The sequence below is a fragment of the Oceanibaculum nanhaiense genome, assembly GCF_002148795.1.
Taxonomy (GTDB): Bacteria; Pseudomonadota; Alphaproteobacteria; order Oceanibaculales; family Oceanibaculaceae; genus Oceanibaculum; species Oceanibaculum nanhaiense.
Genome location: NZ_MPOB01000004.1, coordinates 224883 through 334550 on the forward strand (window position 1 = coordinate 224883; position 109668 = coordinate 334550).

Genomic DNA, 109668 nt, shown 5'->3' on the forward strand with positions numbered 1-109668 from the left:
CTGCGCGCGATCAACGAGATGGTCTTCGCCATGCTGTTCGTCGTCGCCGTCGGCCTCGGCCCGTTCGCTGGCGTGATGGCGCTGTTCATCCATACCACCGGTGTGCTGGCCAAGCTGTTCTCCGAGGCGGTGGAGGCCATCGATCCGCGCCCCGTTGAGGGCATCCGCGCCACCGGCGCCAATGTCATCCAGGAGATCGTGTTCGGCGTCATCCCGCAGGTGCTGCCGCTGTGGATTTCCTATGCGCTGTACCGCTTCGAATCGAATGTCCGCTCCGCCACCGTGGTGGGCATGGTAGGTGCCGGCGGTATCGGCGTCGTGCTGTGGGAGGTGATCCGCGGTTTCTACTTTGCCCAGACCTGCGCCGTCATGATCATCATCATCGTCTCGGTTAGCCTGCTGGACGTGGTTTCGCAGCGCCTGCGCAAACTGTTCATCTGATCCCTCCGGCCTTGTCTGGCTCGCCAGCGTGTATCGGCCCCTGCTGATGCCCGTTGGCGGCGGACCGCGCCCGATATAGGATCGTGCAAAATAACAATTGATCGCCACCGCCGTCCGACGAAACGACAGCCGATCAACCCGCACGATCCAGGGAGACGAGATGTTCATGCACCGATCCAAGATTTTCAGCCGGGCGCTGTTTTCGGGCGCCGTCGCCGGCGCCTTCCTTCTGGCCGCGGGTCAGCCGCAGCCGGCAAGGGCCGCCGAGGCGATGCTGTTCACCTGGGAGAATCTGGCCGAGCCGGCCTTCTTCGAGGACTATGCCAAGAAGTACGGCAAGCAGCCGCAATCCGCGCTGTTTGCCGATGAGGACGAGGCCTTCGCCAAGATGATGGCGGGCTTCAAGCCGGATGTGATGGCGCCTTGCACCTATGAGGTGCCGCGCTGGCGCGACGCCGGGCTGATTCAGCCGATCGACCCGAAGAAGCTGTCCACCTGGGAGAGCATCGCGCCGCCCTTGCGCAAGATCACCGGCATGGCCGCCGGGGACGGCAAGGTCTGGTTCGTGCCGCAATATTGGGGCAACACCTCGGTGACGATCCGCACCGACCTCGCCCCGGAATATGCCGAGAAGGAGAGCTGGGATATCCTCTGGGACCCGAAATACAAGGGCCGCGTGGCAGCACTTGAGGGTGTGGACGATACGGTGGCCATGGCCGCCCTTCATCTCGGCATCGACCCCTATGTGAAGCTGACCCCGGAGAATGAGAAGAAGCTGCGCGATCATCTTGCCAAGCTGGCCGACAATCTGCGGCTGGTGACCAGTGATTCGACGACACTGACCCAGGCCGTGGCCTCGGGCGAGGTGGTGGCCGCGATCACCTGGAACGATCACTATACCGAGATGAAGGCGGAGAATCTGCCGGTGAAGTTCCTGCGTCCGAAGACCGGCATGATGACCTTCGTGTGCGGTTTCGTGATGCACAAGGACACCAAGGATGCCGGGAAGGCGCATGCGCTGATCGATTCCAACAATTCCGAGGCCGCGACCGCCTTCCTGGTGACCGAGATGGGCTATGGGCCGGCCAACACCAAGGCGATGAAGTCGATCGATCCGGCGGTGCGCGAGAAAGCCGAACTGCCGGAGGATGTGGATGCCTTCCTGGCGACCGGCTTCTTCCAGCAGGCGATCCCGGAGAAGGACAAGCTGGTCGCCATGTGGCAGGAAATCCGCGCGCTTTCCGGCCGCTGAGCGGCGCGCACAGGCAATCGGGGGCGGCTTCCCGGAAACCGGGGCCGCCCTCTTTGTTTGGGCTGGATTTTCGCCCGGCTTTACGCGAATGATACCGCCAGAATCAAGGGCCAGACTCTAGGGACGGAGGTTCGACGGAAAATGGTGTCAGCGCCGCGTTCCACGGCCCGGCGGGGACGGCCGCCGAAATCCCTGACCTCGCCGCAGACTTCGGGGCGGACCCAGAAGCCGGGAACCCAGCGGGCCGTCGCGAAGGAGGCGACCCGGCTGAAGCTGATCGAGGCCACCATCGATTCCATCGCCCATTCGGGCTTCGCAGACACCACGCTGGCCAAGGTCTCCGAAGGGGCCGGCCTATCGCGCGGCATCGTGAATTTCCACTTCACCAGCAAGGATGCACTGCTGGTCGAGACCCTGACTCATCTGGCCGACGAATATACCGGCTTCTGGAAGGCGGCGGTGGCAAAGGCGGGCGACGATCCCGCTGCACGGCTGCGCGCCATCGTCGATGCGGAATTCCATCCGACCGTCTGCAACCGCAAGAAGATCGCTGTCTGGTACGCCTTCTGGGGCGAGGCGCGCTCCAGGCCGACCTATCTCGATGTCTGCGAGCGTCAGGACCGGGAATTGCTGGAAACGGTGCAGAGCCTGTCCGCCGCGCTGGTGGAGGCGGGCGGCTATGATGCTGTCGATGCCGGCGATGTCGCCACCGGCCTGATGGCACTGACCGACGGGCTGTGGCTCGATTTGCTGCTGACGCCGACGCGGTTCGACCGCAACGGTGCGCGACGGGTGTGCCTGGCCTTCCTCATGGGCATGTTCCCGCGCCATTTTACCGGCCGCGCCGATGATGGCGCGCTTGACGCCAAGGGCGATACCGTCTCGGCCGCCTGACGGACCGTCACGAGGCCGGCTTTGCCGCGCTTGCGAAGGCCGGCTTTTTCCGAATAGATAGAAAGCAGGGTTATCGGGGGCATCAGACACCCGGGACCCGTGCGATGCCTGGGGGGCGTCATTCGGCATGTGGGCACCGAAGCGAAGGAGAAGGCGCGGGTGAGCGACCGTGTGGCGGCGGCCGGAATATCGGGAAAAGCATTATCGGGCAAACCGCGTCACGCCTGGCTGCGCAGCGATGCCGCGCGTGGCCTTTCCTTGCTGTCGCCAACCCTGTTCGTGGTGGTGGCGGCGATGGCGGTGCCGCTGGCGCTGATGGTGGCCTACAGTTTCTGGTCGCAGAGCTATGTCACGCTGGACACCAGCTTCACGCTGAAGAATTACCAGGACGTCTTCAGCCGGGAAATCTACCGCATCCTGTTCCTGCGCTCGGTCGCCATTTCCGCGCTGGTGACACTGATCACCGTGCTGCTGGCCTATCCCATCGCCTATTTCGTTGCCTTCGACGTGAAGCGCCACAAGCTGCTCTGGCTGATCCTGCTGACGCTGCCGTTCTGGACCAGCTACCTGCTGCGCGTGTTCTCCTGGAAGGTGATCCTCGGCTATAACGGCGTGATCAATTCCGGGCTGATGTCGCTGGGCGTCATCGCCGAGCCGCTGCAATTCCTGCTCTACAACCCGTTCTCGGTGATCGTGACGCTGGCCCATGCCTGGGCGGCCTTCGCCATCCTGCCGATCTATGTCTCGCTGGAGAAGATCGACCGCACGCTGCTGGAGGCCGCGACCGATCTGGGCGACGGCCCGGTCCGGCGCTTCTTCCGGGTGACGTTGCCGCTGTCCATGCCCGGCGTGATCGCCGCCTCGGTGCTGATCTTCATCCCGACGGTCGGCGATTATGTGACACCGACGCTGGTCGGCGGCACCGGCGGGGTGATGATCGCCAACATCATCCAGGCGCAGTTCGGCAAGGCGAATAACTGGCCGCTGGGATCGGCGCTGGCGATCAGCACCATGCTGGCGGTGACGGCGATCGCCTGCCTGTCGATCTGGCTGTCGAAACGCAGCGTGGCGGCGATAAAATGAGCAGCGCAAGGCATGACGGCGGCACGCGCCTGCGCATGGTCTATGCCGGGCTGTACCTGGCTTTCCTCTATGTGCCGGTCTTCGTGCTGCCGGTGTTTTCTTTCAACGATTCGATCTTCGTCGCCTTTCCGCTGAAGGGTTTCACCACGCAATGGTACGCGCAGCTGGCCGAAAGCCCGCGCATGTTCGATGCGCTGGCTGCCAGCCTGAAGGTCGCGATCTTTACCGCTGTGGCCAGTACGCTGCTGGGTATTTTCGCGGCCAAGGCGATGACGCGCTACCGTTTCCCGCTGCAGCGGCCGCTGTTCGGGCTGGTCATGCTGCCGCTGGTGATTCCGGAGATCATCCTCGGCATCTCGCTCTTGATCCTGGTGAACCGGCTGGGCCTCAGCCTGTCGCTGCTGACCGTGGCCGTCGGTCATATCCTGCTGTGCGTGCCCTTCGCCACCGGCGTGCTGATCTCGCGCTTCGAGGGGTTTGACCGCAGCCTTGAGGAAGCCTCGCTGGATCTTGGCGAGAGCGCGTGGATGACGTTCTGGCGGGTGACATTCCCCATCGTCTTTCCGGGCATTGTCGCCAGCCTGCTGCTGTCCTTCACCATCAGCTTCGACGAGTTCATCATCGCCTTCTTCCTGTCGGGTACCGATCCGACGCTGCCGCTCTACATCTTCAGCCAGCTGCGCTTCCCGCAGCGCCTGCCCGGCGTGCTGGCGCTGGGCACGCTGATCCTGCTGTGCTCCGCCCTGCTGATCGTGTTGGCCGAGTGGCTGCGGCGGCGCGGCGTGCAGCCCGACAAGCAACCCGATTTGTGACGGGACCGCCATGAGCACAGACGACGCCTTCATCGACATCCAGGGCATCCACAAGCGCTTCGGCGGCTTCACGGCGGTGGATGGCGTCGATCTGCCGATCCGTCGCGGCGAGTTCTTCTCGCTGCTCGGCGCGTCAGGCTGCGGCAAGACCACGTTGCTGCGCATGATCGCCGGCTTCGAGACGCCTACGGAAGGCCGCATCCTGATCGACGGGCAGGACATGACGATAGTGCCGCCCAACCACCGTCCGACCAACATGGTGTTCCAGAACTACGCGATCTTTCCGCACCTCAGTGTGCGCGACAACATCGCCTATGGGCTGCGCAAGGACCGGCTGCCGAAGGCCGAGCTGGACCGCAAGGTGGATGCGGCGCTGGAGATGATCAAGCTGGCCGGCTATGGCAAGCGGCTTTCCAACGAGCTGTCGGGCGGCCAGCGGCAGCGCGTGGCGCTGGCGCGTGCCCTCATCAAGCGTCCGAAGGTACTGTTGCTGGACGAACCGCTGGGCGCGCTGGACAAGAAGCTGCGCGAGAAGATGCAGCTGGAGCTGCGGCAGATCCAGGACGAGGTCGGCATTACCTTCGTGTTCGTGACCCACGATCAGGAGGAGGCGCTGACCATGTCCTGCCGGGTCGCCGTCATGTCCGAGGGCAAGGTCATGCAGGTGGCGACCCCGCGTGAGCTGTACGAGGCGCCGAACAGCCGCATGGTTGCCGATTTCATCGGCAGCATGAATTTCTTCGCCGCCTCGCCGTGCGGACAGGAGACCGACCGGCTGGTGCTGGAGGCGGAGGGGCTGGGCATGATCCGCGCGCCGCTGCCGGGTTTTGCCGTGAACGGCAGAGCCATCGCCGCGATCCGGCCGGAGAAGCTGGCGCTGACCACGGACAAGCCGGCGGACAACCTGCCTGCCGTGCAGGGCAAGGTGGCCACTTCCGCCTATCTGGGCGACCGCAGCCAGTTCTATGTGCGGCTGCCGGGGATGGCCGCACCGGTCGCGGTTTCGGCGCAGAATGTCGAGCGCACGGTGCGTGAGGATCTGGATGATGGCACGCCGGTCTGGCTCTCCTGGCGGGATGACGCCATAGTGCTGTTGCTTGAATAAGAATAATTGAAATAAACCCCAGCGACCGGACACATCTCCCATGAGCGTCCTAGCCCGGCAGGCCCGCCGTATTGCGGGTAAGGTAAAGCGTACGCTGTTCCCGCCGCCGCCGCCGGCCCTGCATACCGGCGCGGTCGATGTGATTGTGACGCGGCATGGCTGGATGCTGGTTCCGCGCAGCGACACCACCATAGGCGAATCGCTTCGGCGCTATGGCGAATGGGCGGAATCGGAAATCGGCCTTATGAGCGGCTTCGTGGCGCCGGGCGGCACGGTGCTGGAGGTTGGCGCCAATCTGGGGGCGCACACGCTGGCCTTCGCGCAGATGGTCGGCCGGCAGGGGCGGGTGATCGCGGTGGAGCCGCAGCGCTATATCCATGCCTGCCTGTCCGGCAGTGTCGCCGCCAACGGCCATACGCAGGTGCTGATCCTGAATGCGCTCGCCGGCGACCGCACCGACCATGTGCTGCCGCCGCCCGTCGATTATGCGAAGGCTGGCAATTTCGGTGCGGTGCATTTTCGCGATGTGCACTCCACCAGCCGCAGCTTCGAGGCGATCCCGATGATCTGCGCCGACGATCTCAATCTGGACCGGCTCGACCTGGTGAAGATCGATGCGGAGGGCATGGAGGCAGAGGTGCTGCGCGGCATGGCCGGCACGCTAGAACGGCTGCATCCCGCCCTGTTCGTGGAGGCGACAACACAAGGCCGTGCCGAGGCGGTGGAAGCCGTGCTGCATCCGCTGGGGTATCGCGGCTGGACGGCCAGGGCGACGGCCTATAACCCGGATAATTTCCGGGGCGATACCTACAATATCTTCGGCGGGGCGACCGAAACCAACGTGCTGTACCTCACCGAGGAACAGGCTGCGCACCATGCCGGCGCGCTGGCGGAGCTGCCGCCCTTCGCGCCGGCCGACATGCCGTCCTAGCCGCCATACTCCCGTGCCGCGTCGGCCAGCCACAGGCCGGTATAATCGGCGAAGGAGCGCAGCACATAGAGCCGGAAACCCGCCGCGTCGCGTAGCAGCGTAATATCGGCCTTGGCGAGCAGGGTGCGGACCACCTTGCCTTGCGCGAAGGCTTCCGGGTGCAGATCGATGGCGCAGCCCTTGGCCAGCAGCTCGGCGGCCTTCTGGCCGGTGATCGCGAAGCCGACATAGGCATCCGACACATCCACGACCGAGGCATGCAGCCCGGCCAGCGCCGCCTCCAGCGCAGTCTGCAAGGTTTCGCGGTCGTCTTCCGCGCAGAGCAGCAGCCACTCGTCCGGACCGAGCCAGCAGACGGTCGCCTTGTCGCCGGCGTTGCTGGTCAGCGGGTCGGTGGGGAGAGCGATGCTCAGCGCCTTCTTCGCGGTAGCGGCGATCTTCCTGTCTGAGGCATCGCACCGCAGGATCAGCCTGCCTTCGGGCGGCAACGGGGCGATCCGCACCGCCGTGTCCGTCATCGTGTCAGCCATTGGCGCGTTCCCCCTTGGGATCGAAGAAGACCGGCTCGGTCACCGTCACCTTGATGACCCTGTCGGCCATCGGCACGGACAGGGTTTTTCCGACCAGCGCGCGACCGCCCTTCAGCACCGCCAGCGCGATGGAGCGTCCGGCATTCGGGCTGTAATAGCTGGAGGTGACATGCCCCAGCATCGGCATGGGCGGCTTGTCCAGCACCGTCTCCACGACATGCGCGCCTTCCTCCAGCACCTCTTTCGGGTCCTCGGTCAGCAACCCGACCAGCTGCTTGCGGCCCTCGCGCATCGTGTCGGACCGGGCGAGCGAGCGCTTGCCGACGAAATCCGGCTTCTTCGCCGAGACGATCCAGCCCATGCCGAGATCGTCCGGCGTCATCGAGCCGTCGGTTTCCTGGCCGACGATGATGAAGCCCTTTTCGGCGCGCAGCACATGCATCGCCTCGGTGCCATAGGGGGTGATGCCGAACTTTTCGCCGGCCTGCATCAGCGCTTCCCACAGTTCCTGGCCCCGGCTGGCGCGGACATTGATCTCGTAGGACAGCTCCCCGGTGAAGCTGATGCGGATGATCCGCGCCGGGATGCCGGCGACGGTACCCTCGCGCAGGCTCATATGCGGGAAGGCCTCATTGCCGGTGTCGATATCGCTGGTCAGGCTCGCCAGCAGATCGCGGCTCTTCGGCCCGTTGATGGTGATGGTGGCGTACTGCTCCGTCACCGAGGTGAGGTACACCTTCAGGTCGGGCCATTCGGTCTGCAGGTAATCCTCCAGATGCACCAGCACCTGCGCGGCGTTGCCGGTGGTGGTGGACATCAGGAACCGGTCTTCCGCCAGCCGCACGGTCACGCCATCGTCGAACACCATGCCGTCCTCGCGCAGCATCAGGCCGTAGCGTGCCTTGCCGATGCCGAGCTTCAGCCAGGCATTGGTATAGATGCGGTTCAGGAACTCCGCCGCGTCCGGCCCCTTCACCTCGATCTTGCCGAGGGTGGAGGCGTCGAGAATGCCCACAGTGGTGCGGGCCGCCTTCACCTCGCGGTTCACGGCGGCGTGCAGGGTTTCGCCGGCTTTAGGATAGTACCAGGCGCGCACCCACTGGCCGACATTCTCGAACTTCGCGCCGTTCGCTTCGTGCCAGTCATGGATTGGCGTGCGGCGCACCGGGTCGAACAGCCTGCCGATATTGCGCCCGGCGATGGCGCCGAAGGCGACCGGCGTATAGGGCGGGCGGAAGGTGGTGGTGCCGACCGCCGGGATATCCTGCCCCAGCGTCGCGGACAGGATTGCCAGCGCGTTCACATTGCTGGTGCGGCCCTGGTCGGTGCCCATGCCGGTGGTGGTGTAACGCTTCACATGCTCGACCGAGCGGAAACCCTCGCGCGCCGCCAGCTTCAGGTCGGCGGCGGTGACGTCGTTCTGGAAATCGACGAAGCATTTCGCGCGCGCCAGCGGCTTTTCCGGCGGCAGCAGCCAGATGGGGGCGGCTGCCGGGACCTCCGGCTCCTCGATCTTCAGGCTGGGCGCCTTGCGGCCGGTGAAGCCGGCATCGTTCGCAGCCGCCGCCCCGGCGGCGAAGCCTTCCGTCAGGCAGTCGGCTGTTGAGAGCACGCCGTTGCCCATGCCCGCGCTGCGTAACGGTTGGGTCGCCTGGCCAGGCACGAACACACCGTCCGCCTCGCGGAAGCTCAGCTTGCCGCGCGATTGCGAGAACAGGCTGACATTGGGATTCCAGCCGCCGGACATGGCGACGAGATCGCAGGGAATGCCGAAGCCCTTGCCCTCGATGCGGCCGCCATCGGCGGAGAGTTTCGCCAGCCGCACGCCATCGACGCGCAGCCGGCCCGTGGTGCCGATGACGCCATGCCCCTGATAAATTCGCAGGCCGGCCTCGCGTGCCGCCTGGGGCAGGGGGGCGGCGAGGGGACCGGTAGCGTCTGCGCGGGTATCGACGATGGCGGCGACACTGATGCCGGCCCGGTGCGCCTCCAGCGCCGTCAGGTAGCCGCTGTCATTGCTGGTGACGACGACCAGCGCATTGCCCGGCCGCGTGCCATAGCGCGCGATATAGCTGCGCACCGCGCCGGCCAGCATGATGCCGGGCCGGTCATTGCCGGCGAACACCAGCGGCCGCTCGATGGCACCGGCCGCCAGCACCACCTGCTTCGCGCGCAGCTTCCACAGCCGCTGGCGCGGCAGATGCGCCGGGGCGAAGGGGCCGAGATGGTCGGTCACGCGCTCCGCCAGCCCCAGCCAATTATGGTCGTAATAGCCGAAGGCGGTGGTCCGGCGCAGCAGGGTGATATTCTCCATCGCCGCCAGCTCGGCCACGGTCTTTTCCACCCAGTCGGCGGCCGGCTTGCCGCTGATACGGGTGCCGTCCTCGCCTTCCGAGAGCAGCCAGCCACCCAACTCCGCCTGTTCGTCGGCGAGGATGACCCGTGCCCCGGCGCGGCCTGCCGCCAGCGCAGCCGCAAGGCCGGTAACGCCGCCGCCGGCGACCAGCACGTCGCAATGGGCGTGGCGGTGCTCATAGGTATCCGGGTCTGGCCCGTCCGGTGCGCGGCCAAGCCCGGCCATGCGCCGGATCGCGCGCTCATAGGTCATCCAGCCGCGCTTCGGCCACATGAAGGTCTTGTAGTAGAAGCCGGACGGGATCAGCGGCGCGGCGATGTCGTTCACCTCCCCCAGGTCGAAGGAAAGCGAGGGGAAGCGGTTCTGGCTGGATGCCACCAGCCCGTCATACAGCTCGATCTGCGGCGCGCGCAGGTTCGGCTCGGTATGGTTGCCGAGGCCGAGCTGGATCAGCGCGTTCGGTTCCTCCGATCCGGCGGAGAAGATGCCGCGCGGCCGGTGATACTTGAAGCTGCGCCCGACCAGATGCACGCCATTGGCGATCAGCGCCGAGGCCAGTGTATCGCCGGGATGGCCCTCATAGCGATTGCCGTCGAACAGGAATGAGAGGCTGCGCGACCGGTCGATCCGGCCTCCATCGGGAAGGCGGTGCGACTGGCTCACTGGCTTGCCTCCGGCTTCTTCTCGCCCGGCTTATAGACCGCCAGCACCCTATCCGTGTGCGTGTTGCGCACCGCGTTGAACCAGCGCCGGCAGCCATGCGCGTGGTACCAGCGCTCGGCATGGTCGCCCTTCGGGTTGGCGCGCAGGAACAGGAAATCGGCCCATTCGGCGTCGGTCAGGGTGTCGGCGCGGCTTTCGCGCTTCAGATGCGCTTCGCCGCCATAGCGGAATTCGTGGACGTCGCGCTCGCCGCACCAGGGGCAGGGGATGGTCAGCATGTCTTGATCCTCAATGGGCGACGGCGGCGGCGCCATGCTCGTCCACCAGCTTGCCGGTAGTGAAGCGCTCCAGGCTGAAGGGTGCTGCCAGCGGATGCGGCTCGCCGCGCGCGATGGTGTGGGCGAAGACATGGCCGGAGCCGGGCGTGGCCTTGAAGCCGCCGGTGCCCCAGCCGCAATTAATGAACAGGCCCTCGACCGGCGTCTTCGACAGGATCGGGCTGGCATCCGGGCAGGTATCGACGATGCCGCCCCATTGCCGCAGCATCCGCATCCGGCTGAACATCGGGAACAGCTCGACGATGGCGTGCAGCGTGTCCTCGACGACATTGAAGCCGCCGCGCTGGGAATAGGAGGTGTAGGTGTCGATGCCGGCGCCGATCACCAGCTCGCCCTTGTCGGACTGGCTGACATAGGCATGCACGGTGTTCGACATGACCACCGTGTCGAGGATCGGCTTCACCGGCTCCGACACCAGCGCCTGCAGCGGGTGGCTTTCGACCGGCAGGCGGAAGCCCGCCATGCCGGTCAGCACGCCGGAATGGCCGGCGGTGACGATGCCCACCTTCTTCGCCCGGATGGTGCCCCGGCTGGTCTCGACGCCGGTGACCCTGCCGCCCTCGCGCAGGATGGCGGTGACCTCGCAATTCTGGATGATATCGACGCCGCGCGCATCGGCGGCGCGGGCATAACCCCAGGCCACCGCATCGTGCCGCGCCACGCCGCCGCGCCGCTGCAGGGTGGCGCCCAGCACCGGGTGGCGGATATCGGGCGACAAATTGATCAGCGGGCAGAACTCGCCGACCTGCTCGCGGCTCAGGAAATCGCAATCGATGCCATTCAGCCGGTTGGCATGCGCCCGGCGTTTCAGCTCGCGCAGATCGTGCAGGTTGTGGGCCAGGTTCATAACCCCGCGCTGGCTGAACATGACATTGTAGTTGATGTCCTGGCTCAGCCCTTCCCACAGCTTCAGGGAATGTTCGTAGAGGGCGGCACTCTCGTCCCACAGATAGTTGGAGCGCACGATGGTGGTGTTGCGCCCGGTATTCCCGCCGCCGATCCAGCCCTTTTCCAGCACCGCCACATTGGTGATGCCATGCTCCTTGGCGAGGTAATAGGCGGTCGCCAGCCCGTGCCCGCCGCCACCGATGATGAGGACGTCATAGTCCGGCTTCGGGTCGGGGCTGCGCCAGGCGCGCTCCCACCCCTCGTGATAGCCCAGCGCGTTGCGGGCCAGGGCCCAGATCGAATAGCGGCGCACGGTATTCTCCTAACAGGTCGCGGGCAGCATAACGGGTTGCTCGCACCGCGTGAACGGGTCAGCCTGCATGGCCGCCTGCGCTGTCAGCGGACCAGTAGGCGATGGCCTCTTCCAGCAAAGCCCGGTAATGGGCAATGGCTTCCTCGCCCTCCGGCGGGCCGTCATAGACTCCCATCTCGTTCAGCAGCCAGAAGAAGCCGCGGCCTGGCATCAGCCCGTCCTTGCGCGTCGCCAGCGCCGCCAGCAACGGCTGCCCGGCCGCATGGTCGGCGCGCAGCATCTCCTCCAGCGCCTCGGTGACGCGGTGGACCAGATGCGGCGGCTGCATGCCGGCGGCATGGGCGAGTTCCAGATAGGCAATGGTTTCGCCGCGACGGGCACAGCCAGTCAGCACTGCGCGCAGACGTTGTTGCAGATCGTCATCTTCCATGGTCCTGCAGAAACACCATCTATGGCTGCAAGGCAATGGTGCAAGGCTGGCTGCAAAATGGGGCAGGAGGGGGACGATCATGCATGACAGGATGGCGCTGCTGTTCGCCAACGAGGCGTTCTATGCCGCTTTCGCCGGCCATGATTACGCGGCGATGGAAGCTTTGTGGGCACGCCATGCGCCGGTCGCCTGCATTCATCCCGGCTGGGGGGTGCTGGAAGGGCGCGAGGCGGTGATGGAAAGCTGGCGCGGCATTCTGGGCAATGCCGGCAACACGCCCGCCGCCAGCCCGCGCAATGCCCGGGCTTTCGTGCTGGGCGATGCCGCCTATGTCACCTGCTTCGAGGCCTTTCCCGAAGGCTTCCTGATCGCCACCAACCTGTTCGTGCGGGAGGAGGGCGAGTGGCGTCTCGTCCACCATCAGGCCGGCCCGACCCGGGAACAGCCCGATGAGGAAGACGAGGACGACCCCAGCCGCCCCCGCGCGATGCAGTGAGGGCTAGCTGTTCGCCAGTTCGACCATGGCCTCGGCCAGCACGCGCGCCCCGGCGGCAAGGTCGCTGGCGCTGGCGCGTTCCAGCTCGTTATGGCTGATGCCCCTCTCGCAGGGCACGAACACCATGCCGACCGGGGCGACGGCGCTGATCAGCCCGGCATCGTGGCCCGCCCCCGAGGGCATGTCCATTGAGGGCAGTTCCAGCCGCTCGGCGCCGCGCCGGACAATATCCACGATCTCCTTCGGGAAATGCACCGGCGGGTTGGTGCCGAATCCCTTCACCGTGACCGGGCAGGGTGCGGCCTTCTCCTTGGCGATCCGCTCCACCGCATCACCGCGTTCTTTCAGGACGTCCATGTCCGGATGGCGGAAATCGATGGTGAAATGCACATGGCCGGGCACCACGTTCGGCGAACCGGGCGAGACTTCCATGCGGCCGACGGTGAAGCGCACCACATCGTCCGGATCGTGCATCAGCTCTTCCAGCGCCGCGATCACGCGCACGGCGGCGGACAGCGCATCCTTGCGGTTGGCACGCGGCGTTGTGCCGGCATGGGCTTCCTCGCCCTCGATATCGATCTCGAAGCGGCGCATGCCCTGGATGGAGGTGACGACGCCGATCTGCAGCCCCTCGGCCTCCAGCCGCGGGCCCTGCTCGATATGCGCCTCCAGATAGGCGTGGATCGGCGTGCCCAGCGGGCGGCTTTCCGCGTCCGGCGTGGCGGCGAGGCAGGGCTGCAGCGCGTCGTGCACACTGATGCCGGCACGGTCCGTCATGGCCAGAATCTCGTCCAGATTCTTGCGGCCGGTGAACACGCCGGAGCCGACGCAGCCCGGCTGGAAGCGGCTGCCTTCCTCGTTCATCCAGATGCCGACTTCCAGCGGGCGGCGGGTCTTTACGCCGTTGCGTTCCAGCGCTTCCAGCACCTCGAAAGCGGCCAGCACGCCGAACGCGCCGTCATATTTGCCGCCGGTCGGCTGGGTGTCGATGTGGGAGCCGGAGACCACGGGGGCGGCGTCGGGATCGGTACCTTCGCGCCGGATGAACATGTTGCCGATCGGGTCGCTGGCGATGCTGAAGCCCAGCTCCTTCGCCCAGCCGGCGATCAGCTTGCGCGCCTCCACCTCCTCGCCGGTCAGCGCCTGCCGGTTCACGCCGCCCTTGGCCGTGCCGCCGATGGCGCCCAGCGTCTCATGGCGGTCCCACAGCCGCGCCTCGTCGATCAGCGGGCCGACCAGGTTGGGCCGTGCTGTGGCCTTGGACGCTGCGGACTGGGAAGCGGTATCGGTCATGAGCTATGCTCCTTCTTCTTCGGAATTCGGCGCAACCTTAACATCCGCATCGCGAGGTTTGAATGCTCCCGACCCATGGCCGCTATGACTATGTGCCGATTGTTGGCCGGCCGGACTATCGCTGGCCGGGTGAAAAACGGCTGGCGGTCTATATCGCGCTGAACCTGGAGCATTTCGCCTTTGGCGAGGGGCTGGGGGCGGAGCTGGCGCCGGGCGGGCCGCAGCCCGACGTGCTGAATTATGCCTGGCGCGACTATGGCAACCGGGTCGGCGCCTGGCGCATGCTGGAATTGTTCGACGCGCTGAATCTTCCGGTCAGCGTGCTGGTGAACAGCGAGATCTATAGCTATTGCCCGCAGCTGATGGATGCCTTCCGGGCGCGCGGCGACGAGGTGGTCGGCCATGGCCGCACCAACGCCGAACGCCAGGGCGTGCTGGACGAGGCGGCGGAGCGCACGCTGATCACGGAGGCGACCGCGATCATTGAGCGGCATGAGGGCAGGCGGCCGGAAGGCTGGCTCGGCCCCTGGATATCGGAGAGCAGGGTGACGCCCGACCTGCTGCAGGAGGCCGGCTACCGCTATGTGCTGGACTGGTGCGCTGACGATCAGCCGATCTGGATGAAGACCCGGCAGGGACGCATCCTTGCCGTGCCTTATCCCCAGGAAATCAACGATATACCGGCAATTGTCGCGCGCAAGGTGGAGGGCGATGTCTTCGCCGACATGATCGTCGATGCCTTCGAGGAAATGCTCCGCCAATCCGAGAACCAGCCGCTGGTCTTCGGTATTGCCTTGCATGCCTATATCGTCGGCCAGCCGCACCGGTTGCGCCATCTCCGGCGCGCGCTGAGCCATATCGCGTCAAAGCGCAGTGATATCTGGCTCACCCACAGTGGCGCTATCGCCGCGCACGCCTTGGCGCAGCCGGCGGGCGTGGTGCCCTGAGACAGGGCGCCCTAGGCTAGAGGCCGATCAGAACAGACCCATGGTGCCCTTGACGGCGAGGATAAGGCCGGCAATCAGCACGACCAGATCGACGATCACCAACATCTCGAACCAGCCGGCATCGCCCACGGTTCCCTGACCGCCGACGCCGGCGAGCTTGCCGGTCGGTCGGGACGAAAGCTGTTTCAGATAGCGGGAGAAGTAAAAGAAGACAGTCAGCAGCAGCACGGCAAGGCCGAGCATCAGAAACGCGTTCATGACCGGAATGGCTCTTGGAACACGGAGTTGCCGCCGGACGGTTCGCATCGACGACAGGGCGTTCTCCCTCGAAACAAGGGCGCCTTTCGCCGTCCGGCACGGGCCGCACGATGCGGCCAGACGCAGCATCGCGCCGCCCGCTAGTCGGGAGTAACGCTAAGATGGCATGGGCCAGCCCGCAGCCATGCAACGGCATCATGCAGCAGCGGGCCTTATTCCCCTGTTATTTCACGCTTTCCAGCACCTCGAGGAAGCGATCCAGCTCCTCTTCCGTGTTGTAGTAATGCACGCCGGTGCGCAGCACCTTCTCAAGCCCGCGCTGGGTCATGTCGATCCGGGTCGAGCTGATGCGGGAGACCGAGCAGTTGATCCTGTTGGCGCTCATCGCCGCCATGATCGCCTCCGGCTCCACGCCGTCGCGGGTGAAGGTGACGATGCCGCAGCGCCTCTCCCCCAGATCGCGCACGGTGACGCCGGGGATGGCGGAGAGCTTGTCGCGGAAGCCGTCGGCCAGTGCCGTGACGCGCGTCTCGATGGCGTCGATGCCCCAGCCCAGCGCATAATCAATGGCGGTCTTCAGGCCGATCTGGCCGGCGACATATTTCTCCCAGTTCTCGAAGCGCTTTGCGTTCGGCTGCATTTCGTAGCTGTCGGGGCCGGTCCACAGCGCCGAATGCAGGTCGAGGAAGGGCGGCTCCAGCTTGTCCAGCATCGACTTGCGGACATAGAGCAGGCCGGTGCCGCGCGGGCCGCGCATATATTTCCGCCCGGTGACCGAGGCCATGTCGCAGCCGATCTCCTGCATGTCCAGTTTCATCTGGCCGAAGGACTGGCAGGCATCCAGCAGGTAGGGGATGCCGGCGGCGCGGGCGACCTTGCCGATGGCGGCGGCCGGGTTCACCAGCCCGCCATTGGTCGGCACATGGGTGACGCTGATGAGCTTCACCCGGCCGTCGATCATGTTCTCCAGCGCCTTGACGTCGAGCTGGCCGCTATTGTCGTTCGGCACCACCTCGACCACCGCGCCGGTGCGCCTGGCCACCTGCAGATAGGCGATATAGTTGCTGGCATATTCGGCCGTAGCGGTCAGGATGCGGTCGCCCGGCTTGAAGGACATCGAATAGAAGGCCATGTCCCAGGCGACGGTCGCGTTCTCCACCGAGGCGATCTCGTCGGTCGAGCAGTTGAAATAGCGCGCCGCGCTCTCATACAGCCCCTCGACCTGGTCGTCCCGCGCGCGCCGCGCCTCGTAGCCGCCGATCTGCGCTTCCAGATCCAGATGATCCTTTACCGCGTTCAGCACCGGCGTGGGCATCAGCCCGGCCCCGCCATTCGCCAGATGGATGACCGTCTCGCAGCTCGGCGTCTCCGCCCGGGCGCGTGCCACATCGAAACCCATGTCCAAGCCCCTGATTGATTGTCGTTCTGAATTGATCCCGCAGCCTGTCATCGCCGGTGCGCGGAGGCAACGCCTCAGTCTCCGCGCCCCTGGGGCCGCCCCAGCAGTCCGTGCGGGCGGAAAATCAGTATCACGGCCAGCAGGGCGAAAACCGATACATCTTTGTAAGCCCCGGTAAAATAGGCGGACCAGAAGGTTTCCAGCATGCCGACGACCAGCGCGCCCAGAATGGCGCCCGGCACCGAGCCGATACCGCCGATAATGGCCGCCGCCAGCGCCTTGAAGCCGATCAGGAAGCCCATGTGGAAATTTACCCCGCCGTAATAGAGCGCCAGCAGCAGGCCGGCTGCCGCGGCATAGGCGCTGCCGATGGCGAAGCACAGCGCCACGGTGCGGTTCACATTCACGCCGAGCAGCGCCGTCATGCGGGCATCCTCGCCGCAGGCCCGGATCGCCCGGCCGATCCGGTGCCGGGCAAGCAGCGTCAGCAGTACCGCCAGCAGCAGGCTTGCCGTGGCAATCAGGATCAGCTGGCCGAGGCTGGCATAGACCGCGAAATCGCCGCTGTCGGCGATGCGGTACCGTCCGGTAAAGACCGGCTGCAGCCAGCGGTCGCGCGTGCCCTGAACCAGACGCACGCCTTCCTGCAGGAAGATCGACAGGCCGATGGCGGCGATCAGCACGGCGTGGGACGGGCTGTGGCGCAGCGGGCGGAACACCAGCCGCTCGGTCTGCCAGCCATACAGGCCGGTGATTGCCATGACGGCAATCAGCAGGCCCAGCAGGAGCAGGGGATTGGACAAGGTACCGCCGGCCTCTCCCGCCAGCACGGCCAGCAGCACGGTGACATAGGCGCCTAGCATCGCTATCTCGCCGAAGGCGAAGTTGATCCTGCCGATAATGCCGTAGATCAGCGTGAAACCGACCGCCAGCAACGCATAGGGGCTGGCGACGGTCAGCGCGTTCAGCAGCTGCTGCAGGAAATAGGCGGCCGGCTGCCAGGGGGAGGCCGGGCGTTCCGGGGCAGGGCCGGCCAGCCTCAGCGCCAGGAACAGCATGTGGCGCTGGACCGGGCTAAACACGCCCTCGCGGTCGGTTTCCAGCCGGGTCAGGGCAAAGCTGCCATCCTCCTGGGCCTCGGCGGCGAAGTCGCAGCGTATCCAGCGGGTTACACCGCTTCCCGTCAACCGATACTCGCCGCGTACATTGTTCAGCGTGTCCTCGGGGTTCAGCGCGCCCTCGGGGTGGCGCCAGCGCAGCGACTCGATGCGGGCATAGCCCGGCTCCAGAACCGACAGGAACCGCTCGCAGGCGGCGCTGCGGGCAATATCGGTGCCGCAGCCGCCCAGCGGCACCAGCAGCAGTGCCAGAAACAGGCAGGCAAGACCGGCCCGGAGAAGGTGCCGCGGGCCGGTCATGCGGGTTTAGGCGGGCAGGGCAGCCGCGTCCGGCGCGATGATGGCGAAACGGTCGGACAGCGCCGCCAGCGAGGCGCGGTGCAGTTCCGTGGCGCCGATCACCCCGCCGCCCGGCGCCGGCAGGTCGCGGGTGGCACAGGCGCTCTCCACGATGGTGCAGCGATAGCCGAGGTCGAGCGCGGCACGCACCGTGGAGCTGACGCACATATGCGTCATGAAGCCGATCACGATTAGCTCCTTGCGGCCGGTTGCCTTCACCGCCGCATCCAGATCGGTCTGGGCGAAGGAATTGGGCAGCGGCTTCCAGATCACCTGTTCGCCTTCAGCTGGTTTCACGGGCTCGGCGATCTGCCCGCGCGGTGCATCGGCATCGAACGCGCCGCCGGGCTTGCCGCGATGGGCGATGTGGATGACCGGCGCGCCGGCCGCGCGTGCGGCGGTGATCACGCGGGCGCATTCGGCCAGCGCGCTCGCCACGCCGGGCAGCGCCAGCGGGCCGGTCACATATTCGTTCTGGCAGTCGATCGAGATGACGGCCGCTTGCGACAGCGCCGATGGGGTCAGCGGTGCGCCGGACATCTCAAGCAGGGTTTTCGGGCCGGTCATGGGAGTTCCTCTGGTCAGTTCGTTGATTTGCCGCACAAGCTAGAACCTTTCTTCCTTTCAGGGAAGCGGCCGCACGGCGGACGGACGGGCCGGTATTTCGTTGAACCGGTCTGCACAAGCGGGATATTGAGGTTTTATCTCTCGTGCTACTTTTACGGGAAGATGGCGCGCCAGATTTTTCCTTTCACCACATGGTATGCAATGCCCCTGGAAGGCCTGATGCAACGCCGGACGCCGCCGACAGCGATGCTGATCGCGGTGACCATGACCGGCCCGCTGGCGCTGAATATCTTTCAGCCCTCCATGCCAAACATGGCGCGTGTCTTCGCCACCGATTACGCGACGATACAGCTCAGCCTGACCCTGTTCCTGGTGGGTGTGGCAGTGGGGCAGTTGTTCTATGGCCCCTTGTCGGACAGGTTCGGGCGGCGTCCGGTGCTGCTGGGCGGGCTGACGCTCTATGTTCTGGCCAGTCTCGCGGCGATGGTCGCGCCGACGGTCGAATTCCTGATCCTGGGGCGCATCGCGCAGGCGCTGGGCGGCTGCGCCGGCATGGTGCTGACCCGCGCCATTGTCCGCGATATCTACACCCGCGACCGGGCGGCCAGCGTGCTGGCCTATATCGTCATGGCGATGGCGGTGGCGCCGGCCATCGCCCCCGCCATTGGCGGCTATCTCGAATCCTGGTTCGGCTGGCAGGCGAGTTTCCTGTTCGTCGCGGGATTCGGCGCGCTGGTCGTGGCCGCGGCCGCGCGCTGGCTGCATGAAACCAATTTCCAGCGGGTCGAAGGGGCGGGGCTCGGGGCCATGGTTAGGATCTATGGCAGGCTGGCGCGCCAGCCGGTCTATGCCGGCTATGCGCTGTCGGTCGCCTTCTCCACCGGCGCCTTCTTCGCCTTCATCGGCGGGGCACCCTATGTGGTGATCGAGCTGATCCGCGCTTCGCCGCAGGATTACGGGATTTATTTCATCCTGGTGGCGGTCGGCTATATGGGGGGCAGCTTCATCGCCGGGCGGCTCAGCATGCGCTATGGCGTCGATCGGATGATCCGGCTCGGCGTGGCGATCTCGACGGCGGGGGTGCTGGCGATGATCACGGCGGCGCTCTGGGTTCCGCTGTCGCTGGCTGGACTGTTCGCGCCGATGGGGCTGATCGCCATGGGCAATGGCGTCAGCCAGCCGAGCGGGGTGTCGGGGGCGATCAGCGTGGATCCCGGCGTTGCCGGATCGGCCTCCGGCATGCTCGGATTCTCGCAGATGGCGCTGGGCGGCCTGTTGACCTTCATCATCGGCCACGCCCTGTCCGATAGCGCCTGGCCGCTGGTCATCATGATGGCGGTCTGCACGGCGCTGGGCTATGGCGCCTTCGTGTTTGCCTGCCGCAGCCGGCTCAGGGCGGCCAGAGCCACCCTGAGCGAGGTCCGTTCCGGCGATTAGCCGCTTAGTAGCCCAGCGCGCAGCCATCCTTGCGCGGGTCGGACCCGGCGACCAGAACGCCGGTCTCCAGATCGCGGAAGATCGCCTGGCTGCCGCCGATCGGCTTCTTCGCCGGGGCGCGCTCGACCGTGTGGCCGCGCTTTTCCAGATCGGCGATGGTCGCCGCATCGACGCCGTTTTCCACCTGCAGCGGGCCGGCATAGGCAAAGGTCCGGGGGGCGTCCATCGCCTCCTGGATGTCCATGCCGCGATCCAGCATGTTGGAGATGAAGCCGGCATGGCCGGTGGACTGGTACTGGCCGCCCATCACGCCGAACGGGCCGACGCAGGTATCGCCCTTCATCGCCATCGCCGGGATGATGGTGTGCATCGGCCGCTTGCCCGGCGCGATGGAATTCACATGACCCGGCGCAAACTTGAACGACAACCCGCGATTCTGCAGCACCACGCCGGTCTTCGGCGTGACGATGGTGCTGCCGAAGCCGTGGAACACCGAGTTGATGAAGGAGATCGCGTTGCCGTCCTTGTCCACCACACAGAGATAGGTGGTGTCCTTGTGCTCGACGCTGTCCACATCGACGGAGACCGGCGCGCCGGCCTTGCCCATATCGATGCGGGCGCGCAGCGCGTCGGCATAGCCGGAACTCAGGATCTTCTCCACCGGGATCTTCACCTGGGCCGGATCGCCGATATAATCGTCGCGCTGGTGATAGGCCAGCTTGGTTGCCTCGGCCAGCAGATGGATGCGGTCGGCCTCGCTGAGGCCGGTATCCTTCAGGTCGAAGCCGGACAGGATGTTCAGGATGATCAGCGCGGTGATGCCCTGGCCGTTCGGCGGGCATTCATAGATGTCGAGACCCTTGTAGGTGGTCTTGATCGGCTCGACATATTCCGGCGCGGCGCTGGCGAAATCCTCCAGCGTATGCAGGCCGCCGCGGCTGTTCAGATGGCTGACGATATCCTCCGCCACCTCGCCGGTATAGAAACCGTCCCGGCCCTTTGCCGCGATCTTCTTCAGCGTGGCCGCCAGCAGCGGCGCCTTGAAGACGGAGCCGATGGCCGGGGCCTTGCCATCCACCAGTACGATCTTGCTGCTGACCGGATCGGCGGCCAGGCGCGGCGCATCGCCGGCCCAGTCGCTGCCGACCTTCGGGGCGACGACGAAGCCTTCCTCGGCGGCCTTGATGGCCGGCTGCAGGAGTTCGCCCAGAGACTTCGTGCCGTGATCGGCGACCAGCCGGTCCCAGGCGGCGACGGCGCCCGGAATGGTGACGCCATGCGGGCTGTTCAGCGCCTGCGTGGTCTCGCCGCGTTCGGCATACCATTCGGCGCGGGCGGCGGCCGGGGCCTTGCCGGACCCGTTCAGCGCGATCACCTTGCCTTTGCCCTTGGGCACGTAGAGCACGAAGCAATCGCCACCGATGCCGGTCATCGCCGGTTCGATGACGCCCAGCAGCGCCACGGCGGCGACGGCGGCATCGACGGCGTTGCCGCCCTGCTGCAGGATATTCAGCGCGGCCAGCGTCGCCTGCGGGTGCGAGGTGGCGACAGCGGCATTCTGGGCATAGACCGGCGAACGGCCGGGGCGGTGGAAGTCTCTCATGGGGCGTCCATCTTATTTATATGTTTGCAAAGTGCCGCGCCGGTGTGGAACTGGCGAGGGCGGCATGTCGAGTGCCATCTTTCAGAGCGCAGGGGCGCGGTCAAGCGTTACGGCATATGAACTGTCATGAATTATCGTGAGGCCAAGGGCAATGAGCATTCTGGACGGCGCTAGCAGATCGGTGACGCCGCGTTTGCGCTGGGGCACGTTTCTGGCCGTGGCGCTGATGGCGGCGGTCCTGCTGGCATTGCTGATCGGCCAGATGGCGCACCCTCTCAGGATCGCGCAGAGTCTGCTGCCCTTCGCGCTGATCGGCGGCTTCTTGATCCGGGGGCTGGGATATCACGCGCCGCACACCCGCTTCGGTGCGGCCAATCTGGTGACGCTGACGCGCGCCGCCGGCGTGTGCCTGCTGGCAGGCTTCGTCGGCTGGGCGGATGATGCTGCGGCTCTCGGCTGGCTGCTGCCACTGATGGCGGCGGCATTGCTGGCGCTGGACGGGCTGGACGGATGGCTGGCCCGGCGCTTCGGCCTCGCCAGCGCCTACGGCGCGCGCTTCGACATGGAGGTCGATGGCTTCCTGATCCTGGTGCTGGCGCTGCTGGTGGCCGAAGGCACGGCGGCCGGGCCCTGGGTCGTGCTGTGCGGGGCATTGCGTTACCTGTTCCTCGCCTGGCTCGCGCTGATGCCGCGCTACGACCGGCCGCTGCCGCCCAGCCTGCGCCGCAAGAGTGTGTTCGTGGTACAGGCCATTGCCCTTGTCGGCGCGCTGGTGCCCGGCCTGCCGGATATCGCGGCGATTGCCCTGGCGGCGCTGGCGGCCGGCCTTGTGAGTGCCTCATTCGCCATCGATAGTTTCGGGCTGTATCGAACGGAAAAGAAGGAGCAAACGCCATGACCCGAATGCGGCAACTTCCCGCGCTGATGATGGCAGCCGTGCTGATGCTGGGTGCCGCGCGCGCCGAAGCAGCGCCGGAGGCCTACAAGATTGACCCGGAGCATCTGTCGATCGGCTTCCTGGTCGATCACATTGGCTATGCCAAGGTGCTGGGCCTGTTCCGCGAGGCCGAGGGCAGCTTCCGCTTCGACCGCGAGACGCGCCAGCTTTCCGACCTCACGGTCACCATCGACAGTGCCAGCGTCTATACCGCGCACGACAAGCGCGACGAGCATCTGCGCGGGCCGGATTTCCTGAATGCCGGGGAGTTTCCCGAGATCATTTTCACCATGACCGGCAGCGAACCGACCGGGGAGCGTACCGGCAAGGTCACCGGAGACCTCACCATCCTCGGCGTCACCAAGCCGGTCACGCTGGAGGTGACCTGGAACAAGAGTGGCGAATACCCGTTCGGCGGCGGCCTGCTGTCCAAGCCGAACTTCGTCACTGGCATCTCCGCGCGCGGCAGCTTCAAGCGCAGCGACTTCGGCATGATGTACGCGGTCGAGAATGGCCTGGTCGGCGACAGGGTCGATCTCATCATCGAGGCCGAGGCGATCCGGCAATAGCATGGCGGATGACGATCCCTGCGCCGGGCTGGAGACGGGGCCCTGGGTGCTCGCCCATCTCGGCCAGAGCCTGGACGGGCGCATCGCGACGGCCAGCGGCAAGTCGCATTATGTGACGGGGCAGGAGAATATCGTCCATCTGCACCGGCTGCGCGCGCTGGCCGATTGCGTGCTGGTCGGCGCCGGCACAGTGGCGGCGGACGATCCGGCGCTGACCGTACGCCATGTGCCGGGGCGCAACCCGGTGCGCGCGGTGATCGACCCGATGGGCCGCCTGCCAGCGGACCGCAAGATATTCACTGACGGAGCGGCGCGGACGCTGGTGCTGACGGGAATTGCCGAGGGGCCTGGCGAAAGGCTGCTTGTGACATCAGGGCCGGATGGTATGGCGCCTGCTGATATTCTGGCAACGCTGCGCGGACTCGGCCTTAACCGCATTTTCATTGAGGGCGGCGGGCGCACCGTCTCGACATTCCTGCAGGCCGGGCTGCTGGACCGGTTACAGATCGCGGTGGCGCCGATGCTGATCGGCTCCGGCATTCCCGCCATCACCCTGCCGGTGATCGACAGTCTGGACAGCGCGCTGCGGCCGCCCGGCCGCATCCTTCCGATGGGCACAGACGTGCTGTTCGACTTCTATCTCGGGATGCGGGCTTAGGTGGGCGGCAGCGCCAGCAGGTCGGTATGCCCGACGCGGTGGCGGCTGGTGCCGGCGCCGATGGCGAAGCGGCGGCGCTGCCGCCAATGCTCGATCTCTCCGGCGCGATCCGGCGCGATCTCCAGCGTGGCCTGGACATAGCCGGCCAGCAGCGCTTCCTGCATGTCCCGGTCTTCGGCTTCCAGCTGCCAGTCGCTGCGGCCGGTCTCGACCGTGAATCCGGCGGCCCTGAAGGCTGCTGCCGCTGCTGGTGCGGCATCGGGACCGAGCGCCGGGCCGAAGCTCTTGGTGCCGCGCTGATGCCGGTCGAACAGTGTGTGCATCTCCGTATCCAGCCGGTCCACCGGGGTCCAGTCCAGGCGTCCGTCATAGCTGAGGGCGGCATAGCAGGCGAGGCTATGCAGCCGGCAGAAATCCACCAGCCGCGCCAGCCAGTCGGCGGACACCAGATCGATCAGCGCAGAGGCGGTGAGCAGCCTCACACCATCCAGCGGCAGGGCATCCATCCGAGCGGACAGATCGGCGTGCTGTGGCGCGAATTTGGCGGAAAAGCCCTTGCCGGTCACGGTATTGCCGGCCATCACATGGCCGGCCGCCGCCGCCCAGCGGGCGGTGTGGTCCGGGATCGCCTTCAGCAGCGCCGGATCATGGTCAGCCATTATCCAGCACTGCCGTCCGCCCAGCAGCGGCGCCAGCGCCCTTAAGGAGGCACCGGTGCCGCAGCCAAGATCGAGAATGCCGATCTCGCCCATCCGCACCCGCCAGTCGCGCAACCGCTCCAGCAGCGCCTTGTCGCGTGCGGCGGCGTCATAGGGCGCACGCAGGGTAAGCCAGTCGGGGGAGAATCCGCTCATAGCGTTTCCAGAATCCGGGCGAAGGCGCGGGCCTGATCTGGCCAGTGCGGCAAGGTTGTGCGGGCTTTCAGCGCGCCCTGGCGCAGGCTCTGGCGCAGGTTGGTATCGGCCATCAGCTTTTCCAGCGCTTGCGCGAAGGCGTCGGCATCGCCCGGCGGTACCAGCAGCCCGGCATCGCCCGGCACAGTCGTCGGGATCGCGCCGCCGGTTGTGCTGAGGACCGGCAGGCCACGCGCCAACGCCTCGGCGAACACCATGCCATAGCCCTCATAATGCGAGGCCAGCGCGAACAGATCGGCCCGGTCGTAGAGGGCGGCCAGAGCCTCAGCATCGACCTCTCCAAGAAGGGTGATTCGGTCGGACAAGCTCTTGTCCTGAATCAGTTTTTCGACGAGGTCCGCTGTCGCTTTGTCGCGCGCGCCGCCGGCCAGCGTCAGCGTCCAGTCATGATGGAGAAGTGTACCCAGCGCGGTCAGCAGCACATCATGCCCCTTGCGCGGCGTCAGCGTGCCGACGGCAAGGATATTCAGGCCAGGGCCGCCGCCGCCCTTCGCGACGGGAGCGGGGTCGGTACCGGGCAGGATCACCGTCACACGCTCTGCCGGCACGCCATAATCGGCAAGGGCGCTGGCGGTGAAGGGGCTGGTGACGATGCTATGGCGGACCATCGCCAGCGCCGCTTTCTCGCTCTCGAACAGCCAGTGCCGGGCGGCCTCGTCCAGTCCGGTTTCCTCCGCCAGCGGGTGATGCACCAACCCAACAAGGCGCAGCCGCGCGGCATGCGGCGCGATCACGGTGGGCAGCAAGCCAAGCGCCAGCCCGTCGATCAGCACCCGAGCGTCATCGGGAATACCAGCCAGAATTTCCGCCGTATGTGCCAGCTCGGCCGCACCGGGGAAGGGGAAATTGTCGGCCAGCCGGTGGTGATGGATTGTCCAGCCAAGCGCCTCCAGCCCGGCGGTGATGCGGGCATCGTAGAGATAGCCGCCGGTACGGCTGTCCGGATCGCCCGGCAGCAGGAAATGCAGAATGTTCACGCCGGAAGACTGCCCTCATAGGCGGCCCAGGCGGCGTGGCTTTCGTGCAGGACCACCTTCATGCCAGCGAGGCCGCCGGCCTGCGCGCCGAGATCGCCGGAAGCAATGCGTGCCGCCATGCGGTCGAACACCACCTTGGCCATGAACTCGGTGGTGGTGTTCTGGCCGCGAAACTGTGCCTCGTCGTCCAGATTCTTGAAGTTGAATTCGGCCAGCACGGCTTTCAGCGCCTCGGTCGCGCGGCCGATATCGACGACGATGCTGTCGCTGTCCAGCTTCGCGCGGCGGAATTCGACATCCACCACATAGGTAGCACCGTGCAGCGCCTGGGCGGGGCCGAAGACTTCGCCGACGAAGCTGTGGGCGATCATGAAATGGTCGCGGACGGTGACGCTGAACATCGGGATTTCCTCAGTAACGGATGCGGTGGCACAGAGTGCCAATGGGAGTACCGGAAGGGGTGGTGGAGAGTGTCACCATCAGCTCCGGCAGTTCCTCGAACGGGCTTTCGCCGGTAATCAGCGCGTCCAGCCGGTCATCGGCGAGCAGTGACAGGGCCAGCGCCATACGGTCGGCATAGGAACGCCGGGCGCGCCGGGCGGGGGATACGCCGCCAACCTGGGATGACTTCAGGATCAATCTCTTGGAGTGAAACTCTTCGCCTAATGGTAGAGGAACCAGTGTGCTGCCATACCAGCTCATTTCCAGGATCGTGCCCTCATAGGCGGCGAGGGTAAGAGCGCTTTGCAGCCCCATCGGGTTGCCGCTGGCATGGATGACGATATCGGCATCGCGGATGGCGTCGCGGGTCAGTGCGAAGGGCAGACCCAGCGCCTCGGCGATGGCGGCCTTGGCCGGGTCGATATCGATCAGCTCGACCTGTATGCCAGGTATGCGGCTGGCCAGAAAAGCGGCGAGGCAGCCGACCACGCCGGCGCCGATCACCGCGATGCGGTCGCCGACCAGCGGCGCGGCATCCCACAAACCATTGATCGCAGTTTCCATATTGGCGGCCAGCACGGCGCGCTGCGGCGGCAGGCTGGCGGGCAGGGTGGTAACGGCCTCGGCCGGCACGACATAGCGGTCCTGGTGCGGATACAGGCAGAAGACCGGCGTGCCGGCGGGCAGGGCGCCAGCCTCGACCACACCGACATTGATGTAGCCATATTTCAGCGGCGCCGGGAAGAACCCACCCTGGAAGGGCGCGCGCATCGCCTGCCACTGGCTCTGCGGCACCTTGCCCTGGAAGACCAGGCTCTCCGTACCCCGGCTGACAGCGCTGTAGAGGGTGCGCACACGAACCTCCCCCTCGGCCAGATCCGGCAGGCTTTCCTCGCGGATCGCGCCCTTGCCGGGCCGGTCGATCCAGAAGGCGCGGGCTGTGTTGGCTGTCATTCGATAATCCTGCCGGAAATGCTTTGACGTCAGGTAGATAGCGCGGCCATCTGCGCTTTCAAGAAATCGGCGAGAAGCTGGAATTCCGCGCGCCGGGCTGTGCCGCGCCGCCAGATCAGCCCAATCTCGCGCTTCGCCTCGGCATCGTCCATCGGCCGCGCGACCAGCCTTGTACCATCCAGCAGCTTGCCGTCGAGCGCCAGCTTCGGCAGCAGCGTGACGCCCAGCCCGTTATCGACCATCTGCACCAGCGTGTGCAGGCTGGTGGCCCGGAAGCCCTGCGCGTTACGGGCGCTTTCCATCTGGCAGGCGGCCAGCGCATGGTCGCGCAGGCAATGGCCTTCTTCCAGCAGCAGCAGGCTTTCGTCCTTCAGTGCCTCCGCCGGGATCAGGTTCTGCTGGGCCAGCGGATGATTGGCCGGGCAGGCGAAGTAGAAGCGGTCTTCCCCCAGCACGGCACTTTCCACGTCGCCGGCATCATAGGGCAGGGCCAGCAGCAGGATATCCAGCGTGCCATCCTTCAACTGTTCGACCAGCCGTTCGGTGCGGTCCTCCGTCAGGTACAGTTTCAAGGAGGGGTAGGTCTCACGCAGGGCGGGCAGGATGCGCGGCAGCAGGAACGGCCCCACCGTCGGGATGACGCCCATGCGCAATCTGCCGCTCATGGGCTGACGCCCGGCGGCGGCTTCCTCCACCAGTTCTTCCGCGTCGCTGAGGAGCTTCCTAGCGCGGTGCAGCACGGCCTCGCCCACGGGCGTGAAGATGATTGTGCGCTTGCCGCGGTCCACCAGAACCGTGCCCAGCAATGTCTCCAGCTCCTGAATGCCGGCGCTGAGCGTGGATTGGGTGACGAAACAGGCCTCGGCGGCCCGGCCGAAATGATGATGTTCGGCCAGTGCGACGAGATAGCGGAGCTGCTTCAGGGTAGGAAGTTGGGTCATTGATTTTATCGATTGTAATTATCGAATTAACTCATTGGAAAGAATGAGTGCGGTGCAGCATGTTTCCTGTGTCGGCTTAACCGAACCCAATTTATGGAGATACCGCATTATGCTTACCATTGGCGACAAGTTCCCCGCATTTTCCCTGAAGGCCGTCGAGTCGGCCGAGCTGCCGAAGGATTTCCCGGTTCTGAACCAGGACAGCTTCGAGGGCAAGTGGAAGGTCTATGTCTTCTGGCCGAAGGACTTCACCTTCGTGTGTCCGACCGAGATCGTGGCGTTCGGCGAGCTGAACGAGGATTTCGCGGATCGCGACGCCGTGCTGGTCGGCGCCTCCACCGACTCCGAATTCGTCCATGTGGCCTGGCGCCAGAGCCGCGATGACCTGAAGGCTGTCACCTATCCGTGGCTGGCCGACATCAAGAAGGAGCTGAGCGCAGCCCTCGGCATCCTCGACAAGGAAGAGGGTGTTGCCAACCGCGCCACCTTCATCGTCGATCCGGACGGCATCATCCGCTTCGTGTCGGTGAACGACCTGTCGGTCGGCCGCAACCCGAAGGAAGTCATCCGGGTGCTCGACGCGCTGCAGACCGACGAGCTGTGCCCGTGCAACTGGCAGAAGGGCGAAGAGACCCTCAAGGCCGCCTAAACAGCGCCTGAGGAACGGCGGATGGGACGCCCGTCATCTCATCCCTCTCATCCCCCGCGGGTGACCTGTCCGCCGACCTGCCCTTTTTGCAATCCCTCTCGAAGGAGCCTGCCATGAGCATCGACACATTGAAGAGCGCGCTGCCCGATTACGCGCGCGACCTGAAGCTGAACCTGTCCAGCCTCGCCGATGAGGAGACCCTGACCCAGCAGCAGCTGTGGGGCACTTTCCTCGCTTCTGCCATCGCCTCGCGCAATGCGGGTGTGATTGCCGCAATCGAGGCGCAGGCGGCCGAGAAGCTGTCGCCCGAGGCGCTGACCGCCGCGCGCGCCGCCGCCGCGATCATGGGCATGAACAACATCTATTACCGCTTCGTGCACCTGTCCTCGAACGAGGAATACAGCACCATGCCGGCGCGGCTGCGGATGAACGTCATCGGCAAGCCGGGTGTGGAGAAGGTTGATTTCGAGCTGTGGAGCCTTGCCGTCTCCGCCGTCAATGGCTGCGGCATGTGCATCGATTCGCACGAACATGAACTGCGCAAGGGCGGGCTGAAGAGCGAGGCCATCCAGGCCGCGATCCGCATCGCCTCTGTCGTGCATGCGGTCGCCGTCACCCTTGAAGCGGAGGCTGTGAGCGCGCAGGTTAACAAGGCGCAGGAGGCCGCGTAACCCAGGTTACTATCGGCCATCCCCCAGGGTCATCCTCGGCAACCGGAAGGAGAGTCGGATGGGCACGAGCACGGAAATCGATATCGGCATCGGCAAGAAGGACCGCAAGGCGATCGCGGACGGGCTGTCCCGACTGCTGGCTGATACCTACACGCTGTATCTGAAGACCCATTATTTCCACTGGAACGTGACGGGTCCGATGTTCAACACGCTGCATCTGATGTTCGAGACGCAGTACACCGCGCTGGCGCTGGCGGTGGACGAGATCGCTGAGCGTATCCGGGCTCTGGGTTTTCCGGCACCGGGCAGCTATTCGCAGTTCGCCAAGCTGTCCACGGTGAAGGAAGCAACCGAGGTGCCGTCGGCCGAGGAGATGATCGCCCAACTGGTCAAGGATCAGGAAGCGGTCACCCGCACGGCGCGGGAGGTATTCCCGCTGGCCGAGAAGGCGAGCGACGAGCCGACCGCTGATCTGCTGACTCAGCGCATGCAGATTCACGAGAAGACTGCCTGGATGCTGCGCAGCATGCTGCAATAGGCATTGCCGAATAGTCTCGCATCGGGCGACGGGCCAGCTTAAAAAGTCCGGCGCCTTTTTGCGTGTGCATAACGAGAGAACCCTTGATGGCAAGCGTCGAACTGTTCTTTGCCGGCCTGCCGATGATCTGGATTGGCGTGATCGCCAGCCTGGCCGCCGGTGCGGCGACCGGCGTCGGCGCGCTGCCTGTTTTCGCGGTAACCACGATCTCTCAGCGCACCCAGGACATGATGCTGGGCTACGCTGCCGGCGTCATGCTGGCGGCCGCCTGCTTCTCGCTGATCGTGCAGGGCATCGATATCGGCGCGGCACAATATGGCAGCGCGATGAGCGGTGTCGTCGTCGTCATCGTTGGCATGATGATCGGCGCCTATTCCCTCTATATCGTGCACCGCTATCTGCCGCATGAGCATCTCATCAAGGGGCCGGAGAATGCCGATGCCGTTGAAATCCGGCGGGTCTGGCTGTTCGTGCTGGCTATCACCTTCCATAATTTCCCGGAAGGGCTGGCGGTCGGCGTCGGTTTTGGCGGCGGCGATATCTCGAACGGTCTGTCGCTGACCAGCGGCATTTTCATTCAGAACCTGCCGGAAGGCTTTATCGTGGCGCTGGTCATGCTCGGGCTGGGCTACAGCCGCGCGGTGGCCATCGGCATCGCGCTGCTGACCGGCGTGGTCGAGGTGTTCGGCGGCTTCATCGGCGCGGCGCTGGTCAGCGTCGTGGAGCCGGCCCTGCCCTGGGCGCTGGCGGCGGCGGCGGGCGCCATGATCTTCGTCATCAGCCACGAGGTCATCCCCGAGACCCATCGCAACGGCTACGAGACGCCGGCCACCTTCTCGCTGATGGCCGGTTTCGTCACCATGATGTTCCTGGACGCCGCGATCTAGTTGCGCTTCGCCAGCCGCGTTTCGCGGTGCCAGATGAACAGGTTGGAACCGATAACCACAGCGGCGCCGGCCAGCATGGTTGCGTTCGGCACATCACCCCAGAACAGATAGCCGAAGATCGTCGCCCAGAGCAGGTTGATGAAGCGGAAGGGCGCGATCAGCGCCGCCTCGGCGAAGCGGTAGGCGGTGATCAGCAGGAAATGCGCCGAGGCCAGCAGCACGCTGGTGGCGGCCAGCAGCAGCACCAGCTTTGTGTCCAGCGGCACCCAGCCCAGCGGCCAGGTGAGGAGGCCGGACAGCGTCACGCAGAAGGTGGTCACCAGCAGCGTGCCGGAGGTGGTCTCGGTCGCCATCAGCTTGCGGGTGACGATATCGCGGACAGCGCCGGTGCAGGCGCCGCACAGCGGCAACAGCACGATCCAGCCGAGTTCGCCCGTCATCGCTGCCTGCGGGCGGACCATCAGCAGCACCCCGGCGAAGCCGATCAGCACGGCGGCCCAGCGCCGCCAGCCGACGCGCTCGCCCAGGAAGAACGGCGCCAGCGCGGTGGTAAAGAGCGGCCCGGCGAAGCCGATGGCGACGACATCGGCCAGCGGCAGATACTTCACCGAATAGAAGAAGAAATAGGAGCCGGCGACGACCAGCGCGCCGCGCAGCAGCTGCGCCTTCCAGCGGCCGACGCGCAGGGTACGCCAGCCGCCGGTCAGCACCGCCAGCAGGCAGATGAAGGGGATGGCGAAGCCGCCGCGCATGAACAGCGCCTCGCCGACTGGCAGGAAGGCCGACAGCCACTTCATGATGGCGTCGTTGAAGGTGATGATCGCCGTGCCGCCGACGGTCAGGCCAATGCCCTTGCCCGGCGCGGTCGAGACCGAGACCGGCCGCACCGGTGCCGCCGACTGCGCGGTCGGCGAGCTGGGCAGCGGGATCGCTGCCGGCCTATCGTCTCTGTCGGGCAAGCGTCGCCTCCCGTCGGAAGATGAACAGCCCGCTGCCGACCACCACGGCGGCACCGATCCATTGCCAGATATCCGGCACATAGCCCCAGATCACGAAGCCGATGACCGCACCCCAGATCAGCTGGGTGTATTTGAACGGCACCACGAGGCCAGCCTCGGCGAGGCGCAGGCTCTCGATCACCAGATAATGCGCCAGCACCATGCAGCAGGCGGCGGCCACCATGATCGCCAGATGATCGGCGCGCGGCACGATCCAGTCACCGGCGAAGGCGGTCGGCACGCTGGTCAGCGTGACCATGATCGTGGTGACCATCAGGATCGAGGCGGAGGTCTCGGTGGCACTCATCTTGCGTGTCAGGATGTCGCGCACCGCGCCGACGAAGGCGGCGATGATCGGCAGCATGGCAAAGGCCAGTACGATGTCGCCGCCCGGCCGCATCATGATCAGCATGCCGGCGAAGCCGACCAGAACCGCCGTCCAGCGCCGCCAGCCGACCCGCTCGCCCAGCAGCGGCACCGCCAGCGCGGTGACGAACAACGGGGCGACGAAGGACAGGCTGATGGCGGTCGCCAGCGGCAGGTGATGCAGGGCGTGGTTGTAGATGAAGGCGGCCAGCCAGAACAGGAAGCCGCGGGCAAGCTGCGCCTTCCAGCTGTTCACCCGCAGCGATTCGCGGCCGAACAGCCGGCGCATCGTCAGATAGACCAGCAGGATGGCGACGCAGCCGCGGATGAACATGACCTGTCCGACAGGCACGCCGTCGGTCGTCAGCCATTTCATCGCGGTGTCGTTCAGCGTGATGATCGCCGATCCGACGATCATGCACAGGATGCCTTTCACCGCGTTGGGCAGGCCGGGCTGTTCAGAGTGTGGGGCCGGGGAGGACATACCGCCCCCTAGCGCATCGCCTCCATCACGCGTCGGCAGAAACCGTCGATGCCCGGCTTGCCGATCCAGCGCACCACGGCGACCAGATCGTGCGCCGGGTCCATCCAGATGATAGAATTGCCGGCGCCGACCGCGAAGAAGCTGGTCTCCGGTGCGCTGGGATACTGTTTCCGGCCGGTGTTCAGCCACCACATATAGCCGTAGATCGGCTGCAGGTCGCAGGGCTGGAGCGAGGCCTCGATCCAGCTTTCCGGCAGGATTTCCGTGCCGTTCCACTTGCCCTTGTTGGCCATCAGCAGGCCAACGCGGGCATGGTCGCGCGAGCCGATCATCATGCCGCCGCCCCAATGGCCGCCGCCGGAGACGGACTGCACCTGCTTACCGCCGATCTCGACATAGGAATTGCGGTAGCCATGCCATTCCCAGTCCTGCGAGGCGTCGATCGGGTCCATCACCTCGCGCTTCAGCACGGCGGGCAGGCCTTCGCCCAGCACGCGGAGCAGGGCCAGCGACAGCCGGTTCACGCGGATGTCGTTATATTCCCAGAAAGTACCTGGCTTCTGCAGGTCGCGGTGGGTGCCCTTCTTGGAATTGGCGCCCTCGCTGGTCAGGTCGCGGTGGCGGTCCAGCAGATCCGGCTTGTCCCACAGCGTGCCTTCCCACTCGCTGGTCTGCTGCAGCAAATGATGCCAGGTGATGTCGCGGTTCTGCTCGGAGTCGAAGCCGCCATCCTTTACCAGTTCGTGGATCGCGGCGTGGATGTCCTTGATCAGCCCCTTCTTGATCGCAAGGCCGGCGCAGATCGAGAGATAGCTCTTGGACACCGAGAAAGTCATGTCGGCGCGGTTGGTGTCGCCCCATTCGGCGACGATGCGCCCGCCCTTCAGGATCAGTCCGTTCGGCCCGCCGCGCTCGCGCACCGGCCCCAGGATCTCGTTATAGGGCGGCGGCTCGAAATGGCCCTCGGTCAGCACTTTCATGATGTCGCGGTCCCAGCCGGTCTCGTTGGCGACGGCATGATCGACGGCGGCCTGAAGAGCGGCGGAATCGAAACCGGCGGCTTCCGGCTCCTGCCGTTCCCAATCGGAACCGGCAGCCGGGAAATAGGTCTTGGTCATGGTTTTGGGCGTTTCTTTTTTGAAGGTTGAGTGACGATTCGAAGTCAGTTTAGCCGGTCAACGGTGCGATAGGCCATAGGCGCAAGCTCGTCGGCGCTGCGGCCGTTCCAGTCCAGCTTCGAGACTTTCTTCAGCGAGCGCTGCTGCGCCTCCTGCAGCGCCTCGGAGGCGGCCTGCAGATCGATGGTCAGGCATTTGCCGTCCTTCACCACCTGGTTGCCATCGACGAACACATCGTTCACCGCGCGGTCGCCGGCGACATAGACTAGGCTGCGCACCGGTTCGCGCAGCGGCATCATCGCCGGGTGTCTGGCATCCAGCAGCACGATATCGGCCTTGAACCCCGGCGCGATGCCGCCGATGTCCGGCTGGCGCAGGGCCTTGGCCCCGCCCATGGTCGCGGCGTTGAACACGTCGGAGGTGTTCAGATCGTCCACGCTCTCGCCGATGACGCGGGCATACATGGCGACGCAGCGCATCTCCTCCAGGAAATTATGCGGATAGGTGTCGGTGCCGATGCCCATATTCACCCCGGCGCGGAGATAGCCACCGAAGGTGCGCAGGGTGATGCCGCGCCGCGCGAACACGGTCGGGCAATGCGCCACGGTCGAGCCGCTATCGGCCAGCAGGCCCAGATCCTTGCGCGTCGTCCAGTGCAGCCAGGGGTGATGGTCGAGGAAGATGCCATGGCCGATGATCGAGTGTTCGCCCAGCGCGCCGATGGAGTCCATCCACTGGATCGGCGTCAGCCCATGCCGGCGCTGCATCTCCAGGAATTCGGTCACCGACTGCGCGGCGTGAATCTGGAAGGGCAGGTTCTTCTCGACGGCGAGGTCATAGCTGTCGCGGATCAGCTCCGGCGAGCAGGTGTCGATCTGCGCCGGGCAGACCATGCCGGACAGCCGCCCGGACGGGTGCTGCTTGGCGAGGTCGAGCAGCCGCGCCGCCTTCTCGAAGCCCTTGCGGCCGTTTTCCTTGTTCCAGTCATATTTCAGCTCATGGCCATCGGTCGTGTACCAGCGCGCATCGCGGTACATCGGTGCGATGACGGCACGGATGCCGCTGTCCGCCAGCGTGTCGAGCCAGCCATCAAAGGCGATGGACAGATCGGCGACGGTGGTGCAGCCGCTCATCAGCAGCTCGGCCAGCGCGACCTGCATGCAGGCGGCATAGCCGTCCGGGTCGTTCTCGAAGGTGGAGAGATATTCGTAGAGCGAGGAATGCCAGAAGCCGGGGCTGCGGGTCTCGTCGGTGATGCCCTTGCGCAGCGGCTCGCTGGTCGGGTGTGAATGGACATTGATCATGCCCGGCATGACGACGCGGTTGCGGCCGTCGATCTCGACATCCGCCTTGCCCTCGTAGCCCTTGCCGACATGGGTGATACGGTTGCCCTCGAAGGCGACATCGGCATCGCGCAGATAGACATGCTCGCCTTTCGCCTTGTCAAAGGCCACGACCCAGTCGGCATTGCGGATTACGGTGGTTTCGGTCATCGCATGGACATCCCTAAATGTAAGTACCGCTATCAAGTTGGCCGCAGAATGCCCCGGCAGGCAAGGGGGAATTTCCACGCTGCCATTGACTTCGCGGGCGCGACGGGGCACCTAACGCCCACGTTTCGAAACGCCTGAAGAGCCCCATGACCGACTTCGCGGACATTGTCTCGCGGCGGCGGACCTTCGCGATCATCGCGCATCCGGACGCCGGCAAGACCACACTGACCGAAAAGCTGCTGCTGTTCGGCGGCGCCATCCAGCTTGCCGGCGCCGTGAAGGCGCGCGGCGACGCGCGGCGCGCGCGCTCCGACTGGATGAAGGTGGAGAAGGAGAGGGGCATCTCGGTCACCGTCTCGGTGATGACCTTCGACTATGATGATTGCACCTTCAACCTGCTCGACACGCCGGGACATGAGGATTTCAGCGAGGACACCTACCGCACGCTGACGGCGGTGGATTCGGCCGTCATGGTGATCGACGCCGCCAAGGGCATCGAGGAACAGACCCGCAAGCTGTTCGAGGTCTGCCGCCTGCGCAACGTGCCGATCATCACCTTCATCAACAAGATGGACCGTGAGGCGCGTGACCCGTTCGAGCTGATCTCGGAGATCGAGGAGACGCTGCAGTTGCATGTCACCCCGGCCTCCTGGCCGATCGGCATGGGGCCGGGCTTCCTGGGCTGCTACGACCTGATGAAGGATCAGCTGGTGCTGATGCCGAAGAGCCGCAGCGCGCTCTCCGGCGAGACCGTGACCTGTACCGGGCTGGACGATCCGCAGATCGACAAGCTGTTGCCTTCTTACGCCGCCACGGAGCTGCGCGAGCAGGTGGAGATGGCGCGCGGCCTGATGCCGGAATTCGACATGGAGATGTACCGCGAGGGGCATCTGACGCCGGTTTATTTCGGCAGCGCCGTGAACAGCTTCGGCGTGCGCGAGCTGCTGGACGGGCTGGCGAAGCTGGCCCCGCCGCCGCGCCCGCAGCCGGCGGTTGGCCGCAATATCGATCCGCTGGAGGACAAGGTCAGCGGCTTCGTGTTCAAGATCCAGGCGAACATGGACCCGAAGCACCGTGACCGTATCGCCTTCTTCCGTGTCGCTTCCGGCCATTTCAAGCGCGGCATGAAGCTGAAGCATGTGCGCACCGACAAGCAGGTGAACCTGCACAATCCGCTGCTGTTCCTGGCGCAGGATCGCGAGATCGCCGAGGAGGCGGTGGCCGGCGACATCATCGGCATCCCGAACCACGGCAATCTGCGCATCGGCGACGCGCTGACCGAGGGCGAGAACATCCAGTTCACCGGCATTCCCAGCTTCGCGCCGGAAATGCTGCAGCGGGTGCGCCCGGAAGACCCGATGAAGGCCAAGCATCTGGGCGCGGCGCTGTTGCAGCTGGCGGAGGAGGGGGCGGCCCGCGTGTTCAAGCCGACGATGGATTCGGGCTGGATCGTCGGTGTGGTCGGCGTGCTGCAGTTCGACGTGCTGGCCGACCGTATCCGCACCGAATACGGCATCCCGGTGAAGTTCGAGCAGACCCAGTACATCACCGCGCGCTGGATCGAGACCGACGATCCGCTGGTGCTGAAGAAATTCCGCGACGCCAACGGCTCGACCCTGGCGGAGGATCATGACGGCGATCCCGTCTTCCTCGCGCGCAACAACTGGCACCTCGACACCACCATCGAGCAGAACCCCAAGCTGCGCTTCCTGAAGACCAAGGAAAAGCTGGCTTAGGGCCACATTTAATCGTCATGGTCGGACTTGATCCGACCATCCAGCGAACGGCGAAGCCTCTCTGGACCCTCGGGTCAAGTCCGAGGGTGACGATAATGAATTACTCCGCTGCCACCTGCGCGCGGCGCTGCTGCGTGGCCGATTCGTCCACATCGTAATAGTCGTTCAGCACCACGCCATAGTCGCGTTCCGCCGCCTCGCGGGAGACGAATCCGGCCAGCACATCGGCCGCGACTTCCGCTGCCGGCCGGTCATGGGCGCGGCCGAAACCGCCACCGCCCGGCATCTCCAGCACCAGCGTCTCGCCGCCGGGGATCGGCTGGCGACCCTTCGGCTTCATGCCGAGGCCGCTGTCGCGCTGATACATCTTGCCGACCTGGCCCTCGCCGCCGCCCTTGCGGCCGCGCGGCGGGTGGATCATGCGGTCGAACATCGAGGAAATCGCGAAGGGCGCGCCCTCGGCATGGGTGATGACCATGACCTGCCCGGTGCCGCCGCGATAGCGCCCGGCGCCGCCGGAATCGGTGCGGTATTCCTTCTTCCAGACGATCAGCGGGGCGACCGTCTCGTTGATCTCCACCGGGGTGTTGCGCACGCCGGACGGGAAGGCGGTGGCCGACAAGCCGTCCTTGGTCGGACGCGCGCCGGTGCCGCCGGTATGGAACAGGTTCACGGCAAACGGCGTGGCCTTGCCGTAATCGGCATCGCCGACGAGGCCATGCCCGCCCAGCAGCATCGGGTTCCACAGGCAGGACGTGCCTTCCGCCGGCACCTCGCCGATCACCTGCTCCAGGCAGCCCAGGACCACGTCCGGCAGCATCTGGCCGACGGCATGGCGCGCGGCGACGGCGCAGGGATGCGGCGCGTTCAGGATCGAGCCTTCCGTCGCGGTCACCCGCACCGGCGCCAGCGAGCCGGCATTGTTCGGCACCTTGCCGCCGATGATGCAGCGCACGCCGAAGCTGGCATAGGCCTGGGTATAGGTCAGCGGCACGTTGATGCCATAGGTGGAGACGGCGGAGGTGCCGTCGAAATCCACGTCGATGCCGTCCTCGCCGACTGTCATGGTGGCGACGATGTCGATTGGCTTGTCATAACCGTCGATGCGCATGGCGTTCTTGTAGGTGCCCGGCTTCAGCGCGCGGATCTCATCCAGCATCGCCGCCCGGCTGTGTTCGATGATGTGCTCGCCCAGCGGATCGATGGAGTCCAGGTTGAACTCGCGCATCATATCGACCAGGCGACGGCTGCCGGTCTCGTTGCAGGCGGCCAGCGAATAGAGGTCGCCCTCGACCTGCACCGGCTCGCGCACATTCACCCGCACGATGTGCAGCAGCGATTCATTCATCACGCCGCGCTTGGCCAGCGCCATGATCGGGATGTTGATGCCTTCCTCATAGACCTGCCGCCCGTCGGCCCCGAAGCCGCGCCCGCCGACATCGACGACATGGCTGGTCGAGGCGAACAGGGCGACCATCTTGCCGTCCTTGAAGGTCGGCGTGACGACGGTGAAATCGTGCAGATGGCCGGTGCCGAGCCAGGGATCGTTGGTGACGTAAACGTCGCCTTCCTCCATCGTTTCCGCCGGGAACCGCTCTAGGAAGAAGCCGACCGAGGCCGCCATCGCGTTCACATGGCCGGGCGTGCCGGTGACCGCCTGGGCCAGCATGCGGCCGCGCGCGTCGAACACGCCGGCGGACAGATCGCCGGCCTCGCGCACGGAGGTGGAGAAGGCAGTGCGGATCAGCGCCTGTGCCTGTTCCTCGACGACCGAGAGCAGGCGGTTCCACATGATCTGCAGATGGATCTGGTCGAGCGCGGAATTCTTGGTCATGGGGGCGTCCTTCCTCAGGCTGCCGGCTTGCGGACGAGAACAATATAGTCCAGCTCGTTGATCAGCGCATCGAAGCTCGACGAGACGACGGTGGTGGTCTGCTCCTCGGCGATCAGCGCCGGACCGGGAATTTTCATGCCCGGCTTCAGATCGGGCCGCCAGTAGATGCCGGCCTCGACATGATCGGTCTTCACGGGATCGAAAATCTGCTTGCGGCTCTTCGGTTCCGGGGCGGGCAGGGTGGCCTTCGGCATCGGCACCGGCGCCGGCTTCTCCACCTTCGTGCTGGTGGTCAGCGTCCAGCTCAGGATTTCGATGTCGAGATTGGGGATGGTGCGGCCATACAGCGCCGAATAGGCCTCAGCAAAGACGCTGGCCATATGCTGGGCGTCGGCCTGCGTCAGGTCGCGCACCGGCACATCGACGGCGATCTCGTGGCCCTGGCCGACATAGCGCATATAGGCCTGGCGGATTTCCACCAGATCGGCGGTCGGCGCGCCCTCGCGCACGATGGCCAGCGCCTCTTCCTGCATCTCCTTCAATGTCGCATTGGCGACGGATGAGTCGAACTGCGACAGCTTCATGTGCCGGCTGCGCACCACCTCATAGGCGACCGGCGCCTTCAGGAAGCCCAGCGCCGAGCCGACGCCGGCCCCGGTCGGGATGATGATGGTGTCGATTTCCAGCTTCTCGGCCAGCCGCGCGGCATGCAGCGGGGCGGCGCCGCCGAAGGCGATCATCGCGCGCCGGGCGATATCCTTACCCCATTCGATGGCATGCACGCGCGCCGCGTTCGCCATGTTCTCGTCCACCACCTCGGCGATGCCGAAGGCAGCCAGCGCGTCGCTGAGGTTCAGCTTGCTGCCGATTTCTGCCTGCATCGCGGCCTTCGATTTTTCCGGCGCCAGATGCACGGTGCCGCCGGCAAAGACCGACGGGTCAATGCGGCCCATAACCACATCGGCGTCCGTGACGGTCGGCCGCGTGCCGCCCTGATCGTAGCAGGCCGGGCCGGGGACGGAGCCCGCCGATTCCGGGCCGACGGTGATGCGCTTCATCGTATCGACATGGGCGATGGAGCCGCCGCCGGCGCCGATCTCCACCATCTCGATGACCGGAATGCGGATCGGCAGGCCGCTGCCCTTCATGAAGCGATAGACGCGGTCCACCTCGAAGGTGCGCGAGGCCAGCGGCTGTGCCTTGTCGATCAGGCACAGCTTCGCCGTGGTGCCGCCCATATCGTAGGACACCACCTCGTCCAGCCCGCATTCGGCGGCGATGCGGCTGGCCAGGATGGCGCCGCCCGCCGGGCCGGATTCGACCAGCCGGATCGGGAATTTCATCGCCGTGTCCAGCGCCGTCAGCCCGCCGCCGGAGGTGATCATGAAGAACGGGCAGCCATAGCTCAGTTCGTGCAGCTGCGCCTTCAGCCGGGCGAGGTAGCTGGCCATCAGCGGCTGCACATAGGCATTGGCGCAGGTCGTCGATTGGCGTTCGTATTCGCGCACTTCCGGGCAGACCTCGGAGGACAGCGAGTAGGACAGGTCGGGCAGGGCCTCGCGCAGGATTTCCGCGGTGCGCTGCTCATGCGCCGGGTTGGCATAGGCATGGATGAAGCCGATGGCCACGCTCTCCACGCCGTACTGCTTCAGCACCGGGATCAGGTCGTGGACCGACTGCTCGTCCAGCGCGATCAGCGCCTCGCCCTTCACATTCAGCCGCTCGCGCACCGGCAGGCGCAGATGGCGCGGCACCAGCGGCTTCGGCCGGTCGATATTGATGTCGTACTGCTCGAATCGGTTCTCGTAGGCCATCTCGACGGAGTCGCGGAAGCCCTCGGTGGTCAGCAGCGCGGTCTTGGCGCCCTTGCGCTCGATCAGCGCATTGGTCGCCAGCGTCGTGCCGTGGATGATGATCGACACGTCGGACGGGCTGATGCCGGCCTGCCCGATCACCTTGGCGATGCCGGTCAGCACGCCTTCCTCGGGGGCGGCGGGGGTGGTCAGTACCTTGGTCGTCACCAGCCGGCCGCCGACCTCCAGCGCCACATCGGTGAAGGTGCCGCCGATATCGACGGCGAGACGGGCACCAGCGGAAGAGGAAGCAGTCATGAGGCACTCCGATCAGGCGGGCCGGGAAAGGAAGGAACGGCACGCTACAATCGCCCCCGGAGTTGTGCAACATTGATGACAACTTTAGCCAACCGCTATGTGAAAGGGAGACGAGATGGCGTTGCAGGGCACCGGCATGCTGATCGTGGGAACCGATATTCCCGCCGCCGAGGAGGAGGAGTTCAACCGCTGGTACGACCGCGAGCATGTCGCGGAGCGGGTCGGGATTCCAGGCTTTCTGTCGGCGCGGCGCTACATCGCCGTATCCGCCAGCCCGAAATATATCTCCTTCTATGAGACGGAGGATTTCGCCGTTCTCTCCAGCCCGGCCTACAAGCAGATGCTGGCGAACCAGACCGCCTGGTCGAAGGCGGTGATGGCGAACTTCAAGAATGTGAAGCGCCAGGTTGCCCGCACGACCGCGGGCCTTGGGGCGGGCCTTGGTGGGGCTGCCGCCGTCATTCGCCTGCGCCCCTCGGACAATGATGCGGCCACGGCGCGCGAGGCGCTGAAGGCGGTGCTGGCCGAGCTGGTGACACAGGACGGCACGCTGGCCGCCCATATCATGGAAAGCGACCCGGAGCTGTCCAAGCCGCTGGCCGAGCACAAGGACGCGCCGAAAGACGCCCCGGAAGCGAAAGACTGGATCGTGCTGGTCGATACCACCTCGGCGGAAGTCGCCGCCGCTGCCGCCAAGGCGGTGTCGTTGGCCACGCTGCCGGGGCTTAAGACGATCGACAGCGGTACCTATGCGCTGATGTGGGTGCTTGGCAAGGCGGAGCTGTAAGGTCTTCCCTCGCCCCTTCCGGGGCGAGGGGTACGGTTACATAAACCCCTTCAGGTTCGGTGCCGGCGGCGCGCCGAACAGCTCTTCCATTGCCAGCGCGATGGCGAGTGCCTGTTCTTCCGCGAAGCCGGGGCAGAGCAGCTGCAGGCCAATCGGCAGCCCGCCATCGGTCAGATGCTGGATTGGCGTCGAGGTGCCGGCCTGGCGGAACAGGTTGCCGGGCTGGGTGTTCTGCGTCACCAGCCGGGCGAAATGCCCGCCGACCTCCGGATCGTCCAGATCGGCGACGGGGGCGGCCTGGATCGGCAGGGTCGGCGTGATCCAGCCATCCAGCCCGCCCATGCGCTGCTCGGCGATCTTCTCCAGGTCGCGGGTGCGCCAGATCGCGTGCAGATATTCAGGCGCGGCAATCTCCAGCCCCTGCGCGGCCCGGGAGCCGACAACCGGGTCCATCTTGCGGCGGCCGGCCTTGAAGCGCTTGCGCCCCAGCGCCGCCACCAGCTCGACCGGCAGCACGACCGGGAAGATCTTGGTGCGCTCGGCGGCTTCCGGCACCTCGATATCGACGATGGCAGTGCCGGCCTTGACCAGCTTCTCCAGCGCCTTCTTGGTCGCCTGCGCGACCGGCTTTTCCAGATTATCGAAGAAATAACCCACCGGGCGGCCAAGCCGCAGCCCGTCCAGCGGTGCGGACTGCACCACCGGGCGGCCGGTCAGGCCGGCGAACACCTGTGCCGCATCCGCCGCCGATCTGGTCAGCGGGCCGATGGTGTCGAAGGTCGGCGACAGCGGGAACACCCCGTCGGTCGCCCACAGCCCGACCGTGGTCTTCAGCCCGAACAGCCCGCACAGCGCCGCCGGGATGCGCACCGAGCCGCCGGTGTCGGAACCGATGGCGAAACCGCACAATCCGGCAGCGGTCGCCACGGCGGAGCCGCTGGAGGACCCGCCCGGCAAGCGCGCCACCTTGGCATCCCACGGGTTCCACGGCGTGCCGCGCGGCTTGCTGATGCCGGTGGCGCCGAGGGCGAATTCGACGGTCTTGGTCTTGCCGAGGATGATGCAGCCGGCGCGGCGCAGCATCTTCACGAAGCTGCCTTCCCCGCCGATCAGGTCGGCCACATCCAGCTTCGTGCCGGCATGGGCCTTGGTGCCCTCGATGGCGAACAGATCCTTCACCGCCACCGGCACGCCCATCAGCGGACCCAGATCGGTGCCGGCGGTCAGCAGCTTGTCGATGGCCCTGGCGGTCGTCAGGGCCTGCTTGCCCATCACCAGCTGGAAGGCGCCCAGCTTCGGGTCCAGCGCCTTGATGCGGTCGAGATAGGCGCGGGTCGCGGCCTCGGCTGTGGTCTTGCCGGCGCGCAGGTCGCGGCCATAGGCGGCGATGCCGCGGGCGAGGGGATCGGGAGGAAGGGCGGTCATGGGATGTCTCTCGAAATTGAAACGGGAAGGCGAAAGCGAAACCGGCGGGAAATCGGAGGCGCCATCCTGCCGCGCTTTCACCGGGCGGGCCAAGTGCGATCTTCAAAAGAAGCGACGGAATTTAGCCGCAATGGCGTTGGAATATGAGGAACCGGGTAGCGGGAAACCCGTTTCACCCATGTAAGACTTCATCCCACAAGGGAGAGTAAAGATGCGTACCAGGATCATCGCTATCGCGCTCGCTGCCCCGCTGGCGCTCGCCGCCTGCGAAAACAGCGGCATTGGCACGAAACAGGGTATCGGCGGCGTTCTCGGCGGTGTCGGTGGCGCTGTCGCCGGCGCGCAGTTTGGCAGCGGCAGCGGCCGGCTCGCGGCGACGGCGGCAGGCGCATTGCTGGGCGCCTATCTCGGCTCCGAGGTTGGCAGCGGCCTTGACGATGCCGATAAGCTGAAGGCGCAGAGCGCGTTCAACCAGTCGAACAGCGCGCCGGTTGGCCAGACCATCAACTGGAACAACCCGAATACCGGCAATTACGGCAGCGTCACCCCGGTGCGTGACGGCACGTCCTCGACCGGCGAATATTGTCGCGAGTACCAGACCACCGTCTATGTCGATGGCAAGTCGCAGGCCGCCCATGGCGTGGCCTGTCGTCAGGCCGATGGCAGCTGGAAGATGGTGCAGTAGGAGAGGGTGATGCGCGTGAAAAATCTCGCATCCGCAAAGGCGGAGCCGGGGCGGATCGCCCTGCTGGCGCTGGCTGCGGTTCTCTTCTGGGCGCTGGCCAAGCCGGCGGTTGGCCTGACCCTGCCGCCGGTGCCCGAGCATGCGCCGGTGCCGACTCCGCTGGTGCTGGCGCAGGCGGTGGACAGCATGCCGGATCAGATGCGCAGCGCCACCATCCGGGCGATCCAGGAAACCCTGAACGAAAAGGGCTTCACCGCCGGTCCGGTGGACGGCGCGATGGGGCCGCGCACGCGCAGCGCCATCCGCGACTATCAGCGCAAGGCCGGCCTGCCGGTCGATGGCGTTGCCAGCAAGGATGTGCTGGACCATATGAAGTTCGCCCGGCCGGAAGTGACCGCAGGCACGGGCAGTACAGCCCCGAAGCAGGCGGCGGGCGATCCGCTAACCCGCGATGTGCAGCGCGAGCTGTTGCGGCTGGGCTATTATGACGGTGCCATTGACGGGCTGTACGGCCCGGCGACCCGGCAGGCCATTGAGCGTTACCAGTATGATCACAACAAGAGCGTTACCGGCAATGTCGGCCAGCCATTGCTGGAGGAACTGCGCGGCATGACGCCGGGACAGGCGGGCTCCGGTCTTCGCACCTAGCAAAGCGTCCCGGTCCGCCGCTATCATCCTCCCAACGATAAAAAACGGGAGGATGAGACGCCATGCTGCGAGCAGCGGCAAGCTACGAGGATGCCGTCGCCGGATTCCGCTGGCAGGTGCCCGCACGCTACAATATCGGCGTCGATATTTGCGACCGGCACGATCCGGCGGCGCTGGCGCTCATTCATGAAGATGAGGACGGCTCGGTCCGGCGCTACAGCTTCGGCGAGATAACGCGCCTGTCGAACCGGCTTGCCAATGTGCTGCTGGCGCAGGGGCTGAAGCCGGGTGACCGGGTCGGCATCCTGATGCCGCAGCGGCCGGAGACGGCGATTGCCCATGTCGCCTGCTACAAGGCCGGGCTGATCGCGGTGCCGCTGTTCACCCTGTTCGGACCGGAAGCGCTGGAATACCGGCTTGGCAATGCTGGCTGCCGCGCGCTGGTCACCGATGCCGAGCGGCTGCCGGTGATTGCGGAGATTCGGCCGAGCCTGCCGGAGCTGTCGCTGGTGCTGGCGGCCGATGCGGCGAAAGACGGTGATTTCTTCCTGTCGCTGGAGGCCGCGCTGGCGCAGGCCAGTGACCGCTTTATGCCCATCGACAGCGCCGCCGACGATCCGGCCCTCATCATCTACACCTCCGGCACCACCGGCCAGCCCAAGGGGGCGCTGCATGCCCACCGCACGCTGCTGGGCCATCTGCCGGGCGTGGAGTTCCCGCAGGAATTCTTTCCGCAGCCTGGCGATCTGTTCTGGACGCCGGCCGACTGGGCCTGGATTGGCGGGCTGATCGATGTGCTGCTGCCAAGCTGGCATCACGGCGTGCCGGTGCTGTCCCACCGCATGCGGAAATTCGACCCGGGGCATGCCTTCCACCTGATCGCCAAGCATGGCGTGCGCAACGCCTTCCTGCCGCCGACCGCTTTGAAGATGATGCGCCAGGTCGAGAACCCGAAAACCCGCTGGGACTATGCCATGCGCTCTATCGGCTCCGGCGGCGAGACGCTGGGGGCGGAGTTGCTGGACTGGGGACGCGACACCTTCGGCCTCACCATCAACGAGTTCTATGGCCAGACCGAATGCAACCTGGTTATCGGCAATTGCGCCTCGATCCTGCCGGTCCGGCCCGGTGCGATGGGGCGGGCCATTCCGGGCCATGATGTGCAGATCGTCGATGGGGAAGGGAATATTCTCCCCACCGGAAGCGTCGGTACTGTGGGCATCCGCCGGGGCGATCCCGTCATGTTCCTGGAATACTGGAAGAACCCCGAGGCGACGGCGGCGAAGTTCGCCGGCGATTTCCTGCTGACCGGCGACCAGGCACGGCAGGATGAGGAGGGGTATTTCTGGTTCGTCGGCCGCGATGACGATGTCATCACCTCGTCGGGCTACCGAATCGGCCCGGCGGAGATCGAAGATTGCCTGCTGAAGCATCCCGCTGTGGCGATGGCAGCCGTGATCGGCGTGCCGGACCCCTTGCGCACCGAGGCGGTAAAGGCTTTCCTTGTGGCGAAACCGGGCATCGTGCCCGACCCGCAACTGGTTGCTGACATTCAAGACTTCGTGAAGACGCGGCTGGCGGCGCATGAATATCCCCGCCATGTCGCGTTCGTGGATAGTCTGCCGATGACCGCGACCGGCAAGATCATGCGGCGCGAATTGCGTGCGCTCGAAATCGAAAGGCAGACCCCGTCATGAGCATCATCGTCGATTACTATTTCACGCCGCAAAGCCCGTGGGCCTATCTGGGCGGCAAGCGCTTCGCCGAGATCGCGAAGAAGTATGGCGCCACGGTCGCGGTGAAGCCCATCGACCTCGGCAAGGCCTTCTCCGTTTCCGGCGGTCTGCCGCTGGCCAAGCGCCCGCCGCAGCGCCAGGCCTACCGGCTGCTGGAGCTGGCGCGCTGGAAGAAGAAGCTGGGCGTGCCGCTGGTGACCCACCCCAGCAATTTTCCCGGCGATGGCAAGCCGGCCAGCCTGATGATCATCGCCGCGCGCATGAATGGCGACGATGCGCTGGCGCTGGCCAATGCCTGTGGCGCGGCGCTCTGGGCGGAGGACCGTAACGTCGCCGACTGGGACGTGCTGGTCGATGTGGCCAACAAGCTCGGCATGGATGGCAAGGGGCTGCGGCTTGCCGCCGAGACCAATTCCGAGGTCGAGCAGGATTTCCAGATCGCGACCGAGGAGGCGATGGCCCGCGATGTGTTTGGCGCGCCGAGCTACATCATCGACGGCGAACTGTTCTGGGGCCAGGACCGGCTGGAGTTCGTCGAGGACAAGCTGGCGGGACGGTGAGGAGTGGCTGCCCTATGCTTCGAGACGCCGACTACCCAAGGGGTTGGGCAGCCGGCTCCTCAGCATGAGGTCACCAGGAGGCGCTGCCGGTAATTCAATTCTCCAACCGTCATTCCCGCACTTGTTGCGGGAATCCAGGATTCAGCTTACGCGGGCGGGTATCCAGCTAGCGGAAGCTTGGACCCCCGGCACAAGGCCGGGGGTGACGGGCAGAGATGAACGGGGAAGAGAAGCGGGCGTACGCTAACGCCTACAGCCTGCCCGCCACCGCATCCTCGAACAGCTTTTGCAGGATGGCGGCGTCCAGCGGGATCGGGTTGCTGCCCGCCGTGGGGTCGATGGCGGCGTATTTGCCGATCTCCCCGGCGCGGGCGGCATCGACGCCGATCTTCGCCAGGGTGTGGGGAATACCGAGATCGCGGCGGAAGGCGAGCACCCAGTCCAGGAAGCCATCGAACCCGCCCGCGATGCCCAGGAAGGCGGCCAGCCGGCCGATCTTCGCCTCCACCGCCGGGCGGTTGAAGGCCAGCACATAGGGCATGACCACGGCGTTGGTCAGCCCGTGATGCGTGTCGTACAGCGCGCCGACCGGATGGCTGATCGAATGGATGCCGCCCAGCCCCTTCTGGAACGCCGTGGCGCCCATGCTGGCGGCGATCAGAATCTGGCCGCGCGCCTCGATATCGGTGCCGTCCTTGTAGGCACGCGGCAGATATTCCTTCACCAGCCGCATACCCTCCAGCGCCACGCCCTCGGCCAGCGGATGGAAGGAGGGGGCGCAATAGGCCTCGAGGCAATGGGTGAAGGCATCGATGCCGGTCGCCGCCGTCAGATGCGGCGGCAGGCCGATGGTCAGTTGCGGATCCTCGATCACCACCGCAGGCAGCATCTTCGGGTGGAAGATGATGATCTTCTGGTGGGTCTCCTCATTCACGATGACGCCGGCACGGCCGACCTCCGACCCGGTGCCCGCCGTGGTCGGCACGGCGATGATCGGCGCGATGCCGTCCAGCGCGGCATCCTTCCAGCCGGGGCCGTTATCGTCGAAATGCCAGACCGGCAGGCTCTGCCCGGCCATGAAGGCGATCACCTTGCCGGCATCCATGGCGCTGCCGCCGCCGATCACCACCACGCCATCATGCTTGCCGGCGCGGAACGCCTTGAGGCCGGCCTCGACATTGCCGCCGGTCGGGTTCGGCTTCACTTGCGCGAAGATCTCGGCGCCAAGGCCGGCCTTGCGGCAGTCTTCCAGCATGGCGGCAACCATCGGCGTGCCGGCGAGGCCCGGATCGGTGACCAGCAGCGGCCGGCTCATGCCCTGCTCGGTGCAGGCCTTCGGCAACAGCGAGATCGAACCCGATCCGAAGCGGATCACCGTCGGGAAGCTCCAGGTGGCGCGCAGGGTATTGAAGTCGTGTGTCATGTCAGATGATCTCGAAATAGCGTTGCAGTTCCCAGTCGGAGATGTGCTTGCGGTATTGCCGCTCCTCCCATTCGCGGGTGGCGGCGAAATGCTCGACAAAATCGTCGCCGAGCAGCGCGCGGGCGGGCTTGGAGCGGCGCAGCCGCTGTGCCGCCTCCCACAGCGTTGCGGGAAAGGCGAGGCGGGCCGGCGGCTTCACCTCATAGGCGTTGCCCTTCACCGGGGCTTCCGGCTCGATTTCGTTCTCGATGCCCCACAGGCCGGAGGCCAGCGCCGCCGCCTGCACCAGATAGGGGTTTCCGTCCGCCGCCGCCACCCGGTATTCGACCCGCTGCGATTTCGGCGAGCCGCCGATGACACGCAGCGCGCAGGTGCGGTTCTCCACGCCCCACAGCGATGCCGTCGGCGCCCAAAAGCCGGGGATGAGACGGGAAAAGCTGTTCACCGTGGGGGAGATCATCGCCAGCATCTCCGGCATCAGCTTCTGCTGGCCGCCGAGGAAATGCCGCATGGTCGTGCTCATGCCGTGTTCCGCCTTGGCATCGTGGAACACCGGCTTGCCCTCGGCGTCGGTCAGCGACAGATGCAGATGGCCGCTCTGCCCCGGATAGTCGGGCGACCATTTCGCCATGAAGGTGGCCATCATGCCGTTGCGCTGCGCCAGCACCTTGGTGAAGCTCTTGAACAGCGCGGCCTTGTCGGCCGCCGCCAGCCCGTCATCCACGGTGATGGCGGCTTCCAGCACGCCAGGGCCGGTCTCGGTGTGCAGCCCTTCGATGGGGAAGTCCATGGTCTCCGCCAGTTCCAGCAGGCCGCGGTAGAAGTCGGCGTGGACGGTGGAGCGCAGCACGGAATAGCCGAACATGCCGGGGGTGATCGGTTTCAGCCCGTAATAGCCCTTCTCGCGGATGCTGTCGGGCGTCTCGTCGAACAGGAAGAATTCGTACTCGAAGGCGGCCTTCACGCCGAACCCCATGGCGGCCGCCTTGTCCAGCGCCCGGCGTAGCGTGCCGCGCGGACAGATGGCTTCCGCCGCCTGCTCGAACTCGCCCAGGAAGAACAGCATATTGTCCTCGAAGGGCAGTTCGCGGCAGCTCTCCGGCAGGATGCGCACCATCGCGTCGGGATAGGCGGTGTGCCAGCCGGTGAAGGCGGTATTGTCGTACAGCTCGTCATGCATGTCCCAGCCGAGCACCACGTCGCAGAAGCCGAAACCGCCCTCCAGCGCCGAGAAGAACTTGTCGCGCGCCATGTACTTGCCGCGCAGCACGCCATCGATGTCGGACACGCCGATCTTCACATGGCTGAGGCCGCGCGCCTCGACGATCCGCCTGGCGTCGGCGGCTGACTTCACCTCTCTGGCCTGCATGTTTCGCCCTGCCTCCTGTTCGGTCGGTGCGGCATCCATTTTCATATACGTGCCTATGATCCCGGATCAGACCGGAAAACCGCGCTGCTGTCGAGCGGTGCGGGGCGCATCATGGCGCGATTTCACTAAGCGGTCCGTTCACAGCAATTGTCATTCCCGCAAAAGTGCTGGGGTGACGGCCTTGGGGCTCAAGCTGCATTTTGTCCGGTCTGCCTTGATAGGGCCTGTGCGTGACCTGCCGAATGGTCTGCGCTAAAGTTAATGAAACGGACGCCGGGATGCGGCGCGGATATTGGGAATAGGTCAATCATGAAATCTCGTCTGCTCGGCGCCTTCGTCGCCCTTGGCTTGCTGGCCTCCGGCGCTGCCTCGGCGCAGCAATTGCCGGAGCCTGCCGGGCCGGTCGTCCTGACCATCACCGGCAGCGTGGACAAGTCCAACCGCGGCCCGTTCGACCCGTTTCTGGACGGTCTGCTGAACAGCCATGGCGTCACCGGTTTCCAGAAGGCCGCCACCTTCGATGTCGCCATGCTGGAAGCGCTGGGCATGAAGAGCCTGAAAGTGCGCTATCCTGAATGGCCGAAGGGCTACACCTTCGAAGGGCCATTGCTGCGCGACGTGCTGACCGCCGCCGGCGCCAGGGGCAGCACCATCCGTTTTCTGGGACTGGACGGTTACGAGCCGGAAATCCCGGTGACCGACGCCTATAATCACGATGCCGTGCTGGCGGTGAAAATCGATGGCCGCTATCTCGGCATCGGCGACCGCGGGCCGGTCTGGCTGGTCTATCCGCGCGACACCGACCCGAAGCTGAAGGGCATGGACGATTCGAAATGGCTGTGGGCCGGCTTCTTCATGACCGTGGAATAGAGGAAAGCCGATGATTCCCTTTTCGGTTCTCGATCTGGCGCCGGTACCGCAGGGCTCGACGCCCGGTGATGCGCTGCGCAACACACTCGATCTCGCCCGCCATGCGGAAGGCTGGGGCTATAACCGCTACTGGCTGGCCGAGCATCACAACATGACCGGCATCGCCAGCGCCGCCACAGCCGTGGTGATCGGCCAGGTGGCCGCCGCGACGAAGACCATGCGGGTGGGGGCGGGCGGCATCATGCTGCCGAACCATTCGCCGCTGGTGATCGCGGAGCAGTTCGGCACGCTGGAATCGCTGTTTCCGGGCCGTATCGACCTTGGCCTTGGCCGCGCGCCGGGCACTGACCAGATGACCTGGCGGGCACTGCGCCGCGACCCGATGGCGTCCGACCAGTTCCCGCAGGATGTGCTGGAGCTGCAGGCACTGCTGGGGCCGCTGCAGCCGGACCAGCGTATCCAGGCGGTGCCGGGAACGGACACCAACGTGCCCTTATGGATCCTGGGATCCAGCCTGTTCGGCGCGCAGCTGGCGGCGATGCTGGGCCTGCCCTATGCCTTCGCCTCGCATTTCGCGCCGGGCGCGCTGATGCAGGCGCTCGCCGTCTATCGCGAGGGCTTCAAGCCGTCGGCGCAGCTCGACCGGCGGCACGCCATGGTCGGGGTGAATGTGTTCGCCGCCGATACCGACGATGAGGCGAAATATCTGTTCACCTCCGCGCAGCAGCGGGTCATCGGCATGTTCCGCGGGCGGCGTGGCCAGTTGCCGCCGCCGGTCGAGGATATCGAGAGCCTGTGGTCGCCGGACGAGAAGGCGCAGGTTGGGCGCATGCTGGCCTGTTCCTTCGTCGGCTCTGCGGCGACGGTACGCGCCGGGCTGGAACGCTTCATCGCCGACACCGGCGCTGACGAACTGATTGTCGCCTCGGCGATTTACGATCATAAGAAGCGCCTGCGCTCCTACGAAATTCTCGCCGGCATCGTCAGCGACATGCGCCGCGCGGCGGCATAACTCCTTGATGGAACAAGTATTGTGACAGTGAAAGACAGCAACGGCACGGCGCTGGTCGATGGCGATTCGGTTCAGGTCATCAAGGACCTGAAGGTGAAGGGCACCTCGGTGACGCTGAAGCGCGGCACGCTGATCAAGAATATCCGCCTCACCAGCGACGAGGAGGAGATCGAGTGCAACGCCGACAAGGTGAAGGGGCTGGTGCTGAAGACCTGCTTCCTGAAGAAAGCCTGATTCAGCGCCTCAGCGCCAGGGCATGATCGGCACGCTGGTTACCGCATTCTGCGGGCTGCCCTCGATCAGCCGGTCGGAATAGGTCAGATAGACCAGCGTATTGCGCTTCTTGTCGTAGAAGCGCACGACCTGCAGCTTCTTGAAGATGATCGAGCGGCTTTCGCGGAACACCGTCTTGCCCTCGCCGGGATCGGCGTCGGCGATCTTCTTTGGCAGGCTGATCGGTCCGGTCTGCCGGCAGGCGATGGAGGCGTCCGACGTATCCTCCGCCAGCCCGACCCAGCCCTTGATCCCGCCGGTCTTGGCGCGGCTGATATGACAGGACACGCCCGGCACCTCGGGATCGTCGAACGCCTCGATGCAGATCTTGTGGTTCGGGCCGATCCACTGGAAGGCGCTGTCCACGCAGCCGATCTCGTCGGCTTTCGCGGCAGGCGCGGCTATGGCGCCGAGCCCGATCAGCAGGGCGGCCAGCAGGAAGAGGCGATGCATGGTGGAGGTTCCTTCATTCGTTCATCGTGCCGCCGTTAGCCAACCCTCTCCCGCAAGGGGAGAGGGTAAGGAAAGCTGAATCATATAGCGGTGCCGTTTCTCCTTCCGTCATTCCCGGCCTTGTGCCGGGAATCCAGGGTTCAGCTTACTCTACCGGCGATTCAGCTGGTTGAAACCTGGACCCCCGCAACAAGTGCGGGGGTGACGGGCAGAGATGGAAGGGGAGAGGGAGGGCCTATTACCCACCCCGGCGCTTATGCCCCTTTGCCTTACCACCGGAACGCCCCTTCGGCGGCTGGATGTCGCCCTTCACCCGCGCGGTGCCGCTGGGCACCTGCACGCGGGTGACCGGGCCACCGCGTAAGGGTTTGCCGTCGGTGGCGAAGCCCAGTTCGGCCGCTTCCAGCCGCTTGATCTCGTCGCGCAGGCGGGCGGCTTCCTCGAATTCCAGATCGGCGGCGGCGGTGCGCATGCGCTTTTCCATATCGCCGATCACCTCGCGGATGTTCTTGCCGACCAGCGTGCCTTCCTCGGCGCCGGTCTCGACCGTCAGATGGTCGCCGCGCTCATACACGCTCTGCATGATGTCGTTGATCTTCGACTTGATGCTTTCCGGCGTGATGCCGTTGGCGGCGTTGTAGGCCTGCTGCTTCTCGCGGCGGCGGTTGGTTTCCGAGATCGCGTATTCCAGGCTGACCGTCATGCGGTCGGCATAGAGCAGCGCCCTTCCTTCCAGATTACGCGCCGCCCGGCCAATGGTCTGCACCAGCGAGGTCTTGGAGCGCAGATAGCCTTCCTTGTCGGCGTCCAGAATGGCGACCAGCGCACATTCCGGGATATCCAGCCCCTCGCGCAGCAGGTTGATGCCGATCAGCACATCGAAGGTGCCGAGGCGCAAATCGCGGATGATCTCGATGCGCTCCAGCGTCTCCACATCGGAATGGATGTAGCGCACCTTCACCCCGGCCTCATGCATGTATTCGGTGAGGTCCTCGGCCATCTTCTTGGTCAGCACGGTGATCAGCACGCGCTGGCCCTTGGCCGCGGCGTCCTTGCATTCGGCGATCACGTCATCGACCTGGTTGGCGGTCGGGCGGACGATGCAGACCGGGTCGATCAGGCCGGTCGGGCGGACCACCTGCTCGACGAACACGCCGCCGGTGCGCTCCATCTCCCACGGACCGGGGGTGGCCGAGACGAAGATGGTCTGCGGCCGCATCTGCTCCCACTCCTCGAACTTCAACGGGCGGTTGTCGATACAGACCGGCAGGCGGAAGCCGAATTCCGACAGGGTGGATTTGCGCGCATAGTCGCCTTTGTACATGCCGCCGATCTGCGGCACGGTGACATGGCTCTCATCGACGATCAGCAGCGCGTTCTCCGGGATGTATTCGAACAGGGTGGGCGGCGGCTCGCCCGGATTGCGGCCGGTCAGGTAGCGGGAATAATTCTCGATGCCGGCGCACGACCCGGTGGCGGCGATCATCTCCATATCGAAGGTGGTGCGCTGCTCCAGCCGCTGCGCTTCCAGCAGCTTGCCCTGGCTGTTAAACTCCTCCAGGCGGATTTTCAGATCCACCTTCATCTTCTCGATGGCCTGCTGCAGCGTCGGGCGCGGCGTCACGTAATGGCTGTTGGCGAAGATGCGGACGGCTTCCAGCTTCGCGCTCTTCTCGCCGGTCAGCGGGTCGAACTCGACGATCTCCTCGACCTCGTCACCAAACAGGCTGATGCGCCAGGCGCGGTCCTCATAATGGGCCGGGAAGATTTCCACCGTATCGCCGCGCACCCGGAAGGTGCCGCGCGCGAAGGCGGTGTCGTTGCGCTTGTACTGGATCTCGATGAGGTTGCGCAGCAGGGTGGTGCGGTCGATGTTCTGGCCCTGCTCGATCTTCACGATCATCCGGCTGTAATCTTCCGGCGAGCCGATACCGTAGATGCAGGAAACCGAGGCGACGATGATGACGTCCTCGCGCTCCAGCAGCGCGCGCGTCGCGGCGTGGCGCATCCGGTCGATCTGCTCGTTGATCGAGCTTTCCTTCTCGATATAGGTGTCGGTGCGCGGAACGTAGGCTTCCGGCTGGTAGTAGTCGTAGTAGGAGACGAAATACTCGACCGCATTATGCGGGAAGAAGCTCTTCATCTCGCCATAGAGCTGGGCCGCCAGCGTCTTGTTCGGCGCCAGGATGATGGTCGGGCGCTGCACCTGCTGGATGACATGGGCGACCGTGAAGGTCTTGCCGGAGCCGGTGACGCCCAGCAGCACCTGGTCGCGCTCGCCCTCGCTCAGCCCGGCGAGCAGCTGGCGGATCGCCTCCGGCTGGTCACCCGCCGGCTTGTAGTCGGAGACGATCTGCAGCGCCTGGCCGCGATCCTGCGGCGCGGCCTCGCCGGCCAGCATCGGCGGGCGCTTCTCGCCGGGGCCAGGGAGCGCGCCGCCGAGCGGGTGCATATGGAAGGGGGCTGTGCTGGACATGGCGCTAACATAGGACCGCGCGCAGACGGTTTCCAGCGCCGAACGCAGCCTACTCCTTGTAGCTGGGGTCCAGCTTGTCGAGGCGGCGCAGATGGCCCGGCCAGTCGCGGGTGCCCAGGATGCCGAACGCCTCGTACTGGCGCGCGGTGTGCTCGCAGACCTGGCCCGGCGGGATGGTCAGCTTCTGGCCGCCGGACAGCGCGTCGATCTGCGACTGGCAGCATTTCTCCAGATAATGGATCAGGCTGAACGCCTCGGCGACGGTGCGGCCGGCCGACAGCAGCCCGTGATTGCGCAGGATCATCGCGCGGTGCGTGCCCAGGTCGCGCACCAGCCGCTTCTTCTCGTCCTCATCCTGCGCCAGCCCTTCATAATCGTGATAGCCGAGCCGGTTGTAGAAGCGCATCGAGTGCTGGCTGATCGACAGCAGGCCGCATTCCATCGCGGAGACCGCCATGCCGGCGCGGGTATGGGTGTGCAGCACGCAGTCCACATCCGGGCGTGCGGCGTGGATTGCGGAATGGATGACGTAGCCGGCCTTGTTCACCGGGTAGGGCGAGGGCAGCAGAATATTGCCGTCATGATCGACCTTCACCAGGCTGGAGGCGGTGATCTCGTCGAAGAACATGCCGTGCGGGTTGATGAGGAACTGCCCCTCGACGCCAGGCACGCGGGCGGAGATATGGGTCGCGGTCAGGTCGGTCATGCCATACAGCGCGGTCAGCCGATAGCAGGCGGCGAGATTGACGCGGGTTTCCCATTCCTCGGCGCTCACGAGATCGCGGACAGGGCGGTCCAGGGCAGTCACGGCATTCATTCCAGTTTCCTCCTCGGTATATTTCTTCAAGCTTCTAACGCCTGACCCATCCGGGGCAAGCGTTTCATCGACCAGCCCCAGGCCACCAGCGACAGGATGCAGGCGGCGGCCAGCGGCCAGTGCAGGCCGAACAGCTCCGATGCCGCGCCGAGGGCGAGTGCACCCAGCGCCGGCCCGCCGCGGAAGATCATCCAGTAGATGCCCATGACGCGGCCGCGCATCTCGCCCGATACGGCGTTCTGCATCAGCGTCTGCATGCCGACGCCGTTCACCACCAGCGCCGCGCCGGCAAAGCACATGGTGATCATGCCGATGGTCAGATCCTCGGTCGCGGCGAAGCCCAGCAGCGCGATGCAGGAGGCGAAGACCGCCCACAGCGAGATGCGGGTCAGGCCGCGCACGCTGCCGCGCAAGCCCAGCCAGATGCCGGACAGGATAGCGCCGGCGCCGGTCGCGGCGACCAGCATGCCCAGCCCCTCGGCGCCGGCCTGGAACACGCCGTCGGCATAGGCCGGCATCAGCTCCAGCACGGCGCGCAGGCTGGTCGAGGTGACGATGACCAGCACCAGCAGCGGGCCGATGCCGGCATGGCGTGCGGCATAGAGATAGCCTTCGCCCATCTCGGTGAAGAGCGGCCGGTTGCCATCCTCGCGCGGCTTGTGTTCCGGCAGTTTCAGCAGCAGCAGCGCGACCAGAAAGGCAAAGTAGGTCACGGCGTTGGTGGCGAAGGTCCAGCCCGCGCCGCCCATCGCGATGACGCCGCCGGCAATCGCCGGGCCGATGAAGCGCGCGAGGTTGAAATTGATCGAGTTGATGGCGATGGCCGCCCCCAGATCCTCGCGCGGCACCAGCATGGGGATCATGGCGAGGCGGGCCGGCTGATAGAAGGCGGTGACAGCGCCGAGGAAGGCGGTCAGCCCGATCAGCATCCAGATATCGAGAAGGCCGGTAAAGGTCAGGACGGCCAGCGTCACTGCCTGCGCGATGGCAAGGTACTGGGCGAATTTGGCGACCTTCATCGGGCCGATGCGGTCCACCGCGACCCCGGCGAAGGCGGTGACCACCACGGTCGGGAACAGATCGGCGAAGGCGACGATGCCGAGCCAGGCGCTGGAACCGGTCAGTTCCCACGCCACCCAGCCGATGCCGATGCGCTGCATCCAGGTGCCGATGAGCGAGGCCATATTACCGGTCACGTAGAGCCGGTAATTCGGGTGGGAGAGGGCGCGGCCGACAGGGCCAAGGCGGGCGGATAAAGGCATGGTCTGGATGATAGCCTGTTTTCAAGGCAATAGCCGAGACTTGCTTGCTGGGCCGCTATGTCCGGTTGGCGCGCGGGCGGTTTGCGCAAAATCCCCGGAAATACCGCGAAATACCGCGAAATATCGTTGAACGATGGCGATACCGGGCGTAGGGTTCGCGGCTGTCGGCATCGCCGTCATTCCAGCCTGTCAACCAGCCCCCGTGAGGAACAGAAATGGCTCTGATCGCCCAGCGCCTGAACCGGATCAAGCCGTCCCCGACCATCGCCGTCTCGATGAAGGCGCGCGAACTGCAGGCGCAGGGCCGCAAGGTCATCGCGCTGTCGGCCGGCGAACCGGACTTCGACACCATCGATTTCGTCAAGGAAGCCGCCATCGAGGCGATTCGCAAGGGCCAGACGAAATACACCAATGTCGATGGCACCAACGAGCTGAAGCAGGCGATCGTCGATAAGTTCAAGCGCGAGAACGGGCTGGACTACAAGATTTCGCAGGTCACCGTCGGCACCGGCGGCAAGCAGATTCTCTACAACGCGCTGATGGCGACGCTCGATCCGGGCGACGAGGTGATCATTCCGGCACCCTACTGGGTCAGCTATCCGGACATGGTGCTGCTCGCCGAGGGCACGCCGGTCATCGTGCAGTGCCCGCAGGAGAACGATTTCAAGCTGCGGCCGGAGGATCTGGAAAAGGCGATCACGCCGAAGACCAAATGGATCATCCTGAACAGCCCGTCGAACCCGACCGGTGCCGGCTATACCCGCGCCGACATGAAGGCGGTTACCGACGTGCTGCTGCGTCATCCGCAGGTCCACGTCATGACCGACGACATGTACGAGCATCTCGTCTATGACGATTTCAAATTCTGCACGCCGGCCGAGGTGGAGCCGAAGCTCTATGACCGCACGCTGACCTGCAACGGCGTGTCCAAGGCCTATGCCATGACCGGCTGGCGCATCGGCTATGCCGCCGGGCCGGAGCCGCTGATCAAGGCAATGGGCGTGATCCAGTCGCAGTCCACCTCCAACCCGTCCTCGATCAGCCAGGCGGCTGCTGTCGCCGCGCTGAACGGCTCGACCGACTATATCCAGGAGCGCAACGTCGCCTTCCGCGAGCGCCGCGACCTGGTCGTGTCCATGCTGAACCAGGCCAGTGGCCTGAACTGCCCGAAGCCGGACGGGGCGTTCTACGTCTATCCGTCCTGCGCCGGGCTGATCGGCAAGAAGACGCCGGACGGCAAGGTGATCGCCAGCGATACCGATTTCGCGACCGCGTTGCTGGAGGCCGAGGGAGTGGCCGTGGTGCAGGGTGAGGCATTCGGCCTGTCCCCGCATTTCCGCATCTCCTACGCCACCTCCACCGAGTTGCTGGAGGATGCCTGCACGAAGATCCAGCGCTTCTGCAATTCGCTGAGTTGATCGGCGCGCGAACGGATAAGAAAAACCCCCGGCATCTGCCGGGGGTTTTTTTCGTGGCCTTCTTCTTGTGCTGGCTTACTCCATCGCGGCGCGTAGGGCGGGCGGCGTGCCGGGCAGATTGCTCACCATGATCTTCGCGACGGTCAGGATCGGCACCGCCAGAAGCGCGCCGGGCAGGCCCCACAGCCAGCCCCAGAAGATCACTGCCAGGAACACCAGAATCGGGTTCAGAGTCAGCTGCCGGCCCAGCAGCAGCGGCGTGATGAACTGCCCTTCGATAACCGTCAGCGCGTAGGCGGCCAGCGGCGGTATCAGGATCTGCGTCCAGCTGTCGAAATTCAGCAGCGCGGCGCTGGCGATGATGGCCGCCGTGATTGCCGGGCCGATATAGGGCAGGAAGTTCAGCACTGCCGCCAATACCCCCCAGAGCAAGGGGTTGGGCATGCCCAGCGCCCACATCGCGGCCGCGGTCAGCAGGCCGAGCGCCAGGCTGATGAGGGTGAAGGTGCGCAGATAGATCGATATTTTCCACTGCACCTCCAGCAGGATGCGCTTCATGCGCCGTCGCTGGTCGGTCTGGGTTATGGCCTCGACGATGCGGCTGGCGGTGGACGGGCCGGCGGCCAGCATGAAGAACAGCAACACCACGGTGATGGCGGAAGTCATCAGGATGGACTGCGCCTGATTGGCCAGGGTTTCGATCAGGCTGCCCTCCACAACGACGATCTGCGGCTTCCTGTCATTCTCCAAATTCGCCATTTCGGCGATTTTCTCGGTGGTCTCCCGCGCCCGGCGCAGCGGCAGTTTCAGTTCGGTCAGTTTCCGTTCGATCTTGTACATGACGCTGGGACCGAGATCGAGATGCTCCGCCGCCGGGCCGGCAAGCTGCACCGCGCCGACGGTCAGGCCTGCGCCCAGCATGGCGACGACGAGCAGTGCGCTCAGCGTTTGCGGCAGCCGAAGGCGGGTCAGCAGCCGCACAATTGGCAACAGCAGGATCGCGAAGATCAGCGCCAGGAAGATCGGCAGCAGCACCGGTTTCGCGAAATAGGCTGTGTAGATCAGCGCCAGCGCGAACAGGCCGATGGCGGCCATGCGGGTGACGCTGCTCGCCTGCAGAAAGGCGAGAGACGAGCTCTCGTCGGACTCCGTATCGCCCGCAACAGAATTATCAGAGTCAGCAGAATTCGGCGGGGTCTGGGAAATACCGGGTTCAGTCATCGAAAATTACTGCCTCACAGATAAATTTTTTAATTTCATGATTTGGAAATACTCTATCCCTCGCATTAACGTTTCTGCGTGTTTGCGGTTCCTTCCAGCCTTTCATCAATGTTTTGACTCATCGGAATGTTACGCCGCCGGAGGAAATTTTCTCGACTGACGCGGGAACATTGGCCAGGTGTCCCCGTTTATTGCAACAGAGGCACATGCCTTGATGAAACCAGACTTTACGAATGACGAAAGGAGTCACCCATGGCGACTCGCGAACCTGCCGACGATATCCAGGCTTTGAAGAACGACCTCGCGGCGCTGCGCAAGGATATTGGCGCGCTGGCCAAGACGGTCGGCGACCAGGCCTCCACAACCTCCGATGATGCGATGGATGGGTTGAAGGAGAGGATTGCCGCACTGCGCAGCGAACTCGAAGGGGCGGCCAAGTCGGCCCGGGCGCGCGGTGCCGAGGGTGTCGCGGCCGTCGAGCACCATATAGAGCAGAAGCCGCTGCAGAGCATGCTGATCGCGCTGGGTGCCGGCCTGCTCATCGGCAAGCTGCTGGACCGCCGCTGAGCGGACGCATCGTGCGATATCTTCTCGATATAGCGCTTCCTTACGCGCAGGCGGAACTCCGCACCGCTAAGGAAAGCGCCGGGCGGCTGTGCTGGCGGGTGGCGGGTTTCGCCGCCGCCGGCCTCGTCGCGGCCCTCGGTCTCGGCTTCCTGGTGCTGTCCTTCCATCTGTGGCTGCTGCGCCATGTGCCGGCGCCAGACGCCGCGCTGTGGACGGGGTTGCTGTGCATCGCCGTCGCGGCGTCGGTCGTGCTGGTTGTCTGGCTCATCACACGGGCCGGTGCGCGAAGCCGCCACCGCGAGGTGGCTAAGGCCGCCGCGCTGGCGGAGCTGCAATTGCTTCAGATAGAACTGGAGCAGGGGCTGCGTGCCCACGCCAAGACCGGCACGCTCGGTATGCTGGTGGCCGGTCTGGCGCTGGGGGCAAGCCCCGATTTGCGCGGGATGCTCCGCGACCTCGTGCGCTCGGCGAAGCTATAACCCCATCTGGGCCAGCATGGCGCGGACCAGCGGATGTCTGGCTTCGCCCATGCGGTCGCAGATCGAAAAGTGATTCTCGCGGCCGATCTCCCAATAATCGGTCGTAAGGCCGCGTTCCCGGCACAGCTTCGCGAAATCGGCCGATTGCCGGATCCAGTCCGGCGTTTCGCCGCCGCCGACCGCCACCAGGATCGGGCAGACCGGTCGCGGCAGGTTGGCAACCAGGCTGTTGCGTGCCGCCTCATCGGCTGTCAGGCCGATCTCCGAATTGACCTTCAGCATCGTTACCGGCTCCAGCTCATAGACGCCGGAGACCGCCACCACGCCCTTCACAATGTCGGCGGGGCGGCCTTCTGCAGCCCAATCGCGGGCCAGCATCATCGCCGCCAGATGCGCGCCGGCGGAATGGCCGGACAGATACAGCCGGTCCGGGTCGCCGCCGATCTGCCGTGCGTTGGCGTGCAGCCAGCGTACCGCGTCCGCGGTCTGGCCGACAATGCCGCCGATCGTCAGGGTAGGCGCCAGATCGTAGTTCAGCATCGCCACCGTGGCGCCGGCGGCAACCAGCGGTTCGGCGATATAGCTGTAGAAGTTCTTGTCCAGCCCGCGCCAGTAACCGCCATGGATAAAGACATGGATCGGCGCGTTGGGTGTCTTCGCCGGAAAGATATCCATCGTCTGCAAGGGGCCGTCGCCATAGCGCATGTCCAGCGAGCCGGTCAGCGCGTCCCGGGTCTTTGCGCTGCGGCTGGCCTGGGCGTCAAGATAGGCCTGGAAGTTCGGCGCGGCGAGGCGCGGGTTATATTCCCGCTCCAGCGCCTCGCCGGCGAGCCCTTTATAGCTTGCAGACATCAGCCCTTGTATCCCACGACGTCCTGCTGCTGTTCGCCAAGCCCCTCGATACCGAGCTTCATAACGTCGCCCGGCTTCAGGAACATCGGCGGCTTCATGCCGGCACCCACGCCCGGCGGCGTGCCGGTCGGGATGATGTCGCCCGGCATCAGCGTCATGAACTGGCTGATATAGCTGACCAGATGCTTCACACCATAGACCATGGTGGTGGTGGAGCCGTCCTGGCAGCGCTTGCCGTTCACATCCAGCCACATCTTCAGCTGCTGCGGATCGGCGATCTCGTCCTTCGTCACCAGCCACGGGCCGATCGGCGCGAAGGTGTCGGCGCTCTTGCCCTTCACCCACTGGCCATGGCGCTCGATCTGGAATTCGCGTTCCGAGATATCGTTCACCAGCACATAGCCGGCTACATGGTCGAGGCTGTCCTTCTCCTCGACATATTGCGCCTTCTTGCCGATGACGATTCCCAGCTCGACTTCCCAGTCGGTCTTTTTGGAATTCTTCGGGATGATGACGGTGTCGTTGGGGCCGTTGATGGAGGTCGTCGCCTTCATGAAGATGATCGGCTCCGCTGGCACCTGCATGCCGGTTTCGGCGGCATGGTCGGAATAGTTCAGGCCGACGCAGATGATCTTGCCAATGGCGCCGACCGGGCAACCAAGGCGCGGATCGCCGGACACGGCCGGCAGGCTGGCCGGGTCGAGGGCGGCCAGCTTCTTCAGGCCTTCGGGCGAGATCGTTCCGCCATCGATGTCGGCGACATGACCGGACAGATCGCGCAGGGTGCCATTGGCATCCAGCAGGCCGGGCTTTTCCTTGCCGGCTTCTCCGTAGCGCAAAAGACGCATGGTTACTCTCCCTGTTTTGGCGTGCGTTGGATCAGAGGGTCAGTTCATCAGAGGGTCAGGCCGCCATCGATCAGATGGGCCACCCCCGTTGTATAGGCGGATTCGTCGGAAGCGAGATAGAGCGCCAGCGCCGCGATCTCCTCCGCTGTGCCCAGCCGTCCCATCGGCTGGCGGGCGATGAAGGCCTGGCGCGCGGCGGCCGGATCGTCGAAGGCGTTGATGCGGTCGTGCAGCGAGGGGGTCTCCACCGTTCCCGGACAGATCGCGTTGCAGCGTATGCCCTTGGCGATGAAGTCGATGGCGATGGATTTGGTCATGCCGATCACGGCGGCCTTGCTGGCGGTATAGACGAAGCGATTCGGTACCCCCGCCGCCGAGGAGGCGACCGAGGACATCAGGATGATGGAACCGCCGCCATTATCGATCATCGCCGGCAGGAAGGCACGCGTCACGCGGTACATCGCCTTGCTGTTCAGCTCGAACGAGAAGTCGTAATCCTTCTCCTCGCACTCCAGGATGGTGCCGCTGGCAACGAAGCCGGCGCAGCTGAATAGCGCATCGACCGGGCCGACATCCCTGGCGGCTTCCTGCACGGCGGCGCTGTCGGTCACGTCCAGCAACCGGGTCTCGATGCCGGGCGCTTCCGCCTTCAGCGAGTCGAGCGCCGCCGCATTGATGTCGGTCGCGACGACCCTTGCCCCTTCGCGCGCGAAGGCCAGCGCCGAGGCGCGCCCGATGCCCTGTCCGGCGGCGGTGATGAAGGCTTTCTTCCCGCTCAGGCGGTTTCCCATTGCGTCTGCCCCTCATGCGTTTTGTTTCTTTATTAGGAGTCCTGATAACGGCTTGGGGGCCTGTCTGGCAAGGCTGTCGCGTTCACGGCAGGAATGCAGGGAGAGGAGGGGACTAGAGGTTCAGCAGGCTGGGCGCCCGCTCGATGATTTCGTTCAGGATATTCTCGGCGACCTCGATGTTGCGCTCCGCCTCCTTGTCCAGCAGATGGGCGTAGCGCGGTTCGGCCAGCCGCTTCTTGGCCTCATGCAGATTGTGCAGCTCCTGCACGAAAATCTCGCGCGAACCGATCGGCAGGGCGGTGCTCTTGCTCAGCGCCAGGAAGAATTTCGTGCTGGTGCGCAGCACTGATTTGGAGATCAGGATGTTCAGCGCATCGAACTGTTCGTCCAGCCGCTCGTCGCGGCCGGTTTCCAGATTCTTCAGCCGGTTCTCGATGAGGATGCCGAAGGTCTCGAATTCCGAGATCTTGTCGCGGAACTGCCGGTAGGAATGGAAACTGTGCTGATGGACGTTCTTCTCGGTCTGTGCCGCCAGCACGATGATTTCCCGCGCCTGCCGTTCCAGCGCGGCTAGCATTTCCTGGGCTTCTTTCCTGCTATAGCTGCGTGACATCGCCAGCATCCTTGTCGGCAAGAAAGAGAATAGACCAGGTTTCAAACCATCGGCTCATATTCGACATCTTATCTCTTTGCTTTCTGGAATCTTCCTTAAACTAGCATTTGCGACTTGATTAAAAAGATAGAAATACGTTGAATGCTCGCCTTGTCTGCGCTTTTCGCTTTTCAGGCGACTGAATCCTTAGGTCCCGGTCCAGGACGGTAAGGAAACCTTAATAATCCCAATGCCAGCATGCATTGGAAAAAGCCTGCCTCGAAGCGGGCCGTTGAGATGAATCCAGCTTCCGGCACTCCCGGCAATCCTCCCCAGGTGCGCCGGGCTTGATCGTATTTTGCGCTTTTGCCCGGAGAATTCTCTTGATTGCGTTTCAGCAGAACCAAAAAAACAGCCTGGCCGCGGCCGACGATAACAAGCCAGAGCGGATTATCGAACTGACCTCCGATCTTGCGGCCCTGACGCGGGACAAGATCACGGCCATCCGGGCGATCACCAGCCGTACCAAGATCCTGGCGCTGAATGCGCTGATCGAGGCCAACCGCGCCGGCGAGGCGGGGCGCGGCTTCGCGGTGGTGGCCGGTGAGGTGAAGTCGGTATCGGGTGAGATCGAGATGATCTCCAACTCGCTGGAAAGCGAGCTGTCGCACAGGGTTGACGGGCTGCAGCGGCTGGGCAGCAATCTGGTCGATCACATGCGCGGCGACCGGCTTGTCGATCTGGCGCTGAACGCGGTGGAGCTGATCGACCGCAACCTCTACGAACGCACCTGTGATGTGCGCTGGTGGGCGACCGACAGCGCCGTGGTCGATTGCGCGGCGGATGCCTCGGCGGAGCGTTGTTCCTACGCCGCCAAGCGGCTGGGCGTCATCCTGTCGGCCTATACGGTCTATCTCGACCTGTGGATCGCCGATCTGAACGGTCAGGTCATCGCCAATGGCCGGCCGGATTCCTACCATGTGAAAGGCACGGACGTGTCGCGCGAATCCTGGTTCCGGGACGCGCTGCACACCGCCACGGGCGATGATTACGCGGTGGCGGACATCGCCGCCTCGCCGCAGCTTGGCAACAGGCCGGTGGCAACCTATTCGGCGGCGATCCGCGAGGGCGGGGAAGCGCATGGCAAGGTGCTTGGCGTGCTGGGCATTCATTTCGACTGGGGCCCGCAGGCCGACGCCATCGTGAAGGGCGTACGCCTGACCCCGGAAGAGGGGGAGAACACGCGGGTTCTGCTGCTGGACAACCGCTTCCGGGTGATCGCGTCCTCGGACGGCAAGGGCATCCTGGCCGAGACGCTGCGGCTGAACACCGGCCAGGCGCGCAGCGGCCATTACCGCGACGAGGCAGGGGGCCGCGTCGGCTTCGCGCTGACGCCGGGCTACGAGACCTATGCCGGCCTCGGCTGGTATGGCTGCATCGTGCAGCGCACCTGAACGTATTCCGGAGGGGGAATGGTGGGCGGTACTGGGATTGAACCAGTGACCCCACGCGTGTGAAGCGTGTGCTCTCCCGCTGAGCTAACCGCCCTTTAGGCCCGCCGCTTGGCGGCGGAGGGCCTTCGTATAGGGCCCGTGCTTCCGGCTGTCAAGCGATGGCGTACTTCTTTGAGCCCTACAGGCTCGTCGGCTCGTCGGGGCCGCCCTGGCCTTCCTCGGCAAGGCTGCGGCCGGCGCGCCGGATGGTGCCGTTCAGCATGACCATGAAGCCGAACATCACGAACAGGATCACCCCGGCGAGATAGGGCAGGCTGGGGTCGATCTTGTAGAGCGGCATGGCGAAGACCGGCGAGATCACATGCCCGGCAGCGCCCGTTGCACCGACCAGCCCGGCCACCGATCCCTGCTCGTCCTGCCGCACCGACAGCGAGGCGGCGGCGGCGATGCCGGGGCGGGCGAGGCCGAAGGCCAGGCCGGAGATAACCAGCGCGAACACCAGCGGCCCGTAACTGTCGGCCAGCAGGAACATGATATAGGCGGCGATACCGATGACGCAGCCGATGCGCATCAGGAACTGCGCCGACGGGTTCAGCCGCGGGATGATGACAAGCTGCGCCATCACCGCTGCCATGGCCGAGGCCATCAACCCGACGCCGACATACTGCACCGTCTCGGCGGCGGCCAGCCCCAGCACATCCATGAAATAGAAGGCGGCGGTCTGGATGGTCAGCGCCTGCACCGTGGTGATCATGATGCTGGCCAGCAGGAAGGGCCGCACGCGCCGGTCGAACGGGCTGAGCCGCGGCCGCATCGTCTGACCCTTGGGCTGGGTCTGCTCCGGCAGCATCAGATAGAGCGACACGGCGCTTGCCAGCGCCAGCAGGGCGATGCCGTAGAACGGCATCAGCAGGCCGAACACCACCAGCGCCGCACCGACGCCGGGGCCGATGGTCACGCCCAGGCTGAAGCCGGCATTCATGCCGGCCACGGCGCGCACGCGCTCCGCGCGGCTTGTCCGGTCGGCGACATAGGCCTGGCCGGCGGCGATGGTACCCGATCCCAGCGCGCCATAGAGGATGCGCGACAGTACCAGCAGCACGACGGTGGGAACGACGGCCAGCCAGCCCCACAGCGCCATCTGGATGACGAAGCCGAAGGCGGCGGTGGAGACGGCATAGGCGATCAGCCCGACCAGAATGACCGGGCGGCGGCCCCAGATATCGCTGCGCCGGCCCAGAATCGGCGAGCAGAACACCCAGAAGATCGCCGACACCATGAAGATCGCGCCGACATGGAATTCCGAGAATCCCAGCTCACGGGCGATCGGCGGCAGGTTGGCGAACATCAGTGACTGCCCCATGCCAAGGCAGGTCAGGCTGAAGAACAGCAGCTTGAAGGCGCGCTTGCGGGTTTCCGGCGACGAAGGCTGTCGTGGCTGGTCGGCGGTTTCTGGCGCGTCGCTCATGCCGGCCGCCTCCGGCCGCCAAGGGCACCTTCGGTGCGGATCAGCAGGATGCCGATGGCGACCAGCACCATGCCAATGATGGCGGAGATGCCGAAGGTCTCGCCGAACATCAGCCAGGCCAGGATCGCGGTGAAGGGCGGCACCAGATAGAACAGGCTGGCGACCTGCGAGGCCGCGCCGCGTTTGATCATCACATAGAGCAGGGTGGTCGCGCCGATCGACAGGATGATGGCCTGCCAGGCCAGCGCGAATACGAATTCGCCGGTCCAGTGCACCACATTCGTCTCGAACAGCAGCGCCCCAAGCCCGAAGGCGAAGATGACGGTGACGAACTGCACGCAATTGCCGCCGACGACATCGACGCCGTGGCAGTATTTCTTCTGGTAGAGCGTGCCCAGCGTGATGGCGAGCAGGCTGGCCACGGCATAGAGCGTCGCCCAGGCGGCATCGGCGCTGGCGGTATCGATCTTCTCTGCGATGACGGCGGCCACGCCGGCCAGGCCGAACAGCAGGCCGAGCCATTGCCTGCGAGTGACCTTCTCGCCCAGCATCGGGCCGGCCAGCGCCGCTGTCAGGATCGGCTGCGCGCTGACGATCAAGGCGGCAACGCCAGCCTGAACACCGTTATGGATGGCGATGAACACGCCGCCGAGATAGACGCCCTGCACCAGCAGGCCGACCAGCGCGACATGCTTGATCTCGTGCCGTTTCGGCCAGCTGATTTTCAGCATCAGGGCAATCGGCACCAGCAGCGCCGCCGCCAGCACGAAACGCAGCAGCAGATAGGTCAGCGGTTCGGCATAGGGCAGGCCGAATTTCGCGCCGACGAAGCCGGTACTCCACAGGAAGGTGAAGAGCAGCGGCGACAGGGCGATCCAGACGGTTTGCGTGCGGCTGGCGGGGGAAGGCGGCATTGGCGTTGAATCTATGGATACGGGCGGTGGTTCAGTAAGAACCCGCTTCGCAGCTTCCGCAACCGCCTTCTGTGCGTTTCAGCTATGACAGCAACCCTACGCCAGCGCTGTCTCCAGATCGGCCAGCAGGTCCGCCAGATCCTCGACGCCGACGGAGAGCCGCACCAGCCCGTCGGAGATGCCGAGTTCGGCGCGCACCTCCGGCGGGATCGAGGCGTGGGTCATGATCGCCGGATGCTCGATCAGGCTCTCGACGCCGCCCAGGCTCTCGGCCAGGGCGAACAGCTTCGTGCGTTCTAGGAAGCGCCGGCTCTCATCCAGCCCGCCCTTGATGACCGCGGTGACAATGCCGCCGAAGCCGCCAATCATCTGGCGCTTGGCGAGCTCGTGCTGCGGATGGCTGGCAAGCCCCGGATAAATCACCTTCTCGATCTTCGGATGCGCCTCCAGCCATTGCGCGATGGCCAGCGCGTTGGCGCAATGCCGCTCCATGCGTAGATGCAGCGTCTTCAGTCCGCGCAGTGCCAGGAAGCTGTCGAACGGGCCGGCGACCGAGCCGATGGCGTTCTGCAGATAGGCGAGAGGCTGGCGGAGCGGGCTGCCCTCGCGCACCACGGCGATGCCGCCCACCATGTCGGAATGGCCATTCAGGTACTTGGTCATCGAATGGATGACGATATCGAAACCGTGATCCAGCGGCTTCTGCACATAAGGCGAGGCGAAGGTGTTGTCGGCCACGGCAATCAGCTTGTGCTTTTTGGCAATGGCGGCAATCGCCTGCAGATCGACCAGCCGGAGCATCGGGTTGGTCGGGCTTTCGACCCAGACCATCTTCGTGTTTGGCTTGATCGCGGCTTCCAGCGCCGCCGGGTCGGACAGGTTCACGAAGGAGAATTCCAGCCCGGAAGAGCGCTTGCGCACATTTTCGAACAGACGGTAGGAGCCGCCATAGAGATCGTCCATGGCGGTGACATGGCTGCCGCTGTCCAGCAGCTCCAGAACCGTGCCCATGGCAGCGAGGCCCGAGGCGAAGGCGAAGCCGGCCTCGCCATTCTCCAGATCGGCGACGCAGGCTTCCAGCGCCATCCGGGTCGGGTTCTGGCTGCGCGAATATTCATAGCCCTTATGCACGCCGGGGCTCTGCTGCACATAGGTCGAGGTGGCGTAGATCGGCACCATGATGGCGCCGGTCGTCGGGTCCGGCTCCTGGCCGGCATGGATGGCGCGCGTGCCGAAGCCGGCGCGGTTGGTCTTGTTCTGGGTCATGATTCAGGCCACCGATTGACGGAGATGATTGATGAGATCGACCTTGGTGATCAGGCCGAGGAATTTACTGCCTTCGACGACGATGGCGACATGGTCCTGGCGGAAGATCGGGATCAGGTCGGGGATTTTCGCGGTCGGCGCCAGGGTTTCCAGCCGGCTGGTCATGGCGCCCCGGACCGGGGATTTGAAGCATTCCGGATTGTCGTGGGTTGCCAGCAGCAGATCGCTTTCATCGAGGATGCCGACGATGCGGTCATTCTCCAGCACCGGCAATTGCGAGATGTCGTAGAGCCGCATCCGGCCATAGGCGGTCAGCAGCGTATCGCCCGGCTCAACGCTGATCACCTCGCCCTTCGGGGCCTGACGGCTGATCAGGTCGCGCAGGTCACCGGTCTGCTCGCGGGCAGTCAGCCCCTGATCCTGCAGCCAGAAATCATTATAGGCCTTGGAGAGATACTTGTTGCCGCTGTCGCAGACGAAGGTGACGACGCGCTTCGGCGTGGTCTGTGCGCGGCAGTAGCGCAGGGCGGCGGCGATCAGCGTGCCCGACGAGGTGCCGGCCAATATGCCTTCCTTAATCAGTAGCTCGCGCACCGTGGCGAAGGCTTCGGTATCGTCCACCGTGATGGCCGTGCTGACCAGATCGAGGTCGCAATTCGGCGGAATGAAATCCTCGCCGATGCCCTCGACCAGCCAGGAGCCGGCCTCGCCGACATGGCCGGAGCGGGTGGCCTCGGCCAGGATCGAGCCTTTGGGATCGGCCAGCACCATCTCAACCTTGGGGGCGGCCTTGCGGAAGAACCGCCCCAGGCCGGTCAGCGTACCACCGGAGCCGACGCCGCAGACCATGGCGTCCATGTCGCCCTCCATCTGCGCCCAGATTTCCGGGCCGGTGCCGGTTTCGTGCGCCAGTGGATTGGCCGGGTTGGCAAACTGGTTCATCCAGTAGCCGCCGGGAACCTCCTTCTCCAGCCGCTCCGCCATGTCCTGGTAATAGGCCGGATGGCCACGCCCGACATCGGACCGGGTCATGACGATCTCGGTACCCAGCGCGCGCAGATGGTTGATCTTCTCCTGGCTCATCTTGTCCGGGATGACCAGCAGCAGCTTGTAGCCCTTCTGCGCCGCGACCAGCGCCAGGCCGAGGCCGGTATTGCCGGCGGTCGCCTCGATCAGCGTGGTCTTGCCCGGCGTGATCTTGCCCGCGCGTTCCGCCGCCTCGATCATCGACAGGCCGATGCGGTCCTTGATCGACCCGCCGGGATTCTGGCTCTCCAGCTTCAGGAACAGCCGGCACGGGCCTGTATCCAGGCGGGTGACTTCCAGCATCGGCGTGTTGCCGATCAGCGTGAGGACCGATTGCGGGGCGGGCATATAATAATCCTGAATTTATTTGTGAATTATAAAAATCACTCACACATGACTGTAAATTGTATCTGGCCTTATCCGGTCAAGGAAAAAAGAAACCCCGGCCCGAAAACCGCCCATCGAAAATCAAGGGTGCGGCATCGGACCGGGGCAGGAAAGGAACAGGGGAGGAGGGAAGGGGTTACGACAGGTCCAGTGCCTGGACGATCTTTTCCTTCCATTGCTGAAAGGCCAGCTCGGTGCGGGCGCGTGGGCGCGGCAGGTCGAGCGCGAATTCGGCATGGATATGGCCGGGATTGCCGCGCATCACCACGATGCGGTCGCTCAAGGCCACCGCCTCCTCGACATCGTGGGTGACGAACACCATGGTGAAGCGCTCCTCGCGCCACAGCTCCAGCAGATGGTCCTGCAATTGCAGTCGGGTGAAGCTGTCGAGCGCGCTGAACGGCTCATCCAGCAGCAGGATGGAGGGGCGGCGCACCAGCGCGCGGGCAATTGCCACGCGTTGCGCCATGCCGCCGGACAGCTGGCGCGGATAGGCCAGCGCGAAATCGGCCAGCCCGACCTTCGCCAGCACATCCGCGATCTTGCGGTCCTGCGTCGCCTTGTCCTCATCCTTCAGGGCAAAGCGGACATTATCGGCCACACTCAGCCAGGGCATCAGCCGGGCTTCCTGGAACACCATGCCGATTTCCGGGTGCGGGCCGTTGACCGGATCGCCGTCGATAGCGACGCGGCCATGGCTGGCGCTTTCCAGCCCGGAGAGGATGCGCAGCAGCGTGGACTTCCCGCAGCCCGAGGTGCCGACGAGGCTGACGATTTCCGACTGGTCGATGGCCAGATCGACATCGTTCAGCGCGATCACGCCATTCGGGAAGTGCTTGGCGAGACTATCGATTGCGAGCATGGGAGGCTCCCTTCATATCGCCGAAACCGTCCTGCCAGGCGAGGAACGGGCGCGCCGAGGCGGCCAGAATGGCATCGGTCAGCTTGCCGGCGATGGCGAACAGGATGAGGCTGGCGACGATCACCGCCGGGCGGCCGGTCATCTGGCCATCGACCATCAGATAGCCGAGGCCCTCGCTCGCCCCCATCAGCTCAGCGGCGATGACGAACATCCAGCCCAGCGCCAGACCGGCGCGCAGGCCCACCACATAGGAGGGCAGGGTGGCCGGCAGCAGCACCCGGCGGACCAGATCCAGCCGGCTGAAGCGGTTCAGCTTCGCCACTTCCACCAGCTTGCGGTCAACGCCCTGAATGCCCTCGACCAGATTCAGATAGATCGGGAAGAAAACGCCGACCGCGATCAGCGTTACCTTGGAGGCCTCGAAAATGCCGAACCACAGGATGAACAGCGGCACCCAGGCCAGCGAGGGCACCGCCTTCAGCGCCTGCAGCGTGGGATCGAGCAGCTCCCGCGTGGTGCGGGAATAGCCGGTCAGCGCGCCCAGCAGCGTCGCCGCCGCGGTGCCGGCGAGGAAGCCGAAGAACACCCGGGTCAGCGTGACGCCGATATGGCTGGTCAGCTCGCCGCTGGCCCACAGGGCGGAGATTTCCGCCAGCACCGCTTCCGGGCTGGGCACCAGATTGGGCGCGAACACGCCGGTCCAGGACAGCGCCGCCCAGCCCGCCAGCAGCAGGGCCGGGACGATCAGCCCCTTGGTGCCGGCAAGTGCCGCCAGCGGATGCCGCCGGCGCGCCCCAACGACGGCTCCAGCGGCAGCCCCCGAGGGGACTGCCGCCGTATTCGCCGTGTCGCGGTCATAGACCTCGGCGGTCATCGCTGCGCCGCCTGCTGCCGGTTGACGCGCTGGATGTACTGGTCGTCGATCAGGTCGGCGACCAGCGCCGGCACGTCGGTATCGGGTTTCAGCACGCCGATCTCCTTCAGCACGGTGCCGGCGGCGGTCAGTGCCTTGCGGTGCTCCTCGCCAATCACCGGGTTGGTGAGGTCGGTGCGCTCGCCCAGCTGCTTCCGGGCGATCTCGTCCTCGACCTTCGCGGCCTTCACCAGGTAGGAGCGCAGCTCGTCCGGGTTCTCCAGGGAATATTTGCGGGCGCGCTCATAGACTTTCAGCAGCCGCTCGACGATCTCCGGGTTCTCCGTCGCGAAATCCTCGCGGACATTCAGCACGCCATAGGTGTTCAGCGCCGGGTCGCGGTGGAACAGCCGGGCGCCTTCCTGCAGCTCATGCTTGGCCATGTGCGGGTCGAGGCCGGCCCAGGCATCGACCTGGCCGCTGACCAGCGCGCGCCCGCCATCGGGGTGCTGCAGCAGCACCGGCTTGATGTCCTTCTCGGTCAGGCCGGCCTGGTTCAGCGCCTGCAGCAGGAACAGATGCGGGTCGGTGCCGCGGGTCACGGCGACGCGCTTGCCCTTCAGGTCGGCGACGGATTTGATGCCGCTGTCCTTGCCGGTGACCAGCGCCGTCCATTCCGGGCGAGAATAGATGTAGATCGCCTTGATCGGGTTGCCGTTGGCCTTGCCGACCAGCGCCGCGCCGCCGGCAGTAGAGCCGAACTGGATGGAGCCGCCATTCAGGTATTCCAGCGCCTTGTTGGAGCCGAGGCTCAGCACCCAGCGGACATCGATGCCGTCCTTCTTGAACTCCTCCTCGACCCAGCCCTTGTCCTTCAGCAGCAGGCTGACCGGATTGTAATAGGCATAGTCGAGGCCGATGCGGTCGGGAGCGGCCTGTGCGGCGCCCGCCCCGACTGTCAGGGCGATTGCGGCGGCGGCAAGCGTGCCGAGCTGAAAGGTGCGGCGGGTGATCTTGATGGTCATCTTGCTCTCCTTCGTGTGCGCCGGTTTTCCGGTCGCAGGTAAGGAGGCTCGGAAGAGTGGGGTGTCCGACTGGTCTTCGGCCAAGGCAAAAAAATATCCGCCTCGGCTCCAGAGCCGGGCGGATTCGCCCGCTCTCTTTAGCAGAATTTATAAAGCGCCCCGCAAGCTGAGCCTCAAATCGGCGCTATGAAGTCTTTGTAATCTACAGTTTCGGTGTCGTCAATCGAAAAAATTACACAGTACAGTTTTGTTGTTAGGCAGCCTTGGCTTTGCCATTGACCCTGTGGCTGACCGCCAGCACCGGCTTGGTGTTCAGCGTCTGGAACACCACGCAATAGCGCTCGGTCAGCTTGAACAGGCTGGCCAGCTGCTCCTCGGTCGCGTCGGTGTCGATGTCGAAGCTGAGGCGGATATCGGTGAACCCGACCGAGGCGTCGCGGTCCACCGCCAGCGTGCCGCGGAAGTCGAGGTCACCCTCGGCTTTCACCGTGCCTTCGCGGATCTCGATGCCCAGCGCTGTGGCGACCGCCTTCAGCGTGACACCGGCGCAGGCCACCAGCGCCTGCAGCAGCATGTCGCCGGAACAGGCGGACAGCCCGTCGCCGCCGGTGGCGGGATGCAGGCCGGCCTCGACCAGCGCCCGCCCGGTATCGACGGAGCAGGTGATGGCTTCCTCACCCAGCTTGCCGTCGGCCTTCAGGGTGATCTTCGCGGCGTCCGGCTGGTCCTTGTACTGCGCCTTCAGCGGCGCCTGCAGGGCCTTCAGGGTGGTCGCGTCCATGATCCATCTCCGCATGCTCGTCAAAAAAAATCCGCCGCAGCTAAAGCTGGGCGGAATGGGGCCGACGCTTTAGCTGCATTTGTAAAGCGCCCGCAAGCTGCTGCTCAAATCGGCGCTAAGCGGAAAAATACGGGCGGGGGATGGAGGAGTCAACGGGGGAGCTTATGGGTTTCTTTCTTCGTCCCAGTTTCCTCAGACCGTCACCCCCGCACTTGTTGCGGGGGTCCAGGCTTCCGTTTGCTGGATGTTTGCCGAGCAGGCTGAACCCTGGATTCCCGCAACAAGTGCGGGAATGACGGTTTGAGGTGAACGCAGACGATCTTATGAGGAAGGAGAAGGACGTTAGGGCGCTTCCCACTCCGCCCTAACGTCTTCATCCGTCTCGGTCGGCAGATGCGTTTCACGCAACGCCGCGAACAGGCCGGCATCGAGCAGCCGCGACAGCGCCCAGACCGCCATGCCGCGCACCAGGGAAGACTCGTCAGTTAGAAGGGTTTCCGTAATTGGAACAAGCGTTTGCGATTCGCTGTTGCCAATCGCGATCAGCACGTTGCGCACGAAACGGTCGCGGCCGATGCGCTTGATGGGGGAGCCGGAGAAGAGCTGCCGGAACCCGGCATCGTCGAGCTGCGCCAGGTCGGCCAGGCGCGGGGCCATCAGCTCGGCGCGCGGCAGGAAGGCCTCGTGGCCGGTGGGGGTCGCGTACTTGTTCCAGGGGCAGACGGCGAGGCAGTCGTCGCAGCCATAGATGCGGTTGCCCATGGGCACGCGGAACTCGCGCGCGATGACGCCCTTATGCTCGATGGTCAGGTAGGAGATGCAGCGCCGGGCATCGAGCTGGTAAGGCGCGGGGAAGGCGTCGGTCGGGCAGACGGTCAGGCAGCGCGTGCAGCTGCCGCAATGGTCGATCTCCGTCGCGTCGGGGGCGAGGTCCAGCGTCGAATAGACCTCGCCCAGGAACAGCCAGGAGCCATAGCCGCGCGAGACCAGGTTGGTGTGCTTGCCCTGCCAGCCGAGGCCGGCCTGCTGGCCCAGCGGCTTTTCCATCACAGGGGCGGTATCGACGAACACCTTCACGCCGCTGTCGATTTCGTCGGCCATCCAGCGCGCCAGCGCCTTCAGCCGGTTCTTCACATGATCGTGGTAGTCGCGCCCCTGGGCATAGACCGAGATGCCGGCGCGCTCCGGGTGGTCGAGGATCGCCAGCGGATCGCGGCCCGGCCCGTAATTCATGCCCAGCACGACGATGCTGCGCGCGTCGGGCCACAGCACCTGCGGGTCGCCGCGCCGATCGGCCTTATCGACCATCCAGCCCATATCGCCGTGCCGGCCCTCGGCCAGATACTCGGCCAGCCATTGCCGCACCTGATCGCTCAATTGCGCCGGCGCGAAGCCGACGGCGTCGAAGCCCAGCGCCAGCGCCTGCTCCCGGATGCGGGATTTGATGTCTTCCGTCATCCCCGGCCGCGATAGGAGGGCACGCCCTGATCGGGGATCCATACGCCCTCGGGTGCCGGGCCGGTCTGGTAGAACACATCGATGGGGATGCCGCCGCGCGGATACCAGTAGCCGCCGATGCGCAGCCATTCCGGCTGCATCGCCTCGACCAGCCGGCGCGCGATGGAGACGGTGCAGTCCTCATGGAACGCACCGTGATTGCGGAAGGAGCCGAGGAACAGCTTCAGCGACTTGCTCTCGACCAGCCTTTCCTTCGGCACATAGTCGATGACCAGATGCGCGAAATCCGGCTGGCCGGTCAGCGGGCAGAGCGAGGTGAACTCCGGCGCGGCGAAACGCACCATGTAGCGCACGTCGCCCTGCGGGTTCGGCACGGTCTCCAGCACCGCCTTTTCCGGACTGTCCGGCAGGCCGGCCGCCTGGCCCAGCTGGGTGAGGCCGCTATAGATGCTGTCGGTCATGGTCCTGGTCTCCCTAGAGCGCCGCGATATCCCCGCCGGCCTGCTTCTCGTGGAAGTCCGCCACGAAATCCGCCAGCGACCCTGCTGCGATGGCATCGCGCAATCCCGCCATCAGCCGCTGATAATAGGCCAGATTGTGCCAGGTCAGCAGCATCAGCCCGAGAATTTCCTCGGCGCGGGTCAAATGATGCAGATAGGCCCGGCTGTAGTCGGTACAGGCCGGGCAGGGGCAGCCTTCTTCCAGCGGCCGGGGATCGTCCTGGTGCCGCTTGTTGCGCAGGTTGACCGTGCCGCGCGCGGTGAAGGCCTGGGCGGTGCGGCCGGAGCGCGTCGGCAGCACGCAGTCGAACATGTCGATGCCGCGCTGTACCGCGCCAACGATATCCGCCGGCTTGCCCACACCCATCAGGTAATGCGGCCGGTCGGTGGGCAGATGCGGCACCGTCTCCTCCAGCACGCGGAACATGATCTCCTGGCCCTCGCCGACCGCGAGACCGCCCACCGCATAGCCGTCGAAGCCGATGGATGCGAGCGCCTCCGCCGAGTGTCGCCTGAGATCGGGATAGACGCTGCCCTGCACGATGCCGAACAGCCCATAGCCGGGGCGCTTCTGGAATCCGTCCTTGGAGCGCTGCGCCCAGCGCATCGACAGCTCCATGGAGGACAGCGCCTGGTCATGCGTCGCCGGGTGCGGCGTGCATTCGTCCAGCACCATGGTGATGTTGGAATCGAGCAGATGCTGGATCTCGACCGAGCGTTCGGGCGACAGGAAATGCGCCGATCCGTCGATATGCGAACGGAAGGTGACGCCCTTTTCCTCGATCTTGCGCAGGCCCGCCAAAGACATGACCTGAAAGCCGCCGGAATCGGTGAGGATCGGCTTCGGCCAGTTCATGAATGTATGCAGGCCGCCCAGCGTCGCGACGCGTTCCGCACCCGGCCGCAGCATCAAATGATAGGTATTGCCCAGCAGGATTTCCGCCCCGGTCTCGGCGACCGATTCCGGTCGCATCGCCTTCACCGTGGCGGCGGTGCCGACCGGCATGAAGGCCGGCGTCTCGATGGTCCCATGGGCGGTCGTCACCCGGCCGCGCCGTGCCGCGCCATCGGTGCCGAGAAGCTGGAAGCCGAATTCTAGAGCTTGGGGTGCAGCAGACATGCATCACCGTAGGAATAAAAGCGATAGCCGGCCTCTATCGCATGTTTGTAGGCCGATTGCATGCGCTCCAGCCCGGAAAAGGCGGAGACCAGCATGAACAGGGTGGAGCGCGGCAAATGGAAATTGGTCATCAGCAGATCCACCGCCTTGAAGCGGTAGCCCGGCGTGATGAAGATCGAGGTGTCGCCGGAAAAGGCCGGCACGCTGCCATCCTCGCGCGCCGCACTTTCCAGCAGCCTGAGCGAGGTGGTGCCGACCGCGACCACGCGGCCGCCCTTCGCCTTCGTCGCGGTGATGCGCGCGGCTGTCTCCGCATCGATGCTGCCCCATTCGGCATGCATGCGGTGATCGGCAGTATCGTCCGCCTTCACCGGCAGGAAGGTGCCGGCGCCGACATGCAGCGTCACGAAGGCTGTGCCGATGCCGCGCGCCTCAAGGGCTGCCATTAGCCGCTCGGTGAAGTGCAGCCCGGCGGTCGGGGCCGCCACAGCGCCTTCCTCGCGGGCATAGATCGTCTGGTAGCGCTCGGCATCCGCCGGCTCCGCCTTGCCGCCGCGGATATAGGGTGGCAGCGGCATCGAGCCGTGGCGCTTCAGCGCCTCCAGCAGGTCGGCGGCGCCGGAGAAGGCAAGCCGCAGCTCGCCGCCCTCGCGCTTTTCCAGGGTCTCGGCGGCGAAATCCTCGGCGAAGCGGATGGTCTGGCCGATCTTCAGCCGTTTGCCGGGCCGGGCGAAGGCGAGCCAGGTGCCGTCGGCTTCCGCCTTGTGCAGCAACACCTCGACCGCGACTTCGCCGCGCCGCCCGTGCAGCCGGGCCGGGATCACGCGGGTATCGTTGAACACCAGCAAATCGCCGGGATTTAACAGGTCCGGCAAATCCAGTACGGCGCGGTCGGCCAGTGCATCCGGACGCACCTCCAGCAGCCGCGCCGAATCGCGCGGTTCGGCCGGGGTCTGGGCGATCCGTTCCGGCGGCAGCTCGAAATCGAAGAGATCGACCTTCACGAGGGGCGCGCGGGCTTCATCGGCCGCACCACCGCCATCAGCAGGCGGAAGGGCGAGAGGAACAGGAAGGCCAGCGCCAGCTTCACCGCGAAATCGCCCAGCGCCAGCGTGACGAAGGGCACGGCGGTGCCGGCAAAGGCCAGCGTGAAGAACAGGGCGGTATCGACCGCCGAGCCAAGGGTGGAGCTGGCCAGCGGCGCCTTCCACCAGCTGGTGCCGCGCAGCCGGTCGAACACATAGACATCCAGCAGCTGCGCCACCAGGAAGGCGGTGCCCGACGCCAGCGCGATGCGCGGGCTGGCCAGCCACAGCGAGCAGATGACCGCCAGCGCGAATCCGGCATAGACCACCTGGCGCGCCCGCTTCGGCCCATAGGCACGGTTGGTCAGGTCGGTGACCAGGAAGGTCGCCGGATAGGTCAGCGCGCCCCAGGTCAGCCAGTCATTGATCGGGATCTGGACCAGATAATTCGACGCGCTGACCAGCACGATCATCGCCGCGATGGCGAGGATCATGCCGCCGGGAAAGGGATGGGCGATCTTCATAGCGCGGCTTATAGGCCAACGGACCGCAAAATTGAAGAGGATGCGTGGGCGGGCGTGAGGATCGTGGCCATTCTCATATTTGTCACCCCCGGACTTGATCCGGGGGTCCAGGGGCGGTGCCCAGCCTGCGCTGTCTCAGCCCGTTGCCCCTGGATTGCCGGGTCAAGCCCGGCAATGACAAGCAGGGCAGGGGCGGGTTTCACACCCGCCCTTGCCGAACAGTCGGTTGATCGTGATATCTCTAGCGCAACGAACCGCACGGAACGGGAAAGAATCGACGAATGGCACAGGTGACGGAACAGCAGGTCCTGGACGCGCTGAAAACAGTTCAGGACCCCGAACAGGGCAGGGACATCGTCTCGCTCGGCATGGTGACCGGATTGTCCGTGCAGGAGGGACGGGTCAGCTTCGCCATCGAGGTCGATCCGGCGCGCGGGCCGAAACTGGAAGGCCTGCGGCAGGAGGCGCAGAAGGCAGTGGAGGCGTTGCCGGGCATTGCCGCCGTCACCGCCGCGCTGACCGCGCACAGCGCCCGTGGCGCGTCCCAGCCCGCCGCACCGCAGCCGGCACCGCGGCCGTTGGGCGGCAAGCCGGCCGCCGGCAGCCGCACCGGCGGAACCGCCCCGCATTCGCATGGTCATTCCCACAGCCACGCGCCCCAGCAGCCGGCCCAGGCGAAGCCGCTGGTGCCCGGCGTGCGCGCCATCATCGCCGTGGCCTCGGGCAAGGGCGGCGTCGGCAAATCCACCACCTCGGTGAACCTGGCGCTGGCGCTGGCCGCCATCGGCCGCAAGGTCGGGCTGCTGGATGCCGATATCTACGGTCCGTCGCTGCCGCGCATGATGGGCATCACCGGCAAGCCGACTACCACGCCGGACGGCAAGACGCTGAAGCCGATGGAGAATTACGGCGTCAAATGCATGTCGATGGGCTTCATGGTGGCCGAGGACACGCCGATGATCTGGCGCGGCCCGATGGTGATGAGTGCGCTGGAACAGATGCTGCGCGACGTCGAATGGGGCGATCTCGACGTGCTGGTGGTCGATATGCCGCCGGGCACCGGCGACGCCCAGCTGACCATGGCGCAGCGCGTGCCGCTGGCCGGCGCCGTCATCGTCTCGACGCCGCAGGACATTGCCCTGCTGGATGCCCGCAAGGGCCTCAACATGTTCCGCAAGGTCGATGTGCCGGTGCTCGGCGTGATCGAGAATATGAGCTATTTCCTGTGCCCGCATTGCGGCGAGCGCAGCGATATCTTCTCGCATGGCGGCGCGCGCAAGGAGGCGGAGCGCATGGGCGTCGATTTCCTTGGCGAAATTCCGCTCGACATCGCCATTCGCGAGACTTCCGACGGCGGCAAGCCCATCGTGGTCTCGCAGCCTTCCAGCCCGCATGCGGCGGTTTACCGGTCCATTGCCGAGGCGGTCTGGGCGAAGCTGTCCGGCGGGGCCGTGCGCGCCACGCCGAAAATCAGCGTCGAATAGGCACGACGATGGACGAGGCAACCCGCAGCCTTCTGGAGGTCACCGGGAAACCGATCTTCCCGCCGGCCTATGACGATGTGAAGCTGCCGGCGGGCGAGGATGCCTTCGAGGCTGCCCTTGCGGCGGCCCGGCAGGGCGCCGATCCGGCCACCCTGTTCTGGGAGGATCGCGCCGATAGGGTCGAACTCGCCATCGTGCTGCATCCGGAACAAGCGTTGGCGCAGGTCCTGCCGATCCTGCATGTCGGCATGATCGGCATTGGCGATGCGCTGGGCGCCATCGTGCCGCCGCAGGTCGCGGTGCTGTTTGGCTGGCCTGACCGGATCGAGGTGAATGGCGGGCTGGTCGGCGGGTTGCGGCTGGCTGCGCCGGAGGGCTGCGCGGCCGATGCGGTGCCGGACTGGCTGGTGCTGGGCCTCACCATCCTGGTGCAGCGGGAACTGGTCGGTGGCGAGGAGCCGGGCATGGACCCGACGCGCACCGCGCTGCATGAGGAAGGCTGCGGCGAGCTGACCGTGCCGGATATTCTGGAGGCGTTCAGCCGGCACTTCCTGCTCTGGGTGAACCGTTTCGGGGAGGAGGGGCTGCGGCCTGTTGCGGCGCACTGGCTGGAACGCGGCAGCGGCTACAAGGAGAGCGTCGCCCTGTCCTATGCCGGTGAACAGCATGCCGGCATTTTCACCGGGCTGGACGATTCCGGCGGCATGCTGCTGCAGACCGAGACGGTCGAGGCGCTGCCCTTGTCCGCCGTGCTGGCTGGGCCGAGCTGGGTGCTCTAGGGTCTGATATGCTGTTTCCCCGCACCATAAGGCTGGACGCCACCGACACACAGGTGTTCGAACAGGCGGCCGAGCCCGGCGAATGGGCGGTATCCGGCAGCTTCGCCTTCGCCGATAGCGGGCCGGGCGATCTGGTCGGCAAGCGCCGCGTTGCCTTCCGCAGCGCCTTCCTGGGGACGGGGAGCTTTGGCTGGTCCACCTTCGTGTCGATATCGGATATCGATGTGGCCTCCTATGAGGCGGTGGTGCAGAGGCTGGCAGAGCACTTCGTCGCGCGCTACGGTGCGCCATCGGTCGAGGTGGCCCTGCCGGTGGCCCGCGCCGAGGCGGAATTCGCCGCCGGGCTCGCCGCGGAGCATCGGGTGAACATGCTGCTGGCGGTGGAGCGCGAGATGGAGGAGAACGGCATCCGCGAACGCTTCCGGGCGCTGCAGCCACCGCGCCCTGCTGACCATGCGACCATCTGGAGCCTCGTTCCAGATGATGAATAAGAGATTTAAGAAAGTTCTATAAATGCCTGATTTTTGGCTATCTTCCGGATACTACCTGCTGGAGCGTGCAGCGGATAACCAGCTTGCGGTGACGGATGATTACCTGCGTGCCTATTTCAACCGGCCGGAGGTGGTGCCGGTCGAGGAATCCTGCGATGCCGAGCGCGCGCTGCACGCGGCGCTGATGGAAGCGCCGCGCCGCGCCGTGACTCCGGCCGAGCTGCTGCGCATCGAGGATGAGGATGCGCGCGAGAATTACGAGATCGTGCTGAACTTCCGCGATCACCTGCTGCGCCACGGCACCATCGAGGCGGCCTATGCCGCGCTGTTCAAGCTGGACGGGCCGGTGGAGCCGGTGCGCCTGGCGCCGATCTTCCTCGACCAGATGGTGCATGTGATCCTGCGCGGCCTGCTGGAAGGCTGCGAGGATCCGTTCCGGCTGCGCGCCGCCGAACTGCTGTTCCGCAGCCAGAAGGTGACGATCCAGGACGGCAACATCATGCTGGCCGACGAGGAGGTCATCGATCTGTATGCCTCGACCGGCGGCTTCGGCGATCTGGGCCGGCTGATCGTCGAGGCGCAGACGCCGCTGCGGCAGATCGACCTCGACGTGATGACCGAGGAGAATGTGCATGATTACTGGGAGCGCGCGGACCGGTTCGACATGGTGCTGGACATCACCTTCGGCCGGCCGGGGCTGGATGCGCTGTGCCGCGTGCTGGAAATCTGGATCGCGCATTTCGTCGGTGCCGATGTGCGGATCGCGCCGGTACAATCGATCAGCGATGACCGCTGGAGCTGGCATGTCGGCCTCGACAGCATCTCGACCAACATCCTGAACGAGCTTTACGAGGGCCAGGAGGTCAGCGAGGAGCGGCTGGCCGATGTGCTCTCGCTGTTCCGGCTGGAATTCCGTGACCCGAACGCCATGCTGCCGCAACTGGCCGGCCGGCCGATCTATCTCGGGCTGGCCAAGGGAGAAAACGATCTGCTGCGGGTGAAACCGCAGAACCTGCTGGTGAATCTGCCGCTGGCGGAAACCGTCTAGCGCGAAGGGAGGACGCAATGAACGAAGACGCCTTGAATATGAGCGTGCGGAAGTTCCTGAAGAAGGTCGGCGTGACGTCGCAGCGCGAGATCGAGCAGGCGGTGCGCGACGCTGTCGCATCGGGAGAGCTGTCCGGCACCAAGCCGCTGAAGGCGACCATGCTGCTGACCATCGATGGGGTCGGTCTCAAGGTCGCTATCGACGGCGATATCGAGCTGGCCTGACCGGGCTGGCCCAGCCCAGAGCAGGAGGGAAAGCCATGGCCGTGACAGCGAAGGGCGCCTTTCTCGACCGTCCGGCGGCGCGCGCGCTGGCCGCGCTTGTTTTCGTCACGGCGGCTGGTTTCCTTGCCTATTACGAGCGCGACCGGCTGTTTGGCAGCGGTCCGGCGGATGCTGCCGCTGCCGCCGACGATCCCTTCGTGCAGTGCTTCGCCGAACGCGCGGCGCAGATCGACCAGATGGTGACGGACAAGGTCGTCACGGCGGATCAGGCCGCCCAGTTCAAGGGGCGGGCGGAAGCCATGTGCCGCGCTCAGACGCCAGGTGCCGGCGGTCCTCCCGGCGGCGCCGGTGGCCGCCCGCCGCCCGGCTTCACGCCGGTACGGTGAGGCGGGCCGGTTCGTTTCCCCCTCAGCCAGTTCCCCATGTGGCTAGAGTGCGATCACGCTGGTACCCCATCCCTCCAGCCGTCATTCCCGGCCTTGTGCCGGGAATCCAGGGTTCAGCCTGCTCGGCAGATATCCAGCGAGCGGAAGCCTGGACCCCCGCAACAAGTGCGGGGGTGACGGGGAGAGATTAAAGGGAATGAAGCTGGGTGAGGGGAGATCGGCGCCAGGCCGCCCGATGCTTCGAGACGCCGGCCCTAAGTGCCTTGGCGCCGGCTCCTCAGCATGAGGTCACCTGGACTCTCTGACGGTATTCCAACAATGGCCTCGTCCTGAGGAGCCGGCATCAAGCCGGCGTCTCGAAGGACACAGGGGGCGGAAAGCCGCTGGCGCCTATTCCGCCGCGTGGGCGGTGTTGGGGTAGAGCCGGGCCAGCTCGGCGCTGAAGAAATCCGCCAGCGCGCCGCGCCCCGACAGGCCGGCGCGGGCCTCTGCCTCGGTGTTGTAGTTGGTGTTGGTGTTGATGTCGTAGGTGCGTGGCCGGCCATCGCTGCCGAGGATGAACTCGACGCCGGCGACCTCCACGCTGTTCTCGGCCAGCATGCGCTCGTAGCCGGCCTTCTGCACCGGGTCGATCTCCGTCACGATCTCGAATTTCGGGCGGGCGGCTTCTTCGCCGACCGGGCAGAAGGCGTCGCCGACTGCGCAGGCATCCGCCGGGCACAGCTCGAACCCGCCGCTGGTATCGACGCGCACGGCGTAGAGGAAGCGCCCGCCAACGAACTCGCAGCGGGTGATGAAGGGCTCCGGCGCCTTGATGTATTCCTGCAGCAGGTGGATGCCGTCCACCGGTTCGTCATAGAGCGGGCTTTCGGCATAGGCGGCAAGCCCGTCCATGCTGTTGAACAGCTGCACGCCCAGCCCCTTGCCGCCGCGATTGGGCTTCAGGATCACCGGCCCGTCACCGAAATGCGCCTTTGCCGCCTCGACCAGCCGGTCGCGGCCCAGCACCATCACCGTGCGCGGCGTCTCGATGCCGGCCTTTTCCAGGGCCGCATACTGGCGCGCCTTGGAGAGTTCGAGGTCGAGCGCGCGCACGCCGTTCACCACGCGCCTGCCATGGCGTTCCAGCCAGGTCAGCAATCCTGCGGTCAGGTCGGTGGAGAAGCGATGGTCGCGGGTATGGGCCGAGGCGCTCATCCGGCTGAAGAAGATACCGTGCGGCGGTTCGGCGGAGATGTCGATGGCGCCGTCTGACAAATCCCAGCCCCGCCAGGGCAGGCCGCGCGCGTCGAACAGCTCGGCCAGTGGCGCCAGCCAGTCGGCATTTTCGTACAGCACGTAAATGCGTGCGTCGTCCGATTCGGGGAACATCAGCCCAGCTCCTCGATCACGACCTCATGGGTCATCGCCGCCGTCTTATTGATGATATGGGTGGCCGAGCAGTATTTCTCGACCGAAAGTTCGACCGCGCGGTTCACCGCGTCCGCCGACAGGCCGCGCCCCTTCACCAGGTAGCGCATATGCACCTTGGTGAAGACCTTGGGATGGTCCTCGGCGCGTTCCGCCTCGATCTCGACCTGGCAATCCTCGATCGGCTGGCGGCCCTTCTGCAGGATCATCACCACGTCGAAGGCGGTGCAGCCGCCAAGCCCCAGCAGCAGCATCTCCATCGGTCGCGGCCCCAGATTCTTGCCGCCATATTCGGGGGCGCCGTCCATGACGAGGGCATGGCCGGTGCCGCTCTCGCCCATGAAGGCCATGCCGTCGATCCACTTTACCCGCGTCTTCATGCTCATACCGCCTCCAGTGCCGCCGTCAGGTCGGCGATGATATCCTCCGCATCCTCCAGCCCGACCGAAATCCGCACCAGCCCGTCCCCGATGCCGAATTCGGCACGCTGTTCGGCCGGCACGGCGCGGTGGGTGGTGGTCGCGGGATGGGTGATCAGGCTCTTCGAATCGCCCAGATTGTTCGAGATGTCGATAAGGTTCAGCCCGTTCAGCAGCCGGAACGCGCCCTCCTTGCCGCCCGGCACGGTGAAGGCGATCAGGTTGCTGCCGCCCTTCATCTGCCGCTGCGCCAACTCATACTGCGGATGGCTGGACAGGCCGGGATACAGCACCGTGCCGACCTTGGGGTGCACCTCCAGCGCCTGGGCCACCGCCAGCGCGTTGCGGCCATGGCGCTCGACGCGCAGATCCAGCGTCTCCAGCCCTTTCAGCAGCACCCAGGCGTTGAACGGGCTCATCGACGGGCCGGTATGTTTGTAATAGGGCCAGAGGAATTCCTTGTGCCAGTCCGCCGGCCCCAGGATGGCGCCACCCATGCAGCGGCCCTGGCCGTCGATATGCTTGGTGGCGGAATAGACCACGATGTCGGCGCCAAGCTCCAGCGGGCGCTGCAGCATCGGCGTGGCGAACACATTATCGATGACGACACGCGCCCCTGCGGCATGCGCCAGTTCCGACACCGCCGCGATATCGACCAGTCCGAGGATCGGGTTCGACGGCGTCTCGAAGAACACCGCTTGCGCGCCGGGCTTCAGCGCGTCGCGCCAGGCTTCCAGATCGCCGCCATCGACCAGCACCGTCTCGATGCCATAGCGCGGCAGCAGGGTGGAGACGATCCAGTGGCAGGAACCGAACAGCACGCGCGACGACACCACCCGGTCGCCGGCTTTAAGGAAGCACAGCATCGCTGCTGCCACGGCCGCCATGCCGCTGGGCGTTGCGCGGCAGGTCTCGGCGCCTTCCAGCAGCCGCAGCCGTTCCTCGAACATGGCGACGGTGGGGTTGGAATAGCGCGAATAGACGAAGCGCGAGCCTTCGTTCCTGAAGGCCGCCTCGGCCTCCTCGGCGCTGTCATAGACGAAGCCGGAGGTGAGATAGAGCGCCTCCGAGGTTTCGGAGAAGGGGCTGCGCAACTGCCCGCCACGCACCAGCTGCGTCTGCGGCTTCCAGTCTGCGCGTTTATCCTGATCGCCCATGTCGATGATTCCCGCCCTCTAATCAAGCAACGGACGGTAGGCGGGCGGCCAAGGCCGAGTCAAGGTGCCCTCAGGGCGTGACCGGGTTGCGCGCATCGGCAAGGATGCGCCCGCCGATGGCGACGAAGCACACCCCGGCCAGCCGCTCGATCCAGTGCTGCGCGTTGCGGAAGCGGCGCATCACCGGGCCGGAGGACATGAACAGGCTGACGATGGAATACCAGATCAGCGAGCTGGCCATCACCAGCGCCACCATCAGCCCCATGAACCAGAGCGGCGTGCCGGTGGTGACGGCGGGCGCGAACACGCTGGCGAACAGCACGATGGCCTTCGGGTTGGTCAGCGTCACCAGGAAGCCGAAGACCAGCGGGTTGCCGCGCGGCCTGCCCGATTCGGTGGTGTCCTGAAGGACGATCTCCTCCAGCTTGCCGCGGCTGGCCAGGAACAGCCTTATGCCGAGATAGATCAGATAGAGGCCGCCCAGTACCCGCACGCTCCAGGCCAGCCACTGATACTCCGCCAGCACCGCCGATAATCCCAGCAGGCTGAGGCTGGCATACATCCCCAGGCCGAGCGTGACGCCCAGTGTGGTCATCAGCCCCGCTGCCGTGCCGCGTGTCATGGAGGAGCGCACCACGGCGATGAAATCCGGTCCCGGCAGCATCAGGGCCGGGATAAAAATGGCGAACACGCTGGCGAGGATCAGGATCGGGGACATGGCGGAACCGGCGCTGTGGTAGCTGCTACAGCCAATCCTAGCGCACCCGTTCACCCTGTCACGGGGAGTATTGTCGCCGTCACAATAGGCCACCTCTTGCCGATCCGTCATTTCGACGCTAGGAGAGGGCGCACTATTTCCAGCCCACAAAAGGCATCAGCCATGACCGATCTGCCCGACCGTCTCTCCGTCAATCCGGCCAGCCCCTATCATGACGAGGAATTGCTGAAGCGCGGCGTCGGCGTGCGCTTCAAGGGTGTGGAGAAGACCAATGTCGAGGAATATTGCGTCAGCGAAGGGTGGATCCGTGTCGCCGCCGGCAAGACGCTGGACCGCAATGGCAATCCGCTGACCATCCTGCTGAAAGGCCCGGTCGAAGTCTTCCTGAAGGAAGAGTGATATCTGCCATTCCGATTGATCCTTAGGGCGCGGCGTTCCTGCCTGTTAATATTCCCGGCCTGTGAGGCTGGGCTTTTCCTGTTTTCAGCGTCTTTCCTGTTTTCGTTGATTGAAGAAATTATAATGTTTCTTTTGCCGGTCGCGAGCCCAAGACACCGGGCTGCGCCATGAGCATTTCCAATGGCGACTGGCTCGCCCGTCTGGAAGCCGATGCAACCCTGAGCGATGACGCCCGGTCGCGACTGCACGCACATCAGAACGCGGTCGGCGATGTGGCCAGGCTGATTGCCCGCCGGCTGCGCCTGGGCCGGTCGCTAGGCGAGGCCATCGGCAGGGCCGCTGCCTATCACGATATCGGCAAGCTGCGGATACCGTCGGATATCCTGTGCAAGCCGGGGCGGCTGACGGCGGAGGAATATTCGGTCATCCGCGCGCATTCGGCGATCGGCTATGATCTGCTGGCATCCCAGGCGGGCCGGCTGGCCCCGCTCGCCGCCCGGATCGCGCTGCATCACCATGAAGCGATGGACGGTTCCGGCTATCCCAATGGCTTGCGCGGACGCGACATCCCCCTGGAGGCCCGCATCGTCGGCGTGGCGGACGTCTATGACGCGCTGCGCGAGGACCGGCCCTACCGGGCGGGCATGCCGCACGATCAGGCAATGAAAGTCCTGCTGGAAGGCGATGAGCGCACCTCCCGCGACAAATTCTGCCCGCTGGTGAAGCGCATCGTCGAACGGCATGACACGGAAATCGCCCAGCACTGGCGGCACTATCACTGATCTTGCCGACACCGATCTTGTCGGGATCGCTCCCCCTTTTGCGCTTGCGCGGTCTAGCCATGCAATCTTCGCACCTGCACAATAGGCTGAAGCGGGCACAATAGGGCCTGACGAAACCGGCAGGGGCCCAATGGCGGAAGCGGCACGCGCGAAGAAACCCGGCGAGAAGCAGGCTGAGCAGGCAATCCCCCTGCTGGTGCTCATCATCTGGATCCTGGCGGTAACGGAACTGGTCACCGGCTGGCGCTGGCCGATCACCATCGCCGCAGCGATGGCAGCGATGATCGCGCTGTGGGGCGCCATCGTGCGCGGCGGTTTCCCGCGCTTCGCCGTTATCGTCTTTGGCGGTATCGGCACGCTGCTGATCTGGCGCGTCGGCGCCTGGGGCGACGGCCTTGTCGGGCTGGAGCGCGCAGCGCGGCTGACGGCCTTCGTCACCTGCCTGCACGGGTTGCGCAGCATCGTGCAGACCGCCCCGCGCCTGGCCGAGGTGCAGGACAGCCTCGTCGCCTTCCGGCTGCAGGCGCGGCGCGGCGCCATGCAGCTGCTGAGCTTTGCCTTCTCGGTGCCGCTCGCGATTGGCGCGGTCAGCGTCATCGCCCCGTTCCTGACGCGCGAGCGAGACGCCGAGACCCGGCAGGACCTCGCCGTCTGGGGTATGCGCGGCATGGGCATTGCCATCTTCTTCTCGCCCTTCACCGTGGCGATGGGCGTCGCCGTGGCGGCGCTGCCGGAGGTCAATCTGCCGCTGCTGATGGGCATGGGCTTCGCGCTGGCGCTGGCGGTGCTGGCCTTTCCGTTCCTCATCGGCCAGTGCGCATTGCCGCGCCAGCTGACGCCGCGCTTCTGGGGCGCGCTGGGTGCCGTGCTGCTGCCCATCGTGGTGATCGTGGTGGTGAACATCGCCACCATCCTGACGCTGGGCCTGACCACCGTGCAGTCGGCCATCGTCGTGGTGCCGTCCTCGGCGCTGGTCATCGCCCTTCTGGCGGAGGTGGCGGGCGACCGCCGCACCAGCGGGCGGGGCATGGCGATGTTCCGGCTGGTGCGCCAGGTGGCGGTGAATTTCGATATGGAATCGGCGGTATTCGTCGCCGCCATGTGGTTTGCCGCCGCCATCACCGCGACGCCGGAAGTCGGCCAGTTCGTGGCGCTGCTGACGCCCTATCTCGGTGCGGGAGCGATGATCGCGGTGACGCTGGTCGTGATGATCGCGGTGGTCTCCGCCGGGGTGCACATGATGGTGCCGATGACGGTGCTGCTGACCCTGTTCGGCCCGCATATGCCGGACCCGCTGCATCTGGCGCTGCTGGCGCTGGCCGGGCTGATCGGCTGGGCCTTCGGCGCGCTGGCGGCGATGGGCTCGATCTCCTTCCTGGTCTGCGCCAAGCTGTTCGAGGTTTCCGCCCGGCAGCTCGCCTACGGCATCAACCTACGCCTCATGCTGAGCATCGTGGCGCTGTACAGCCTCGGCGTGCTGTTGCTCGCCTAAACACCTAGATCCTAAACGCCCAGATAGCGCTTGCGCAGCGCCGTATCGGCGGCCAGCGCGGCGGAGCCGCCGGCCCAGACGATGCGGCCCTTCTCGATGATGTGGTGCCGGTCGGCGAGGCGCAGCAGCGCGTCGAGATTCTTGTCGATCAGCAATATCGCCTGGCCGTCCGCCTTCAGGCTCTCGACGCAGCGCCAGATTTCCTCGCGGATCAGCGGTGCCAGCCCCTCCGTCGCCTCATCCAGGATCAGCAAGCGCGGGTTGGTCATCAGCGCCCGCCCGATGGCCAGCATCTGCTGCTCGCCGCCGGACAGCGTGCCGGCACGCTGGCCGGCGCGTTCGGCAAGGCGGGGGAACAGGGCGAACACCCGGTCCTCGGTCCAGCCACCGCCGCGCGCGGTGGCAATCAAATTCTCGCGGACGGTGAGGGTGGGGAAGATGTGCCGTCCCTCCGGCACCAGCCCGATGCCGGCCCGTGCGATGCGGTAGGGCGGCAACCCGTCGAGCCGCTGCCCGTCCATTGCGATCTCGCCGCGGCGCGGCGGGGTGAGGCCGAGAATGGCGCGCACCGTCGTCGTCTTGCCCATGCCGTTGCGGCCGAGCAGCGTCGTCACCGTACCGGAGGCGACGTCCAGATCGACACCGAACAGCGCCTGGCTCGAGCCGTAGAAGCTTTCCACGCCGCGCAGGCTCAGCATCAGGAATCGCTCCCCAAAGAATCGCTCCCGAGATAGGCCTCGCGCACCGCCTCGTCGGCGCGGATCGCGTCCGGTGTGCCGGTGGCGAGGGCGCTGCCATAGACCAGCACGGTGATGCGGTCGGCCAGCCGGAACACCGCGTCCATGTCATGCTCGACCAGCAGGATGGTGACGCTGCCCTTCAACCCGGCCAGCAACTCGGTCATGCGCGCCGATTCCTCCGGCCCCATGCCGGCCATCGGCTCATCCAGCAGCAGCAGGGCAGGCTTCCCGGCCAGCGCCATGGCGAGTTCCAGCTGGCGCTGCTCGCCATGCGCCAGCGCGGCGGCAGGCACATTCGCGCGGTCGCCGAGGCCGACCTGTTCCAGCGCCGCCATCGCGGCATCGCGCAACGCCGTCTCGGACAGGGCGGGCCGCCAGAAGCGGAAGCTGTGCCCGTCATGCGCCTGCACCGCCAGCAGCACATTCTCCAGCGCGGTGAAGCCCTGCAGCACGCTGGTGATCTGGAAGGAGCGGGCCAGGCCCATCAGCGCGCGGTTCGGAGTCGGCAGGACGGTGATGTCCTGGCCCCTGAAGCGGATAAGGCCGGCATCCGGGGCGATCTCGCCGGAAAGCTGACCGATCAGCGTGGTCTTGCCGGCGCCGTTCGGCCCGATGATGGCGTGAATTTCGCCGGGGACGATGTCGAGCGACAGGCTGTCGGTGGCGGTGACGCCGCCGAACCGCTTCTCCAGCCCCTCTATAGACAGGATTGCGGTCATTTGTGTCTGCCTTCCGGCGTCAGCAGCCCATAGAGGCCGCGCCGTGCCAGCAGCACGATGAGGATGAGCAGCGGCCCCAGCACGATCATCCAGTGCTGGGTGATCTCCGACAGCACATCCTCCAGCACCAGGAAGGCGAAGGCGCCCAGCACCGGACCCGCTATCGAGCCCATGCCGCCGAGGATGACCATCACCATCAGCTCGCCGGAGCGCGTCCAGTGCAGCAGCGACGGGCTGACGAATTCGGTCAGATTGGCCATCAGCGCGCCGGCGAGGCCAGCCAGCGCGCCGGATATCACGAAGGCAACAAGCTTGTAGCGGTAGGTGGGGAAGCCCAGCGCGCGCATGCGGCGCTCATTCTCGCGGATACCGCGCAGCACCATGCCGAAGCGAGACTGCACCAGCCGGTGCTTCAGGAACAGCACCGCCAGCAGCAGCACGAGGGCGAGATAGTAGAAGCTGGCATTGTCCGACAGGTCGAGCGGGCCGGCGTCGGAGCGGCTCCACATCTGCATGCCGTCCATCCCGCCATAGTCCTGCTGCGAGACGAAGAAGAAATAGACCATCTGCGCAAAGGCCAGCGTGATCATGATGAAATAGACGCCGCTGGTGCGAAGGCTGATCGCGCCGATGACCAGCGCGAACAGGGCCGAGACCAGCATCGCGGCGGGAAAGGCCACAAAGGCGCTCTCGGTGCCGAACCAGTCGCCGGAATGGTAGGCGAGGATGCCGACCACATAGGCGCCAATTCCGAGATAGGCCGCGTGGCCGAAGCTGACCATGCCGCCATAACCCAGAATGAGGTTCAGGCTGACCGCGCCCAGCGCCAGGATCAGCACGCGGCTGACCATCACCGTGTAGAAGCCCTCGCCCAGCGCCTCGGCCAGCGGCGGCAGCACGCAGAGCAGGGCAAGCCCGCCCCACAGCACGATGCGGCGGAATATATCAAGCATGTGCGGGGAAGAGTCCCTGCGGGCGCCAGACCAGGATCGCCGCCATCAGGATGTAGATCGTCATCTCCGACAGCGCGCCGGGCAGCAGCACGCGCCCGAAGGTGTCGGCCAGCCCGACCAGCAGGGCGGCCACGAAGGCGCCACGCACCGAGCCGATACCGCCAATGACGATGACCACGAAGGCGAGGATCAGGATGTTTTCGCCCATGCCGACCTCCAGCGCCAGCAGCGGCCCGGCCATCACGCCGGCCAGCCCGGCCAGCGCCGCGCCCAGCCCGAACACCAGCATGTAGAGCCGGTCCACATTCACGCCCAGCGCATTCACCATCTCGCGGTTGGTCGCACCGGCGCGGATCAGCATGCCAATGCGCGTGCGGGTGATGAGCAGATAGAGGAACAGCGCCGCCGCGATGCCGGTCGCCACGATGGCCAGCCGGTAGGCCGGGTAGGGCGCGCCCGGCAGGATTTCCACGCTGCCCGACAGTGCTGCCGGCACCGCCATGAAATAGGCCTGCGGCCCCCAGACGATCTTCACCAGCTCGTTGAAGAACAGGATCAGCCCGAAGGTCGCCAGCACCTGGTCCAGATGGTCGCGGTCATAGAGCCGTCGCAGGGCAATAGCCTCCATCGCCATGCCGGTCAGCGCGGCGGCGGGCAGGGCCGCCAGCAGCCCCAGCGTGAAGCTGCCGGTCGCCTGCTGCACGGTGGCCGCGACATAGGCGCCGATCATGTAGAGCGAGCCATGCGCCAGGTTGATCAGGTGCATGATGCCGAATACCAGCGTCAGCCCGGCCGCCATCAGGAACAGCATGGTGCCGAGCTGCAGCCCGTTCAGCACCTGTTCGATGAAAAGCAGGAGGGTCATGCGACGTCCGGAATGGCGACGGGGACCGCGCTGGCGCGATCCCCGTTCACGCTGATTGTCGTTTCGTGGCTCACTTCATCTTGCACTGATCGTGATAGGCGTCCATGTGGCGCGCGAACACCGTGCCGACCAGCCGGTTGGTGATCCGGCCCTGATCGTTCTTGATGACCTCGCGCAGATAGAAATTCTGGATCGGGTAATGGTTGGTGTTGAAGGCGAACGGGCCACGCACCGACTCGAAATCGGCGGCGCGCATGGCGCTGCGGAATTTCGCCTCGTCCTTCACGCTGCCGCCGGTCTTGGTCAGCGCGGAGGCCAGCAGCAGCGCGCCGTCATAGGCCTGTGCGGCGAAGGGCGAGGGCGGACGGCTGTACTTCGCCTCGAACGCCTTCACGAATTTCTGGTTCTGGGCGTTCGGCATGTCCGGGCTCCAGAAGCCGGTGTTGAACACGCCCAGCGCTGCCTCGCCGACCGCCGGCAGGATGGTCTGGTCGAAGCTGAAGGAGGGGCCGAACAGCGGCACCTCCGCCTTCAGCCCGGCCTGCGCGTACTGCTTGATGAAGTTCACGCCCATGCCGCCCGGATAGAAGATATAGACCGCATCGGGCTTGGCGGCGCGCAGCTGGGCCAGTTCCGCCGCATAGTCCGGCTGGTTGATCTGGGTATAGATCTCGCCGATCACCTCGCCGCCGGTGTAATAGCGCTTGAAGCCGGTCAGCGCGTCCTTGCCGGCAGGGTAGTTCGGCGCCATCAGATAGACGCGCTTGTAGCCCTTGTCGGAGACGTGCTTGCCCATCGCCTCGTGGCTCTGGTCGTTCTGCCAGGCGACGTTGAAGAAGTAAGGGCTGCAGCGGTTGCCGGCCAGCGCCGAGGGGCCGGCATTCAGGCTCAGCATGAAAGTCTTGGAATCGAAGATCGGCTTGGCAACCGCCATCATCACGTTGGAGAACACCACGCCGGCGATGAGATCGACCTTGTCGCGCTGGATCATGCGCTCGGCCAGCTGGCGGCCGACATCCGGCTTCAGCTGGTCGTCGCCGGTCACCAGCTCGACCGTGCGGCCGCCCAGCATGCCGCCGGACTGCTCGATACCGAGATTGAAGCCGTCCAGCAGATCCTTGCCAAGCGCCGCACCCGGCCCGGACAGGGTGGAGATGAAGCCGATCTTCAGCGGCTCGGCGGCGTGCGCCGGCGCGAAAGTGAATGATGCGAGAAATGCGGCCGTGGCCAGCAGCGATGCCCGTTTCATATGTTCCCAAGCCTCCCGGAATCAGCATTATCAAGACCGTGCGCATCCTAGCGCAGGCTCAATTGAAACCAAACGGCAATGTAGATTTCCACGGTCGTCATTCCCGCACTTGTTGCGGGAATCCAGGCTTCAGCTTACTCGACCGGCGATCCAGCATGCAGAAACATGGACCCCCGCAACAAGTGCGGGGGTGACAGTAAGGAGAATGCAGAAGCCCGAGGGTGACGATTAAAGGAGATGATTACCCGAAGGCCTTGAAGGTGATCAGGGTGAAGGTGTCCTTCACGCCGGGCAGGGTCTGGATGCGTTCGGTCACGAAATGGCCGATATCGGCATCTTCTTCCAGGTAGCACTTCATCAGCAGATCGTACTGGCCGGAGGTGGAATAGACCTCGGATATCTGCTCGACGCCCTGCACTGCCTCGTCGGCCACCTTGTAGGCCTGGCCCAGATCGCACTTCACCATGATGAAGATCGCCTTCATGGCCTACGCACTCTTCTTCAGCTTCACGGTCCGCAGCAGGAAGGCCGGCACATCGTCGCCAAAGCCGCCGGAACCGGTATCGGCCGCATCATCATCGCTGAAGCGCGGCGCACGGTCCCGCTTCGGCTCGTCGCGGCGGTCCCGGATCGGCTCGTGCTTCGTCGGGGCCGGTGCCTTATCGCGCTGCCCCTGGTCGCGCCCCTGGTCGCGCCCCTGGTCGCGCCCTGAATCGCGTGCAGGTGCGCGTTCACCGCGTTCCGACCGGCTGCGCCGTGTCCGGGCGGGCTTGGCCTCATCCGCTTCCGGCTGTGTCTGAGCCGGGGATTCGGCTGGTGCCTCGGGCATGGTCTCGGGCGCTGCCGCTGCCCTGGACCGGGCCGGCTTTGCCGTTTCCTCGGCCTTGCCCTTGCGGCCGCCGCGGCGGCGCTTGCCGCCGACATCGCTCATGTCCAGCTCTTCGGCATCCACGTCATCGGTCGTGATGCGCGGGATCGGGTTGCCGATAAGGCTTTCGATGGCGGCGACGTATTTCGCCTCTTCCGGCGTGGCGATGGTATAGGCGCGTCCGGTCATGCCGGCGCGGCCGGTACGGCCGATGCGGTGGACATAATCCTCGGCATTGCTGGGCACGTCGAAATTGAAGACGTGGCTGACGGCCTGGATATCGAGACCGCGGGCCGCAACGTCGGAGCAGACCAGCAACGACACTTCATTGTTCTTGAAGCGGGCCAGCGTCTCGGTGCGCGCCGGCTGGGTCATGTCGCCATGCAGCGCCACGGCGGAAAAGCCGTTCTGCGCCAGATATTTCTGCAGTGTGCCGATATCGCGCTTGCGGTTGCAGAAGATGAAGGCGTTCTTCACATTCTCCGACCGGATCAGGCTGCGCAGCGCCTCGCGCTTGGCCTTGGAATTGACCACAACCAGATTCTGCACCACCGTTTCGGCGGTGCTGGCCTTCTTATCGACGCTGATCTGCTTCGGGTTGATCAGGAACTTGTCGGAAAGCTTGCGGATTTCCGGCGCCATGGTGGCCGAGAAGAACAGCGTCTGGCGGATTTTCGGCAGCACGCCGACGATGCGCTCGATATCCGGGATGAAGCCCATGTCGAGCATGCGGTCGGCCTCGTCGATGACGAGGATCTTCACATCCTGCAGCAGGATCTTGCCGCGTCCGAAATGGTCCAGCAGGCGGCCCGGCGTGGCGATCAGCACATCGACGCCACGGTCGATCTTCTTTTCCTGCTCGGCGAAGGAGACGCCGCCGATCAGCAGCGCCATGTTCAGCTTGTGGTGCTTGCCGTACTTCTCGAAGCTTTCCGAGACCTGCGCGGCGAGTTCGCGCGTCGGCTCCAGGATCAGCGAGCGCGGCATGCGGGCCTTGGCCCGGCCCTTGCCCAGAATCTCGATCATCGGCAGGGTGAAACCGGCCGTCTTGCCGGTGCCGGTCTGGGCAATGCCCATAACGTCGCGGCCCATCAGAACCTGCGGGATCGCCTGTTCCTGAATGGGAGTCGGTGTCGTGTAGCCTGCGTCCTCGATGGCGCGCAGGAGGTCCGGGCTAAGTCCCAGGTCTGAGAAACCCATTATGGTCCGTTCTTTGGAAATGGCGCCTCAGGCGAAAAAAACGCCTGTCGTCGCGGGCGATATTAGAGTTGCATGCGATTCTGTCAACTTTTGTCTGGTTTCGCGGACCATAGAGTGCGCTTTTGCCGCAAAGCGAGGTACCGATGCTGCTGCATCATGGCGATTGTTCCCTGCTGCTGATCGATGCGCAGGAAAAGCTGCTGCCCGCCCTGCGGGGCCAGGACGGCATGGTGGCGGCCTGCGACCTGCTGCTTCGCGCCGCGCGGGAATTGCGGGTGCCGGTTCTGGCGACGGCGCAATATCCCAAGGGGCTGGGCGGCGTGGTGCCGGGCCTGGCCGGGTTGCTGCCGCCTGGTTCCACTGTCGAGAAGATCGCCTTCGATGCGATGGCGGAGCCGGGCGTACCTGCGCGTGTGAAGACCCTCGGCCGGCCGAAGGTCGTGCTGTGTGGCGCGGAGGCGCATGTCTGCGTGCTGCAGACCGCCTTCGGCCTGCAGGCGGCGGGCTATGATGTCGTAGTGGTGGCCGATGCCGTCGCCTCCCGCGATGGCGAGGACCGGCAGCGCGGGCTTGCCCGGATGGAACGGGCCGGTATGCTCGTCGTCACATCCGAGATGGTCGTCTTCGAATGGCTGCACCGGGCCGACACGGCTGCGTTCAAGGCGACGATCCCCTTCATCAAGCGGTTGAAAGAAAAGAGCTGATACGGAATGGCTGAGAAGATTCCCCTGGTCCTGTTGCCGGGCCTGCTGTGCGACGAGAAGCTGTGGGCACCGCAGATGCAGGCGCTGTCCGACATGGCGGACTGCCAGGTCGCCGACCTCACCCGTCACGAGTCGGTGACGGAAATGGCGGCCGCCGCACTGGCGGAGGCGCCGGAGAAATTCGCGCTCGCCGGCCTGTCGATGGGTGGCTATGTCGCGCAGGAGATCATGCGCCAGGCGCCGGAGCGGGTGCTGAAGCTGGCGCTGCTCGACACCTCGCCGCGTGCCGATTCGGAGGAGCAGATGCTACGCCGGCGCGGTCTTATCGAGCTGGCGCAGAAGGGTCGCTTCAAGGGGGTGACGCCGCGCCTGCTGCCGCTGCTGATCCACCCGGACCGGCAGCAGGATGAGAAGCTGACCGCCATCATCTTCGCGATGGCCGAGAATGTCGGCATGGACGGCTTCATCCGCCAGCAGAAGGCGATCATGGGCCGGCCGGACGGGCGCGCCGATCTGGCGAAAATCAAGGTGCCGGCGCTGGTGCTGTGCGGCCGGCAGGACGCGCTGACGCCGCTGGACATCCATAAGGAAATCGCCGCGGGCATCGCCGGATCGCGCCTGGTCGTGGTTGAGGAATCCGGCCATCTGCCGACGCTGGAACGCCCCGCCGAGGTGAACATGGCGATGCGCGAGTGGCTCAGGGGGTAGGGGTTCTTACCCTCTCCCGCAAGGGGAGAGGGTAAATCTCAGGCCGCCTTGCCGAACGTCCCCAGCTGCTGGCGGCGGATGGCGCGGCCGGGCCGCGCGCCGGTAACCGCGCCCTCCTGCCAGACCGGGCGGCCATTCACGATCACCAGCGCGATGCCGGTGGCGGCCTGCATCGGGTCGGTGAAGCTGGCGGTGTCGATGACGGTGTCGGGATCGAACATCACGATATCGGCGTAATTGCCGACCTTCAGCGTGCCGCGGTCCTTCAGGCCGAACTGGGTGGCCGACAGGCCGGTCATCTTGCGCACGGCCTCTTCCAGCGGGAACAGCCCGACATCGCGGCTGTAATGGCCCAGCACGCGCGGGAAGGTGCCCCACAGCCGCGGATGCGGGCGGGTATCGTGCGGCAGCCCGTCGGAGCCGATCATCGAATGCGGATATTTCATGATCCGCTGCACATCTTCCTCGGCCATGGAGAAATAGACCGCGCCGGCGGGCAGCAGCTTGCCGGCGGCTTCGGTCTGGCTCAGACCCATCTCGGCGGCGATATCGGCCAGGTCGCGCCCGGCATGTTCGGGATGCGGCACCGACCAGGTGACCAGCACGCGGCTGGCTCCCGCCATGCGGTCCGGGCTCAGCATGGTGGAGCTGGCGATATAGGGATAGACGTCGAGGCCGATACGCTGCTGCTTCATCGCCGCGTCGATCAGCGGCAGGGTCTCGACCGAGCGGCCATGATTGTCGGCGCCGGCGCATTTATGGTGCGAGATCACCACCGGGATGTCGGCCTCGCGGCCGATGCGGAAGGTCTCCGCCAGCGAGTCGGTGATGTGCGCCGCCTCGTCGCGCATATGGGTGGTGTGCAGCCCGGCATGGTCGTGCAGCGCCTTGCCGAGTTCGATAACTTCCTCGGTCGGGGCCGCCTGCGACGGCGGATAGAACAGGCCGGTCGAGAAGCCGATGGCGCCGGCTTCCAGCGATTCTTCCAGTTTTTTCCGCATCACCTTGATTTCACTGGAAGATGCGGCGCGGGTCAGATCGGCGACGGCACCGACACGCAGCGAGGAATGACCGACCTGCGCCAGCACGTTCACCGCTGCCGGCGCATCGTCCAGCGCCTTCAGATAGCTGGCGAAATCGCCATAGAAGCCTTCCGGCGTGTCGCAGATCAGGTCCAGCGGCGCCGGCGGGCGGCGGTCGATCTTCAGCGGTGCCAGGCTGACCCCGCAATTGCCGGTGACCACGGTGGTGACACCCTGGCTGACCTTGTTCTTCATCGTCGGGTTCGCCAGCACCGCCCGGTCGTCATGGGTGTGCACATCGATGAAGCCGGGGGCGACCGCCTTGCCCTGCGCGTCGATCTCGCTGCCGCCGCTCATGCCGCCCAGCGCGCCCAGCGCCACGATGCGGTCGTCGCGGATGGCGATGTCGCCCATGAAGGACGCACCGCCGGTGCCGTCGATCAGGCGGGCGTTGCGGATGATCAGATCGGCCTTACCATCGACGGGCGCGCTCATGGGGAAACTCCTGTTATGACTTGTCAGCGGTGATTACAGACCAGCCGGCGGGGCTTGGCAAGAAGGCGCTCAGAAAGCGCGGATCAGCACCACGCCGGCGACCAGCAGCACCACGCCCAGCACCCGCAGCAGCGTGATCGGATTCTCCGGAAAGCCGACCAGCCCGTACTGGTCGATCACCAGTGAGGCGATCATCTGCCCGGCAATCACCAGCGCCAGCAGGGTGGCGGCGCCCAGCTTTGGCGCCAGGAAGGTGGAGGAGGCGACATAGATCAGCCCCATCAGCCCGCCGGCATAGGCCCAGACCGGCACGCTGCCGAAGGCGGCGAGGCTGGGCAGGGTCGGGCGTGTCACCGCCAGGATCAGCGCCAGCGCCCCGGTGCCGATGATGAAGGACAGGAAGGTGGCGCTCAGCGCGCCGCCGATATGGCGCGCCATCACGGCGTTCAGGCCGGCCTGTACCGGCACCACAATGCCTGCGAACAGCGCCAGGACGATATAGGCCCAGCTCATCGATTCCTCCGTGGATGGTTTCGTATCGTTCCGTCAGGCGGACAGCAGGTCGCGCACGCCCTGGGCGATGAAACGCTCGTCCTCGGGATTTTGCGAGGGGTTTCCGGCGCGGTGGCCCCAGATCGAGGGAATCGGCCGCAGTTCCGCATTCTTCAGATGCGGCAGCTCCAGTTCATTGTCTTCCGTGCGGAAATACAGATCGGTTTCGCCCGGCATCAGCAGCACCTTCGCCTTGATGGCGGAAAGCGCCGCGGCGAGGTCACCCTTGTAAAGCTCGTTGGCGCTGATGTCGGAGGTGAACCAGGTGCCAAGTTGGGCATACAGGTCATTGGCGTCACGCCGGGAATAAGTCCATTCCCAGAAGCGGACCAGGAAATCCTCCAGCGTCGTGTAGCCGAGGCTCTTGTAGAGCTGCTGGCGGTAGAATGTCTGCGAGATCGCCCAGCCGGCATAGATGCGGCCCATGGCGCGGATGCCCTTCACCGGCTGCTCGTGGAACCAGCCGTCGCGCCAGGCAGGATCGGCGGTCAGTGCGGCGCGGATGCTGTCGAGAAAGATCTTGTTGTGCTCCGAGGTGCGCGCGGAGGAGCAGGTGATCAGCAGCCGGTCCACGTCGTCAGGGAACAGCGCGCCCCAGTGATAGGCCTGCTGGCCGCCCATCGACCAGCCATAGACCATCGCCAGCCGCTCGATGCCGAAGACCTCATTCAAGAAGCGGCGTTGCAGCAGGACATTGTCGTAGATGGTGATGTCCGGGAACCGGCCCTGATTCAGCGGATAGGGTGTGTTCGACGGCGAGGTCGACAGGCCATTCGTCATCATGTTGGGGATGATGATGAAATAGCGCGTCGGATCAAGGATGCGGTCCTTGCCGATCAGCCAGTCGATATCGCTGTGCTGCGCGCTGTAGGAGGTCGGGTAGAGGATGACGTTCGATTTATCATCCGCCAGCGTGCCATAGGTCTTATAGACCAGCCGCGCCACCGGCAGGGTGATGCCGCATTGCAGAACGAAATCCTTGCATTCGTAGGTGCTTGTGTCGGTCATCGCAGCGTCAGTCATTCGATCCTCTTCCATCGTCATTCCCGGGCTTGTCCCGGGAATCCAGGGTTAAGCTTACACGGGCGGGCATCCAGAGGGCGGAAGCCTGGACCCCCGCAACAAGTGCGGGGGTGACGGCAAGAGTTTGGTGCGCCTTTGGGAGTTTATGCCGCCCGTCCTGGATTAGCCCCCAGATCGGCGTGAATGGCGCGCAGCGTCGGCAGGTAGCCCGGCGCCAGATGGGCGAGGTCGCCCCGCACCTTGACGTGCAGCGCCGGCAGGGCGTGGAACGGGATCGAGGGGTAGAGGTGATGCTCGACATGGAACGGCATGTTCCACATCAGCAGCCGGACCGGCCAGGAGGCCAGCGTGGTCCGGGTGTTGGTCAGGCCGTTCGCATCCTCGCTGCAACCGGTATGCTCGGTCAGCAGATAGGCGCGCAGGAAGGGCTGGCCCAGGATGACCGGGGCGATCCAGTAGAGCAGCGGCCAGGCGCTGCCCGTCGCCACGGCGCCGGTGAGCACCAGCGCATAGAAACCGATCATCAGCCGGACCGAGCGCACCACCTCGCCGCGCGCCTTTTCCGGCACGAAATCCGCGCCCGCGAAATTGCCGACAGCCAGCTTGCCCAGCGAGCGGAAGCGGCCGATCCAGTAGGGGATGGCGGTGATGCGCCACCAGAATTCGCCGCGCGTCGCCGGCGGCGGCGGGGTCAGTTCCGGGTCGCGCGCCGGATCCTGCGTGTGGCGGTGATGGGCGAGGTGGAAATGCTTATAGTAGGTGGAATTCAGCATCGAGGGCAGGGCGGCCAGCCAGCCCACCGCCTCGTTCAGCTGGCGGCTCCTGAACGCCGTGTAATGCACCGTTTCGTGGATGGTGGCGAACAGCGAGACCAGGAACAGCCCCTGCACCAGCATGGAAGGCAGCACCCAGAGCGTGCCCTGCGTGCGCCAGATGGCGTAGCTGGACAGGCCGATCAGCCCGGCATGCAGGGCAAGCCGCACCAGCCCCCTGGCGTCGGAGCGCTGGCTCAGCGCCTTCAGCTCGGCCGGGCTGACGAGACGGTGGCTGGACCGGTTCACGCTGGCGTCGGTCATCTCAGTAGAGCCTTTCCTTGTAGGCAACCTCGATACGTTCCTCGACGGTCTCGACAGTGTCGCCCATGGCCTCGACCTGAGTCTTGATCATGCGGGCCAGCGACGGGATCGTGCCCTTCGGCACCTGCACCGACGGATCCCACAGGCTGGAGCGCTTCAGCGCCTTCGCGCAATGGATGAAGGCCTCGCGCACCGTCACCAGAATGGCGGTCTTCGGCGGTTTGCCGTTCATCGCCATGCCCTCCAGCAGGGCCACATCCTCGGTGATCCGCGCGGTGCCGTTCACCCGCATGGTCTCGCCGACGCCGGGAACGAAGAAGATCAGCCCGACCTCCGGGTTGTCCCGCAGGTTCTTCAGCGTGTCGATGCGGTTGTTGCCGACCCGGTCGGGGATCGCCAGTGTCTTGTCGTCCAGCACCTGCACGAAGCCGGGCGGGTCACCGCGCGGGCTGACATCCTGCTTGCCTTCGGCATCGGCCGTGGCGATGCACAGGAAGGGCGAATGCGAGATGAACAGCCGGCAATTCTCGTCGATCCGGTCCAGCACCTTGGCGATGGCCAGCGGCGTTGCCTCGCCATAGAGCGCTTCGAGATCGGGACCAGATGCGGGCGAAGCGGGGGCGGCGGTATCGTCCAGCGGCATGGTGCCTCCAGAGTGTTTGGAACAGTTAATTTGTAAGCCGATTATACAAGAGCCTGCCCGCGATAACAGCCGCCCGTACTTACTTCGGCGAATTTTCCTGTGCGGCCGCTTCGCCGCAGGCTTGCCGCGTCAGATGCAGCAGCCGTTCCATGTAGCGGTCGGCGATCTTCAGCTCGTGCAGGTGCTGCACGGTATTTTCCAGATATTCCGCACAGCGCCCGATGCGGCCGCTGGCGGCGGCGATGACGCCGGCCGCCTCGCGATCGTCCATGCGGCCGACATAGCGTTCATGCTGCCGGTTGATGGTGAAGGTGATGGCGCGGACCGGTCCGTCCGCGGTTTCCACATTCACCCAGCGCGGGATATAGGCGTGGCTGACCATCTCCCGGCGCCAGACGATCTGCAGCTCTTCCGCCGCCTGGCTGGATTCGATGCGGAAGGCGACACCCCGGCAGCTGCCGCCACGGTCCAGCGCCAGCATCAGGCCGGGCCGTTCCGGCGTGCCGCGCCCCATCGTGCTCCACAGGCAGAAGCGCCGATGCAGGCCGCGCACCGTGCCGATGCGGCGTTCGGCGAAATGGAAGGCCGGGTTCCAGATCAGCGAGCCATAGCCGAACAGCCAGATGTCGCCGTCCGGCCTGCCTGCCGGGAACATGCCGGCGAGCGACCCTTCCAGCTCCGCCTCGCTGAGTACGCGGAAGCCCGGCGGCGCCTCCTCCATCATCTTGCGAATGAAGCCGTTACGGATGTTCTCGCGGGTAAGCGTCACCATGATCCTCGTGGCAAGGGGGCGGACAATTGACAGGATGGACGCCGCGAACGAAAAGCGCGACTATTCAAATGTAATCGAAATGCACTAAAAATCCATTCGATTGCCCGCTGCGCCGCTCTCATAGCGGTTGCGCCGGGCCGGATGAGAGATCAGAGGAGAAAGAGACGGCCATGGCGCTCACGCCCGAAGACGTGAAGGATCTGCATTATTCGATCCAACGCATGAACAGCGTCGCGGCCGTATTCCGGATGCGCGCCGACAATGCGATGAACGACAAGTTCAGCGCCCTTGCCGACCTGATCGACCTGTATGTGTCGCTGTGCCAGCACAGCACCACCCAGGGCAAGGATTTCGTGCGCGACGGGCTTGTTATCAGCGAGGAAGAGCGTGCCGAGGCGACATCGCTGTTCGAGCGCGTGTTCGAAGGTACCCCGGCATCCGGGCCAGCAGCGCCGGCACCCGCGCCCGCGGCCAAGGACCACAAGTAAGCCGGCGTTCCTGCCCAGGGCGGGGCGGGGGGGCGGGGCAGGGGTGGCTTTTGGGTTGCGACCCGGGCATTCGACCTATAGTTTATCCTGCATAATTTGCATCCTGCCCGCGCCATGGCTGCATGACTTCAGGCTGGCGGTCGATTTGGTGAAGTTGGTATTGGCGTTGATCACCCGGCATCGAATGCCTGGTTGTCGAACGTCTGAATTAGGGATGTAGGGGCACGACCGCGTCAGTCACTCGTTTGTGGCCGTACCCATCTGGTGGTGCGGTCGGCGACGGGCTGGAGCGGACGTGGCAAGACCGGCGGTTGACGCCTTGATCGTTTGGAGCCTTGGGTTCCGGCGAAAAAGGCGACCGGTGCGAGGGTCGCGGGGATGTGGTCTCTCGCCAGGCACGACTGGACGGTTGCCAAGCGTGTTGAGACGTAAGGAGGGGGCGTCCGATCAGCGTGATGACTGAAAAACGCCATAGAATTCTACGGCCGGTATCGGCCTTGCTGGAACGCCTGTTCGTTGACCGGCAGATCATCCTTCGTTCCGAAGGGCATACCCGCTATTTCCTGCTGCCGCGCCGCACGCAGATGATCAGCGTCGCCGTGTTGATGGGGCTGGTCGGCTATGTCGTCGTCGCCACCGTCGGCTATGTCGAGAAAAGCCGCATCATGATGAGCAAGGACGAGTCGGTCGAACGCTCGCAGCTTGCCTATCGAAATCTCCTGGATCAGGTCGCCAACTACCGCGAATCCATCGTTACCATCACCAAGGATCTGCGCGAGAAGCAGGCCTTCCTGCGCCAGCTTTTCGAGCAGAACGAATCGCTGAAGCAGAATCTGAACACGGCCGAGAGCCAGTTGAAGCAGACCGAGACCGAGCGCAAGCAGATCGTCGAGGGGCGCATGGCGATGCGCGACCAGATGATGGCGCTCGAGAACGAGGTCAAGAATATGAACTCGCAGAATGTTGGCCTGGAAAAGCACATGGCCATGCTGCGGGGCAAGCTGTCGGACGCGGAAGCGGCTGCAGCCAATCTCGACCAGACCCGCAGCCAGCAGGCGGCGATGATCCTCGATTTGCGCAAGCGCCTGGCGCTTGAACAGACCAGGACCGAGCGGATGGATTTCGAGATGGCCTCGATGCGCCAGGATCTGCAGAAGGCGATGAGTGACCGTGGCGAGATCGTCGGCGAGAAAGAGACGCTGCACACCAGCATCGAGCAGCTGGAACGGCAGATCGCCGAGATGAAGATCGCGCATCACGAGGCGCTGCGGCGCTTCGCGGAGCGGACGCTGGAACGCATCGCCTTCGCCGAGGATCTGATCGCCAAGACCGGCGTGCCGGTGTTCGATCTGCTGCCCGGGCCGCCGCCGCCGCCGCCGCCGCCGCGCGAACTGGCGAAAGGTCCGCAGGGCGGTCCGTTCGTTCCCTATCGCGAGGAAAGCGGCATCGCCGCTACGCGCGGGGAAAGCCTGTCGCGTGCCGGCCTAAGGGCTGTGTCCCTGGAGCATCTCGAGGCCTCCATCGAGGCGCAGATGGACCGGTGGGAGCATGTGCAGAATATCCTGGTGGCCATCCCCTTCGCGGCGCCGATGACGGAATATGCGCTCAGCAGCGGTTTCGGCCCGCGCAGCGACCCGTTCAGCCGGCGGCCGGCCCGTCATGAAGGGCTTGATTTCACGGCGCCTTACAAGAGCGATATCCTGGTTACGGCACCTGGCATTGTGCGACATGCCGGGTGGCGCAGCCAGTATGGACGGCTGGTTGAAGTGGACCATGGCAACGGTCTTTCGACACGATATGCGCATCTGGCAAAAGTCACCGTCAAGGTGGGGGAAAAGGTTGAATTCGGCGATGTCATCGGGCTGCTCGGATCATCGGGACGTAGTACGGGACCGCACCTGCACTATGAAATTCTGGTGAACGGACGGCCTTACGATCCCCTCAAATTCATCAAGGCTGGTCAACATGTTCTCAAGAGCCAATAAATCGGCGAAAGGCGCGGATCGTCCCGTCATGCCGTCGATCATCAGCGCCAATCTGCGCATTACCGGCAATCTGGAAAGCGAAGGCGACATCCAGATCGACGGTGTCGTGGAGGGCGATATCCGCTCATCCAGCCTGACGGTCAGCGACAGCGCCACGGTACGCGGCGCCATTGAGGCTGATACGGTCGCCATCGCCGGCAGCGTTACCGGGCAGATCAAGGCCAAGACCGTCACACTGCAGCGCACGGCCCGCGTCATCGCCGATATCGTGCAGGAATCGCTGTCGATTGAGCCGGGCGCCTATTTCGAAGGCAATACAAGGCGCATCGCGCAAGAAGCGCCACGCAAGCTGGAACAGCCGAAGCTGGAGCAACCCCAGCCGGGAAAGTCGCTTAGCGGTCCAGCTGGCGGTACTTCGGAGTCCGTCCGTCCTGCCCTGACGAATGGGGCTGCACCCAACGGCGCCGCGCCCAACGGGCTGGGCACGGAAGACAAGACCGGGCCGGGCCAACTGCGCGTCTGAGGATAGGACACACGCCCCTGCTTTCCGGCCAGGGCGTTTAGAAGATTGCGGGCGGGGGGCAAACCCCGCCCGTTTTCTTTAGGCCCCGCCCGTTTTCGTCAGACCTCGCCCGCTTTCGTCAGGGCCTCGAGGAAGGTCGCCTGATCGACATTGCCGCCGGAGCAGACCACGGCCACGGTCTTGCCCGTCATGTCGATCTTGCCGGTGACGGCGGCGGCCAGCGCCACCGCGCCGCCGGGCTCGGCCACCAGCTTCAGATAGCGGAAGGCATGCGCCATGCCGATCTGCGCCTCGGCGTCGCTGACCACGAGGCCGGCCTTCAGCAGCTTGCGGTTCAGCTCGAAGGTGATCTCGCCCGGCTTTTCCGCCAGCAGCGCATCGCAGATCGAGCGGTTCGACATGTCGTTGGCGATCCGGCTACCGCTGGCCAGCGAGCGGGCGGTGTCGTCGAAGCCGGTCGGCTCCACGGCATAGACCGGCACGCCCGGCAGCTTTTCCGACAGCGCCAGCGCGGTGCCGGAGACCAGCCCGCCGCCGCCGCAGCACACCAGCACCGCGTCCAGCATGGCGCCCAGCTCGGCGGCTTGTTCGGCGATTTCCAGACCGATGGTGCCCTGGCCGGCGATCACGCCGGCATCGTCATAGGGGCGCACGATGGTGGCGCCACGCTCGGCGGCGATGCGGGCGCCGATCTCCTCCCGGTTCTCGCCGAAACGGTCGTAGGTTATGACCTCGGCGCCATAGGCCCTGGTGTTGGCAATCTTGATGGCGGGCGCGTCGGCCGGCATGACGATGACCGCCGGCAGGCCGAGCATGGCGGCGGCGCAGGCCACACCCTGCGCATGATTGCCCGAGGAATAGGCGACCACGCCGGCCTTGCGCTGTGCCTCCGGGATCATCGAGATGCGGTTGAAGGCGCCGCGGAATTTGAAGCTGCCGGTCTTCTGCAGCATTTCCGGCTTCACCAGCAGCCGGCCGCCCAGCTTGGCATTCAGCAGCGGCGCTTCCAGCAGCGGCGTGCGCACGGCATGGCCCTTGATGCGCCCGGCGGCGGCCAGCACATCATCGAAGCGCGGCGGGGTGCTGTTGGTCAGGGATGCCATGTCTCGTCTCCGGAAGGTGATGTTGGGATGGCTTTGTCTTGCGCCGGAAACGGGGATCGGTCAAGGGGACTGCGCCACCGGGCCGGGGGGCCTGCTCCGCTGGCCATTGCCGGACGGACGGGAACGGCGCATGTTGCGTGCGGCCTGTCCCGATACCGGTTGAACCCTGCGGTTGCGGTCTGTGGGATGCCGATCTTTCCCGTCAACATGCTTCCTTTGTGGAGACGATTTCCATGACATCCCGTGCCTGGCTCTGGTCGCTGGTCGTTGCTGCGCTGCTGCTTCTGTCGCCCGGTGCCTGGGCGCAGGGAAAGCAGGATTTCACGGTGGAAAACCAGACCGGCTATGACATCAGCCATGTCTATGTCTCGCCCTCCGATTCGGAGAATTGGGGCGAGGATATCCTCGGCCAGGACGTTCTGGAGGACAAGGCGGCGGTCGATATCGAGTTCGACCGGGCTGATACGGCCTGCAAATGGGACCTCATGGTCACCTATGCCGATGACGATTCGAATGCCTTCTGGCGGGACATCGATCTGTGCACGGTTTCGGTCATAACCATTCGCTATAACCGGAAGACCGATAAGAGCACCGCCAGCTTCAGATAGGCGGCTGGCGCGGGGTGCTGGGCGGCCGGTTCAACCGCCGCTCAGCGCCGTTTCGGCCAGTTCGCGGAACTGTCGCATCGCGGTGCGGTAGGGGCCGGGGCCATGGCTGATGCGGGCGACGCCGAGATCCCCGAGCGTGCGTGCCGGCGGCGCGCCATCCAGCAGCATCACGTTCACCGGTAACGCCGTCTCGCGGCACAGCGTGCCGATGCTGTCGGCATCAACAAGGCCGGGGGCGAAGAAGCCACTGGCCCCGGCCGCCGCATAGGCTTGCGCGCGTTCCAGTGCCGCCGGCAGCAGGGCCGGATGGCGGGTGCGGTCGCTCTCGCGCAGGAACAGGTCGGTGCGGGCGTTGATGAACAGCGGAATTCCGGCCTGCTCCGCCGCCTGGCGGATGGCGGAGAGGCGGGCGGATTGCGCGGCGATGTCGTAAAGACCGTCGCCGCCCACGATGCGATCCTCGACATTCATGCCGATGGCGCCGGTTCCGATAAGGCGTCGCGTCGAGGCCGACACGTCTTCCGGCGTCGTGCCGTAGGCGCCTTCGAAATCGACGGACACCGGCACCGCGACATTGCTGACGATCCGCTGCACGATGGTCAGCAGCAGGTCGAGCGGTATCTTCTCGCCATCGCCATAGCCATGGGCGGCGGCGACCGACCAGCTGCCGGTGGCGACGGCTTTCGCGCCGGCCTCCTCGGCGGCCTTCGCAGTGCCGGCATCCCAGATATTGTAGAGGATCAGCGGCGCGCCCTTCTCATGCAGGCTGGCGAAGCTCCGGGCTTTCTCGATCTGGTTCATGCGATGTGCCTCCTTCGGATGCGCGGCTGTTCATGCGGTTTTCGTGACGCAGCAGCCAGCGCTTGCGCCACAGGCCGCCGCCATAGCCGGTAAGGCTGCCATCCGCGCCGATGATGCGGTGGCAGGGAATGACGATGGCGATCTGGTTGGCGCCGTTCGCCTGGGCAATGGCGCGGATCGCGGCGGGCCGCCCGAGATCGCGGGCAAGCGCGCCATAGCTCAGCGTCTCGCCTGGGGCCATGGCGCGCAGCCTTTCCCAGACCGACCGCTGGAAAGGCGTGCCGTGCGCCGCCAGCCTTGTGTCGAAGCGGGCCGTCTGGCCAGCGAAATAACTGTCAAGTTCGGTCGCGATCTGGTCGATCGGCGCGCAGCGGCCGATGGCGATGGCGGAGCGGGTATTCTCTTGAATCTTGCGGATTTCGGCGGGCAGCGCCGGACGGTCGGCGAATTCCAGCAGATGTAGCGCCAGCCTGTCCGCGATGGCCAGCATCGGACCGATGGGGGTGTCGATCCAGTCCGCCTTCAGCAGATCGCGCGTCTGCAGATGTTTCGGTGCGGCGCCGAACAGGCGGGTTATGGCGGCGCGGAAGCCGCTGCCCGATTCGTAACCGGCATCAAGTTGCGCATCGATGACGCTGGTACCGGCGGTCAGCGTTTCCGCAGCCTGGCCAAGCCGGCGCAGCCGCGCCAGCTCCAGAAAGCTGACGCCGAAGCGGCGCTTGAACTGCCGGCGTACCGTCGATGGATCATAGCCCCGCTCGATCAGATCACGCTCGCCCCAGCGCCGCTCGGGCTCCTGTTCCAGGAGATCGATCAGGGCGCTGACCGCTGGTTCCGGTTCCCGCCCGGTCGAAAGCGGCCGGCAGCGCAGGCAGGGACGGAAGCCAGCCTCCAGGCATTCGGCGGTGGTTTCGAAGAAGATGACATGCGCGCGCTTCGGCTTGCGGGCCGGGCAGGTCAGCCGGCAGAAGATACCGGTGGTTCTGACCGCAACATAGGCGAGGCCGTCATAAGCGGCGTCGCGGGCGAGCAGCGCGGCATAGAGCGTATCATCGGAGGGGCGTTCGAGCAGCATGCAAGGAGGCTAGCACCGCCGGCTTTCCGGTGCCGCCGAAAATCGGGCGGTTATTCCCGCTGCGTCCGCACGGCGGAGAGCAGGGCGCCGATCGCCTCCAGGCAGGGCGGTTCGGTCAGGGCAGGGGCATGGCCGACGCCGGCCAGGGTCAGGCTGAGGCATGACGGATGTTCCCGGGTCATGCGTTCGAATGTCGGCCCGGTCAGGATGCGTGACACGCCGCCGCGCACCACCAGCAGCGGGAAGGGCTTCAGGCCGCCGAACAGTGCCCACAGATCGTAGCCATCCGCCGCGCCCCTGGCGAAAGGCAGGGCGATGGCGGGATCCCAGTCCAGATGCAGCATTCCGTCCGTGCCGGGCACGAAGGTCGCCTCGGCGAATTCCCGCCATTGCTGCGGGGTGGTGAAGGACAGGTCGGGCATCAGCCCCTGCAGCCAGGCGATGGCGCTTTCCCAGTCGGGTACAGGATGATCCTGGCCGACATAGCGCAGGATCGCGCCGCTCTCGCCTTCGGTGACGTCCGGCCCGATATCGTTCAGCACCGCGCCGGCCAGCCGGGAAGGGGCCATGGCGCCCAGCGCCATGGCGATGGCGCCGCCCAGAGAGGTTCCGATGGCGACGATCCGGTGCAGCCCGGCGACGTCCAGCAGGTGGCGGATATCCTCGACGATGCGGGCGGGTGCGTAATCGTGCCAGTCGGAACAGCGGCCA

113 protein-coding genes, 1 tRNA gene and 1 riboswitch (2 of these 115 running past the window's edge) are annotated in these 109668 nt (G+C 65.4%); of the genes, 45 read left to right on the forward strand and 69 right to left on the reverse strand.

Annotated elements, in window-relative coordinates; translation table 11 throughout:
* The 7 genes from phnE to BKM74_RS08595 all read left to right on the forward strand — a co-directional run.
* A protein-coding gene (gene phnE / locus BKM74_RS08565; RefSeq protein ID WP_099045573.1) for a phosphonate ABC transporter, permease protein PhnE crosses the window boundary here: on the forward strand, positions 1–441 show its 3' portion. It extends 363 nt beyond the left edge of the window; the window shows 441 of its 804 coding nt (coding positions 364–804); the start codon falls outside the window, past its left edge; its stop codon occupies positions 439–441.
* Between the two features lie 166 nt (positions 442–607).
* A complete protein-coding gene (locus BKM74_RS08570) occupies positions 608–1693 on the forward strand; it encodes an ABC transporter substrate-binding protein (protein ID WP_176342460.1) in 1086 nt (361 codons plus the stop codon).
* A 141-nt stretch (positions 1694–1834) separates the two neighbouring features.
* Positions 1835–2587: a TetR family transcriptional regulator C-terminal domain-containing protein gene (locus tag BKM74_RS08575; protein ID WP_086465286.1), complete on the forward strand. Its 753-nt coding sequence runs from the start codon at positions 1835–1837 to the stop codon at positions 2585–2587.
* A 159-nt stretch (positions 2588–2746) separates the two neighbouring features.
* On the forward strand, positions 2747–3670 hold the full coding sequence (locus BKM74_RS08580) for an ABC transporter permease (protein ID WP_245825875.1): 924 nt from the start codon (positions 2747–2749) through the stop codon (positions 3668–3670).
* Positions 3667–4482 carry an ABC transporter permease gene (locus tag BKM74_RS08585; RefSeq protein ID WP_086465287.1) on the forward strand — a complete coding sequence of 272 codons (816 nt, stop codon included), beginning with the start codon at positions 3667–3669 and terminating at the stop codon, positions 4480–4482. Before BKM74_RS08580 ends, BKM74_RS08585 begins: the two co-directional genes overlap by 4 nt.
* Positions 4483–4492: 10 nt before the next feature.
* On the forward strand, positions 4493–5587 hold the full coding sequence (locus BKM74_RS08590; protein WP_086465288.1) for an ABC transporter ATP-binding protein: 1095 nt from the start codon (positions 4493–4495) through the stop codon (positions 5585–5587).
* A 40-nt stretch (positions 5588–5627) separates the two neighbouring features.
* Complete coding sequence (locus BKM74_RS08595; protein WP_086465289.1) at positions 5628–6518, forward strand: FkbM family methyltransferase; 891 nt, start codon at positions 5628–5630, stop codon at positions 6516–6518.
* Here BKM74_RS08595 and BKM74_RS08600 read toward each other — a convergent pair.
* Genes BKM74_RS08600 through BKM74_RS08620 form a run of 5 tightly spaced genes read right to left on the reverse strand, consistent with a single transcriptional unit; the run spans position 6515 to position 12036 of the window.
* Entirely contained in the window at positions 6515–7048 is a 534-nt protein-coding gene (locus BKM74_RS08600) for a sarcosine oxidase subunit gamma (RefSeq protein WP_086465290.1), read from the reverse strand. The genes BKM74_RS08595 and BKM74_RS08600 overlap by 4 nt on opposite strands.
* Positions 7041–10067, reverse strand: a complete 3027-nt coding sequence (locus BKM74_RS08605) for a sarcosine oxidase subunit alpha (protein ID WP_086465291.1) — start codon at positions 10065–10067, stop codon at positions 7041–7043. The genes BKM74_RS08600 and BKM74_RS08605 overlap by 8 nt, the downstream gene beginning before the upstream one ends.
* Positions 10064–10345 carry a sarcosine oxidase subunit delta gene (locus BKM74_RS08610; RefSeq protein ID WP_086465511.1) on the reverse strand — a complete coding sequence of 94 codons (282 nt, stop codon included), beginning with the start codon at positions 10343–10345 and terminating at the stop codon, positions 10064–10066. Before BKM74_RS08610 ends, BKM74_RS08605 begins: the two co-directional genes overlap by 4 nt.
* A 10-nt stretch (positions 10346–10355) precedes the next feature.
* Positions 10356–11606 (reverse strand): sarcosine oxidase subunit beta family protein, encoded by a 1251-nt coding sequence (locus BKM74_RS08615; RefSeq protein ID WP_086465292.1) that lies wholly within the window; start codon positions 11604–11606, stop codon positions 10356–10358.
* A 58-nt stretch (positions 11607–11664) separates the two neighbouring features.
* The gene (locus BKM74_RS08620) at positions 11665–12036 is read right to left on the reverse strand and encodes a hypothetical protein (protein WP_086465293.1); all 372 of its coding nucleotides are present in this window, start codon (positions 12034–12036) and stop codon (positions 11665–11667) included.
* A 79-nt stretch (positions 12037–12115) separates the two neighbouring features.
* Here BKM74_RS08620 and BKM74_RS08625 point away from each other — a divergent pair, with 79 nt between their 5' ends.
* Positions 12116–12532, forward strand: coding sequence for a nuclear transport factor 2 family protein (locus BKM74_RS08625; protein ID WP_086465294.1), 417 nt, complete (start codon positions 12116–12118; stop codon positions 12530–12532).
* 3 nt (positions 12533–12535) lie between these two features.
* Here the strand turns inward: BKM74_RS08625 and BKM74_RS08630 are convergent, their stop codons facing one another.
* The gene (locus BKM74_RS08630) at positions 12536–13825 is read right to left on the reverse strand and encodes a M20 family metallo-hydrolase (RefSeq protein ID WP_086465295.1); all 1290 of its coding nucleotides are present in this window, start codon (positions 13823–13825) and stop codon (positions 12536–12538) included.
* Between the two features lie 62 nt (positions 13826–13887).
* On the opposite strand from BKM74_RS08630, the gene BKM74_RS08635 reads away from it, so the two are divergent.
* Entirely contained in the window at positions 13888–14772 is an 885-nt protein-coding gene (locus BKM74_RS08635) for a polysaccharide deacetylase family protein (RefSeq protein ID WP_086465296.1), read from the forward strand.
* 27 nt (positions 14773–14799) lie between these two features.
* Here the strand turns inward: BKM74_RS08635 and BKM74_RS18510 are convergent, their stop codons facing one another.
* From BKM74_RS18510 to BKM74_RS08655, 4 genes are all read right to left on the reverse strand, one after another.
* Entirely contained in the window at positions 14800–15159 is a 360-nt protein-coding gene (locus BKM74_RS18510) for a hypothetical protein (RefSeq protein WP_140056049.1), read from the reverse strand.
* Between the two features lie 94 nt (positions 15160–15253).
* On the reverse strand, positions 15254–16429 hold the full coding sequence (locus BKM74_RS08645; protein ID WP_086465298.1) for an aminotransferase class V-fold PLP-dependent enzyme: 1176 nt from the start codon (positions 16427–16429) through the stop codon (positions 15254–15256).
* Positions 16430–16503: 74 nt separating this feature from the next.
* Positions 16504–17847 carry a branched-chain amino acid ABC transporter permease gene (locus BKM74_RS08650; protein WP_086465299.1) on the reverse strand — a complete coding sequence of 448 codons (1344 nt, stop codon included), beginning with the start codon at positions 17845–17847 and terminating at the stop codon, positions 16504–16506.
* Between the two features lie 6 nt (positions 17848–17853).
* Entirely contained in the window at positions 17854–18453 is a 600-nt protein-coding gene (locus tag BKM74_RS08655; RefSeq protein WP_086465300.1) for a cysteine hydrolase family protein, read from the reverse strand.
* Between the two features lie 219 nt (positions 18454–18672).
* Between BKM74_RS08655 and BKM74_RS08660 the strand changes: the two genes are divergently transcribed.
* Positions 18673–19890, forward strand: coding sequence for a multidrug effflux MFS transporter (locus BKM74_RS08660; RefSeq protein ID WP_086465301.1), 1218 nt, complete (start codon positions 18673–18675; stop codon positions 19888–19890).
* Positions 19891–19894: 4 nt separating this feature from the next.
* Here the strand turns inward: BKM74_RS08660 and ggt are convergent, their stop codons facing one another.
* Positions 19895–21493: a gamma-glutamyltransferase gene (gene ggt / locus BKM74_RS08665; RefSeq protein WP_086465302.1), complete on the reverse strand. Its 1599-nt coding sequence runs from the start codon at positions 21491–21493 to the stop codon at positions 19895–19897.
* A 151-nt stretch (positions 21494–21644) separates the two neighbouring features.
* On the opposite strand from ggt, the gene BKM74_RS08670 reads away from it, so the two are divergent.
* From BKM74_RS08670 to BKM74_RS08680, 3 genes are read left to right on the forward strand one after another with little or no spacing between them, the layout of a single operon-like run.
* Positions 21645–22391 carry a CDP-alcohol phosphatidyltransferase family protein gene (locus BKM74_RS08670; RefSeq protein ID WP_086465303.1) on the forward strand — a complete coding sequence of 249 codons (747 nt, stop codon included), beginning with the start codon at positions 21645–21647 and terminating at the stop codon, positions 22389–22391.
* Positions 22388–22999, forward strand: coding sequence for a YceI family protein (locus BKM74_RS08675; RefSeq protein WP_086465304.1), 612 nt, complete (start codon positions 22388–22390; stop codon positions 22997–22999). Before BKM74_RS08670 ends, BKM74_RS08675 begins: the two co-directional genes overlap by 4 nt.
* A 1-nt stretch (position 23000) precedes the next feature.
* Entirely contained in the window at positions 23001–23657 is a 657-nt protein-coding gene (locus BKM74_RS08680) for a RibD family protein (protein WP_086465305.1), read from the forward strand.
* Here the strand turns inward: BKM74_RS08680 and BKM74_RS08685 are convergent.
* Genes BKM74_RS08685 through BKM74_RS08705 form a run of 5 tightly spaced genes read right to left on the reverse strand, consistent with a single transcriptional unit; the run spans position 23654 to position 27884 of the window.
* A complete protein-coding gene (locus BKM74_RS08685; protein WP_086465306.1) occupies positions 23654–24511 on the reverse strand; it encodes a class I SAM-dependent methyltransferase in 858 nt (285 codons plus the stop codon). The genes BKM74_RS08680 and BKM74_RS08685 overlap by 4 nt on opposite strands.
* Positions 24508–25548, reverse strand: a complete 1041-nt coding sequence (locus tag BKM74_RS08690) for a glycosyltransferase family 4 protein (protein ID WP_086465307.1) — start codon at positions 25546–25548, stop codon at positions 24508–24510. Before BKM74_RS08690 ends, BKM74_RS08685 begins: the two co-directional genes overlap by 4 nt.
* Positions 25545–25949, reverse strand: coding sequence for a 6-pyruvoyl trahydropterin synthase family protein (locus tag BKM74_RS08695; protein ID WP_086465308.1), 405 nt, complete (start codon positions 25947–25949; stop codon positions 25545–25547). The genes BKM74_RS08690 and BKM74_RS08695 overlap by 4 nt, the downstream gene beginning before the upstream one ends.
* A gap of 10 nt (positions 25950–25959) precedes the next feature.
* Positions 25960–26943, reverse strand: coding sequence for a zinc-dependent alcohol dehydrogenase (locus tag BKM74_RS08700; RefSeq protein WP_086465309.1), 984 nt, complete (start codon positions 26941–26943; stop codon positions 25960–25962).
* 29 nt (positions 26944–26972) lie between these two features.
* Positions 26973–27884, reverse strand: a complete 912-nt coding sequence (locus BKM74_RS08705; protein WP_086465310.1) for a hydrogen peroxide-inducible genes activator — start codon at positions 27882–27884, stop codon at positions 26973–26975.
* Between the two features lie 109 nt (positions 27885–27993).
* On the opposite strand from BKM74_RS08705, the gene BKM74_RS08710 reads away from it, so the two are divergent.
* The 4 genes from BKM74_RS08710 to BKM74_RS08725 all read left to right on the forward strand — a co-directional run bounded on the left by BKM74_RS08710 (position 27994) and on the right by BKM74_RS08725 (position 30629).
* Positions 27994–28533: a peroxiredoxin gene (locus tag BKM74_RS08710; RefSeq protein WP_086465311.1), complete on the forward strand. Its 540-nt coding sequence runs from the start codon at positions 27994–27996 to the stop codon at positions 28531–28533.
* A 113-nt stretch (positions 28534–28646) separates the two neighbouring features.
* The gene (locus BKM74_RS08715; RefSeq protein ID WP_086465312.1) at positions 28647–29204 is read left to right on the forward strand and encodes a carboxymuconolactone decarboxylase family protein; all 558 of its coding nucleotides are present in this window, start codon (positions 28647–28649) and stop codon (positions 29202–29204) included.
* A gap of 58 nt (positions 29205–29262) precedes the next feature.
* Positions 29263–29742, forward strand: a complete 480-nt coding sequence (locus tag BKM74_RS08720) for a Dps family protein (protein ID WP_086465313.1) — start codon at positions 29263–29265, stop codon at positions 29740–29742.
* Between the two features lie 86 nt (positions 29743–29828).
* Entirely contained in the window at positions 29829–30629 is an 801-nt protein-coding gene (locus tag BKM74_RS08725) for a ZIP family metal transporter (protein ID WP_086465314.1), read from the forward strand.
* Here BKM74_RS08725 and BKM74_RS08730 read toward each other — a convergent pair.
* The 4 genes from BKM74_RS08730 to BKM74_RS08745 are packed head-to-tail and all read right to left on the reverse strand — an operon-like array spanning position 30626 to position 35088.
* A complete protein-coding gene (locus tag BKM74_RS08730; RefSeq protein ID WP_176342461.1) occupies positions 30626–31588 on the reverse strand; it encodes a DMT family transporter in 963 nt (320 codons plus the stop codon). The two genes, BKM74_RS08725 and BKM74_RS08730, sit on opposite strands and share 4 nt — an antisense overlap.
* Positions 31569–32477, reverse strand: coding sequence for a DMT family transporter (locus BKM74_RS08735; RefSeq protein ID WP_086465316.1), 909 nt, complete (start codon positions 32475–32477; stop codon positions 31569–31571). The genes BKM74_RS08730 and BKM74_RS08735 overlap by 20 nt, the downstream gene beginning before the upstream one ends.
* Positions 32478–32485: 8 nt before the next feature.
* On the reverse strand, positions 32486–33595 hold the full coding sequence (locus tag BKM74_RS08740; RefSeq protein WP_086465317.1) for a serine hydrolase domain-containing protein: 1110 nt from the start codon (positions 33593–33595) through the stop codon (positions 32486–32488).
* A gap of 44 nt (positions 33596–33639) precedes the next feature.
* Positions 33640–35088 (reverse strand): amidohydrolase family protein, encoded by a 1449-nt coding sequence (locus BKM74_RS08745; protein ID WP_086465318.1) that lies wholly within the window; start codon positions 35086–35088, stop codon positions 33640–33642.
* A gap of 146 nt (positions 35089–35234) precedes the next feature.
* Between BKM74_RS08745 and BKM74_RS08750 the strand changes: the two genes are divergently transcribed.
* On the forward strand, positions 35235–36824 hold the full coding sequence (locus BKM74_RS08750; RefSeq protein ID WP_086465319.1) for a peptide chain release factor 3: 1590 nt from the start codon (positions 35235–35237) through the stop codon (positions 36822–36824).
* A 100-nt stretch (positions 36825–36924) separates the two neighbouring features.
* Here BKM74_RS08750 and BKM74_RS08755 read toward each other — a convergent pair whose 3' ends face one another.
* Both BKM74_RS08755 and BKM74_RS08760 read right to left on the reverse strand, forming a co-directional pair.
* Entirely contained in the window at positions 36925–38658 is a 1734-nt protein-coding gene (locus BKM74_RS08755) for a hydantoinase B/oxoprolinase family protein (protein WP_086465320.1), read from the reverse strand.
* A gap of 14 nt (positions 38659–38672) precedes the next feature.
* Positions 38673–40769: a hydantoinase/oxoprolinase family protein gene (locus BKM74_RS08760; RefSeq protein ID WP_086465321.1), complete on the reverse strand. Its 2097-nt coding sequence runs from the start codon at positions 40767–40769 to the stop codon at positions 38673–38675.
* A 115-nt stretch (positions 40770–40884) separates the two neighbouring features.
* Here BKM74_RS08760 and BKM74_RS08765 point away from each other — a divergent pair, with 115 nt between their 5' ends.
* Complete coding sequence (locus BKM74_RS08765; protein ID WP_086465322.1) at positions 40885–41556, forward strand: DUF4286 family protein; 672 nt, start codon at positions 40885–40887, stop codon at positions 41554–41556.
* Positions 41557–41592: 36 nt separating this feature from the next.
* Here the strand turns inward: BKM74_RS08765 and BKM74_RS08770 are convergent, their stop codons facing one another.
* The gene (locus BKM74_RS08770; RefSeq protein ID WP_245825876.1) at positions 41593–42981 is read right to left on the reverse strand and encodes an amidase; all 1389 of its coding nucleotides are present in this window, start codon (positions 42979–42981) and stop codon (positions 41593–41595) included.
* A 211-nt stretch (positions 42982–43192) separates the two neighbouring features.
* Here BKM74_RS08770 and BKM74_RS08775 point away from each other — a divergent pair, with 211 nt between their 5' ends.
* The 4 genes from BKM74_RS08775 to BKM74_RS08790 all read left to right on the forward strand — a co-directional run bounded on the left by BKM74_RS08775 (position 43193) and on the right by BKM74_RS08790 (position 46610).
* On the forward strand, positions 43193–43666 hold the full coding sequence (locus BKM74_RS08775; RefSeq protein WP_086465324.1) for an RT0821/Lpp0805 family surface protein: 474 nt from the start codon (positions 43193–43195) through the stop codon (positions 43664–43666).
* Between the two features lie 9 nt (positions 43667–43675).
* Complete coding sequence (locus BKM74_RS18720) at positions 43676–44314, forward strand: peptidoglycan-binding domain-containing protein (RefSeq protein WP_176342462.1); 639 nt, start codon at positions 43676–43678, stop codon at positions 44312–44314.
* Between the two features lie 62 nt (positions 44315–44376).
* A complete protein-coding gene (locus BKM74_RS08785; RefSeq protein ID WP_086465325.1) occupies positions 44377–46011 on the forward strand; it encodes an acyl-CoA synthetase in 1635 nt (544 codons plus the stop codon).
* Positions 46008–46610, forward strand: a complete 603-nt coding sequence (locus BKM74_RS08790; RefSeq protein ID WP_086465326.1) for a 2-hydroxychromene-2-carboxylate isomerase — start codon at positions 46008–46010, stop codon at positions 46608–46610. The genes BKM74_RS08785 and BKM74_RS08790 overlap by 4 nt, the downstream gene beginning before the upstream one ends.
* Before the next feature lie 250 nt (positions 46611–46860).
* On the opposite strand, the gene BKM74_RS08795 is transcribed toward BKM74_RS08790, so the two are convergent.
* A complete protein-coding gene (locus tag BKM74_RS08795; protein ID WP_086465327.1) occupies positions 46861–48033 on the reverse strand; it encodes an iron-containing alcohol dehydrogenase in 1173 nt (390 codons plus the stop codon).
* Position 48034: 1 nt separating this feature from the next.
* Complete coding sequence (locus BKM74_RS08800; RefSeq protein WP_086465512.1) at positions 48035–49402, reverse strand: glutamine synthetase family protein; 1368 nt, start codon at positions 49400–49402, stop codon at positions 48035–48037.
* 309 nt (positions 49403–49711) lie between these two features.
* Here BKM74_RS08800 and BKM74_RS08805 point away from each other — a divergent pair, with 309 nt between their 5' ends.
* The 3 genes from BKM74_RS08805 to BKM74_RS08815 are packed head-to-tail and all read left to right on the forward strand — an operon-like array spanning position 49712 to position 51518.
* The gene (locus tag BKM74_RS08805) at positions 49712–50272 is read left to right on the forward strand and encodes a molybdopterin-dependent oxidoreductase (RefSeq protein ID WP_176342463.1); all 561 of its coding nucleotides are present in this window, start codon (positions 49712–49714) and stop codon (positions 50270–50272) included.
* A 10-nt stretch (positions 50273–50282) separates the two neighbouring features.
* Positions 50283–51284, forward strand: a complete 1002-nt coding sequence (locus BKM74_RS08810) for an LLM class flavin-dependent oxidoreductase (protein WP_086465329.1) — start codon at positions 50283–50285, stop codon at positions 51282–51284.
* A gap of 21 nt (positions 51285–51305) precedes the next feature.
* Positions 51306–51518: an alkylphosphonate utilization protein gene (locus BKM74_RS08815; RefSeq protein ID WP_217895457.1), complete on the forward strand. Its 213-nt coding sequence runs from the start codon at positions 51306–51308 to the stop codon at positions 51516–51518.
* A gap of 9 nt (positions 51519–51527) precedes the next feature.
* Here the strand turns inward: BKM74_RS08815 and BKM74_RS08820 are convergent, their stop codons facing one another.
* From BKM74_RS08820 to BKM74_RS08835, 4 genes are all read right to left on the reverse strand, one after another.
* A complete protein-coding gene (locus BKM74_RS08820; protein ID WP_086465331.1) occupies positions 51528–52010 on the reverse strand; it encodes a CreA family protein in 483 nt (160 codons plus the stop codon).
* Between the two features lie 238 nt (positions 52011–52248).
* Positions 52249–54411, reverse strand: coding sequence for an excinuclease ABC subunit UvrB (gene uvrB / locus BKM74_RS08825; RefSeq protein WP_086465513.1), 2163 nt, complete (start codon positions 54409–54411; stop codon positions 52249–52251).
* A gap of 124 nt (positions 54412–54535) precedes the next feature.
* On the reverse strand, positions 54536–55303 hold the full coding sequence (locus tag BKM74_RS08830; protein ID WP_086465332.1) for a class II aldolase/adducin family protein: 768 nt from the start codon (positions 55301–55303) through the stop codon (positions 54536–54538).
* A 26-nt stretch (positions 55304–55329) separates the two neighbouring features.
* Positions 55330–56565, reverse strand: a complete 1236-nt coding sequence (locus tag BKM74_RS08835; protein WP_086465333.1) for an MFS transporter — start codon at positions 56563–56565, stop codon at positions 55330–55332.
* 215 nt (positions 56566–56780) lie between these two features.
* Here BKM74_RS08835 and BKM74_RS08840 point away from each other — a divergent pair, with 215 nt between their 5' ends.
* Positions 56781–57983 (forward strand): pyridoxal phosphate-dependent aminotransferase, encoded by a 1203-nt coding sequence (locus BKM74_RS08840; RefSeq protein WP_086465334.1) that lies wholly within the window; start codon positions 56781–56783, stop codon positions 57981–57983.
* Positions 57984–58058: 75 nt separating this feature from the next.
* Here the strand turns inward: BKM74_RS08840 and BKM74_RS08845 are convergent, their stop codons facing one another.
* Positions 58059–59204, reverse strand: coding sequence for an AI-2E family transporter (locus BKM74_RS08845; protein WP_086465335.1), 1146 nt, complete (start codon positions 59202–59204; stop codon positions 58059–58061).
* Between the two features lie 252 nt (positions 59205–59456).
* Between BKM74_RS08845 and BKM74_RS08850 the strand changes: the two genes are divergently transcribed.
* Entirely contained in the window at positions 59457–59771 is a 315-nt protein-coding gene (locus tag BKM74_RS08850) for a DUF883 family protein (protein ID WP_086465336.1), read from the forward strand.
* A gap of 11 nt (positions 59772–59782) precedes the next feature.
* Positions 59783–60250 carry a hypothetical protein gene (locus BKM74_RS08855; protein ID WP_140056050.1) on the forward strand — a complete coding sequence of 156 codons (468 nt, stop codon included), beginning with the start codon at positions 59783–59785 and terminating at the stop codon, positions 60248–60250.
* Here the strand turns inward: BKM74_RS08855 and BKM74_RS08860 are convergent.
* From BKM74_RS08860 to BKM74_RS08875, 4 genes are all read right to left on the reverse strand, one after another.
* Positions 60245–61102 (reverse strand): alpha/beta hydrolase, encoded by an 858-nt coding sequence (locus BKM74_RS08860; protein ID WP_086465338.1) that lies wholly within the window; start codon positions 61100–61102, stop codon positions 60245–60247. The genes BKM74_RS08855 and BKM74_RS08860 overlap by 6 nt on opposite strands.
* Positions 61102–61950 (reverse strand): fumarylacetoacetate hydrolase family protein, encoded by an 849-nt coding sequence (locus BKM74_RS08865; RefSeq protein WP_086465339.1) that lies wholly within the window; start codon positions 61948–61950, stop codon positions 61102–61104. The genes BKM74_RS08860 and BKM74_RS08865 overlap by 1 nt, the downstream gene beginning before the upstream one ends.
* A gap of 47 nt (positions 61951–61997) precedes the next feature.
* Positions 61998–62741, reverse strand: coding sequence for an SDR family oxidoreductase (locus BKM74_RS08870; protein WP_086465340.1), 744 nt, complete (start codon positions 62739–62741; stop codon positions 61998–62000).
* Positions 62742–62853: 112 nt separating this feature from the next.
* Positions 62854–63354, reverse strand: coding sequence for a hypothetical protein (locus BKM74_RS08875; protein WP_245825877.1), 501 nt, complete (start codon positions 63352–63354; stop codon positions 62854–62856).
* Positions 63355–63716: 362 nt separating this feature from the next.
* Here BKM74_RS08875 and BKM74_RS19085 point away from each other — a divergent pair, with 362 nt between their 5' ends.
* Positions 63717–64787: a methyl-accepting chemotaxis protein gene (locus BKM74_RS19085; RefSeq protein WP_086465342.1), complete on the forward strand. Its 1071-nt coding sequence runs from the start codon at positions 63717–63719 to the stop codon at positions 64785–64787.
* A 19-nt stretch (positions 64788–64806) separates the two neighbouring features.
* Here the strand turns inward: BKM74_RS19085 and BKM74_RS08885 are convergent.
* The 14 genes from BKM74_RS08885 to BKM74_RS08950 form a co-directional block, all read right to left on the reverse strand.
* A tRNA-Val gene (locus BKM74_RS08885) sits at positions 64807–64881 on the reverse strand.
* A gap of 84 nt (positions 64882–64965) precedes the next feature.
* Positions 64966–66255 carry an MFS transporter gene (locus tag BKM74_RS08890; RefSeq protein WP_086465343.1) on the reverse strand — a complete coding sequence of 430 codons (1290 nt, stop codon included), beginning with the start codon at positions 66253–66255 and terminating at the stop codon, positions 64966–64968.
* On the reverse strand, positions 66252–67169 hold the full coding sequence (locus BKM74_RS08895; protein ID WP_086465344.1) for a DMT family transporter: 918 nt from the start codon (positions 67167–67169) through the stop codon (positions 66252–66254). Before BKM74_RS08895 ends, BKM74_RS08890 begins: the two co-directional genes overlap by 4 nt.
* A 96-nt stretch (positions 67170–67265) precedes the next feature.
* Positions 67266–68435, reverse strand: a complete 1170-nt coding sequence (locus BKM74_RS08900) for a trans-sulfuration enzyme family protein (RefSeq protein ID WP_086465345.1) — start codon at positions 68433–68435, stop codon at positions 67266–67268.
* Between the two features lie 3 nt (positions 68436–68438).
* On the reverse strand, positions 68439–69809 hold the full coding sequence (locus BKM74_RS08905) for a pyridoxal-phosphate dependent enzyme (protein WP_086465346.1): 1371 nt from the start codon (positions 69807–69809) through the stop codon (positions 68439–68441).
* 175 nt (positions 69810–69984) lie between these two features.
* Complete coding sequence (locus BKM74_RS08910) at positions 69985–70710, reverse strand: ABC transporter ATP-binding protein (protein WP_086465347.1); 726 nt, start codon at positions 70708–70710, stop codon at positions 69985–69987.
* Positions 70694–71584 carry an ABC transporter permease gene (locus BKM74_RS08915; RefSeq protein WP_086465348.1) on the reverse strand — a complete coding sequence of 297 codons (891 nt, stop codon included), beginning with the start codon at positions 71582–71584 and terminating at the stop codon, positions 70694–70696. Before BKM74_RS08915 ends, BKM74_RS08910 begins: the two co-directional genes overlap by 17 nt.
* Complete coding sequence (locus BKM74_RS08920) at positions 71581–72588, reverse strand: aliphatic sulfonate ABC transporter substrate-binding protein (RefSeq protein WP_086465349.1); 1008 nt, start codon at positions 72586–72588, stop codon at positions 71581–71583. The genes BKM74_RS08915 and BKM74_RS08920 overlap by 4 nt, the downstream gene beginning before the upstream one ends.
* A gap of 116 nt (positions 72589–72704) precedes the next feature.
* Positions 72705–72783, reverse strand: a riboswitch (SAM riboswitch).
* Positions 72784–72841: 58 nt separating this feature from the next.
* Complete coding sequence (locus BKM74_RS08925) at positions 72842–73369, reverse strand: OsmC family protein (RefSeq protein WP_086465350.1); 528 nt, start codon at positions 73367–73369, stop codon at positions 72842–72844.
* A 342-nt stretch (positions 73370–73711) separates the two neighbouring features.
* Positions 73712–74827 (reverse strand): tRNA epoxyqueuosine(34) reductase QueG, encoded by a 1116-nt coding sequence (gene queG, locus BKM74_RS08930; RefSeq protein ID WP_086465351.1) that lies wholly within the window; start codon positions 74825–74827, stop codon positions 73712–73714.
* Positions 74824–75288, reverse strand: a complete 465-nt coding sequence (gene queF, locus BKM74_RS08935; RefSeq protein WP_086465352.1) for a preQ(1) synthase — start codon at positions 75286–75288, stop codon at positions 74824–74826. The genes queG and queF overlap by 4 nt, the downstream gene beginning before the upstream one ends.
* 13 nt (positions 75289–75301) lie before the next feature.
* Positions 75302–76447 carry a tRNA guanosine(34) transglycosylase Tgt gene (gene tgt, locus BKM74_RS08940; protein WP_086465353.1) on the reverse strand — a complete coding sequence of 382 codons (1146 nt, stop codon included), beginning with the start codon at positions 76445–76447 and terminating at the stop codon, positions 75302–75304.
* A complete protein-coding gene (gene queA / locus BKM74_RS08945) occupies positions 76423–77451 on the reverse strand; it encodes a tRNA preQ1(34) S-adenosylmethionine ribosyltransferase-isomerase QueA (RefSeq protein WP_086465354.1) in 1029 nt (342 codons plus the stop codon). The genes tgt and queA overlap by 25 nt, the downstream gene beginning before the upstream one ends.
* Complete coding sequence (locus BKM74_RS08950; RefSeq protein WP_086465355.1) at positions 77448–77996, reverse strand: queuosine precursor transporter; 549 nt, start codon at positions 77994–77996, stop codon at positions 77448–77450. Before BKM74_RS08950 ends, queA begins: the two co-directional genes overlap by 4 nt.
* Positions 77997–78277: 281 nt before the next feature.
* Between BKM74_RS08950 and apbC the strand changes: the two genes are divergently transcribed.
* The 6 genes from apbC to BKM74_RS08980 are packed head-to-tail and all read left to right on the forward strand — an operon-like array spanning position 78278 to position 82408.
* Entirely contained in the window at positions 78278–79480 is a 1203-nt protein-coding gene (apbC, locus tag BKM74_RS08955) for an iron-sulfur cluster carrier protein ApbC (protein WP_086465356.1), read from the forward strand.
* An 8-nt stretch (positions 79481–79488) separates the two neighbouring features.
* Positions 79489–80259 (forward strand): biotin/lipoate--protein ligase family protein, encoded by a 771-nt coding sequence (locus BKM74_RS08960; protein WP_086465357.1) that lies wholly within the window; start codon positions 79489–79491, stop codon positions 80257–80259.
* A gap of 8 nt (positions 80260–80267) precedes the next feature.
* On the forward strand, positions 80268–80750 hold the full coding sequence (locus BKM74_RS08965) for a DUF6505 family protein (protein WP_086465358.1): 483 nt from the start codon (positions 80268–80270) through the stop codon (positions 80748–80750).
* Positions 80751–80772: 22 nt separating this feature from the next.
* On the forward strand, positions 80773–81798 hold the full coding sequence (locus tag BKM74_RS08970; RefSeq protein WP_086465359.1) for a DUF6352 family protein: 1026 nt from the start codon (positions 80773–80775) through the stop codon (positions 81796–81798).
* A gap of 17 nt (positions 81799–81815) precedes the next feature.
* Positions 81816–82022 carry a DUF6494 family protein gene (locus BKM74_RS08975; protein ID WP_086465360.1) on the forward strand — a complete coding sequence of 69 codons (207 nt, stop codon included), beginning with the start codon at positions 81816–81818 and terminating at the stop codon, positions 82020–82022.
* Between the two features lie 35 nt (positions 82023–82057).
* Entirely contained in the window at positions 82058–82408 is a 351-nt protein-coding gene (locus BKM74_RS08980; protein ID WP_086465361.1) for a hypothetical protein, read from the forward strand.
* A 390-nt stretch (positions 82409–82798) separates the two neighbouring features.
* On the opposite strand, the gene BKM74_RS08985 is transcribed toward BKM74_RS08980, so the two are convergent.
* The 4 genes from BKM74_RS08985 to BKM74_RS09000 all read right to left on the reverse strand — a co-directional run bounded on the left by BKM74_RS08985 (position 82799) and on the right by BKM74_RS09000 (position 86112).
* The gene (locus BKM74_RS08985) at positions 82799–83779 is read right to left on the reverse strand and encodes an ATP-grasp domain-containing protein (RefSeq protein WP_086465362.1); all 981 of its coding nucleotides are present in this window, start codon (positions 83777–83779) and stop codon (positions 82799–82801) included.
* Positions 83779–84204 carry an OsmC family protein gene (locus BKM74_RS08990; RefSeq protein WP_456152411.1) on the reverse strand — a complete coding sequence of 142 codons (426 nt, stop codon included), beginning with the start codon at positions 84202–84204 and terminating at the stop codon, positions 83779–83781. The genes BKM74_RS08985 and BKM74_RS08990 overlap by 1 nt, the downstream gene beginning before the upstream one ends.
* Positions 84201–85394 (reverse strand): O-succinylhomoserine sulfhydrylase, encoded by a 1194-nt coding sequence (gene metZ, locus BKM74_RS08995; RefSeq protein ID WP_086465364.1) that lies wholly within the window; start codon positions 85392–85394, stop codon positions 84201–84203. Before metZ ends, BKM74_RS08990 begins: the two co-directional genes overlap by 4 nt.
* A 70-nt stretch (positions 85395–85464) precedes the next feature.
* Positions 85465–86112 carry a LysE family translocator gene (locus BKM74_RS09000; RefSeq protein ID WP_086465365.1) on the reverse strand — a complete coding sequence of 216 codons (648 nt, stop codon included), beginning with the start codon at positions 86110–86112 and terminating at the stop codon, positions 85465–85467.
* Between the two features lie 162 nt (positions 86113–86274).
* Here BKM74_RS09000 and BKM74_RS09005 point away from each other — a divergent pair, with 162 nt between their 5' ends.
* The 3 genes from BKM74_RS09005 (at position 86275) to BKM74_RS09015 (ending at position 88785) form a co-directional block, all read left to right on the forward strand.
* A complete protein-coding gene (locus BKM74_RS09005) occupies positions 86275–86511 on the forward strand; it encodes a DUF3297 family protein (RefSeq protein ID WP_086465366.1) in 237 nt (78 codons plus the stop codon).
* A gap of 167 nt (positions 86512–86678) precedes the next feature.
* Positions 86679–87293, forward strand: a complete 615-nt coding sequence (locus BKM74_RS09010; protein WP_086465367.1) for an HD-GYP domain-containing protein — start codon at positions 86679–86681, stop codon at positions 87291–87293.
* Between the two features lie 130 nt (positions 87294–87423).
* Positions 87424–88785: a hypothetical protein gene (locus BKM74_RS09015; protein WP_086465368.1), complete on the forward strand. Its 1362-nt coding sequence runs from the start codon at positions 87424–87426 to the stop codon at positions 88783–88785.
* An 11-nt stretch (positions 88786–88796) separates the two neighbouring features.
* Here the strand turns inward: BKM74_RS09015 and BKM74_RS09020 are convergent, their stop codons facing one another.
* The 7 genes from BKM74_RS09020 to BKM74_RS09050 all read right to left on the reverse strand — a co-directional run bounded on the left by BKM74_RS09020 (position 88797) and on the right by BKM74_RS09050 (position 95379).
* Entirely contained in the window at positions 88797–89483 is a 687-nt protein-coding gene (locus BKM74_RS09020; RefSeq protein ID WP_086465369.1) for an ABC transporter ATP-binding protein, read from the reverse strand.
* Positions 89483–90244, reverse strand: coding sequence for an ABC transporter ATP-binding protein (locus tag BKM74_RS09025; protein ID WP_086465370.1), 762 nt, complete (start codon positions 90242–90244; stop codon positions 89483–89485). The genes BKM74_RS09020 and BKM74_RS09025 overlap by 1 nt, the downstream gene beginning before the upstream one ends.
* On the reverse strand, positions 90241–91197 hold the full coding sequence (locus BKM74_RS09030) for a branched-chain amino acid ABC transporter permease (protein WP_086465371.1): 957 nt from the start codon (positions 91195–91197) through the stop codon (positions 90241–90243). Before BKM74_RS09030 ends, BKM74_RS09025 begins: the two co-directional genes overlap by 4 nt.
* Positions 91190–92062 carry a branched-chain amino acid ABC transporter permease gene (locus BKM74_RS09035; protein ID WP_086465372.1) on the reverse strand — a complete coding sequence of 291 codons (873 nt, stop codon included), beginning with the start codon at positions 92060–92062 and terminating at the stop codon, positions 91190–91192. The genes BKM74_RS09030 and BKM74_RS09035 overlap by 8 nt, the downstream gene beginning before the upstream one ends.
* A 70-nt stretch (positions 92063–92132) precedes the next feature.
* Positions 92133–93311, reverse strand: a complete 1179-nt coding sequence (locus BKM74_RS09040) for an ABC transporter substrate-binding protein (RefSeq protein WP_086465373.1) — start codon at positions 93309–93311, stop codon at positions 92133–92135.
* A gap of 241 nt (positions 93312–93552) precedes the next feature.
* Positions 93553–93795, reverse strand: coding sequence for an Lrp/AsnC ligand binding domain-containing protein (locus BKM74_RS09045; protein ID WP_086465374.1), 243 nt, complete (start codon positions 93793–93795; stop codon positions 93553–93555).
* A gap of 3 nt (positions 93796–93798) precedes the next feature.
* On the reverse strand, positions 93799–95379 hold the full coding sequence (locus BKM74_RS09050) for a DEAD/DEAH box helicase (protein WP_086465375.1): 1581 nt from the start codon (positions 95377–95379) through the stop codon (positions 93799–93801).
* A gap of 143 nt (positions 95380–95522) precedes the next feature.
* On the opposite strand from BKM74_RS09050, the gene BKM74_RS09055 reads away from it, so the two are divergent.
* Both BKM74_RS09055 and BKM74_RS09060 read left to right on the forward strand, forming a co-directional pair.
* Positions 95523–96083, forward strand: coding sequence for an isochorismatase family protein (locus BKM74_RS09055; RefSeq protein WP_086465376.1), 561 nt, complete (start codon positions 95523–95525; stop codon positions 96081–96083).
* Between the two features lie 6 nt (positions 96084–96089).
* Complete coding sequence (locus BKM74_RS09060; protein WP_086465377.1) at positions 96090–96791, forward strand: alpha/beta fold hydrolase; 702 nt, start codon at positions 96090–96092, stop codon at positions 96789–96791.
* A gap of 38 nt (positions 96792–96829) precedes the next feature.
* Here the strand turns inward: BKM74_RS09060 and BKM74_RS09065 are convergent, their stop codons facing one another.
* The 6 genes from BKM74_RS09065 to BKM74_RS09090 form a co-directional block, all read right to left on the reverse strand.
* Positions 96830–98308, reverse strand: coding sequence for an N-acyl-D-amino-acid deacylase family protein (locus BKM74_RS09065; protein WP_086465378.1), 1479 nt, complete (start codon positions 98306–98308; stop codon positions 96830–96832).
* A 69-nt stretch (positions 98309–98377) separates the two neighbouring features.
* Complete coding sequence (locus BKM74_RS09070) at positions 98378–98821, reverse strand: DMT family transporter (RefSeq protein WP_086465379.1); 444 nt, start codon at positions 98819–98821, stop codon at positions 98378–98380.
* Positions 98822–98854: 33 nt separating this feature from the next.
* Entirely contained in the window at positions 98855–99883 is a 1029-nt protein-coding gene (locus BKM74_RS09075) for an alpha/beta fold hydrolase (RefSeq protein ID WP_086465380.1), read from the reverse strand.
* 143 nt (positions 99884–100026) lie between these two features.
* Positions 100027–100959, reverse strand: a complete 933-nt coding sequence (locus BKM74_RS09080; protein WP_086465381.1) for a fatty acid desaturase family protein — start codon at positions 100957–100959, stop codon at positions 100027–100029.
* Between the two features lies 1 nt (position 100960).
* Positions 100961–101602: a pyridoxamine 5'-phosphate oxidase family protein gene (locus tag BKM74_RS09085; RefSeq protein ID WP_086465382.1), complete on the reverse strand. Its 642-nt coding sequence runs from the start codon at positions 101600–101602 to the stop codon at positions 100961–100963.
* A gap of 79 nt (positions 101603–101681) precedes the next feature.
* Positions 101682–102374 (reverse strand): gamma-glutamylcyclotransferase, encoded by a 693-nt coding sequence (locus BKM74_RS09090; protein WP_245825878.1) that lies wholly within the window; start codon positions 102372–102374, stop codon positions 101682–101684.
* Positions 102375–102544: 170 nt separating this feature from the next.
* Between BKM74_RS09090 and BKM74_RS09095 the strand changes: the two genes are divergently transcribed.
* The 3 genes from BKM74_RS09095 (at position 102545) to BKM74_RS09105 (ending at position 105370) form a co-directional block, all read left to right on the forward strand.
* Positions 102545–102862 carry a hypothetical protein gene (locus BKM74_RS09095; protein WP_086465383.1) on the forward strand — a complete coding sequence of 106 codons (318 nt, stop codon included), beginning with the start codon at positions 102545–102547 and terminating at the stop codon, positions 102860–102862.
* A 455-nt stretch (positions 102863–103317) separates the two neighbouring features.
* Positions 103318–104847: a M23 family metallopeptidase gene (locus BKM74_RS18970; RefSeq protein ID WP_086465384.1), complete on the forward strand. Its 1530-nt coding sequence runs from the start codon at positions 103318–103320 to the stop codon at positions 104845–104847.
* 28 nt (positions 104848–104875) lie between these two features.
* Positions 104876–105370: a bactofilin family protein gene (locus BKM74_RS09105; RefSeq protein WP_086465385.1), complete on the forward strand. Its 495-nt coding sequence runs from the start codon at positions 104876–104878 to the stop codon at positions 105368–105370.
* Positions 105371–105468: 98 nt separating this feature from the next.
* Here BKM74_RS09105 and BKM74_RS09110 read toward each other — a convergent pair whose 3' ends face one another.
* Positions 105469–106473: a threonine ammonia-lyase gene (locus tag BKM74_RS09110; protein WP_086465386.1), complete on the reverse strand. Its 1005-nt coding sequence runs from the start codon at positions 106471–106473 to the stop codon at positions 105469–105471.
* A gap of 233 nt (positions 106474–106706) precedes the next feature.
* On the opposite strand from BKM74_RS09110, the gene BKM74_RS09115 reads away from it, so the two are divergent.
* Positions 106707–107081, forward strand: a complete 375-nt coding sequence (locus tag BKM74_RS09115) for an argininosuccinate lyase (protein WP_086465387.1) — start codon at positions 106707–106709, stop codon at positions 107079–107081.
* Positions 107082–107111: 30 nt separating this feature from the next.
* On the opposite strand, the gene BKM74_RS09120 is transcribed toward BKM74_RS09115, so the two are convergent.
* The 3 genes in view from BKM74_RS09120 to BKM74_RS09130 are tightly spaced (at most 50 nt apart) and all read right to left on the reverse strand, a layout consistent with a single transcriptional unit that may run on beyond the window.
* A complete protein-coding gene (locus BKM74_RS09120; protein ID WP_086465388.1) occupies positions 107112–107882 on the reverse strand; it encodes an isocitrate lyase/PEP mutase family protein in 771 nt (256 codons plus the stop codon).
* A complete protein-coding gene (locus tag BKM74_RS09125; RefSeq protein WP_086465389.1) occupies positions 107839–108957 on the reverse strand; it encodes a bifunctional transcriptional activator/DNA repair enzyme AdaA in 1119 nt (372 codons plus the stop codon). The genes BKM74_RS09120 and BKM74_RS09125 overlap by 44 nt, the downstream gene beginning before the upstream one ends.
* A 50-nt stretch (positions 108958–109007) precedes the next feature.
* Positions 109008–109668: the 3' portion of an alpha/beta fold hydrolase gene (locus BKM74_RS09130; RefSeq protein WP_086465390.1), read on the reverse strand. It continues 224 nt past the right edge of the window; 661 of the gene's 885 nt are visible here — the last part of the coding sequence; its start codon lies off the right edge, out of view; it ends in the stop codon at positions 109008–109010.

Excerpts from the sequence above, each read along its gene's own strand:
- BKM74_RS08850 (WP_086465336.1), top strand. The coding sequence starts at position 59,457 with ATGGCGACTCGCGAACCTGCCGACGATATCCAGGCTTTGAAGAACGAC.
- BKM74_RS09075 (WP_086465380.1), bottom strand. The coding sequence starts at position 99,883 with ATGACTGACGCTGCGATGACCGACACAAGCACCTACGAATGCAAGGAT.
- BKM74_RS08965 (WP_086465358.1), top strand. The coding sequence starts at position 80,268 with ATGCTGTTTCCCCGCACCATAAGGCTGGACGCCACCGACACACAGGTG.
- BKM74_RS08695 (WP_086465308.1), bottom strand. The coding sequence starts at position 25,949 with ATGTTCAGCGTCACCGTCCGCGACCATTTCATGATCGCCCACAGCTTC.
- BKM74_RS08590 (WP_086465288.1), top strand. The coding sequence starts at position 4,493 with ATGAGCACAGACGACGCCTTCATCGACATCCAGGGCATCCACAAGCGC.
- BKM74_RS08735 (WP_086465316.1), bottom strand. The coding sequence starts at position 32,477 with ATGTCCTCCCCGGCCCCACACTCTGAACAGCCCGGCCTGCCCAACGCG.
- queG (WP_086465351.1), bottom strand. The coding sequence starts at position 74,827 with ATGACGGAAGACATCAAATCCCGCATCCGGGAGCAGGCGCTGGCGCTG.
- tgt (WP_086465353.1), bottom strand. The coding sequence starts at position 76,447 with ATGTCTGCTGCACCCCAAGCTCTAGAATTCGGCTTCCAGCTTCTCGGC.
- BKM74_RS08765 (WP_086465322.1), top strand. The coding sequence starts at position 40,885 with ATGGCGTTGCAGGGCACCGGCATGCTGATCGTGGGAACCGATATTCCC.
- BKM74_RS08990 (WP_456152411.1), bottom strand. The coding sequence starts at position 84,204 with ATGAGCATGAAGACGCGGGTAAAGTGGATCGACGGCATGGCCTTCATG.
- BKM74_RS08875 (WP_245825877.1), bottom strand. The coding sequence starts at position 63,354 with ATGTCACGCAGCTATAGCAGGAAAGAAGCCCAGGAAATGCTAGCCGCG.
- BKM74_RS08980 (WP_086465361.1), top strand. The coding sequence starts at position 82,058 with ATGGCCGTGACAGCGAAGGGCGCCTTTCTCGACCGTCCGGCGGCGCGC.
- BKM74_RS18970 (WP_086465384.1), top strand. The coding sequence starts at position 103,318 with ATGACTGAAAAACGCCATAGAATTCTACGGCCGGTATCGGCCTTGCTG.
- BKM74_RS09070 (WP_086465379.1), bottom strand. The coding sequence starts at position 98,821 with ATGAGCTGGGCCTATATCGTCCTGGCGCTGTTCGCAGGCATTGTGGTG.
- BKM74_RS09080 (WP_086465381.1), bottom strand. The coding sequence starts at position 100,959 with ATGACCGACGCCAGCGTGAACCGGTCCAGCCACCGTCTCGTCAGCCCG.
- BKM74_RS09005 (WP_086465366.1), top strand. The coding sequence starts at position 86,275 with ATGACCGATCTGCCCGACCGTCTCTCCGTCAATCCGGCCAGCCCCTAT.
- BKM74_RS08870 (WP_086465340.1), bottom strand. The coding sequence starts at position 62,741 with ATGGGAAACCGCCTGAGCGGGAAGAAAGCCTTCATCACCGCCGCCGGA.
- BKM74_RS08790 (WP_086465326.1), top strand. The coding sequence starts at position 46,008 with ATGAGCATCATCGTCGATTACTATTTCACGCCGCAAAGCCCGTGGGCC.
- BKM74_RS09105 (WP_086465385.1), top strand. The coding sequence starts at position 104,876 with ATGCCGTCGATCATCAGCGCCAATCTGCGCATTACCGGCAATCTGGAA.
- BKM74_RS08835 (WP_086465333.1), bottom strand. The coding sequence starts at position 56,565 with ATGCCTTTATCCGCCCGCCTTGGCCCTGTCGGCCGCGCCCTCTCCCAC.
- BKM74_RS08820 (WP_086465331.1), bottom strand. The coding sequence starts at position 52,010 with ATGCATCGCCTCTTCCTGCTGGCCGCCCTGCTGATCGGGCTCGGCGCC.
- BKM74_RS09125 (WP_086465389.1), bottom strand. The coding sequence starts at position 108,957 with ATGCTGCTCGAACGCCCCTCCGATGATACGCTCTATGCCGCGCTGCTC.
- BKM74_RS08680 (WP_086465305.1), top strand. The coding sequence starts at position 23,001 with ATGGCGGATGACGATCCCTGCGCCGGGCTGGAGACGGGGCCCTGGGTG.
- BKM74_RS08860 (WP_086465338.1), bottom strand. The coding sequence starts at position 61,102 with ATGTCTGCAAGCTATAAAGGGCTCGCCGGCGAGGCGCTGGAGCGGGAA.
- BKM74_RS08975 (WP_086465360.1), top strand. The coding sequence starts at position 81,816 with ATGAACGAAGACGCCTTGAATATGAGCGTGCGGAAGTTCCTGAAGAAG.
- BKM74_RS08600 (WP_086465290.1), bottom strand. The coding sequence starts at position 7,048 with ATGGCTGACACGATGACGGACACGGCGGTGCGGATCGCCCCGTTGCCG.
- metZ (WP_086465364.1), bottom strand. The coding sequence starts at position 85,394 with ATGGGCGATCAGGATAAACGCGCAGACTGGAAGCCGCAGACGCAGCTG.
- BKM74_RS08795 (WP_086465327.1), bottom strand. The coding sequence starts at position 48,033 with ATGACACACGACTTCAATACCCTGCGCGCCACCTGGAGCTTCCCGACG.
- BKM74_RS08770 (WP_245825876.1), bottom strand. The coding sequence starts at position 42,981 with ATGACCGCCCTTCCTCCCGATCCCCTCGCCCGCGGCATCGCCGCCTAT.
- BKM74_RS08720 (WP_086465313.1), top strand. The coding sequence starts at position 29,263 with ATGGGCACGAGCACGGAAATCGATATCGGCATCGGCAAGAAGGACCGC.
- BKM74_RS08610 (WP_086465511.1), bottom strand. The coding sequence starts at position 10,345 with ATGCTGACCATCCCCTGCCCCTGGTGCGGCGAGCGCGACGTCCACGAA.
- apbC (WP_086465356.1), top strand. The coding sequence starts at position 78,278 with ATGGCACAGGTGACGGAACAGCAGGTCCTGGACGCGCTGAAAACAGTT.
- BKM74_RS08760 (WP_086465321.1), bottom strand. The coding sequence starts at position 40,769 with ATGACTGCTTCCTCTTCCGCTGGTGCCCGTCTCGCCGTCGATATCGGC.
- queF (WP_086465352.1), bottom strand. The coding sequence starts at position 75,288 with ATGACCGACAGCATCTATAGCGGCCTCACCCAGCTGGGCCAGGCGGCC.
- BKM74_RS08740 (WP_086465317.1), bottom strand. The coding sequence starts at position 33,595 with ATGACCAAGACCTATTTCCCGGCTGCCGGTTCCGATTGGGAACGGCAG.
- BKM74_RS08620 (WP_086465293.1), bottom strand. The coding sequence starts at position 12,036 with ATGGAAGATGACGATCTGCAACAACGTCTGCGCGCAGTGCTGACTGGC.
- BKM74_RS08715 (WP_086465312.1), top strand. The coding sequence starts at position 28,647 with ATGAGCATCGACACATTGAAGAGCGCGCTGCCCGATTACGCGCGCGAC.
- BKM74_RS18510 (WP_140056049.1), bottom strand. The coding sequence starts at position 15,159 with ATGCTGCGTCTGGCCGCATCGTGCGGCCCGTGCCGGACGGCGAAAGGC.
- BKM74_RS08635 (WP_086465296.1), top strand. The coding sequence starts at position 13,888 with ATGCTCCCGACCCATGGCCGCTATGACTATGTGCCGATTGTTGGCCGG.
- BKM74_RS09010 (WP_086465367.1), top strand. The coding sequence starts at position 86,679 with ATGAGCATTTCCAATGGCGACTGGCTCGCCCGTCTGGAAGCCGATGCA.
- BKM74_RS08915 (WP_086465348.1), bottom strand. The coding sequence starts at position 71,584 with ATGACCGCCGAGGTCTATGACCGCGACACGGCGAATACGGCGGCAGTC.
- BKM74_RS09000 (WP_086465365.1), bottom strand. The coding sequence starts at position 86,112 with ATGTCCCCGATCCTGATCCTCGCCAGCGTGTTCGCCATTTTTATCCCG.
- BKM74_RS08660 (WP_086465301.1), top strand. The coding sequence starts at position 18,673 with ATGCAACGCCGGACGCCGCCGACAGCGATGCTGATCGCGGTGACCATG.
- BKM74_RS08900 (WP_086465345.1), bottom strand. The coding sequence starts at position 68,435 with ATGACCCAGAACAAGACCAACCGCGCCGGCTTCGGCACGCGCGCCATC.
- BKM74_RS08575 (WP_086465286.1), top strand. The coding sequence starts at position 1,835 with ATGGTGTCAGCGCCGCGTTCCACGGCCCGGCGGGGACGGCCGCCGAAA.
- BKM74_RS08710 (WP_086465311.1), top strand. The coding sequence starts at position 27,994 with ATGCTTACCATTGGCGACAAGTTCCCCGCATTTTCCCTGAAGGCCGTC.
- BKM74_RS08805 (WP_176342463.1), top strand. The coding sequence starts at position 49,712 with ATGAAATCTCGTCTGCTCGGCGCCTTCGTCGCCCTTGGCTTGCTGGCC.
- BKM74_RS08585 (WP_086465287.1), top strand. The coding sequence starts at position 3,667 with ATGAGCAGCGCAAGGCATGACGGCGGCACGCGCCTGCGCATGGTCTAT.
- BKM74_RS08595 (WP_086465289.1), top strand. The coding sequence starts at position 5,628 with ATGAGCGTCCTAGCCCGGCAGGCCCGCCGTATTGCGGGTAAGGTAAAG.
- BKM74_RS09095 (WP_086465383.1), top strand. The coding sequence starts at position 102,545 with ATGGCGCTCACGCCCGAAGACGTGAAGGATCTGCATTATTCGATCCAA.
- BKM74_RS08960 (WP_086465357.1), top strand. The coding sequence starts at position 79,489 with ATGGACGAGGCAACCCGCAGCCTTCTGGAGGTCACCGGGAAACCGATC.
- BKM74_RS08890 (WP_086465343.1), bottom strand. The coding sequence starts at position 66,255 with ATGAGCGACGCGCCAGAAACCGCCGACCAGCCACGACAGCCTTCGTCG.
- BKM74_RS08800 (WP_086465512.1), bottom strand. The coding sequence starts at position 49,402 with ATGCAGGCCAGAGAGGTGAAGTCAGCCGCCGACGCCAGGCGGATCGTC.
- BKM74_RS08745 (WP_086465318.1), bottom strand. The coding sequence starts at position 35,088 with ATGACCGAAACCACCGTAATCCGCAATGCCGACTGGGTCGTGGCCTTT.
- BKM74_RS08810 (WP_086465329.1), top strand. The coding sequence starts at position 50,283 with ATGATTCCCTTTTCGGTTCTCGATCTGGCGCCGGTACCGCAGGGCTCG.
- BKM74_RS08840 (WP_086465334.1), top strand. The coding sequence starts at position 56,781 with ATGGCTCTGATCGCCCAGCGCCTGAACCGGATCAAGCCGTCCCCGACC.
- ggt (WP_086465302.1), bottom strand. The coding sequence starts at position 21,493 with ATGAGAGACTTCCACCGCCCCGGCCGTTCGCCGGTCTATGCCCAGAAT.
- BKM74_RS08750 (WP_086465319.1), top strand. The coding sequence starts at position 35,235 with ATGACCGACTTCGCGGACATTGTCTCGCGGCGGCGGACCTTCGCGATC.
- BKM74_RS08985 (WP_086465362.1), bottom strand. The coding sequence starts at position 83,779 with ATGTTCCCCGAATCGGACGACGCACGCATTTACGTGCTGTACGAAAAT.
- BKM74_RS08845 (WP_086465335.1), bottom strand. The coding sequence starts at position 59,204 with ATGACTGAACCCGGTATTTCCCAGACCCCGCCGAATTCTGCTGACTCT.
- BKM74_RS09110 (WP_086465386.1), bottom strand. The coding sequence starts at position 106,473 with ATGGCATCCCTGACCAACAGCACCCCGCCGCGCTTCGATGATGTGCTG.
- BKM74_RS09090 (WP_245825878.1), bottom strand. The coding sequence starts at position 102,374 with ATGGTGACGCTTACCCGCGAGAACATCCGTAACGGCTTCATTCGCAAG.
- BKM74_RS08920 (WP_086465349.1), bottom strand. The coding sequence starts at position 72,588 with ATGACCATCAAGATCACCCGCCGCACCTTTCAGCTCGGCACGCTTGCC.
- BKM74_RS09020 (WP_086465369.1), bottom strand. The coding sequence starts at position 89,483 with ATGCTGAGCCTGCGCGGCGTGGAAAGCTTCTACGGCTCGAGCCAGGCG.
- BKM74_RS08685 (WP_086465306.1), bottom strand. The coding sequence starts at position 24,511 with ATGAGCGGATTCTCCCCCGACTGGCTTACCCTGCGTGCGCCCTATGAC.
- BKM74_RS09065 (WP_086465378.1), bottom strand. The coding sequence starts at position 98,308 with ATGAGCGCGCCCGTCGATGGTAAGGCCGATCTGATCATCCGCAACGCC.
- BKM74_RS08905 (WP_086465346.1), bottom strand. The coding sequence starts at position 69,809 with ATGCCCGCCCCGCAATCGGTCCTCACGCTGATCGGCAACACGCCGATG.
- BKM74_RS08910 (WP_086465347.1), bottom strand. The coding sequence starts at position 70,710 with ATGCTCGCAATCGATAGTCTCGCCAAGCACTTCCCGAATGGCGTGATC.
- BKM74_RS18720 (WP_176342462.1), top strand. The coding sequence starts at position 43,676 with ATGCGCGTGAAAAATCTCGCATCCGCAAAGGCGGAGCCGGGGCGGATC.
- BKM74_RS08670 (WP_086465303.1), top strand. The coding sequence starts at position 21,645 with ATGAGCATTCTGGACGGCGCTAGCAGATCGGTGACGCCGCGTTTGCGC.
- uvrB (WP_086465513.1), bottom strand. The coding sequence starts at position 54,411 with ATGCTGGCCGGCGAGGCCGCGCCGCAGGATCGCGGCCAGGCGCTGCAG.
- BKM74_RS08830 (WP_086465332.1), bottom strand. The coding sequence starts at position 55,303 with ATGAATGCCGTGACTGCCCTGGACCGCCCTGTCCGCGATCTCGTGAGC.
- BKM74_RS08950 (WP_086465355.1), bottom strand. The coding sequence starts at position 77,996 with ATGAAGATCGCCCATCCCTTTCCCGGCGGCATGATCCTCGCCATCGCG.
- BKM74_RS09120 (WP_086465388.1), bottom strand. The coding sequence starts at position 107,882 with ATGAACCAGATCGAGAAAGCCCGGAGCTTCGCCAGCCTGCATGAGAAG.
- BKM74_RS08655 (WP_086465300.1), bottom strand. The coding sequence starts at position 18,453 with ATGACCGGCCCGAAAACCCTGCTTGAGATGTCCGGCGCACCGCTGACC.
- BKM74_RS09050 (WP_086465375.1), bottom strand. The coding sequence starts at position 95,379 with ATGGGTTTCTCAGACCTGGGACTTAGCCCGGACCTCCTGCGCGCCATC.
- BKM74_RS09060 (WP_086465377.1), top strand. The coding sequence starts at position 96,090 with ATGGCTGAGAAGATTCCCCTGGTCCTGTTGCCGGGCCTGCTGTGCGAC.
- BKM74_RS08785 (WP_086465325.1), top strand. The coding sequence starts at position 44,377 with ATGCTGCGAGCAGCGGCAAGCTACGAGGATGCCGTCGCCGGATTCCGC.
- BKM74_RS08630 (WP_086465295.1), bottom strand. The coding sequence starts at position 13,825 with ATGACCGATACCGCTTCCCAGTCCGCAGCGTCCAAGGCCACAGCACGG.
- BKM74_RS09040 (WP_086465373.1), bottom strand. The coding sequence starts at position 93,311 with ATGAAACGGGCATCGCTGCTGGCCACGGCCGCATTTCTCGCATCATTC.
- BKM74_RS08755 (WP_086465320.1), bottom strand. The coding sequence starts at position 38,658 with ATGACCAAGAATTCCGCGCTCGACCAGATCCATCTGCAGATCATGTGG.
- BKM74_RS09030 (WP_086465371.1), bottom strand. The coding sequence starts at position 91,197 with ATGCTTGATATATTCCGCCGCATCGTGCTGTGGGGCGGGCTTGCCCTG.
- BKM74_RS08895 (WP_086465344.1), bottom strand. The coding sequence starts at position 67,169 with ATGCCGCCTTCCCCCGCCAGCCGCACGCAAACCGTCTGGATCGCCCTG.
- BKM74_RS08925 (WP_086465350.1), bottom strand. The coding sequence starts at position 73,369 with ATGGACGCGACCACCCTGAAGGCCCTGCAGGCGCCGCTGAAGGCGCAG.
- BKM74_RS09055 (WP_086465376.1), top strand. The coding sequence starts at position 95,523 with ATGCTGCTGCATCATGGCGATTGTTCCCTGCTGCTGATCGATGCGCAG.
- BKM74_RS08675 (WP_086465304.1), top strand. The coding sequence starts at position 22,388 with ATGACCCGAATGCGGCAACTTCCCGCGCTGATGATGGCAGCCGTGCTG.
- BKM74_RS09015 (WP_086465368.1), top strand. The coding sequence starts at position 87,424 with ATGGCGGAAGCGGCACGCGCGAAGAAACCCGGCGAGAAGCAGGCTGAG.
- BKM74_RS08625 (WP_086465294.1), top strand. The coding sequence starts at position 12,116 with ATGCATGACAGGATGGCGCTGCTGTTCGCCAACGAGGCGTTCTATGCC.
- BKM74_RS09025 (WP_086465370.1), bottom strand. The coding sequence starts at position 90,244 with ATGACCGCAATCCTGTCTATAGAGGGGCTGGAGAAGCGGTTCGGCGGC.
- BKM74_RS08775 (WP_086465324.1), top strand. The coding sequence starts at position 43,193 with ATGCGTACCAGGATCATCGCTATCGCGCTCGCTGCCCCGCTGGCGCTC.
- BKM74_RS08725 (WP_086465314.1), top strand. The coding sequence starts at position 29,829 with ATGGCAAGCGTCGAACTGTTCTTTGCCGGCCTGCCGATGATCTGGATT.
- BKM74_RS08970 (WP_086465359.1), top strand. The coding sequence starts at position 80,773 with ATGCCTGATTTTTGGCTATCTTCCGGATACTACCTGCTGGAGCGTGCA.
- BKM74_RS09035 (WP_086465372.1), bottom strand. The coding sequence starts at position 92,062 with ATGACCCTCCTGCTTTTCATCGAACAGGTGCTGAACGGGCTGCAGCTC.
- BKM74_RS08650 (WP_086465299.1), bottom strand. The coding sequence starts at position 17,847 with ATGACCGGCCCGCGGCACCTTCTCCGGGCCGGTCTTGCCTGCCTGTTT.
- BKM74_RS08645 (WP_086465298.1), bottom strand. The coding sequence starts at position 16,429 with ATGGGTTTCGATGTGGCACGCGCCCGGGCGGAGACGCCGAGCTGCGAG.
- BKM74_RS09045 (WP_086465374.1), bottom strand. The coding sequence starts at position 93,795 with ATGAAGGCGATCTTCATCATGGTGAAGTGCGATCTGGGCCAGGCCTAC.
- BKM74_RS08865 (WP_086465339.1), bottom strand. The coding sequence starts at position 61,950 with ATGCGTCTTTTGCGCTACGGAGAAGCCGGCAAGGAAAAGCCCGGCCTG.
- BKM74_RS09085 (WP_086465382.1), bottom strand. The coding sequence starts at position 101,602 with ATGCCGCTGGACGATACCGCCGCCCCCGCTTCGCCCGCATCTGGTCCC.
- BKM74_RS08705 (WP_086465310.1), bottom strand. The coding sequence starts at position 27,884 with ATGACCCAACTTCCTACCCTGAAGCAGCTCCGCTATCTCGTCGCACTG.
- BKM74_RS08700 (WP_086465309.1), bottom strand. The coding sequence starts at position 26,943 with ATGACAGCCAACACAGCCCGCGCCTTCTGGATCGACCGGCCCGGCAAG.
- BKM74_RS09115 (WP_086465387.1), top strand. The coding sequence starts at position 106,707 with ATGACATCCCGTGCCTGGCTCTGGTCGCTGGTCGTTGCTGCGCTGCTG.
- BKM74_RS08570 (WP_176342460.1), top strand. The coding sequence starts at position 608 with ATGCACCGATCCAAGATTTTCAGCCGGGCGCTGTTTTCGGGCGCCGTC.